Here is a 112904-nt window from a genome sequence, read left to right as displayed (position 1 = left end):
CCCGCAGCGAGGCCTGGGACATCGTCCGGACCGCCGGGGCCGGCTCGTTGAGGATCAGCCGGGCGGAGGTGTAGTTGAGCGTCGGGTGGAGCTTGCCCTCGGCGAACACGTACGTCGCACCCGTCTCACGCTCGATGACGAGCGTGTTCTCGTCAAGCGGCGCGGCGTTCCCGGTCAACTGGCCGTAGGCGCCCACCCCACCGAGCACCACGGCCGCGGCGATCGCACTGCCGAAGACCGCCATCCCGAGCCGTCGCATCGGGAGGTTAGTGGTCTCCGGATCGCCCGACAGCAGAGCGGAGACGATCCGGCGGGTGACGAAGCGGTACGCCTGCACCTGATCGCGGCGGGTCCGCATGACTTACCTCCGGCGGGGTGGATCCGCGACGATCAGGTCGGGGTGCCGTCGCGGGCTTCCCTACGATAAGGGGCCGACGGCCGGCCCTCGGGCCCGCCGCCTTGGTCGGTGCCGGGCCTTCCCCGGCGCAGAGCCACATCGTGCAGGAGGGACAGTCAGCGATGACGCAGGTTCAGGCGCGACCCGCCCGAGCGGTCACGAGCCCGTCCGACGTCCCGGCGCGGGTGGCATCGACAGCCGACCGGCCGGGTCGGGGCCGTATCGGGCCGGTGCTTGTCGGTCAACTCGTCGTGCTGGAGGTGTGCGCGGTCACCGTCTGGGCCGCGACGGCCGGCCCGAGTTGGCTGCTCGCCGTGGCGGGTTTCGTGGCGGTGCTGGTCGTGGTGGCGGCGTTCGCCCGGCGGGGCGGACGCTGGTGGTTCGAGGACGTGCTGCTGCGCCAGCGGTTGCGCCGTCGCCGCGAGCGCGCCGCGGCGGCGCTGGCCGGCGGCGCGACCGCCGATCCCCGGCTGGCCGCGCTCGCGCCGGAGCTGAGCGTCATCGAGCTGACCGACCGGGGCACTCGGCTGGGCATCGGGCAGGACGACCAGGGCTGGTTCGCGGCGGTCGCCCTGCAAGCCGCGACAGGCGCGGCGGTCGGTTCGGTTGAGGCATCCACCGTGGACCGTGCGATGCGTGTGCTCGCCGACTTCTCGGCGCCGGTCTCCCGGGCGCAGGTCGTCGCGCACACACTGGTCTGGTATCCGGCTCCCGGTGCGCCACCGGCGGCGCACCGGACCGTCTGGGTGGCGCTGCGGCTCACGGTCAGCGACGCCCGGGTGGAGACGGTCAGCCGGGGCGGCGGGTTGCCCGGCGTCCACCGGACGCTGGCCGCCGGGATCGGCCGGCTGGGCAAGGCGTTGACGGCCGCCGGGCTCGCCCACCGGCCACTGGGCCGCGACGAGTTGCGCGCGGCGGTGGTGTCGGCCGCAGGCCTCGACCTGGTCCCCGAGCCGCCTACAGAGACCTGGCTGGGGCTGCGCGGCGGCGGCTGGACGCACCGCTGCCTGGCCCTGCGCGGCCGGCCGGACACCCCGCTCGGCCCGCTTGTGGACGCGATCACCGCCACATCGGCGCCGTCGCACACGGTGGCGGCGGCGGTCTCGTCCGACGGCCGCGTGGCGGCGCCGCTGCTCCGCGTCGCGGCGATGGACAACCACGTCGAGGCACTGGTCAAGGTCGTGCGGGAGGTGGCGCGCCGGGCCGGCGTCCCGGCCCGGCCGATGGACGGGCAGCACGGCCCGGGTGTGTACGCCAGCGCGCCTGTCGCGTCGGCGCCGGGTGGGACCGCCCGCCGGCTGTCACGCTGACCCGTCGGTGCGCTTGCCAGCGGGTCAGGGCCGCAGGTTGACGATCCAGCCGTACAGGCCACAGACCCAGACGGCGAGCGGGACCAGCGAGATGATCAGCATGATCTCGACGATGTCGAGCAGCCGGCCCCAGACCGGCGAGATGCGCTTGCCGGCGACGGTCAGGCCGTAGATCAGGCTGACCACGGCCGCCAGCAGCAGGCCGCCGAGGATCAGACCGAGCCGGACCGGCAGCGACCCACCGGCGAAGGTGGCCGCGGCGGTCAGACCCAGCCCGACAGTGCCGGCGAGCAGCACCGGGATGCGTTGGGCCCGGCCGAGGAGCGGGCGGGCCCGCAGCATCGAGAGCAGGGCCAGCACCAGGCACAGCAGCACCGCAGGCAGGCGGCCGTCCAAGGCCAGCACCAACTCGACGCCGAGCACGAGCACCGACACCGTCCACAGCAGACCGGTGAGGAACTGGTCGGCCCGGTCACTGCGGTCGAGCACCTGCCGGCCGTCGACCGACTCGCTGTCGGTCTTCAGGTCCTCCGGGCCGGTCGGGATCGACGGCACCGGCAGCCGGGCCAGCCGGTAGGCGGCCATCGGCAGCGCCGGCACCGCGCCGAACGCGATCGCCGCCACAACGGCAGCCGCCGCCGCTGCGTCGAGCCCGAAGGCCAGGCAGAGCAGCGCACCCAGCCCGGCCCCCGCACCCACTCCGATCGCTGCGAAGAAGAGCGGATAGCGGTCACCGACGGCCAGCACGGCCATCGCACCGAAGACCACCACGGCGGTGGCCGCGAGCAGGGCGTGTGGGCTGGCCAGTTCGGTCAGCCGCCGGTCGCCCGCGAGCAGCAGCAGGCCGCCGGTGCCGGCGTACACCAGGCTGACCACGGCCAGGACCGCGCCGGTCCGGCTGTCACCGGCGGCGCGGGAGAGCACCGCAGCGCCGACCAGCAGAGCCACCGCCACCAGCAGGGCGGCCAGTGCGCCGGGCAGGTGCGGAGGGCCGGCGAAGAGAGCGGCCAACGCGCCGGCGCCGAACGCCGCCGTGGCGAACAGCACCGCGAAGGACCGGGTCGCGCCGACCTGCCAGGAGCCGGGGCGCTTGTTGGTAGCGGTGGCGACCGCGTCCACCACGTCGTCGAAGACGATCTCCGGGGCCGCCGCCGACCGGGGATTGAAATACAGCACCTCACCGTCGCGTACGCCCAACTGCGCGGCGGTGCGCCCGCCGTCCAGGGGTGCGCCGCCCAGCCGGGACAGCGCCCAGCCGCCGTGCCGCACCCCCTCGTCGGCCAGGTCCTCACCGGCGTAGCGCAGCAGGGTGGGCAGCAGATCGGCCATCGGTACGTCCGACGGAAGGGCCAGATCCATCCGGGTACGGGGAGCCACGATGGTGATCCGGCTCAGCCCACCGGTCGCCGTCTTCGTCGCCACAGTGGCCTCCTGGGTCCATCTACCATCGGCGGGCCGCGGTGCCGCGATGCGGGTGCACCGCGCCCACGGGAGATTACCTACGATGACGAGCACGTACAGTGCCCACCCGTGGGCTTCGATCCGCGACGGCACGTCATCAGGCCGCTTCTGGGGAGGAGACAGCCGTGAGCACGGTGGTGTTCCGCCGACTCCCGCGCCAGCCGGGGCCCGCCTTGCCACGCGGCGAGGTGCTGCTGGAGTCACCGCCCGAGCTGCCTGAGCCGACACCCCGCGGCATGGGGCAGCTGCTCATGATCCTGCCGATGGTGTGCGGCGTCGGCGCGATGGCCTTCCTCTACGCGGGCCGGGGCGGCGGCACGATGACGTACGTGGCCGGTGGGCTCTTCGGCGTCTCGATGCTCGGCATGGCGATCGGTTCGCTCGTCAACGGCGGCGGCAACGACAAGGCCGAGCTGAACGCCGACCGCCGCGACTACATGCGCTACCTGGCCCAGATGCGCAAGCGCACCCGCAGGGCCGCCGAGCAGCAGCGGGCGGCGATGGCCTGGCGGCACCCCGAGCCGGACGCGCTCTGGTCGATCGCGGCGTCGCGCCGGCTCTGGGAGCGGCGGATCACCGAGGACGACTTCGGCGAGACCCGCATCGCGCTCGGGCCGCAGCGGCTGGCTGTCGAGATCGTCCCGCCGGAGACCAAGCCGGTCGAGGACCTGGAACCGATGAGCGCCATCGCGCTTCGCCGGTTCGTACGGGCGCACTCCACAGTGCCCGAACTGCCGACGGCGCTCTCGGTCCGCGCGTTCAGTCGTGTGGTGCTGCGCGGCGACCGTGAGCCGGTGCTGGACCTGACCCGGGCGGCCCTGGGGCAGCTGGCGACCTTCCACGCCCCCGACGACCTGGTGATCGCTGTGGTCGCCGCGCCTGACCGGCAGTCGGCCTGGGAGTGGGTGAAGTGGCTTCCGCACGCCCACCACAGTGGCCGGACGGACGCTGCGGGCGCCCGCCGGTTGGTCTTCGCCAGCTTGGCCGAGGCGGAGGAGTCGCTCGCCGGGGAGTTGGCCGGGCGTCCCCGGTTCGCGGCGGAGGCCAAGCCGCTGACCACCGCCCCGCACGTCGTCGTGGTGATCGACGGCGGTGAGATCGCACCGACATGTCAGTTGGTGGGCCAGGGTCTGCTGGGCGCCACCACAATCGACCTGTCGGGGACGGTGCCCCGCGACGCCGGGCGTTGGCTGCTCTGCCTGGACGTCGGCGACGGCAGCTCAGTCGAGTTGGTCCGGGGCAAGTCGTCGTCGCGGCTGGGCCGCCCGGACGGGCTCACCGCCGACGCCGCCGAAGGGCTGGCCCGACAGATCGCCCCGTACCGGCTTTCCCAGCAGCAGACCAGCAGCGAGGAGCCGCTGGCCCGCAGCATGGAGTTGCCGGATCTGCTCGGCGTCGGCGACGCGGCGGCCGTGGACGTCCACCAGACCTGGCGGCCGCGCGGCCACCGCGACCGGCTGCGCATCCCGCTCGGCGTGGGCCCGGACGGCAACGTCGTCGAACTGGACTTCAAGGAGTCGGCGCACGAGGGCATGGGCCCGCACGGTCTGGTGATCGGTGCGACGGGCTCCGGCAAGAGCGAGCTGCTCCGTACTGTGGTGGCGGCGCTGGCGGTGACCCACTCATCGGAGGAGCTGAACTTCGTCCTGGTGGACTTCAAGGGCGGTGCGACGTTCGCCTCGCTGGAGGCGCTGCCGCACACCAGCGCGGTGATCACCAACCTGGCCGACGAGCTGCCGCTCGTCGACCGTATGCGCGACGCGCTCGCCGGTGAGATGGTGCGCCGGCAGGAGTTGCTGCGGGCGGCCGGCAACTACGTCTCCCGATTCGAGTACGAGAAGGCCCGCGCGGCAGGCGAGCCGCTGGCACCGATGCCCAGCCTCCTGATCATCTGTGACGAGTTCAGCGAGTTGCTCGCCGCCAAGCCCGACTTCATCGACCTGTTCGTGATGATCGGCCGGCTGGGCCGGTCGCTCGGCGTGCACCTGCTGCTCGCCAGCCAGCGGCTGGAGGAGGGCAAGCTGCGCGGCCTGGACACCCACCTGTCGTACCGGATCGGTCTGCGTACCTTCTCGGCTGTGGAGAGCCGGATCGTGCTCGGTGTGCCGGACGCGTACGAGCTGCCGAACGCGCCGGGGCACGGCTACCTGAAGACCGACACGAGCACGATGCTGCGGTTCCGGGCCGCCTACGTCTCCGGGCCGTACCGGGCGCCCGGCCAGCAGGCATCCGCGTCGCAGGCCCTGGTGCAGCGCCGGATCGTGCCGTACGGCGTCGACTTCCTGCCGGCGCAGGCCCCGCAGGTGCCGTTGGACACCGCGCCGGAACCGGAGCAGCCGGCCGACGGCAAGGCCGTTGCCATGCTGGACGTGCTTATCGATCAGCTCAAGGGCCGGGGTCGACCGGCGCACCAGGTGTGGCTGCCGCCGTTGGCGGACCCGCCGGGCCTGGGTGAGCTGCTCGGGCCACTGGCCGTCGACCCGACGTACGGGTTGTGCACCGCGTCCTGGCCGGGCCGGGGTCGACTCACGGTGCCGGTCGGAGTGGTGGACCGTCCGTACGAACAACGCCGCGACCCGATGATGGTCGAACTGGCCGGGGCCGGTGGCAACGTGGTCATCGTCGGTCGCTCGCTGAGTGGCAAGAGCACGATGCTGCGCTCGCTGCTCGCCTCGTTGGCGCTCACCCACACGCCGCGTGAGGTGCAGTTCTTCTGCCTGGACTTCGGCGGCGGCGCGCTACGCAGCCTGGAGCGACTGCCACACATGGCAGGGGTTGCCGGCCGGCGGGACATCGAGGCGGTGCGGCGGACGGTGGCCGAGGTCGTCGCCGTGCTGGACGAGCGGGAGACGCGCTTCGCCCAGCACGGCATCGACTCGGTGGCCAGCTACCGCCGTCGCCGGGCGGCCGGTGAGTTCGCCGACGACCCGTTCGGCGACGTGTTCCTGGTGGTGGACGGCTGGAACACGCTGCGCCAGGAGTACGAGGAGCTGGAGCAGACCATCACCACGCTCGCCAACCGGGGCCTCGGTTTCGGCGTGCACGTGGTGCTCACCGCGGTGCGGTGGGCGGAGATCCGGATCAACATGCGGGACCTGCTCGGCACCAAACTCGAACTGCGCCTGGGTGACGCGGCCGAATCCGAGATCGACCGTCGGTCGGCGATGAACGTGCCGGAGAAGTCGCCAGGCCGTGGTCTGACCCGGGACAAGCTGCACTTCCTCACGGCCATCTCGCGGATCGACGGCAGGCGGGACATCGAGGACCTGGGCGAGGCGTCGATCGCGCTGGCCGGGCACGTGGCGGCCAATTGGCCGGGGCGTCCGGCGCCGAAGGTGCGGCTGCTGCCGCGCCGACTCGCGGTGGCCGAGCTGGCCCGGATCATCGACCGGTCGGCGCCCGGCCTGCCGATCGGTGTCAACGAGTCGGCGCTGGCACCGGTCTACCTGGACCTGGCGAGCGAGCCGCACCTGACTGTCTTCGGCGACGCGGAGTGTGGCAAGACCAACCTGTTGCGGCTGATCGCCCGGGGCATCACCGAGCGGTACACGCCCGCTCAGGCCCGGTTGGTGATCGCCGACTACCGGCGTGGGTTGCTGGGCGCGGTGGAGGGCGATCACCTGCTGGACTACGCGCCGTCCAACCAGGCGTTCGCCCAGGGGCTCGGCTCGATTCGCAGCGCGTTGTCCAACCGGCTGCCCGGCCCGGACGTGACCACCGCCCAACTGCGCGACCGCAGCTGGTGGAAGGGCCCGGACCTGTACATCCTTGTCGACGACTACGACCTGGTGGCCTCCGGTGGCAGCAACCCGCTCAGCGCCCTGCAGGAGCTGCTGCCGCAGGCCCGCGACATCGGTCTGCACCTGATCATCACGCGGCGGGTGGGCGGAGTGTCCCGGGCGCTCTACGAGCCGGTGCTGCAACGGTTGCGGGAGCTGGATTCGCCAGGCCTGCTGATGTCCGGTAGCCGGGAGGAGGGCGCGGTATTCGGCACGTTGCGTCCGAGCCCGCAGCCGCCCGGCCGGGGCACCCTGGTCCGTCGCCGCGACGGACAACAGCTCATCCAGACGGCTTGGTCCGAGCCGTCCTGACCGAACCGTCCTGACCGAGTGGTCATTCAGCGGGTATCGGCTCAGGTGCCACAATCACGATGGCTGATTCGTCACTATCCATCGACCATCGCCTACCAGGGCTGCGAGGACTGGACAGACTCCGCTACGGTCTCTGTTGGAGTGTCCGTTGGTGGGGTGTCGATGCCTTGCCGCGGGGGAGGGCGCGGCAAAGCCGCCGCCACAACATGACGGAAGGGTGTGAAGCATGGCGTTCGAGGTCGAAGCTGCGACTCTGCATACCGCCGCGAGTGACGTGCGGTCTACGCGTAGCGAGGTCGACGGCGAGCTGAAGAAGCTGTGGAACGTAGTCGACGACCTGGCCATGGCGTGGAAGGGCCAGGCGTCCACGGGCTTCCAGGGGCTCATGACGCGCTGGAACGAGGACACGGTCAAGCTGCTGACCGCGATGGACAGCATCGCGGACCTGCTCGACAAGTCGGGTACGACGCACCAGGTCAACGACGAAGAGCAGCAGCAGATGCTGGACAAGTTCCACTCTGCTCTCAACCCGTGATCCGCAGCCAGCAGAGGAGGAAGTCGTGACGATCAAGGTTGACTACGCGGTCCTCGAGAGCAGCAACCAGCAGATGCAGGCCATCTCGAAGACCATCGACGAGAAGCTCGACACGCTGCGGTCGATGCTGTCGAAGCTTCAGTGGGACGGCGAGGACCGGGTCGCCTACGAGCAGCACCAGGCGAAGTGGGACCAGGCCGTCCGGGACATCAACCGGGTCCTGAACGAGATCGGTGGTGCCGTCGGCATCGCCCGCGAAAACTACGTCTCCACCGAGATGAGCAATTCCAAGGTGTGGGGCTGAGACAATCGCCGGTGCGGCTCCGGTCCGGTTCGACCGGGCCGGAGCCGCATTGCGTTGGCGTCGGCACAGTATCTGGGAGAGCAATGCGTACGGGGAAGCGTTTCCGATCGGCACGGGTCACGGCTGCGGCCGCGCTGGCGTTGTGTGCCGCGCTCGCCCCCGCCGTGACGGTCGCACCGGCACCGGCGCGGGCTGCCGACACGGTCCGAGGGCTGCAGTGGTATCTCGACTCGCTGAAGATCCCCCAGGCGCACGCGCTCACGCAGGGCAAGGGTGTCGTGGTCGCCGTCGTCGACGGCGGGGTGGACGCGAACCATCCCGACCTGCGCGGTCAGGTGCTGCCGGGGCACGGTGTAAACGTCAGCGCCGCGCCGGACGGGCGGCGTGACGACGACAAGGAAAAGGGGCACGGCACGTCGATGGCCGGCATCATCGCCGGGCGCGGTGGTGGCCCGATGCGGCTTCTGGGCATCGCCCCGGCTGCCAAGATCCTCCCGGTCTCGATGGGTGCCAGGTTCAACGCCGACGACATGGTCCTGGGTGTCCGGTGGGCAGCCGATGCCGGTGCCGACGTCATCAACCTCTCCCTGAGCGCCGGCGAAGGCACGCCGCCCCCGGATCTGGTGGACGCGATCCAGTACGCGTTGAGCAAGGACGCCGTCGTGGTGGCCTCCGCCGGAAACATCGAGCAGGGTGAACGGCGGGTCGTCGCGCCCGCCAGCATCCCCGGCGTCATCGCCGTCTCCGGTCTGGACAAGCGGGGCGGCTTCTTCACCGGCTCGGTGAGTGGCCCGGAGACCGTGCTCGCCTCACCGATGGACGGCATCATCGGGCCGGCGCCCAAGGCGGTTTCCCCGAACGGCTACTCGGTGGGCAGCGGCACCAGTTCGGCAGCCGCCATCATCTCCGGCGTGGTGGCCCTGGTCCGCGCCAAGTTTCCGCAGTTGGACGCCGCCAACGTGATCAACCGCCTGATCAAGACAGCCCGCGACGCCGGTCCGGCGGGCCGCGACCCGCAGTTCGGGTTCGGTGCCGTCGACCCGGTCGCCGCGCTGACCCGGTCGGTGCCGCCGGTGACGGCCAACCCGCTGCTGAAAAGCGCTGCGGCTGAGCCGAGCCGAGACGGTGACACCGCCAAGCGCGACGACGGGGGTCCGGCTGTCCAGTTCGGGGTGTCGAACACGACGGGCGCGATCGTCCAGGCGGTGCTCTGCCTGGCCGTGCCGATCGCCGCGCTCGTTCTCCTGCTTGTGCTGAGGCGCCGCATGCGACGTAAGTCGGCAGCGGCCGGTCCGTCCGGTCCGCCGCCGGCCGGCTGGCCCGCCGGCCCGCCCGGCCCGCCCGGATGGCCGGCGGGGCACGGCGCGCCGCCGCAGCCCGCCCCGGGCTACGGTCCACCGTCGGGTCAGCCCGGCTACCCGCCGCCGGTCGGCCAGCCCGCGCCGAGCTATCCGCCGGCGCAGGCCGCGCCGCCGTACGGCGGATGGGCGGGGCCGGGCCAGGCGCCGCCGCAATCCGGCCCGCAGCAGTAGGAAGCGCAGACCACAAGTAAGGGTTTCGGGGAGGGGACCGATGACGGACGACAGGACCAGCCAGCCGGAGCGGTTCAAGAACGACGACATCTACATCCCGGTTCCGGTGGGCGGGATGCCGACGTCGGGTCTGGCCGTGACCGGCTTCGAGATCGACAACGTCAACCATGCCGCCACGCCGGACAGTCTGGTCACCGCCCCCGGCGAGGCCGGCGTCAAGACCGAGTGGGACGCGACAAGTCTCGACTCGGCGATCGGATGGCTGGAGACCCACGCGGCGTACCTGAACAAGCTCTCCTACGACATGGTCGACATCCAGGATCTGATGGGTGGTGCGGCCGCGGGCATGGCGGGCGGGGTGGGCGGCCAGGCGAGCCCACTCGGCGGGTTCGACTGGGCGGGCCGGTTGGCGGCCAAGCACCAGGGGCTCTACCAGGGCACCGAGACAGGTGTGCGGAAACTCGCTCAGAATCTCTACGACGCGGCCGAGGCGCTGCGTCAGGTCAAGCAGAACTACGAGACGGCGGAAGAGCAGAACAGGATGTCCGCCACCGACATGCAGCGGGTCTTCGGCGAAGTGGCCGGCCGCGGCGACGGCCGCTAGGACGGGGGCGACGGTAAATGGGCCTGAGCTGGGAAGAGATGTGCCAGAAGGTCGTCATCGACGGCCGGCCGGGTGACGTGGAGAGCGCCGCCCTCGGTTGGGAACAGCTGATCAAGAATCTCAACAACGTCAAGCAGAGTCTCGACACCAACATCAAGGACCTGGGCACGACCTGGAAGGGTCCGGCGTACGAGGCGTTCAAGGGCCACGTCGAGCAGATCGCCAAGGACACCGGCCAGCTCGTGGCGGACGCCGAGAAGGGCACCGGCATCGTCCAGTCGCTCAAGGCCGCCGCCGATCGGCTCACCGCCGCCCAGCGGGACTTCCCGATCCCGGCGACCTGCGTCAACGACGTACTGGAGGCGCGCAACGCCAAGCTGACCCTCAGTGTCGGCTTCTTCGAGGCGAAGGTCTCGCCGGACTTCCTTGGCTGGCTCGATCCGGTGAGCGCGATCGCCGACTGGATCAACGACCAGTCGAAGGACGCGGCCGACGTCTTCGAGCGGGTCAGCGGCGAGTACCAGGCCATCGCGCCGGGCACCCCCGGTACCGGCGGCCCGATCACCGCAGGGGACCCGACCCGCCAGATACCGAATCTGGACACCGGTGGCGGGGGCGGCGGCGGTGTCGGCGGTGTGCCGAACATCGGCGGCGGCAACCCGAGCGCCGGCGCGGGTATCAAACCCTCGATCAGCGGGCTCGACACCGGCAACCCGCCCGGCGGCTCCGGCGTCCACCCCGCGCTCACGAGCGAATACGATCCCGGCACGGGCGGCTACCCGGGCACCGGCGGCGTACCCGGCACGGGCGGTCTGGATGAGGAGTTCAGCAGCGGCCTCGCGGGTGCCGGCGGCGCCGGCGTGCCCGGTCTGGGCTCCGGTGGCGGTGGCCTCGGGTCCGCCGGCGGGCTCGGCAGTGGCGGCGGCGGTGGTGGCCTGGGCAGTGCCGGGTCGGGCGTCGGCGCTCTCGCCGGTGGCGGCGCGCTCGGCCGACCTGTCACCCCGGGCATGGGCCCGATGATGGGCGGTGGCGCGGCAGGTGCGGGCCGTGGTGGGGGTCGGGGCGCCGGTGGCCGGCTCGGCGCGGGCGGCAAGCTGGGCGGCGGCATGGCACCCGGAATGGGTGGCGTCGCCGCCGGTGGTGCGGGTGCCGGTCGGGGTGGTGCCGGTCGGGGCGCCGGCGGTGCCGGAGCCGCCGGTCGGGGTGCGGGTGCCCGAGGCGCTGGCGGTATGGCCGGGATGGGCGGCGGTGCCGGCTACGGCGAGGAGGAGGCTCCCCGCGACACGTGGCTGGAGGAGGACGAGGACGTGTGGGGTGCGGACGGCGGAGGGACCTCCGGCGTCCTGCGCTGAACGTTCGGGTGCCGCGGTGCCGATGCGCTCGACCGCATCGGCACCGCGGCTTTCCTCTGGTCAGCCGGTGACAGGTGTGTCGGGGCGTCGGCCGGGGCGCCAGCCGCGTCGGCGGCCCCGCGCCACGATCGGTCGCGCGATAAGCAGCAGGCCGGCAAGCAGAGCGCCGACCACGGCGGCCCAGAGCGCGGCGGTGCGTTGCCAACTCAGCGGGTCGGCCGTGCTGGCGGGTGCGGGGAGTGCGTCGGCCGGCGGGTTCGAGCGGGTGCCCAGCAGGCTCGACACCGCCCGGTACGGGTTGACCACGCCGTAGCCGACCTCCGCGTTGTGCCCTTCCGGCGGGTTGTCCGCCGTCCGTTCCAGCCGGTCGGCGACCTGCTCCGGGGTGAGGTTCGGGTGGGCGGCCCGGACCAGCGCGACAACCCCCGAGACGTACGCGGCGGCGAAGCTGGTGCCGCCTGTCGGTTCGGCGCGGTAACCGGATCCGCCCGGCGCCGGGCCGACTATGTTCAATCCGGGCGCGGCGACGTCGACGTAGGCGCCGCTGACCGAGGTGCCCACGTGGCCGCCCTGCTCGTCCACACCCGCGACCGCGATCACCCCGGGGTACGCGGCCGGGTAGGCCGGCTTGTCCTCCTGCTGCTCCTGCCGGTTTCCGGCTGCGGCGACCAGCACGACCTGCTTGGCGAGGGCGCGCTCGACGGCCTCCGCCAGCTCGGGGCGGGGCAGGGTGACCAGGGAAAGGTTGATCACGTCGGCGCCGTTGTCGACAGCCCAGTCGATGGCCGCCGCGATCTGCCCCGGCAGGGCCTCGTCGTTGGTGCCCTTGGCGTCCGGCAGAACCCGGATCGGCAGGATGCGGGCCGCCGGGGCAATGCCGCTGAAGGGTGCCCCCGTGCCTTCCTGGCCGGCGATGATGCCGGCCACCATCGTGCCGTGGCCGGCCAGGTCACACTGGCCCTGGTTGGCAGGCAGGTCGTTGAAGTCGCGCCCCGCGAGGACCTGGCCCTTCAGCGAGGGGTGGATTGCGGAAACCCCGGAGTCGATCACCGCGACCGTCACCCCGGCGCCCCGGGAGAGCGGCCATGCCGATGCCGGGTCCAGCCGGCGCAGCCCCCAGGGCATCTCCACCAGGCCGGCCTCGCCGGCGGGGCCGCAGGTGGGCGGTGCCGCCACGGCGGGGGAGGCGGGGACCACCAGGGCGGCGCCGAGCAGGGCCGCTAGCGATCCACTGAGGACTGCTCGGACGCCAGGGCGGGACCGGTCGGTCGCGCTCAACGGCAGGCTCTCGCGCACTCGCAAAGGTTACCGCTGCGTCGCATCGGGCAGCGGCCGGTGACGACGGTCAGGGCCGCTCTGCGCCGTCCGTCGTGGGGGCGTCAGCGAAGAGCGCGAGCAGGTCGCCGACCTGGCGGTAGGCCTCGGCGGGGTGCCGGAACCGGCCGGTCGGGTTGAGGGTGTATTCGTTGCGGCGCCCGACCCGGGTGCGCTGCAGGTAACCGCCCGCCTCCAGGTCGGCGACGATTGCCTGCGCGGCTCGTTCGGTGACTCCGACCTCGGCCGCCACGTCCCGCAGTCGAGCGGTGGGATCGCGGGCGATGGCAAGCATGACGTGCCCGTGGTTGGTGAGGAATGTCCAGTTCCGGCCGCCGCCGGTGCCAGCCGTCGTCGTGCTCGTCATGTGGACCGCCTCTCCGTTGTCCGCCCCGTCCCGCGTGTCGAAAGCGGCCCGGCTCGGGGTGAACGTATGAAATCTATATCACGCATATCTTGACGCATCTTGTGGTGCGTGTGAACGTGGAGCCGAGCCAGCGCCCGCCGCCAGTCCGGCCGACGTGTGGGTTGATCAGGTCAAATGCGTGGAGACGAGGTGCGGGGATGAGTCTTTCCGCTATGCCCGGTGGCCAGCCAGGCCCGCAGCGGGCCTCGGCGCTCACCGCGCCGGCCCGGGCGTACGCCGAGCTTGCCGACGGCAACAGACGCTTCGTCAGCGGGGCTCCGCGCCACCCCAACCAGGGTGCCGAGCACCGGGCCGCGGTGGCCGACGGCCAGCACCCGTTCGCGGTGATCGTCGGCTGTTCCGACTCCCGGCTGGCCGCCGAGATCATCTTTGACCGGGGGTTGGGTGATCTCTTCGTGGTGCGCACGGCCGGGCATATCGTCGGCCCGGAGGTGCTGGGCAGCGTGGAATACGCGGTGACAGTGCTCGGCACCCCCCTGGTGGTGGTGCTCGGCCACGACTCCTGCGGTGCCGTGCAGGCGGCGCGCGAGACGGCTGCCACCGGCACCTCACCCGGTGGGCATCTGCGCGCGGTGGTCGACGCGGTGCTGCCCAGCCTGCGGCGTGCCACCGCCGAGGGAGTGGACGACATCGACGGCATCGTCGACATCCACATCGCGCAGACCGTCGAGACGCTGCTCGGGCAGTCGCCCGTGCTTGCCGACGCGGTGGCGCAGGGGCGGTGCGCGGTGGTCGGCATGTCCTACCGACTCGCGGTCGGTGGGGTGCGACCGGTGACCGCCGTGCCGGCCGGCGACGCGACGCTCGACGCCGCCGCCCCGGGCGCGCCGGCGACGCCCGCCGCCGCCTGACACGACGCGGGGCGTACCCCGCCAACTGCGAGAAAGGGCCGCCCCGCGCGACGCGGGGCGGCCCTTTCTGCGGTACGTGTGGTCAGAGCAGCGACATGTGGACGTGGTCGGTGTGGTTCGACGGCCCGCTGTACGACTTCCATCCGGTCGCCGGGAACCAGATCTGTCGGTTCCAGATCACGTAGTAGATGCCGAGTCGGTCGGCGTTGCGGATGAGGAACGCGGCGACGTTGTTGCCGTACGTGCGGGTGTCGTCGTTGTGCCAGGGGCTGAATCCGCTCTTCTGCAGCGACCAGTCGCAGGCGCGGCCCTTCGGGTGCTCCCACGGCCCGCCGGAGCGGTAGCAGCCGACAAACCGGTTGAAGCCGGCCCGCTTGACCTCCTTGTACGCGTGCAGGGTGCGTGGCGTGACGCAGCCGGAGGTGGTGGGGTCGTCCTCGCTGCACGACTGCGGCTTCCAGTCACCGTCGGCGGTGCGACCCGGGCCGATCCGGGCGACCGGCGAGGTGGCATCCACCAGGCCGCCGGTGAAGCCCTTCCCGCCGACGAGGGAGAGCGCCTTGTCCGCCTCGCTCTTGCGCTTCGCCATCAGGGCGGTCTGCTTCTGCTGCTCGCGGACCTCCGTGTCGAGGGCCAGCTTGGCCTGCTCGGCGCGGGCCTTGACCGTGTTGACCTCGGCGAGCTTCTTCTCGTTGACCATGTTCATCTCGTCGAGCGTCGCGGCGCGCTGGACGAACGAGTCGGGAGCGTCGCTCTCCAGCAGCATCGCGATCGCGCCGATCCGGCCGGTTCGGTACGACTGGGCGGCGATCTGCCCGACCTGCGGGGCCAGCGCCTCCAGATCGGCCCTGGCCCGGTCGACCTCTATCGCCAGCTCAAGCTGCCGCTTCTTGGACTTGTCCAACTTGGACTTGGCCGCGGAGTAGTCGCGGTTGGCCTGCTCGATGACGTCGTTGAGCAGCTTCGGCTCGCCGTCCTCCTCGTGCCCGGACGGTGTGGGGGTCGTCGGGGCGGCGTGGGCCGGGAGGGGCCCGGCAAGCACGGTCAGTGCGGCGATCACGGCCACCACGGGTGTCAACCAGCGGCGTAGGGGTGCCGTCACAATGTTCCCTTCCGTCGACCGCCGACCGGGTTAGCTGACGGGTTCGGGGCGGAAGCGGCCCCTACCGCTGATGCGGATTCACCCCACGTGCCTGGGTCCCCGGCTCGCCGGTTGGCGATTGGGCGGTGGCACCGCAGGCGCCGCTTCGCGCCTACATCGGTAACCGGCAGCGAGGTTACCCGAGAGTCGACCGGGTGAGCTACGCCTGGATGCCGACCAAAAGCGTCATTTCGCCATGGCGTTGAGTGACAAGTGACGTGGCCTTCAGGGCGACTGCCCGACCCGGTCACGCTGAGGAGTGTCACCATGCCGTATCTGTGCTCCTGTTCGAATGCGGCCACGGATCGGTGGCGGTGGGTGGGGGTGGGGTCCGCGTCGGGTCCGACTCGTCGGGTCGAGCCGTTCGCGGTGAGCCGAGAGCCGCCAGTGCCTCCGTCCGGTCCGGACGGGGTCGCGGGGCGGGAGCGTCTGCCGACGGAGTGGCATCCGGGCGCCCGGCCGCCGTCACCACTGCGGCCAGCCCGGTGGTCAGCGGCACGGCGGCGATCAGGCCGAGTGTGGCGACCGCGCTGCGGACGATCTCCTGCGCGAGGAATTCACTTGTGAGGATCTGCGCGATCGGCCGCGAGTCGGCGGTGAGCAGGAGCAGCAGCGGTAGTGATGCGCCCGCGTACGCCAGGACGATTGTGTTGACCGTGGAGGCGATGTGGGCGCGGCCGACCCGGGTGGCCGCCCGGTAGAGCTGCAACCGGGTCAGCCCCGGGTTGGCGTTCGCCAACTCGGTGACGGTGGCCGCCTGGGTGACCGTCACGTCGTCGAGCACCCCGAGCGAGCCGATGATGATCCCGGCGAGCAGCAGGCCGTGCAGATCCACGTCGCCCTGGAACATCGACAGCGTCGTCGCCTCCTCGCTGCCGAAGCCGGTGAGGTGGGTCGCGGCCGTGGCGATTGTGGCGAGTACGCCGGTGAGGACCAGGCTGCCCAGGGTGCCGAGCACCGCTACCGAGGTCTGCGCGGTGACCCCGTGCGTCAGGTAGAGCACCACGAACATGATCAGCGCCGCACCGACCACCGCCACCAGCAGCGGTGACCTGCCGGCCGCGATGCCCGGCAGCACGAAGGTGAGCAGGATGGCGAAGCTGGCCGCCAGCCCTGCGAGCGCGGCGAGGCCCCGCCACCGGCCGAACGCGACGATCGCGGCGGCGAAGACCACTGCCAGCCACAGCAGCGGCGTACCCCGTTGGTGCTCGGCGATGTTCCAACTGGTGGCGGCGGGATCGGTCGGATCGGTCAGTTCGACCATTATGACGTCGTCGCCCACTGCGACCCGGGGTGCTCCGGGCCCGGCGGGGATCGAGGTCTGGACCTGCTGCCCGGCGCTCGGCCCGTCCTCGACCCGTACGTCCACCGTGCCGCACGGCCCGTCGACGGCCGACGGGCCCTCGGGGTTCGCCGCCGGCGGGCAGGGCTCGGTCATCACCCGGGTCACCGTGCCGTGGTATCGCGGCACGTCCGCTTCGCCACCGGCCTGCGGTGACCCGTCGCGCGGCCAGAGCACCACCGCCGCGATGACTGTGGCCACGAAGAGCGGCACCACCGTCGCGACGAGGAGCCGTCGCACCCGCGGTGGGGCGGGCGGAGCGGAACGGCTGTGGTCGGAACCCAATGCGAGACTCCCAACGATCCGGTGCGGGGTACGTGTCAGCGGACCGGTCGGTTCACCGTTGACAGGGAAACGCTGCGAGAGGCGCGGTGGATCGCCAGCTGACGATCGTTCGGTCACGGACGGTGAACGCCCGACGGCGTCGACCGGCCGGGGCGCCACGACGTGGTGGCGCCGCAGCCTGGGTGCGCGGCGGCGGTTGGAGGGTCATCCTGCGAAATGCTAACCAGCCCACAATGGGGCTGCAGTTCGTGGCGGGGTGTCGGATTAGCGAACCACTCGCGTGGCGGCCCTCCGGCGGGGCATGTTTGTGGCATGCCCGCTCCGTCACCGCAGGACCCCGACCGCCAGCGGGACGCCGGGCACGCGGGGCATGACAAGCACGCCGGGCACGATCCGGCGATGTTCCGTCGCCGCTTCTGGGTCTGCCTGGTGCTCACCATCCCGGTGGTCCTGACCAGCCATCTCGTGACGGATCAGTTGGGCCTGAGCGGGGATGTCCCGGGCCGGTCCTGGGTGGGCCCGGTGCTCGGCTCGGTGGTGTTCTGGTGGGGTGGCTGGCCGTTCCTGGTCGGCGCGGTCCGGGAGGTGCGGGACCGCGCGCCGGGCATGATGCTGCTTGTCGCGATGGCGATCACGGTGGCCTACACCGCCTCGCTGGCCACCAGCGTGGGCGCCTTCGACCTGGACTTCTGGTGGGAGTTGGCCGCGCTGGTCACCATCATGCTGCTCGGTCACTGGCAGGAGATGAAGGCCATCGGGCAGGCGCGGGGCGCGCTCGCGGCGCTGGCCGCGCTGCTGCCGGACGAGGCCGAGCGGGTGGCCGCGGACGGCCGGGTCGAGGCGGTGCCGGTGACCGACCTGCGGATCGACGACGTGGTGCTGGTCCGCCCGGGAGGTCGGGTGCCGGCGGACGGCCGGATCGTCGAGGGTGACGCCGAACTGGACGAATCGATGATCACCGGTGAGTCCCGGCCGGTGGCGCGGTCGACTGGCGACCGGGTGGTGGCCGGCACGGTTGCCACCGACTCGGCTGTCCGCGTCCGTGTCGAGGCGCTCGGGGAGCAGACCGCTCTCGCCGGTATCCAGCGGATGGTCGCGCAGGCGCAGGCCTCCGGTGGCCGGGCGCAACTGCTGGCCGACCGGTTCGCCGCCGCGCTGTTCTACGTGGCCACCGGCACCGCTGTGCTGACCGTGCTGGTCTGGACCGCGCTCGGTCAGCCCGACGAGGCGGTGGTCCGCGCGGTGACGGTTTTGGTGATCGCGTGCCCGCACGCGCTCGGTCTGGCCATCCCTCTGGTCGTCGCGCTCTCGACCGCGCTGGCGGCGCGGTCCGGGATCCTGGTCAAGGACCGGTTGGCGTTGGAGCGGATGCGGACCGTCGACGCGGTGCTCTTCGACAAGACCGGCACCCTCACCCGGGGCGAGCACGTGGTCACCGACGTGGTGGTGGCGGCGGGCGTCGAGCGGGACGAGGTGCTGCGGGTCGCGGCGGGCGTCGAGTCGGACAGCGAGCATCCGCTGGCCCGGGCGATCGTGACGGCGGCCGGGCGTGCCGGCCCGGCCCCGGCTGCCGGGTTCCGGTCGCTGCCGGGCCGTGGTGTGCAGGCCACCGTCGACGGTACGGAGTACGCGGTGGGCGGGCCGGCGCTGCTGCGGGAGCTGGGCCTGTCGCTCCCGGCGGAGCTGGAGAAGGCGACCGAGCGGTGGTCGGCGCGGGGCGCGGCGGTGCTGCATCTGGTGCGGCTGCCGGAGACCGTGCTCGGCGCGTTCGCGTTGACCGACGAGGTGCGTCCGGAGGCTCAGCGGGCCATCGTCGAGCTGCGCGCCGAGGGCGTACGGACGATCGCCATGATCACGGGTGACGCCCGTCCGGTGGCCGAGGCGGTCGCGGCCCAGCTCGGCTTCCGGCCCGGAGTCGACGAGGTCTTCGCCGAGGTGCTGCCGGCGGAGAAGGACAGCCGGGTGGCCGAGCTCCAGGGGCGGGGGCTGACAGTGGCGATGGTCGGCGACGGGGTGAACGACGCGCCGGCGTTGGCCCGAGCGGATGTGGGCCTCGCGATCGGGGCGGGCGCCGATGTCGCGATCGAGTCCGCCGGGGTGGTGTTGGCGTCGTCGGACCCGCGCGGGGTGGGTGCCGTGGTCCGGCTGTCCCGGGCGTCGTACCGGAAGATGCGGCAGAACCTGGCCTGGGCGGCGGGCTACAACGTGGTGGCGTTGCCGCTGGCGGCGGGGGTGCTGGCCTGGGCGGGTGTGGCGTTGAGCCCTGCGGTGGCCGCGCTGTTGATGTCCGCGTCCACAATCGTCGTGGCGCTCAACGCGCAGTTGCTGCGCCGGGTCCGTCTCGACCCCGCACCGGACTGAGGGTTGTCAGCCGCGCTTCATGAGCCGGCCGACCGCCGCCATCATCTCGGTGGCCATCTCGTCGGCCCGGCCCTCGGCCGCACCCTCGTGCATGCAGTGCCGCGCATGCCCGTCGAGCAGGCCCAGCGCCACCTTGTCGAGTGCGGCCTGGATCGCGGAGATCTGGGTGAGCACGTCGATGCAGTAGCGGTCCTCGTCGACCATCTTCTCGATGCCCCGGACCTGCCCCTCGACGCGCCGAAGCCGCGTGAGTAGCTCGTCCTTGCTGGCGGTGTATCCGCGGATCGGGGTCGGTGCGGTCATGGCGACCAGGATAGCGTACCCCCCGGGGGTATGCTACTGTCACTCTCGGCCGCGATACCCCCACCGGGTACCGGTACATGGCACAGCACGGGTCCGTCTCCGACTTACCCCCGGGGGGTATAGGCTCGGAGATGGCGGAGGGAGACATTCGATGGTCAGCACGACGTACCAGGTGAAGGGCATGACCTGCGGACACTGCGTCAGCGCGGTAAGCGCCGAGGTGGGTGCCATCGAGGGCGTACGCGACGTTCAGGTCGACCTCGGCACCGGCCAGGTCACCGTCAGCAGCGAGCAGCCGGTGGCCGTGGAGGCCGTCCGGGCCGCCGTCGACGAGGCCGGCTACGACCTCGTCGAGGCGTGATCGGGAGGCCCGGGATGAACACGGTGACCAGGCTGGGCGGTTTCGCCCTCGGTCTCGCGGCGGTCTTCGGCGCGGCGTACGGGATCGGCCGGGTCGCCGATCCGGCCACCCCGGCCGCCGAGAGCCGCCACGACGGCAGCGCCGCACACACCTCGGGCCCCACCAACCACGACGAGGCGGCCGGGCTGCTCCCCGGCGGTCTGCTCGTCTCCGACCGCGGCTACACCCTCGAACCGGTCGCCGCCCCGGCCGGCGAGTTCGCGTTTCGGATCGCCGGGCCGGACGGTCGCCCGGTGACCCGGTACGACGTGGCGCACGACAAGCGAATGCACCTGATCGTGGCCCGACGGGACCTGTCCGGCTTCCGCCACGTCCACCCCGACCTCGCACCGGACGGCACCTGGCGGGTCGACACCCCGCTGGCCGGCCCCGGGCAGTGGCGGGCATTCGCCGACTTCACCCCGACCGGCGGTGAGCCGCTGACCCTCGGGGTGGACGTGACAGTTCCCGGTGCGCTCACCGAGCGGCCCCTGCCCGCCCCGGCCACAAGCACCACGGTCGACGGCTACACGGTGACCCTGACCGGTGAGCCGCAGCCCGGCCGCGCATCGCCGCTCACCCTGACGATCAGCCGGGACGGCCAGCCGGTCACCGACCTGGAGCCGTACCTGGGCGCGTACGGGCATCTGGTGGCGCTGCGCCGGGGTGATCTGGCGTACCTGCACGTACACCCGGACGGGACGCCCAGCGACGGGCGGACCAGGCCCGGCCCGGACGTCACATTCCTCGCCGAGGTGCCGTCGGCCGGCAGCTACCGGCTCTACCTCGACTTCCGGCACGGCGGGAGTGTGCACACCGCCGAGATCACAGTCGTGGCCGGCACGCCGACCGCGGACGCCCCGACGGCAGGCGCCGACCCGACCCCGAGCGGACCCGCACCGACCGACGGCGCCGACCACGGCACCCCCGGCCACGGGCACAACTGACGGGACCAGACGATGACCACGACCAGCAGACCGCTGCCCGAGGCGCCGAACCGGATCGAGCTGGCCATCGGCGGGATGACCTGCGCCGCCTGTGCCGCCCGGATCGAGAAGAAGCTGAACCGGATGGACGGGGTCAGCGCCACCGTCAACTACGCCACCGAGAAGGCGACAGTCCGGTACGTCGACGACGTCACGCCGGACGACCTGATCGAGACCGTGCAGAAGACGGGCTACACGGCGGCTCTGCCGTCGCCGCCGACCACCGCCGAGGAGCCGGTGGACCCGCTGCGCGGGCCGCGTACCCGGCTCTGGGTCTCGGTGGTGCTCAGCGTGCCGGTGATCGTGCTGGCCATGGTGCCGCCCTGGCAGTTCGACTACTGGCAGTGGCTGTCGCTGACCCTTGCCGCCCCGGTGGTGGTCTGGGGTGGGCTGCCGTTCCACAGGGCCGCGTGGACCAACCTGCGGCACGGCGCGGCGACGATGGACACTCTGGTCTCGCTCGGCACCCTGGCGGCGTTCGGCTGGTCGCTCTGGGCGCTCTTCCTCGGCGACGCCGGGATGCCCGGGATGACGCACCCGTTCCGCTTCGACATCACCCGCAGCGACGGCGCCGGCAACATCTATCTGGAAGCGGCTGCCGGGGTGACAGTGTTCATCCTGGCCGGACGCTATTTCGAGGCCCGATCCAAGCGGACCGCCGGTGCCGCGCTGCGGGCCCTGCTCGAACTCGGCGCCCGGGACGTGGCGGTGCTGCGGGACGGCGTGGAGACCCGGATTCCGGTGGACCGGCTCGCTGTCGGTGACCGGTTCGTGGTCCGCCCCGGCGAGAAGATCGCCACCGACGGTGTGGTCGACGAGGGCACCTCCGCCGTCGACGCCAGCATGCTCACCGGCGAGTCGGTGCCGGTCGAGGTCGGTCCCGGTGACGGCGTGGTCGGCGCCACTATCAACGCGGGCGGACGCCTTGTCGTCACCGCCACACGGGTCGGCGCGGACACCCAGCTCGCCCGGATGGCCGACCTGGTCGAGCAGGCGCAGAGCGGCAAGGCGGCCGTGCAGCGGCTCGCCGACCGGATCTCCGGCGTCTTCGTGCCGATCGTCATCGCGCTCGCGGTCGGCACACTCGGCTGGTGGCTCGGCACCGGGGCCGGCCCGACCGCCGCGTTCACCGCCGCCGTCGCCGTGCTGATCATCGCGTGCCCCTGCGCGCTCGGCCTGGCCACCCCGACGGCGCTGCTTGTCGGCACCGGTCGGGGTGCCCAGCTCGGCGTGCTGATCAAGGGACCGGAGGTGCTGGAGTCGACCCGCCGGGTGGACACGGTCGTGCTGGACAAGACCGGCACCGTGACGACCGGCCGGATGACCCTGGTGGACGTGGTTCCGGCCAGCGGCGAGGCCCGGGCAGAGCTGCTCCGGCTCGCCGGGGCGGTGGAGGCCGCCTCCGAGCACCCGATCGCCCGCGCGATCGCCACCGGCGCCGCCGAGGCCGGCGCGCTGCCACCGGTGACCGACTTCGCCAACCTCGAAGGGCTTGGCGTCACCGGCACCGTCGATGGTCGGGTCCTGCTTGTCGGGCGGCCTCGGCTGCTGCGCGAGCGCGGGCTCGACGTACCGCCGGAGGTCGAATGGGCCGTCAGCGACGCGGAGGCCGCCGGGCGTACGGCGATCGTCGCCGGCTGGGACGGGCGGGCCCGGGGCGTGCTCGCGGTCGCCGACGTGGTCCGGCCGACCAGCCGGGCGGCCGTGGCGCGGCTGCGGGCCCTGGGGCTCACCCCGGTCCTGCTGACCGGTGACAACACCACCGTGGCCCGTGCGGTCGCCGCAGAGGTGGGCATCGACGAGGTGATCGCCGAGGTGCTGCCGGCCGGCAAGGTCGACGTGGTCAAGCGGCTCCAGGCCGAGGGGCGTTCGGTGGCGATGGTCGGCGACGGGGTGAACGACGCCCCGGCGCTGGCCCAGGCCGACCTCGGGCTGGCCATGGGCACCGGCACCGACGTGGCGATCGAGGCGTCCGACCTCACGCTGGTCCGGGGTGACCTGGACGCGGCGGTGGACGCCATCCGGCTGGCCCGGCGCACGCTCGGCATCATCCGGGGCAACCTGTTCTGGGCGTTCGGCTACAACGTGGCGGCCCTGCCGTTGGCCGCCGCCGGGCTGCTCAACCCGATGATCGCCGGCGCCACCATGGCGTTGTCCTCGGTGTTCGTGGTGGCCAACAGCCTGCGCCTGCGCCGGTTCCGTTCGGCCGCTGGCGATCTGTGACGACGGTAAATGGTTGGACCGGAGATGCCCGGGGTACTTCTGGTGGCGAAGCGACACTCGCTATGGAGGTTGACATGGGTATCGACGACAAGATCAACAATGCCAGCGAGGACGCGGCCGGCAAGCTGAAGGAAGGCGCCGGTCGGGCCACCGACAACGAGCGCTTGGAGGCCGAGGGTCGCGCCGACCAGTCCACGGCCAAGCTCAAGCAGGCCGGCGAGAAGATCAAGGACGCCTTCAAGAGCTGACGTACGACGTAACCCGCACGCCGGGCCGGTGATCATTCACCGGCCCGGCGTGCTGTGTGTCCGGGGTTGGCCGACTGGCTGAACAGGATGGAGGCACCCACCGCCGTGCGGGGCGTCGTCCCGTCGGCGAGCGACGCCGTGGTGCCGTACCCCTTCGCGGTCTTCTGCCAGGACTGGAGCCTGCCGGTCCGGGACTACCGGGAGTACGCCGGGCACCTGCACCGGATGGCCCGGCTCGCACCCGACCTGCGGTACCCGACGGCGGTGTTCGCACTGGTGACCTGCCTGGGAGCGCCGACGCCGGTAGCCAATCCGCAGCACCGCCTGCGGGTTCGCACCGATGTGCCGCTGCTGATCGCCGCCACCGTGCACGACCCGGCGAGCGGCTACAACTGGGCCACGAACGTGGCGCGTCAGTTGGGCAGGCACGGCGTGCTGCTCACGTACCAGGGGTGGGGGCACGGCAGCTACTCCACCAGCCCGTGCGTGGCGCTAGCCGTCGACGCGTACCTGATCGATCAGGTGGTGCCCGCCCGCGGCGCCTACTGCCAGGCCGTCGACCCCGACGTGTGACGGCCTTGCTGGCCGTCGGGCGACATGGTCCGCCCGACGGCCGGCAACGGCACGCTCAGCGCCGCCTGATGGCGCGTACGACGACGTCGTGAAGCGTCTTCTCCTGACCGCCGGGGCCGGTGACCGTGCGGTGGTGCTCCTCGGCGGTGGCGATATCCCAGGTGGTGCTGTCCAGGCCGGCGATGATGTCGGCCGAGGTGACCGATGCCTCCTCGGGTGGGTGGTGCCCGTGCCCGGTGGCTCCGGGGGAGTGCAGGTGCCCGACGATCAGGAGGGTGCCGCCGAGCGCCACCCAGGTGGAGATGCGGTCGTAGAAGGCCAACTGCGGGATCGCCGGGTGCGCGTAGTGCGTCGTCACCAGGTCGAATCGCGCCTCCGGAGCCCATGCCGTCAGGTCCGCCTCCACCCACCGCACACGCTCGGACACCCCGCTCGCCGTCGCGCGTTCGGTGGCGACGGCGAGGGCAGCCGATGCGATGTCGACGGCGGTGACCTGCCAGCCGTGCGAGGCGAGCCAGATCGCCTCCGTGCCGGTGCCACACCCGGCGTCCAGTGCCGTGCCCGGCGTCAGCCCGGAGGTCTCCTCGGTCAGGTACGGGTGCGGGCTGCTCGCCCCGACGGCAGCGGCGTGGTGGCCCTCCTGCCACTGCCGCTCCCAGTAGGCCCTGTCGAAATCGTGCTGCCCGCTCATCTGTCTGCTCCTTCGCGCGTCACAGGCGAACTGTGACCGGAGTTGGAGCGGCTCGCAAAGGTTCTTGCCGAATGGCAAAATCGGCGGCATGGACGAGCATCCGGCCGACACGCTCGACGCGGTCGGGCCGAGACTCAAGCACCTTCGGCTCCGCCGCGACCTCACACTCACCGACCTCGCCGAGGAGACCGGCATCTCCGCGAGCACGCTCTCCAGGCTCGAAGCCGGCCTACGACGCCCGACGCTCGAACAACTCCTTCCGCTCGCTCGGGTCCACGGCGTGACCCTCGACGAACTCGTCAACGCGCCACCGACCGGCGACCCCCGCATCAACCTGCGGCCCATCGCCAACGGCGACGGATCGACGGTCCTGCCCCTGACCCGCAGGCCCGGCGGCATCCAGGCGTACAAGTTCGTTCTCCCCGCCGGTGCCGACGACCGGGAGCCCGACCTGCGCACCCACGAGGGCTACGACTGGGTCTTCGTCCTCAACGGCACGCTGCGCCTGGTGCTCGGCGAACACAACCTCATCCTCAAGCCCGGGGAGGCCGCCGAGTTCGACACCCGTACCCCGCACTGGTTCGGTGCCACGAGCGCCGGTCCCGTGGAGTTCCTCAGCCTGATCGGCAAGCAGGGCGAACGCGCGCACGTCCGCGCCAGACCGAAACCCGGTTAGCGCAGGACCCGGTAGGTCACGTGCGTGACGGTCGGCCCGGCCACCACGGCCACCTGCTCCAGGCGCAGAGAATCCAGACCGTCGAAGAGCTTCTCGCCGCCTCCGAGGACGATCGGCACGATGTGCAGTTGCAGGGTGTCGATCAGCCCGGCGGCCAGGTATTGCCGCACGGTGCTCGCCCCACCCGCGATCGCCACCCGCCTGTCGCCCGCCGCCTCCCGTGCCTGCCGCAGCGCCGACTCGATCCCGTCGGTGACGAATCGGAACTCCGTGCCGCCGTTCATCACCAACGGCGTCCGGGGGTGGTGGCTGAGCACGAACACAGGGGTACGGAACGGGGGTTCGTCGCCCCACCAGCCCTGCCAGGTCTCGTCCCAGGCACCGTCCCCACCACCGAACATCCGCCGACCCATGACGTACGCGCCGATCTCGCGTGTCATCTCCTCGACCACATCCGCGTCGACACCCCGGTCACCGCCGGCAAGCCCGTGCTGTGCCCGCCAGGCGTCCAGGCCGAAGACCCACTCGTGCAACCGCAGGCCGCCCCGGCCCAGCGGATCCTGCCGACTCTGCTCCGGCCCCGCCACGTACCCGTCCAGCGAGATCGACAGCTGACTGATCACCATGCTCGTGCCCCTTCGGCTCATCGTGGTGCCGCCAGACGCGCGGCTTTCCGTTCCAGATAGCGCTGCTCGGGCAGGCTCGTCGTGCCGCGCGCCGCCGCCAGGTACGCGTCCCGCGCCGCGTCGGCCTGCCCGGCCAGCTCCAGCAGGTGGCCCCGAACGGCGGCGAGCCGGTGGTGCCCGGCGGTGCGCTCGTCGGCGTCCAACTGCGTGAGCAGGGCGAGCCCGGCCCGTGGTCCGTCGGCCATGGCCACCGCCACCGCCTGGTTGAGGGTGACCATCGGGTTCGGCGCGACCCGGGCCAGCAGCCGGTAGAGCGCGACGATCTGCCGCCACTCCGTCTCCGCCGCCGTCGGCGCCTCCGCGTGCACCGCGGCGATGGCCGCCTGGATCTGGTACGGACCGGGCGGCGACCAGGTCAACGCCTCGGTGATCAGCGCGATCCCCTCCGCGATGGCGGCGCGGTCCCATCGGGTGCGGTCCTGCTCGGCAAGCGGCACCAGTTCCCCGTCGGGGCCGACGCGAGCCGCCCGATGGGCGTCGGTGAGCAGCATCAGCGCCAGCAGCCCGGCCACCTCGCCGTCGTCGGGCAGCAGCCCGTGCAGGACGCGGGCCAGCCGGATCGCCTCGCCGGTCAGCTCGGCCCGGTGCAGGTCCGGGCCACTGGACGCGGTGTACCCCTCGTTGAAGATCAGATAGAGCACCCGGAGCGCCGTGCGCAGCCGCTCGTCCCGCTCACCCGGCGCGGGCATGGTGAACCGGGCACCGGCCGCCTCGATCCGCTGCTTGGCGCGGCGGATCCGTTGGCTCATCGTCGCCTCCGGCACGAGGTGCGCCCGGGCGATCTGGGCCGTGCTGAGACCGCCGACCGCGCGCAGGGTGAGCGCCACCTGCGCCGATCCGGTCAGCGCCGGGTGGCAACAGAGAAACAGCAGGGTGAGCGTGTCGTCGGCGTCGGGCACCGCCGGCTCCGCGTCGGCAGGCGGCGCCACCCCGGCGTACGCCGGCTCGCGCAGCGCCACCGCCACCTCGCGGCTTCGACGGGCGCTCTCGCTGCGCCACTCGTCGGTGAGCCGGCGGGTGGCGACAGTGAGCAACCACGCGCGGGGATTGTCCGGTACGCCCTGCTCGGGCCACTGCGTCGCGGCGGCGAGCAGGGCCTCCTGGACCGCGTCCTCGCACCTGTCGAACTGGCCGTGCCGGCGGACCAGCAGGCCGAGGACCTGCGGCGCGAACGCGCGCAGCAGATCCTCGACCGTCCGGTCCTCGGTCACATCTCCGCTCCGGCCTCGTCCATGATCGGGCGGACCTCCATGACGCCGCCGAAGCGGATGTCCGGCCAGCGTGCGGCGATCTCGGCGGCCCGCTGCGGGCTGTCGCAGTCGACGGTCAGGTAACCGGCGAACTGTTCCTTGCTCTCCATGAACGGCCCGTCGATGATCTCGGTGTTGCCGCCCACGGCCCGTACGGTAAGCGTCTGCGACGGGTCCGCGAGTGCCTGACCGGCGACCCACTCGCCGGTCTCGGTCAGCTCCTTCATGATCTCGTCGACCTCGCCGAACAGGGCCGTGCGGTCCGCCTCGGAAAGCTCCTCGGTGAAGCCGGGCCGGTTCCAGATCAACAGCATGTACTTCACGGCGATGCTCCTCGCGTCCTTGTCACACCTCGAACAGGGTGCGGCTCACCGGAGGGTCGGAGCCGTCACTCCGTTCCCTACCGCGTACCGAAGGAAATCGCAGAAAACCCCGCCGGTGGCGGTCCCACGCCGGGTGCGGTCAGCGCTGGTCGGGTCGGCCGGGCACCTGGCGGGGTTTGCGGCCAGCGCCGACGTCCAGTGACGCGTGGTCGGCGGCCGAGGTGCCGGACGACCAGCCCTCAGCGTCGCGGACGCTGAGCCGGTGCCGGATGACGCCGGGGAAGAGGGTGTCCAGCCGTTCCTGGACCGCCTCGCCCCGTGCGGCGAGCACTGGCAGCAACCGCTCCGGCCCGGTCGCCTCGGCCGCCGCCTGATCGGCCGCCTCGGTGGCCGTACGCAGCCGCTCACCGATCCGCAGCGCGAACGCGTTGAGGAACGACTCGTCCCACACCTTCGTCCGCCGCCCCGACCCCGGCCGCCGCTCGGAACGCCCGCGCAGCATCGCGGCGGTGGCCTGGACCAGCAGCGACGTGTAGAGCAACTCCACCGCCACCAGATCCGCCGGCCAGCCCAGCACAGTGGTGAACCCGAGATCGTCGGACCAGACCGCCTCGCACCGGTTCGCCGCCGCGACCTCCTGCACCAGCAGCGCCTTCGCGCCCGCGTACGGGGTGTCGGTGCCGAGGCGCACCCCGCCGGGCAGGTCGCCGCGCTCCGCACCGGCGGCCAGCAGCGCCTCGTCGATGCTGTGCCGGGCGATCAACTCCTGCGCCTTGCCGGTAAGCGCCTCCGCCTCCGCCGGGAAGGTCGTCGACTCGGCCTTGGCCAGCAGCGCCCGTACCCGGTCCAGCATCGGTGACCCACTGCGGGGCGTACCCGCCGTGCGGGCTGTCGCCGCGCCAGCCGACCCGGGTGGCGGGCGCAGCACCGCGATCGGCGGCAGGCTCTCCACAAGCGCCAGGGTGTCCACGGCCGTGCGGAGCGCGTCGGCCCGGTCCAGCCCCTCCCGCGCCGACCAGCCGGCCAGTACGCCCCGGTCGTCGCCCCCGGCGGCCAGCTCGCGCAGTTGCTCGTCCCACCAGTCCGGGACCGGCTCGGCCTGTTCGCGCCGCTGCGCGGCCATCGCGTCGCGGAGCAGCCGGGACGCCCGGGCATCGAGCCGCCGGGTGGTGATCCGGTCCAGGTCGACAGGCTGCCAGCCACGCGGCCAGAGCCGCCCCAGGCCACGGATCAGGCGACGCAGCAGGGCGGCATCCACAGCCGTGGTGCCGTCCGCCGTGCCGGTGCCGACCATCAGTTGGTCCAGCTGTCGTTCGGCCTGTCGTACGTCGGTGCCGCGCACCGCCGCGAGCGCGTTGGCGACGAGTTCGTCCGCGTCCGGCACGGGCACCTCCTTCTCTGGGTCCGCTGCCGGTGAGGCTCCCCGGCCCGCCCAGCTCCATGATCATGCCGCGAGCGGTGCCGGAGACACGAAACGGGGATGTTGCCGCAGGCTCGGAGTCGCGCCCGCTCGGTCATGCGCGGGGCCTGCGTGATCAACACGGGGTCCCGGACGTGGGGGTATCCGACGTCGCGGATGCCCCCTTGTCGCCGATCTCGTGTCGATCTGGCCGGCGGGGCGCTGTCGCGATGACTCTGGCGGCATGACTCGGCCGGTTTGGGGTAGTTGAGCGCTGACGCGAGGTCCATGCGAGGTGTGTGATGGTCGGTTCCAGCCTGCCGAGAAGGCGCACCGCCGACGGCCGCTCATCCACACTCGTCGGCGTCCTCATCGGTGTGGCGATCATGGCTGCGGTGGACGAGATCGTCTTCCACCAGTTGCTGGCCTGGCACCACTTCTACGACCGGTCCACCCCGTCGGTCGCGCTGCTCTCGGACGGGCTGCTGCACGCCGCCGAGCTGATCGCCCTGGTCGCAGGGTTCTTCTGGTTCGCCGACCTGCGTCGACGGCGTGCCCTGTCGGCCCGGCTGGCCTGGGGTGGCTTCCTGCTCGGCGCCGGAGGGTTCCAGGTCTTCGACGGGCTGGTCGACCACAAGGTGCTGCGGGTGCACCAGATCCGCTACGGCGTACACCTGCTGCCGTACGACGTGGTGTGGATCGGGGCCGGCGCGGTGCTGTTCCTGGCCGGTGCGGCAGTGGTGTGGCGGGTCCGGTCCCGCCCGGCCGGCGACGGCCACCGGTGACCCCGGTCCTGTCCGGGCTGCCCGGCTGGTCCGCGCCGCCGTCGACGCACGGCGGGGACGCGACGGACGGCTCGCTCTGGTCGGCGTTGCATCCGGTCGTGGCACACGGCGGGGACGGGGCGGACGGGCCGGGCTGGTGGCCGCTGCTCCCTGTCGTGCTGCTGGCGGGCGGCTATCTGGCGGCGGCGTTCCGCGATCCGCGCGGTTGGGACCATCGGCGCAGCGCCGCCTGGCTGGTCGGCTGCGCACTGCTGGCGGTCGCCGTGGGGCCGCTGGGCCAACTCCCCGACGATCCGCGCGGGCACATGGCGCAGCACCTGCTGCTCGGCATGCTTGCCCCGCTCGGGTTGGTCCTCGGCGCCCCGGTGACGCTGCTGCTGCGGGTCGCGCCACGGCCGGTACGTCGGGTGGCAGGTCGACTGCTGCGCGCCCGCCCGCTGCACCTGATCGCCCACCCGGTCACCGCCGCACTGCTCACCACGGGTGGGCTGGCTCTGGTGCTGCTCACCCCGCTGTACGCGGCGGCCGAGCGCGAGCCCACCCTGCACCACGCCCTGCACCTGCACTATGTGGCCGCCGGATATCTGTTCGCCTGGTCGCTGGCCGGGCCGGACCCGGCGCCGCGTCGCCCCGGCCTGGCCGTGCGGGTCGGTGCGCTGCTCGGCGCGGCGGCCGGCCACTCCGCTCTCGCCAAGTACCTCTACGCCAACGCCGGCACCCTGCCTCCCGGCGTCACCGACCCGGACGCGGCGGCGTTCCGCTCCGCCGCCCAACTCATGTACTACGGCGGCGACATCGCCGAACTGCTCCTGGCCGTGGCCCTCTTCGCCGCCTGGTACAACGGCCCGGCCCGCCGGCACCCGGCGGTCGGGAGAGCCACGGGCGACCTGGCGCCGCGACGCTCCTGATCAACTCGTGGCGCGGGCCGACAGGGCTGTGGAGAGGCGGGTCAGGAAGGCGCGGATGCTCTCCTCGCTGTGGTGCGTCTCGGCCCGGTCATTGAGGGGGCCCGAGTAGCGCAGCGCCTGGTCGAGCGCCTCCACCGTTTCGGCCCGGTCGCCCGGGTAGAGCCCGTCGACCACCCCGTCGGCGACCCGGGACACCACCGCATCGTCGAGCGTCCGGTCGAACTGGATCCCGTAGAGGATGCCGTCGACGTGGCCCTTCCAACTGGCCGTACCCATGCTCGACCTGCCCCCCTGGAGGATCTGTGCGCCGACCCGGCCCAGCGGCTCGGCAAGCTCAGGCGGTGGCTGCACCCCCACCGGGCAGCTCCATCCTGGTGAACAACTCGGCGTTTGTGGCCTCGATCGCCTCGTAGGCGTCCGCACCCTGGTCGAGGTTGGCGGCGGTCTCCAGCAACTGGTCGCCCATCGACCGGAACACGTCAAGCGCGTGCGTCAGCACCTCGACGTACGCGGCGCCGAAGAGGGACCCCGCCTCGTCGGCACCCCACGGATTACCCGCACCGTTGACTGTCGACTCCAGGCCGCTGACCGCCGCGCCGAACTGCTGGCCGGTGGCGGCGAGCCCATCCGCAGCGGCGCGGAGAGCCGCGAGGTCGACCTCGATCCCGTCCGCCATGGGGTCAGCGTCGATCCGTGCGGCGAGTCACCGCGTCGAGGTCGCCGATCATCCGCTGGAACCCGCGGAACGCGTCCTCCGAAACCCGTTCGAGCTGCTGGGACAGGGCCGCACCGTCGGCGCTCGCCGTCGCCGTCAGCTCGGCACGTCGGGCACGCTCGTCGGCCTGGGCCGCCTGGACCGCCTCCAGAACGTACTCGGCGATCGCGCTGGTGCCGGCGCGGGACAGGCCAGGATCGATCACGAGGCTGCGTAGGCCACCGAACGCCTCGACCTCCGCTTGGACAAGACCGTTGCCGCCGACGCCCCTACCGACCATCTGCTCGGCGCTCGGTGCGGCCCGGTCGTCGTCGGCCTCCGGCTGCGCCGACGTGGCGGCCGTTGCCTGGCTCAGCAGACGCATCGCCTCTTCGAGCGATCGGCTCAGGCCGGACGGATCAATCCCACTCGCCATGCTCGTCCCCCTGCGGCTCGCAGTCGTCCCCAGGAGAGCGACAGTACCAACGTGGTCATCGCACCCACGAGGCACAACCGTCCCCAGTAGATGCACCGGCTGCGGAAAGTCACCGCCAGCCGGCGAGGATCGCGTCGACAGGCACTGTGTCGCGCTCCGGGTCCGGCGCCGGAGCGGGCTGACCAAGCGGCGTCCGACCGAAGCGCGGCGCCGGGGCCGGCTGGATCTCGCCACCCACCTCGATGAACGTGCCCCGGGCCGCGTTGTGCGGATGCCGGTACGCCTCACCGGGTGCGAGCACCGGAGCGACGCAGGCGTCCAGGTCGGCGAAGACAGCCGTCCACTCGTCCCGGGTCCGCTCGGCGAACCGCTCGGCGAACCGCCCGCGCAGGTCGTCCCAGCCGCTCGGGTCGTACTGGGCGGGCAGGTCCGGCTCGTCGTCGAGGCCGAGACCCGTCAGCAGCACGGCGTAGAAGGCCGGCTCCACGGCGCCCACGGCCATGTAGCCACCATCGGCGGTGGCGTACGTGTCGTAGAACGGCGCGCCGCCGTCGAAGATGTTGCGCCCGCGCGGGGCGGACCACGCGCCGGCGCCGAGCATTCCGTGCAGGAACGAGGTGAGCAACGCCGCCCCGTCGACCATCGCCGCGTCGACCACCTGACCGACACCGGAGCGCTCCCGTTCCAGCAGCGCGGCGAGCACTCCCACCGCGAGCAGCATGCCGCCACCGCCGAAGTCACCGAGCAGGTTCATCGGCGCGTGGGGGCGCTCGCCGGCCCGACCCAGCGGCTCCAGCGCACCCGCCAGCGCGATGTAGTCGATGTCGTGTCCGGCCCGGTACGCCAGCGGGCCGTCCTGGCCCCAGCCGGTCATCCGGGCGTACACAAGCCGGGGGTTGCGGGCCTGGCAGACCTCCGGCCCGAAGCCCAGCCGCTCGGCCACACCCGGCCGATACCCCTCGACGAGCACGTCCGCGCAGTCCACAAGCCGCAGCAGGTCCGCCACGCCGGCCGGAGTCTTCAGATCCAGTGCGGTTATCCGCCGGCCACGCTCCAACGGCCCGCCGGTCAGGGCGGCCAGCCGTCCCGGGCCGGGGCCACCCGGCCGGTCCACCCGTACGACGTCCGCGCCGAGGTCGGCGAGCACCATGCAACCGAACGGCGCGGGAGCGAGACTCGCCAGCTCGACAACCCGCAGCCCGGCGAGCGGGCCACCCTGGGTCGCCGCCTCCGGCTCGCCGGTCTCCCCTGAACCGCCGGGTGCCGACCAGGGCGCCGTCACGCGACGCCCACCGGCTCAGCGGAACGGTCGGCCGGGGCGGCTTCGGTAGGCGCGGCGAGCCTGTCGACCAGCCCGGCCGGAGGCGTGAACCGGTCGCCGTAGCGGGCGGCCAACTCGGTGGCGCGGGCCGCGCCGTCGGGACCCATCGGCACCCGGGACATCGACTCCACCCCACCGGCGAGCAGCAGATGCTCCCAGCCAGAGCGGATCCGCGCGGCTGCGGAGTTGACCGCCTCCAGACCGGAGGCGCAGAACCTGTTGAGCTGCACCCCGCCCACCTGGTCGGGGAGCCCGGCCAGCAACGCGGCGGCCCGCGCCAGGTCACCACCCTGCTCGCCGACCGGAGTGACGATGCCGAGCAGCAGGTCCTCCAACCGGCCGACGTCCAGGCCGGGGTTGCGCTCACGCAACGCGTCGATCAGGCCGACGACAAGGGAGATCGGCTTGACCCCGTGCAGCGCGCCGGTGTCCCGGCCGCGTCCGCGCGGGGTGCGGACCGCGTCATAGACGTACGCCTCAGAGGACACGGGCGATCAACTCCTTCATGATCTCGTTGGTGCCGCCGTAGATCTTCTGGACGCGGGCATCGGCGTACATCCGGGCGATCGGGTATTCGGTTGTGTAGCCGTAGCCGCCGAAGATCTGCAGGCAGCGGTCGATGACCTCGCACTGGCCCTCGGTGAGCCACGACTTCGCCATGGCCGCGGTCGCCACGTCCAGGTCACCACTGTCGTGCCGGACGATGCAGTCGTCCAGGAACACCCGACTCACCCGGGTACGGGTGGCGCACTCGGCGAGCACCATCCGGGTGTTCTGGTGCCCCATCAGCGGCTTGCCGAAGGCGGTGCGCTCCTTGGCGTACGCGACTGTCAGCCCGACCGCGCGCTCCATGGCGGCGACCGCGCCGACGCCGATGACCAGGCGCTCCTGCGGAAGCTGCTGCATCATCTGGATGAAGCCCAGCCCTTCGGCGCCGCCCAGCAGGTTGGCCGCCGGCACCCGGAAGTCGTCGAAGAACAACTCGGCGGTGTCGTTGCCGTGCAGCCCGATCTTGGACAGCAGCCGACCCCTGCGGAAGCCCTCCGGGTCGCCGCCGACCTCGCAGACCAGCAGGGAGATGCCGGAGGCCCGCTGCTCGGGGTCGGTCTTGACCGCCATGACGATCAGGTCGGCCAGGCCGCCGTTGGTGATGAACGTCTTCGCGCCGGTGACCAGATAGTCGTCACCGTCGCGGACGGCCCGGGTGCGCATCGCCTGGAGGTCGGAGCCGCCGTCCGGCTCGGTCATCGCGATCGCGCCGACAAGCTCACCGCTGCACAGGCCGGGCAGCCAGCGCCGCTTCTGCTCCTCGCTGCCGTACGCCACCAGGTAGCCGGTGACGATGCCACTGTGGACCGCCAATCCGAGGCTGCTCTCCCCGGTGTACGCCTGCTCGTGCAGCAGCACCGCCTCGTGGGTGAAGCCGCCGCCCCCGCCGCCGTACTCCTCCGGGACGGACAGGCCGAGCAGCCCCAACTCACCGGCGCGCCGGTAGTGCTCGCGGTCCGGGTGGCCCTGGGCCAGCAGGCGCTCGGTGTGCGGCAGCACCTCCTTTGTGAAGAAGGTGCGTGCCAGGTCGGCCAGGTCGTCGTGCTCCGGCTGCCGCCAGGGCGAAGGGGGACCGTCGAGCGGGGGCGTCGGCATGTCCATCACCCTCGCGCGCTGTTGACGGCCTGTCAATAAGTCTGGATCAACCGCCGGTCGCAGGTCGGCGGGGGCATCCGCGGCCGCGGCCTCGGGGGAACCCGAGTCGATCGAGCGGCGGCGGCGTGTGGCACTTTGGGTGGCTAGCTGTGGGTCGACTCACGTCGTGCCGAGGCCGCCAGCCGTTCCGCGAGCGCGACGACGCGGTCGCGGAGTTCATCCGGGCGTCCGATGACGAACGGCAGGTCGAGCGTGGCGAGCACACCGGGCAACCAGTCGAGACTCTCCGCCCGGATCTCCACGTCCTGCCAGCCTTCGTCCGCACCCTCTCGCACCTCGGCGACGCTGGCCGGTAGCCGCCTGCGGATCTGCTCGACTGTCCCTTGTACCCGCAGCGACACCGCGTGCTGGTACGGCGCTCGTGCCATCGAGGTGAGAAGGTGCCCGGCCGGATCGTTTCCGGCGGGCGGCTCGAACGAGCCCGGCAGCGGTCTCGCGTCCGCGATGCGGTCGAGTCGAAGGGTGCGCTCCTCGCCGATACCCGGATCGACACCGATGACGTACCACCGGCTGGCATGGTTGACCAGCCCGGACGGGTGCAGCACGCGGACGCTACGCCTGCCGTTGCCCGAGGTGTACTGCAGCGAGATCGGCCGGTGATGGCGGACCGCCTCGGCGACGGCGAGCAGTACGTCGGACCGCGGCGCAGGGGGGTCACCGGGTTCGGCGGTGAAGGCGAGGGACTGGAGTGCGGCGTCCAGCCGGTCCGCGGTCCGCGGCGGCAGGACGCGACGGAGCTTCGCGGCGGCTGTTTCGCCCGCCGTGCCCGTTGCTGTCGCCAACCCGGCTCGGCGGCCGGCGATCAGGCCGAGTAGGACGGCAAGGGCTTCGTCGTCGTTGAACATCAGCGGCGGCAGGCGATAGCCGGCGGCGAGCCGATACCCGCCGTAGCGGCCGCGCACCGACTCCACCGGCAGGTCCAGGTCCACCAGATGGCTCACGTAGCGCCGCACCGTGCGCGGTTCGACACCAAGGCGCTCGGCAAGCTCGGCCATCGTCCGGACGCCGCCGGACTGCAGGAGCTCCAGCAGGGCGAGCACCTGGGCTGTCGGTCGTGCCACGGTCTGAACTTTAACAAGATACTGGACCGAACCTGTCCAGTATCTGTCCTAACGTGATCTCGACCGACCGATACCGAACGCACTGAGCAGGGAGAAGACATGGACTTCGTCTCGATCCGCATCATCACCGGCGAGATCAACCGCCTGGTCGGCTTCTACGAGAAGATCACCGGCGTGCAGGCGACCTGGGGCAACGAGGACTTCGCCGAGTTGCGTACCGCCCACGGCACGCTGGCGATCGGCAGCACCCGCACCGTCGCGCTGTTCGCGCCGGGCTCTGCCCGCCCGGCCGAGAACCACAGCGTGATCATCGAGTTCCTCGTGGAGGACGTGGACGCGCTCTACGAGAAACTGAAGAGCGTGGTGGGCGACTTCGTGAACGAGCCGACAACCATGCCCTGGGGGAACCGAGCCCTGCTTTTCCGCGACCCCGACGGCAACCTGGTCAACTTCTTCACCCCGGTGACCCCGGCCGCTATCGAGAGGTTCAGCCGTTGACAGGTCGGCGCGGCATCGAGGTCGGCGGCTCCGAGGAGGCACGGGGGACGTCGACGCCGCAGTCGGCGGTGTGATCTGCCGATAGGGTCGGGCAGATGAGCGTCGAGACGGCTCCGCGCCGCCGCCGGTTGGAGCCGGACGCCCGTCGTGGCCAGATCCTGGCGTGCGCGGTCCGGCTGTTCGGCGAGCGTCCGTACGCGGACGTGTCGACCACCGACATCGCCCGCGAGGCGGGTGTCGCCCGGGGCCTGGTCAACCACTACTTCGGCGCGAAGAAGGACCTCTATCTGGAGGTCGTCCGGGTCATGGTGACGATCCCCGAGGTGGCGCTGGAACGGCTGCCCAAGGGCGATCTACGCACCCGGGTCGACGCCAGTGTCACCTGGTTCCTCGACGTGGTGTCCCGGCACAGCACCTCCTGGCTGGCCGCCGTCACCGCCCGAGGGATGGGCGGCGACGCCGACGTGGAGCGGGTGCTCGCCGAGGCCGAGGAGGTCGCCGCGGACCGGATGCTCGTCGCCGTCGGGCTGGCAGGTGAGGCGGAGCATCACGCGGAGTTGCGCGGGATGGTCCGGGCGTACTGCGGGCTGGCGACCTCGACCGCCCGGGAGTGGCTCCAGCGCGACGCGCTCACCCGCGACCAGGTGCACCTGCTGCTCACCACCACGCTGCTGACGATCGTCGAGGAGGTCATCCCACAGGTCATCGCGAGGGAGGGTGTGACGCAGGAGACTCGGCAGACGCCAGACTGAAATAGGCATAAGGCTTACGCTTATTTCGTCGGTGGGGATGCGCCGACTGTCGCGACCCGCGTCACCGAGGAGGAGACATGTCCACATCTGCTCTGTCCTACGAGGTCCTGGTCCTGGATGGCCCGGTCCGGGCCGGAGAGCAGCGCATGCCGGACGGCTCACCCATCCACTTCAATCCGACAGCCACCACTCTGATCTCGGGGGCTCAGGAGGCGCTGCTGGTGGACCCGCCGTTCACCCATGAGCAGATCGCGACGGTGGGCGACTGGATCGAGCGGTCGGGCAAGCGGCTGACGGCCATCTACGCCACCCACGGGCACGGCGACCACTGGTTTGGTGCCCCTGAGCTGGTCAAGCGCTTCCCCGACGCGGTCACCTACGCGACGCCCGGGACCATCGAGGTCATGCACCAGCAGGCCACCGTGGGGCGCCAAGAGGTGTTCGACAAGGTCTTCCCCGGGCTGATCCCGGAGTCGCCCGTCGACGCCATTCCGGTGCCGCCCGGCGGAATCCTGATCGACGGCAACGTCGCCCAGCCGGTCGAGACCGGGCACACCGACGGCGACCAGACCACAGTCCTGCACGTGCCGTCGATCGGCCTCGTGGTGGCCGGTGACGTCGTCTACAACGGGGTCCACCAGTACCTGCTGGAGACCGTCAACGGTGGCCTGCGGGAGTGGCTCAAGGCCCTCGACCGGGTCGAGGCCCTCGCGCCCCGGGCGGTCGTGGCCAGCCACAAGAACCGCAACCGCCCCGACGACCCGTCGAGCATCGACGACACCCGGCGGTACCTGCTGAACGTGGAGCGGCTGCTGGCAGAGAAGTCGACAGCCCTAGAGTTCTTCGACGAGATGATGAAGCTCTATCCGGACTGGGTGAACCCGGGACCGCTGTGGTACGGGGCGCTCGGCCTGCTCGGAAAGTGATGTGACAATGCCGTCGGTGTCCCCTCCCGTACCGTGGCCCGCCACCGCGCGATACGGCCTCGACCCCGCACCGGGCGGCCTCGGGCTCGTCCAGGACCTGCTCAACACGCTCCCGGCCGGCGCGCCGCGCCAGCCGGATCTCCTCGACGATCTCGACAGCGCCACGAAGTGGGCGCACGATGTCGCCGCCCGGTGGTCGACGGCCACCGGGCGGCCGGCACCCGCCGTGACGCTCGATCCGGCGGGCCTGCGGGCGCTGCGGACCTTCCGCGACGAGCTGCGGTACGGGATCGACGCCAGGCTCCACGCCACACCGGAATCCGGGCCGCCCGAGCCGGCGCCGGCCCCTCGTGTCGCAGGGGCGACGCTGCGGCTCGACGGGAACGGCACGGCCCACCTCGATCCCGCCGGGACGGGGGCCGAGCTGCTTGTCTCCCTCGTCCTGGCGGAGTTGTTCGAGGCGCAACTCACCGACGTCGGCCGGCGCATCAAGACCTGCCGCAACCCTCGGTGCCAGGTGGCGTTCTACGACCGTTCCCGCAACAACAGCGGGGTCTGGCACTCCGTCCGCGTCTGCGGCCTTCCGGCAAACCTGCGCGCCCACCGGGCGCGCCAGCGGCAGACGGACTGAACGGGCCGTACCCGAGACTCAGGCGGCCCGACCGGTCCGTGCCGCCGGTGCCGCGTGCCGGTCGGCGGCCTGAGCGGGGTACGCCCCCGAGTTGACCACCCGCAGCGGCCGGTCCACCTCGTCGGCGCGGAACCGCCAGCGTGACGGTGCCGGTTGTCGCTGCGGCGCGGGCCCACCGGGACGCAGACCGGGCCGGGACAGCAGCACGGTGATCAGGTAGCCGACCACCAGGAACCCGTGGCTGACCAGCCGCTCCCCGCCCACCGAGCCGGTGGCCAGGTCGTTTACCGACAGCAGCAGCAGGGTGCCGACGAACGCGCTGAGCATCGGCAGGAGACCGGCCGGCGGGCTGCGGCGTACCGCGACGAAGAGGAAGCCGGCACCCACCGCGACGTTCCAGGCGGCCGACTCGTGCCACAGGTGCTGGCCGGTGGGGTGCAGGTGATCGGCGGTAGCGCCCCGGCCCACCTGGGCCAGGCCGAGCACCAGCTGCACCGCGCCGAGCAGCCCGAGCGCCGCGCGCAGACCGGCGACCAGCCGGCCGCGCCCGACCACGCGCCGCCACCACCGCTCGCGGGCCGGGGGCGCGGCCGCGGCGGCCAGGATGGCCTCGGAACGGTCGGGCACCTCGGCGACCAAGCGGGTACGCACCCGGCGGGTCACCGCCGCCGCCGCCGTGAACCAGGCGCGGCATCCGGCGCACTCGTCGAGGTGCCCCTGCGCCGCCGTCTGTTCGGCGGCGGTCTCCTCCCCGTCCAACTGCGCGGACAGGACCTCCCGCCACTGCTCACACCCCATGTACGGATAGTCGGTCCGGCCGCCGCTCCGGTTCCCGGCGACCAGGGCCGGTTGTGGAATACTCGCCGGATCATGACGCGCTACGGCCTGCTGATCCTGCCCTCCACCAACCGGGTGTACGCCCGTTCCGCAGTCGACCTCACGCAGGCCGAGCTGGAGATCTTCGGTCGGTCGGCGCTCGACGGCAAGATCGGTGAGCTGGGCACCGCGACTGTCGGTGGGGCGAACTACGTGACCTTCGCCGGTGACGGGCTGACCGAGCGGGACCTGGCCGTCCTGGGCAATCTCTCCGCGGGGTACGCGCTGTTCGAGATCGTCGGCGACCTGCTGCGCCCGATCGAGTGGAGCCGACTGGACCGCTACGACGACGACCTGCTCACCATCCAGAAATACCCAGGCAAGACAAACGAGCAGTTCACCAAGCTGCTGCTCAACGTCACACTGCTCGCTTCGGACTGGGCCGGTGAGCTGACCAGCCGGCGGTTCCGGGTGCTCGACCCGCTGTGCGGTCGCGGCACCACCCTCAACCAGGCGCTGATGTACGGCTTCGACGCCGCCGGGATCGAGCGCGACCAGAAGGACGTCGAGGCGTACCGGGCGTTCATCACCACCTGGCTGAAGCAGAAGCGGGTCAAGCACCGGGTGCTGGAGTCGGGGCCGGTACGGCGGGAGCGCAAGGTCGTCGGCCGCCGGGTGCGGATCGAGCTGGCACCGACCCGCGAGGAGCACAAGGCCGGTCAGACGCAACTGCTGGATGTGGTGAACGCCGACACCACCCGCTCGGGGGAGTTCTTTCGCCCGGAGACCGTCGACCTGATCGTGGCGGACGCCCCGTACGGCGTGCAGCACGGCAGTCGTACCGCCGATCATGGGTTGACGCGCGACCCGCTGGCGCTGCTCGCGGACGCCGCGCCGGTCTGGGCTCGGCTCCTGCGCCCCGGCGGGGCGCTCGGAATCTCCTGGAACACCCACGTCGCCAGCCGGGACGACGCGGCGGCGGCACTTGCCGACGCCGGCCTGACAGTTGTCGACGCGGAGCCCTACCGGGCGCTGCGGCACCGGGTGGACCAGTCGATCATGCGTGACGTCCTGGTGGCCCGCCGCCCGGCCTGACCGGCCTGCCGCACCCCGCCACCGCCCTCGCCGGGCTGACTGCCCACTCCGCAGCGGCTTTCCGCTCTGTTGCTGCCATTTTGTCCGGATCCTACCCATTTGGTGGGCCGGCGTGAAAACCACGTCAAGAAACGGTTCGCCGCCGTCATGGTCGCGTCATGACCCCTGCCGTTCGGCGTGTGGCGGGGCTTTGATTGCCCGGCGCGACCGGAAGGCGGTCGCGACGAACCTAGCCGGTCTGAGGAGTCAGCGTGTCTGACGTGGTGTTCGTGGTCCTGACGGTGGTGCTGTTCGCAGCGCTCGCCCTGGTGGTCCGGGCGGTGGAAAAGCTGTGAACGCGGTAAATGCCGTCGGTCTGGTGCTCGCGATCGTCCTGGGCGCGTTCCTGGTGTTCGCCCTGCTGTTTCCGGAGCGCTTCTGATGACCATGACAACAGCGGGCGTCATCTTCGTGCTGACGCTTGTGGCGGCCCTCGTCGCCGTCTACAAGCCGTTCGGCGACTACATGTTCCGGGCGGTCTCCGGCACCCGGCAGTCCCGGGTCGAGCGGGGGATCTTCCGGCTGATCGGGGTCAACCCGGCCGCCGAGCAGACCTGGGGCGTGTACGTCCGCAGTGTGCTGGCGTTCTCCGCCATCTCGCTGCTGTTCCTGTATCTGTTCCAGCGGGTGCAGAACCACCTGTGGCTGTCCCTGGGCTTCGACGCGGTGGTGCCGCACGGCGCGTGGAACACGGCCGTGTCGTTCGTGACGAACACCAACTGGCAGTCGTACTCGGGTGAGTCGACGATGGGCCACCTGGTGCAGATGGCCGGCCTGGCGGTGCAGAACTTCGTCTCGGCGGCGGTCGGCATCGCGGTGGTGGTCGCGCTGGTACGCGGGTTCGCCCGCAGCCGCACCGGGCAACTCGGCAACTTCTGGGTCGACCTGACCCGGATCACGCTGCGGATCCTGCTGCCGATCGCGGTGCTCGGCGCGATCGCGCTGATGATCGGCGGGGTGGTGCAGAACCTGTCCGCCGGCACCGACGTGAGCACGCTCACCGGCGGCACCCAGACCATCACCGGGGGGCCGGTCGCCAGCCAGGAAGTGATCAAGGAGCTGGGCACGAACGGTGGCGGCTTCTACAACGTCAACAGCGCGCACCCGTTCGAGAACCCCACCACCTGGACGAACTGGCTACAGATCTTCCTGATCCTGCTGATCCCGTTCAGCCTGCCCCGGGTCTTCGGCCGGATGGTCGGGCAGAACCGGCAGGGCTACGCCATCGCGGCGGTCATGGGCATCCTGGCGTTCGCCAGCGTCGTCATCACAAACGTGTTCGAGTTGGCCGGCCACGGCACGGTGCCACAGGCGGTCGGCGCGGCGCTGGAGGGCAAGGAAGTCCGGTTCGACGTGTCGAACTCGGCCACCTTCGCCGCCGCCACCACGCTTACCTCGACAGGTGCGGTGAACTCGTTCCACGACTCGTTCACCCCGCTCGGCGGCATGATGCCGATTGTCAACATGATGCTCGGCGAGGTCGCCCCCGGCGGCACCGGCTCCGGTCTGTACGGCCTGCTCATCCTCGCGGTGATCACCGTCTTCGTGGCCGGCCTGATGGTGGGCCGCACCCCGGAGTACCTGGGCAAGAAGATCGGCTCGCGGGAGATCAAGTTCGCCTCGCTGTACTTCCTGGTCACGCCGATCCTGGTGCTTGTCGGCACGGCGGCGGCGTTCGCAACAGGCAACAACTCCACAGCGCTCAACGTCGGCCCGCACGGCCTCTCCGAGGTGCTCTACGCGTTCACCTCGGCCAGCAACAACAACGGCTCCGCCTTCGCCGGCATCACTGTCAACACCACCTGGTGGGACACCGCGCTCGGGTTGTGCATGCTGCTGGGCCGCTTCCTGCCGATCATCTTCGTGCTCGCGCTGGCCGGCTCGCTGGCCCGCCAGGCACCCACCCCCGCGTCCGAGGGCACCCTGCCGACCCACCGTCCGCTGTTCATCGGAATGGTCGTCGGCGTCACAGTGGTCCTCGTTGCGCTGACCTTCCTGCCCGCGCTCGCGCTCGGCCCGCTGGCAGAAGGGCTCTGACCATCATGAGGAACGAGGACATGTCCGTCACGTCCACGCCAACAGAGCAACTCCCCGGCACACCTGCCAAGCAGGGCAACCGGGTCGGCGGTGGCCTGCTCGACCCCCAGCAGTTGATCCGATCCCTGCCGGACGCCGTACGCAAGCTCAACCCGGCCACCATGTGGCGTAACCCGGTGATGCTCATCGTCGAGGTCGGCGCAGCCTTCACCACAGTCCTGGCGGTGACCGACCCGTCGGTGTTCGCCTGGGCGATCACCATCTGGCTCTGGCTCACCGTGCTCTTCGCCAACCTGGCCGAGGCGGTCGCCGAGGGCCGGGGCAAGGCCCAGGCCGCCGCGCTGCGGCAGGCCAAGCAGGACACCATCGCCACCCGGCTTGTCGACTGGAAGCCCGGTGCCCGTGCCAACACCTACCGGGACGAGGCGGTGCCCGCGCCGCAGCTACGCCAGGGCGACATCGTGCTTGTCGAGGCGGGCGGCATCATTCCCGGCGACGGCGACATCGTCGAGGGCATCGCCAGCGTCGACGAGTCGGCCATCACCGGCGAGTCGGCCCCGGTCATCCGGGAGTCCGGCGGCGACCGCAGCGCGGTCACCGGCGGCACCAAGGTGCTCTCCGACCAGATCATCGTGAAGATCACCCAGAAGCCGGGGGAGAGCTTCATCGACCGGATGATCGCCCTGGTCGAGGGCGCCAACCGGCAGAAGACACCGAACGAGATCGCGCTGAACATCCTGCTCGCCGCGCTCACGATCATCTTCCTGCTGGCAGTGGTCACTCTTCAGCCGCTGGCGATCTTCTCCAAGGCGTACCAGGCGGCGGCGCCGGACAGTGGCGCGATCACCGACTCCGGCGTCAGCGGAGTGGTGCTGATCTCGCTGCTCGTCTGCCTGATCCCCACCACCATCGGCGCGCTGCTCTCCGCAATCGGCATCGCCGGCATGGACCGGCTCGTGCAGCGCAACGTCCTGGCCATGAGCGGCCGGGCCGTCGAGGCGGCAGGCGACGTCAACACCCTGCTGCTGGACAAGACCGGCACCATCACCCTGGGCAACCGGCAGGCAGCCGAGTTCGTACCCGTCGAAGGCGTCACCGCCGCGACAGTGGCCGACGCCGCGCAGTTGTCCAGCCTGGCCGACGAGACCCCGGAGGGGCGCTCGGTGGTCGTGCTGGCGAAGAACGAATTCGGACTGCGCGAGCGCGAGCCCGGCGTGATGCCGCACGCCACGTTCGTGCCCTTCACCGCGCAGACCCGGATGAGCGGCGTCGACCTGACGCCGGACGCCAGCGTGGACGGCGGGGCGGTCGAGACGGCGCGGAGGGTCCGCAAGGGCGCCGCCGCAGCCGTGATGAAGTGGGTACGCGAGAACGGCGGTCACCCGACCGAGCAGGTCGGCGAGATCGTGGACGCGATCAGTGGCACCGGCGGCACACCGCTTGTCGTCGCCGAGCACGTCGACGGTGAACCGGCCCGCGCGCTCGGTGTCATCCACCTCAAGGACGTCGTCAAATCCGGCATGCGGGAGCGGTTCGACGAGATGCGCCGGATGGGCATCCGTACCGTGATGATCACCGGTGACAACCCGCGTACCGCGAAGGCCATCGCCGACGAGGCCGGGGTGGACGACTTCCTGGCCGAGGCGACGCCGGAGGACAAGCTCGCGCTGATCAAGCGGGAGCAGGAGGGCGGCCGACTGGTCGCGATGACCGGTGACGGCACCAACGACGCCCCGGCGCTAGCCCAGGCCGACGTCGGCGTGGCAATGAACACCGGCACGTCGGCCGCCAAGGAGGCCGGCAACATGGTCGACCTCGACTCCGACCCGACCAAGCTGATCGAGATCGTGGAGATCGGCAAGCAGTTGCTGATCACCCGGGGTGCGCTGACCACGTTCAGCATCTCCAACGACATCGCGAAGTACTTCGCGATCATCCCGGCCATGTTCGCCGGCCTCTACCCGAGCCTGGACGCGCTGAACATCATGCGGCTGGCCAGCCCGGAGTCGGCGATCCTCTCCGCTGTCATCTTCAACGCCCTGGTGATCATCGCGCTGATCCCGCTCGCCCTGCGCGGCGTGCGGTACCGGCCGGCCGCCGCGTCGAAGCTACTCAGCCGCAACCTGCTGGTGTACGGACTGGGCGGCATCATCGTGCCGTTCATCGGGATCAAGCTCATCGACCTGCTCATCCAGTTCATCCCGGGGATTTCGTGATGCGCCTACCCACCTGGATCGCCCAACACCTCGCCGCCCTGCGCGCCGTACTCGTCTTCACGGTGCTGCTCGGCCTCGTCTACCCGCTGGCACTTGTTGCGGTCGGTCAACTGCCAGGCCTCAACCACAAGGCCGACGGCTCGCTGATCACCTCGGGCGGGACGACGATCGGCAGCTCGCTGATCGGCCAGTCCTTTACCGACGCCGACGGCAACCCAGTCCCGCGCTACTTCCAGTCCCGCCCGTCGGCCGCCGGTGACGGCTACGACCCGACGTCCACCTCGGCCAGCAACCTCGGCCCGGAGAGCGTCGTCGACACCATCGCCACCGACCCGGAGGAGTCCAGCGAAAGTCTGCTCACCCAGGTCTGCGGGCGCAGCAAGTCGGTCGGCGAGTTGAACGGCGTCGACGGCAGCCGCCCCTTCTGCACCGACGACGGCGTCGGCGCGGTGCTCGCAGTCTTCCGCGCCGACGGCCTGACCGGCCCGGTCACCCGTGTGGTGAGCGTCAACCAGGTCGCCCCGGCCACCCCGTTCGTGTCCTCGTACCAGGGGGTGCCGGTGGAGCTGGCCCAGCCCGGCGAGGACTACGTGGCAGCCGGTGGACTTGTCACCCCGATCCGTGGCGACGCGCCCGCCGAGCCGGCCGTGCCCGCCGACGCGGTCACCGCCAGCGGCAGCGGCCTCGACCCGCAGATCAGCCCGGCGTACGCCGAGTTGCAGGTCAACCGGGTGGCGCGGGAACGCGGCGCGGACCCGGCGGCGGTCCGCAAGCTGGTCGACGAGAACACCACCGGGCGTGCGCTCGGCTTCATGGGGGAGCCGGGAGTGAACGTGCTGGAGCTGAACATCGCGCTGGACAAGCAGTTCCCGGCACGCTGAGCAGGCTCTGAGCACGACACCGGGCGAGGCCGTTCCACGGGGACGGCCTCGCCCGGTCTCCCGCATCGGCGATCCCCACCAGGAAGGATGTTCCCGTGCCACGCGGAGAACTGCGCATCTATCTCGGAGCCGCCCCCGGCGTCGGCAAGACGTACGCCATGTTGGAGGAGGCCCAGCGGCGTGCCGCGCGCGGCACCGACGTGGTGATCGGTTTCGTGGAGACACACGGCCGTCAGCAGACCGCCGCCATGGTCGGCGACCTGGAGCAGGTGCCCCGCCGCACGATGACCTACCGGGGCGCCGAGTTCACCGAGATGGACCTGGACGCGGTGCTGGCCCGCCGGCCGGAGATCGCGGTCGTCGACGAACTGGCACACTCGAACGTGCCCGGCTCGCGGCACGACAAGCGCTGGCAGGACGTCCAGGAACTGCTCGACGCGGGGATCGACGTGCTGTCCACGGTAAACGTGCAGCACCTGGAGTCGGTGAACGACGTCGTCGCGCAGATCACCGGCACCACCCAGCGGGAGACCGTGCCGGACGAGATCGTCCGCGCCGCCGAGCAGGTCGAGCTTGTCGACATGACCCCGGAGGCGCTGCGCCGCCGGATGGCACACGGCAACATCTACCGCCCCGACAAGATCGACGCCGCGCTCGGCAACTACTTCCGGGTCGGCAACCTCACCGCGCTGCGCGAGCTGGCGCTGCTCTGGCTGGCCGACAAGGTCGACGAGCAGCTCGACAGGTACCGCAGCCAGCAGGGCATCGCCGCCACCTGGGAGGCCCGGGAACGTGTCGTGGTGGCGCTTACCGGCGGCCCGGAGGGCGAGACGCTGATCCGCCGGGCGGCCCGGGTCGCGGCCCGCAGCAAGGGTGCCGACCTGCTCGCCGTGCACGTGTCGCGCAGCGACGGCCTGGCCGGCGCTGACCCGGCCCAACTCGCCCGCCAGCGGGTGCTTGTGGAGAGCCTCGGCGGCACCTACCACCAGGTGCTCGGCACCGACGTGCCGGCCGCGCTGCTGGACTTCGCCCGTGGCGTGAACGCCACCCAACTGGTGCTCGGCGCCAGCCGGCGGGGCCGCTTCGCGCAGATCTTCGCCAGGGGTGTCGGGGTGACCACCACCTCGCTCTCCGGGTCGATCGACGTGCACCTGGTCACCCACAAGCAGGCCGGCAAGGGCCGTCGTGCCGCGGCGGTGCCTGCCGCGCTGTCGCGGCGTCGGCGGCTGCTCGGGTTCGCCCTGTCCGTGCTGGGGATGCCACTGCTCACCCTGCTGCTGAGAACCCTGCCCGACCTGACGCTCACCAACGACATCCTGCTGTTCCTCGCCGGGGTCGTCGGGGTCGCCCTGGTCGGCGGGGTATGGCCCGCCCTGGTCGCCGCGCTCGGCGGATCGCTGCTGCTCAACTGGTTCTTCACCCCGCCGTTTCGCACGTTGACAATCGCCGAGGCCGACAATCTGCTCGCCCTGGCCGTCTTCGTCGGTGTGGCGTTGGCGGTGAGTTGGGTCGTCGACGTGGCCGCCCGGCGTACCCGGGAGGCGGCCCGTGCCGCCGCCGACGCGCAGACCCTCGCCGCCGTCGCCGGTGGCGTCCTGCGCGGCGAACGCCCGCTGCCCGCCCTGCTCGACCAGCTCCGCGAAACCTTCGGGCTGCGCGCCGTGAGCGTGCTGGAGCTGACCGAGGAGGCCAGTGGGCGCCCCGAACGCGCCCGCGAGGAGCGCGCCTGGTGCGTCGTGGCGAGCGTCGGCGAGCAGCCGGCCTGCACCCCCGACAGCGGAGAGACGGCGGTACCCGTCGACGAACGGATCACCGTAGTCCTCAGCGGCCGGCGACTGGAGGCCGCCGACCGGCGGATCGTCGAGGCGTTCGCCGCCCAGGCCGCCGTCGCGCTGCGCCAGGAACGGCTCGCCGAGGAGGCCGCCACCGCCAAGCCCCTCGCCGCGGCGGACCGCATGCGCACCGCGCTGCTCGCCGCGGTCAGCCACGACCTGCGTACGCCACTGGCGTCGGCGAAGGCGGCAGTCACCAGCCTGCGCAGTCAGGACATCGAGTTCGACGAGGCCGACCGCGAGGAGTTGCTGGAGACCGCCGAGGAGTCGCTGGACCGGCTCGCCCGGCTGGTCGCCAACCTCCTGGACATGAGCCGCCTCCAGGCCGGCGTCCTCGGCATCACGCCGACCGCGATCGGCCTGGAGGACGCCGTACCCCTGGCATTGGACGAACTTGGCCCGGCGGCCGCGACAGTCGGGACGGACATCCCGGCCGACCTGCCGGCCGCCACCGCCGACCCGGGCCTGTTGGAACGGGTGCTTGTCAACATCGTCGCCAACGCGCTGCGCTACAGCCCGCCCGACGAGCCACCCACCATCACCGCGAGCGCCCACGCCGGGCAGGTCGAGTTGCGGGTGATCGACAGGGGGCCGGGCATCCCGGAGGACCAGTGGGAGAACGTCTTCCTGCCGTTCCAGCGCCTCGGCGACCGGGACAACCAGACAGGCGTCGGCCTCGGTCTTGCCCTGTCCCGGGGGTTGGTCGAGGCGATGGGTGGCAGCATCACCCCCGAGACCACCCCCGGCGGTGGGCTCACTCTCGTGCTGCGGCTGCCCGCCGCGCAGACCAGTTCGGAGGGGCCGCAGGAATGACCCGCATCCTGGTCGTCGACGACGAACCGCAGATCCTGCGCGCCCTGCGGATCAACCTGCGTGCCCGCCGGTACGACGTGGACGTCGCCGGCACCGGTGCCGCCGCGTTGAAGGCCGCCGCCACCCACCCACCCGACCTGGTGGTGCTGGATCTCGGCCTGCCCGACATCGACGGCGTGGAGGTGATCCGTGGCCTACGCGGATGGACGGCTGTGCCGATCATCGTGCTCTCCGGCCGGGCCGGCAGCGAGGACAAGGTTGCGGCGCTCGACGCGGGCGCGGACGACTATGTCACCAAGCCGTTCGGGGTGGAGGAGTTGCTGGCCCGCATCCGTGCGGTGACCCGGCGGCTCGGCACGTCCAGCGAGGCGGTGCCGGCACTGCGGATCGGTGCGCACACAGTCGACCTGGCCGACCGCAGCGTACGGCGGGACGACGGCACCGAGGTCAAGCTGACGCCCACCCAGTGGAGTGTGCTGGAGAAGCTGCTGCGGCACCCCGGCAAGCTGATCAGCCAACGGCAGCTCCTACAGGAGGTGTGGGGGCCGGAATACCAGAACGAGACCAACTACCTGCGGCAGTACCTTGCCCAACTGCGGCGCAAGCTGGAGGACGACCCGGCCCGGCCCCGCCACCTCATCACCGAGCCGGGAATGGGATACCGCTACCGCCCCTGACCGGGTCGCCTCCGACGGCCGCCAGGGCGGGCACCGCCGGAATCCGGCCCGGAGCGGTAGGTGCCGTCCGGTCGCCGACGTGCTCCCCGAGCGGCGGTGCCACCAGCAGCGGGTCGACCTGGATCCGGTCGATGCCGAGCGGGCGCAACATGCTGCGCAGCGCCGACTCGCAGAGTTCCTCCCAGGGCTGGTCCGCGCCCATGGCGGCGGCCAGCAACTCGACCCGGGTGAAGGCGATGCCCACCCGCTGCCCCTGTGGCGTTCGGCCAGTGCGCACCGTCCGCACCTGCCGTCCCGGCAGATTCCGCACCGGAACGGCGTACGTTATCGGGCCCTCGTCCATGGTCGGGTCGGTCCTTTCCCTTGATACCGCGCACATCGCGGTCATCGGCTGAAACGTTCGAGGTCACGGGCGAAACGGCGGATCGTCGCGGCACGCGCCCAGGACGGCGCGGGGACCGCGATGACAGGCACGGTGGCCCGTTCCACGCAGAACCGGGTGACGTGGCCGGGCGACCGGCCGAACCGGCCGCGCTCGGGGCTGCCGACGACGAGCAGGTCGGACTCCCGGTGCGCGTGGTCGACGAGCACCTGCCCGGCGTACCCCTGGGTCGCCACCAGGCGCACTGTCACGTCCCGGGGCATACCGCCGAGTGCCGCGTCGAAGACGCCGCGCAGGTAGACAAGTGCCGCCCTGTCGCACTCGTCCTGCCAGCGCCAGGTAAGCGTGCCGGGCCGCCACATCGGGGCGAACACCCACGCGCGTACGGCGTCGACCTGCGCGCCGTCGCGACGGGCCAACTGCACGCCGCGGCGCAGCGCCTGCATCCCGGCGAACGACCTGTCGACGCCCACCACGATCCGGCGGGCACCGTCTGTGCGGCTCATGCGGCGGGCACCACCCAGGCCGCTGCGTCCTTCGCGGTACGCGGGTCGGCCGGCGCGGTCAGGTCGAGCGCGCGGAGGATCGAGTGCGCCACGACCACCTCCACCCCGGCGCGGCGGCGCAGGTCGGCCACGGCGCGGTGCAGCACGGTCATGCTGTCGGCGGAGAGCCGCACCACGGCGTCGACGTCGGCGGCGATCCACCAGGCGGCGACGGCGCACGGCTCGTGCCGCAGGTATTCGACAAGGTGGCTGCCGGGGGCGGACGGGCCGAGCCGGACGCTTACCAGGGCCTCGTGCCGGCGGGCCGGCTCGTCCGCCCCGGGCGCGGGAAGCTGCGCCGGGCCGGGTTCGCCGTCGCCGCCGAGGAGTTCGTCGTCGGCGCCGGGTGTCTGGTTGCCACGTTCCCAGCGCGTCATCCGCCAAGGACTCATGGCCCCATCGTCACCACCCGGCGGCGGTTCAGCGCCCGCCGATACGTCGTTTCGACGGGCGACAGCGAATTCTTGACGGCCTGTTCACGCGGGCGCCCGGCAGACCCGCCGACGTGGCGGGTAACGTTCGGGACGGACCAAGATCGGCTTAACAGGGGGGCCCGATGCGAACGACGACGGTGGACATCCCGACCAACGACGGAGTGGCGGACGCGTGCCTGACCCGCCCGGACGGGGATGAACCCTTCCCGGCGGTGCTGCTCTACATGGACGCCTTCGGCCCGCGCCCGCGCCTTGTGGAGATGGCGGAGCGGATCGCCGCCCAGGGATACCTGGTGCTGACGCCGAACCTGCTCTACCGGGGTGGCCGGGCGCCACTTGTCGACCTGTCCGACCTCGGCGACCCCGACCAGCGTGGAGCGATCTTCGAGAAGGTCATGCCGCTGATCCGCGCGTTGACCCCCGAGCTGGTCAGCCGGGACACCGCCGCGTACCTCGACTTCCTGGCGGCCCGCGACGACGTCCGGCCGGGTCCGGTCGCGATCACCGGCTACTGCATGGGTGGCACGAACGCGCTGCTGGCCATCGAGGCGTACCCGGACCGGGTCGTCGCGGCGGCGAGCTTCCACGGCGGGCGGATCGTCACCGACGGCCCGGACAGCCCGCACCTGCACGTCGGCTCGATCACCGGCGAGGTGTACTTCGGCCACGCCGACGCGGACCAGTCGATGACGCCCGAGCAGATCGCGACGCTGGAGAAGGCGCTCGACGCCGCGGATGTCCGGTACCGCTCGGAGGTGTACGCGGGCGCCCACCACGGCTACACCATGGCCGACACCCCGGCGTACGACGAGCAGGCCACCGAACGGCACTGGGTCGCCCTGTTCGACCTGCTCAACCGGAACCTGCCGACCGGCTGACACCGCAGTTGCCCCCGGCGCCCGCGTCCGGTCGTCAGCCGAAGCCACCCGCGCTGCGGCCGTTGCGGGGCCGACCGGGCGTACGGGTGGTGACGCTGAACCGGCCGTCGGGCTCCATCCGCACCTCGCGGACGTCCGCGAGGTCGGAGACACCCTGCTGCCGCAGCAGCGTGTGCAACTCCTCGTTGGTGATCAGCTCGCGGCGCATGTTGTCCCGCATGACCTCCCCGTCGCGGACAAGCACCAGCGAGTTGGGCCGGATCAGCCGCGCGGCGGCCTGCCAGCGGTACGCGACGGCGTTCAACAGGTACGACCAGCCGATGATCACCCCGACCAGCAGCAGCCCGTCGGTGATCGAGTTGTAGCCGCCGGACATGCCGTTCTGTGCGGCGTCCGCGAGCAGCACGATCACCAGCAGGTCGGTGACGCCTGTGGTGCCGCTCTCCCGCTTGAGGATGACCCGCAGGAGAGTGAACAGGGCGAGGTACATGACGCTGCCCCGGACCACGATCTCCAACAGCGGGGTGTCCGGGATGAACACCTTGCCCCAGTCGGCCACCTGACGGGCTACCCGCCGGCCGACAAGCCATGCCTGCCCGCCGCGCTCTCGCCGGGCGGCGGGCGGCCGGATTGCCGGTTCAGGGGCGCAGCAGCACCGGGCCGGCGTCGATCCGGGTGCGGAACAGCGCGTACGGCCGCCGCCGCAGGTCCTTCCCCCGCTGGTACTGCGGCTGCCTGTGCAACTGGTTGGCGGTGACGTACAGGTAGCCGTCGGTCGCCACCGACATGGTGTCCGGCCAGAGCAGGCGCGGATCGTGGACAAGTGTTTCGTACGCGCCGTCCGGCAGCCGCCGCAGCACCGCGTTGTGCTCGTACGAGGTGATGTAGAGCCGACCCGCGTCGTCGGACTCCAGCCCGTCCGACGCGGTGCCCTTGTCCCCCTCGTCTACCACTGTCGCGGCGGCCGCCTCCTGGGTGACGGACGGGTCGGCAAGCGCCTCGGTGGACACGCTCCACAAATGGCGGGATGCCAGCGCGCAGTAGTAGAGCCGGGTGCCGTCGGCCGAGATGGCGATGCCGTCGGAGCCCATCAGCACGGGCTTCGGCGGCCCGTCCGCCGGCCGTTCGAGGAACGGTCGGCCCTCGACCACCGGGCGGAACGTCGCCAGTGTCTCCGCCTTCGTGGACGGGTGGTCGTGCAGCCGCCGCCACGAGGCTCCGCTGGCCAGGTCCACGACGATGATCGCGTTCGGCCCGGCGAACGCCGAGTCGGTGATGTAGGCGACCCCCGCCTCGCCGCGCCGCAGGTCGAAGCGGACGTCGTTGAGGTACGTCGTCGGCAGCGCCACGTCCGGCGGGAAGGTGATCACCTGGGCGACCGTGTCGGTGTCCAGGTCGACCAGGACGAGCTTCGGCCCGCCCGGCTTCGTGGGCTGGAGCATCGGGCTGCCGGTGTCGAGCACCCAGAGCCGGTCGGCCGGGTCCACCACGATGCTCTGCACGGAGACGAACGCGCCCGCGTCGTCGTCGCCGGACGGGTCGTTCCACGCCTGGTCGGGGTAGGGCACCTCCCGGCCGTCGCGCAGCTCGACGACTGTGGCCGGCACCTCGTCGCCCCACTTGGGAAAGTTGACGAAGATCCGGCCCTGGTGCGAGACGCTGACCCCGGTCGGCATCGGGCCGGTGAAGGTGTGCACCAGCTCCAACTCGCCGAGCGGCTCGTCGCCAACCGGCCCGTTCATGACGCCCGACCCGTTGCCCGCATCGTCACGCCTCCCGTCGTCCGGGTTCGCACCGGCGCGAACCCCGATGTCGTTCTTCCCGCCCCGACGTCCGGTATGCCTGCCGGCGGTCGGGTCAGCCGACGGGTGCCGTGGCGGTCGCGGTGGGCAGGCCGGGGACCTCGGCGTCGATCGCGAGCAGCGCGCCGTCGGCCGCGCCCGCCTCGGAGAGCCCGAGTCGGGCCGTACCGATGAAGAGCCGGCGCAGGTCGGGGCCGCCCAGGCAGATGCCGGCCGGCTGCTTGGCCGGCAGGCGGACCTCCCGGTCAAGCGTCCCGTCGGGCCGGTAGCGGCGTACCGCCGAGCCGCCCCACAGCGCGACCCAGAGGTGCCCCGCCGCGTCGACGGTCATCCCGTCCGGGCTGCCATCGGAGTCGGTAAGCCGCAGGAACGGCTCGCGCCCGTGCAGGTCGCCGGTGGCCGGGTCGACGGTGAACCGGTCGACCTCGCCGCGCGGTGAGTCGGCAAGGTACATGGTGGTGCCGGTGGCGTCGAACGCCGGCCCGTTCGGGATGGTCAGCCCGGTCACCGCCGGCACCGGTGCCGCGCCCGGGGCGAGCCGGTACAGCGTGCCCCGGCCGGGCAGCCCGGCGTACGTCATGCTGCCGGCCCAGAAGCGGCCGTGCCGGTCGGCTACCGCGTCGTTCATCCGGGTCGGCTCGGGAGCGTCGCCGACCAGGTCGACGACCGGCCGAGGATCGCCGGTGGCGGGCAGCACCGTGACGCCGGTGCCGGCGGCGGCCAGCCACTCACCGGGTCGGTCGGCCACCGGGGCGATCGCGCCGAGTGGCACGTCGAGGCGGCGCAGCTCCCGCAGCGGGGCCGGCGCGTCACCGTCGGTCTCCAACAGCCGGCCGGCGAGCAGGTCGACAAGGACCAGCCGGTCGTCGACCCAGCGCAGCCCCTCGCCCAACTCCAACCGGTCGGTGCTCCAGACGGTCGGCTCGGTCAGCTCCATCGTGCTCCTCCAACGATCTCCGGCGGCCGGGGCCGGCCGCCGCACCGGTCAGCGGACCGTACCGCCGGGGCCGTGGTCGAGCAGCCCCAACTCCGCCCGGTCGGGCAGGCCCTCCCAGTCACCCCGGGTGGCGACGGCGAACGCGCCGGTGGTGACCGCCCGGTCCAGCCGGGCCGGCACGTCGGCGCCGTCCAGCCAGCCGGAGAGGAACCCGGCCACGAAGGCGTCGCCGGCACCCACGGTGTCCACCACCGGCACCTGACGGGCCGGCCGGTGCACAGTGCCGGCCGCGCTGTGGCTGGTGGCCCCGCCGGCGCCGTGCTTCACGACGACCTCGGTCACGCCTGCCGCCCGCAGCGCGCCGACCGGATCGGCGGCGTCGGTGAGGACTGCCAACTCCTCGTCGGAGGCGACCACCAGGTCGATCGAGGGCAGCAGCGGTCGCAGCGCGGCGGCTGCCTCGCCGACCGACCAGAGGCGGTTGCGGTGGTTGACGTCCAGGCAGACGGTGCTGCCCGCCGCGCGGGCCAGCCGCACCGCCGTCACCACCGCGTCGTACGGTTCGGCGCCGAGCGCGCAGGTGATGCCTGTGACGTGCAGTAGCCGGGGCGTCGACCCGGGCGCGTCGAATACGGGCGTGACATCGGCGGGGTGTAGCCGGGAGCCGGCGGACCCGGCGCGGTGGTAGGTGACCCGGTTGATGTCGCCGACCCGGGCCTCGAAGAGGATCAGCCCGGTCGGGGCCGCCTCGTCGACCCGGGACCAGGTCAGGTCGACGCCCTCGGCGCGCAGCGTGCGGCGGACCAGCTCGCCGGGCTCGTCGGCGCCGGTGACCCCGATCCAGGCCGCGCGGTGGCCGAGCCGGGCCAGCCCGATCGCCACAGTCGACTCGGACCCGGCGACGGAGATCCCGGCGGTGCCGCCCAACCGCAGCGGCCCGGTGGCGCGGAAGGCCGCCATCGTCTCGCCGAGGGTGAGCAGGTCGGTCACGGGCGGACCGCCGCGAGGAATGTGGCGGCGCGCTCGCGCAGCGCCGCCAGGTCGCCGCCGCGGACGGCGTCGCCGAGGAGTGGGGAGCCGACGCCGACCGCGACCGCGCCCCGGTCCAGATAGCCGCGGACGCTGTCCGCGTCGACCCCGCCGACCGGCACGAACGCGGTGTCGGGGAACGGGTCACGCAGCGCGCCCAGGTAGCCGGGCCCGCCGAAGGAGGCCGGGAACAGCTTGACCGCGGTGGCCCCGTCGCTTGCGGCCCGCACGACCTCGGTGGGGGTGAGCGCGCCGGCCAACACCGGCAGGCCGAGCCGGCCGCCCTCGGCGACGCTCGGCGCCAGCGCCGGGGTGACCAGGAAGCCGGCGCCGGCGTCGGCCGCCGCGCGGGCGTCCTCGACGCTGAGCACGGTGCCCGCGCCCAGGGCGAAGTCGGGCCCGAGCGCGCCCCGGGCGCCTCGGATGATGCCGAGCGCGTCGGCGCTTGTCAGCGAGACCTCGATAAGCGCGACACCGCTCTCGGCCAGGGTGAGCACCGAGGCCAGCGCGGCCGCCGGGTCCGGGCCGCGCACGATTGCCAACAACCGGTGGGTACGCAGCTCGTCGAGCAGGTTCATCGTGGATGTCCTCAGTGGATGCGGTGGGCGGAGATGGTGAGTCGCCAGGCGACCTCGCCGGTGGGCGGAACGATCGCCGCGTCGGTCGGGCCGGCGTCGGCCAGGTCGAAGGCGGCGCCGAGCATCGGCTCGACCCCGAGGCTGCGGTACGGAGCAATGGCCGGCCAGCCGCCCAGGTTGCGCCAGAGCGCGGTGCTGCGGGGCTGCCCGTCGCACTCCAACTCCAGGGTCAGCCGGTCCGGGCTGTCGATCACCTGGACCTTCGGGCAGTCGAGCAGCACCGCGCCGACAGCGGTCCCGTCGTCGGCGCCGAACCTGTCGAGCGGTAGCCCGGCCGGAGCGGGCCACGACCCGGTGAGCCACGGGCTGCCGGCGGGCCAGGTGCCGGGCGGCAGCAGGGCGGCGGCCTCGGGGTGCAGGCGGGTGGGGGTGCCGGCGGGCGCGTCGAGGTATGCGTCGGGGGAGAGGCCGAGCAGGGCGTGCGCGGCCCACACGAAGCGGTAACCGGGGTCGGCGGCCAGCAGGTAGTCGGCCACCACCACGCCACCTGCGTCGCTGATCCGGCGGGTCAGCGTGAACGTCGGCCGTTCGATGACCAGTGTGCCAGGGCCTGCGGTTCGCCACGGGCGCGACCACACCTCGCCGTGGTCGGGCTCGCCGCGCACGGTGGGCAGGCACTCCTCCAGGCCGCCGGCGTCGACGAACGAGTCGTCGGGGCGTACCTCGTGTCGGCCCGGCTCCGGGCCCCGCCACAGCCACTGCCGGTCGCCGCCGCGCAGGCTTGTCCACCGACCGCCGTGCGCCGCGTCGTACTCCACGCGCAGTGGGACCGGCGCGAGCCCGGTCACCATTCGGCGAACGATCCGTCGCGGTGCTGCCAGACCGGGTTGCGCCAGGCATGCGGGGTACGCGCGGCCTGACGGACCGCCGCCTCGTCCACGGTGATGCCGAGGCCGGGCCTGTCGAAGCGGGCGATGTGCCCGTCCACGAACCGGAACGGCTCCGGGTCGACCACGTAGTCCAGCAGCTCCGAACCAACGTTGTAGTGGATGCCGATGCTCTGCTCCTGGATCAGGAAGTTCGGTGTCGCGAAGGCCACCTGGAGGCTGGCCGCCAGCGAGATCGGCCCGAGCGGGCAGTGCGGGGCGAGCAGCGCGCCGTACGTCTCGGCAAGCGCGGCGATCCGGCGGACCTCGGAGATGCCACCGGCGTGCGACAGGTCCGGCTGGACCACTGTGACCCCGGCCTGTAGCGGGCCGAGGAACTCGGAGCGGCCGTAGAGGCGCTCGCCGGTGGCCACCGGGATCGGGGTGCTGGCGACGATGTCCCGCAGGTGGTGGGCCTGGTCGGGCAGCACCGGCTCCTCCACGAAGAACGGGCGCAGCCCGGCCAGCTCGGGCAGGATCCGGCGGACCGCTGCCAGCCCGGCGCGGCCGTGGAAGTCCACAGCGATGTCCCGGTCCGGGCCGAGCACCTCCCGGGCGGCGGCGACCCGGCCGACCACCGCGTCCACCTCGGCGGAGGTGGGGATGGCCGACAGCCGCCCGCTGGCGTTCATCTTGACGCCTGTGAGACCGGCGGCGACCTGCGCGGCGGCGGCGTCGGCCACCTCGTCGGGCTCGTCCCCGCCGATCCACGAGTAGACGCGCACCCGGTCGCGCACCGGCCCACCGAGCAGCGCGTGCACAGGTGCCCCGTACGCCTGCCCGGCGATGTCCCAGAGTGCCTGGTCGAGGCCGGCGACCGCGCTGGACAGGATCGGGCCGCCGCGATAGAAGCCACCCTTGGTGAGCACCTGCCAGTGCTGCTCGATCCGGAGTGGATCCTCGCCGATCAGATATTCGGAGAGCACCTCGACGGCGCTGCGCACCACCTCGGCGCGCCCCTCGACCACCGGCTCACCCCACCCGACGAGCCCGTCGTCGGTCTCCACCCGGCAGAACAACCACCGTGGCGCGACCAGGAAGGTCTCGATGCGCTCGATCTTCACTGACTGCCCCTTCGTCCCCGTGCCTTCTCGACGTCGCGGACGGCCTTGTCCAGCAACTCACGCATGGCGGTCTCGGCCGCTGTCTCGTCCCGGGCGCGTAGCGCGTCGACCACCGCGCGGTGACTCGGCACCGGGTCGTCGTGAGCGGAGCCGCCGTGCACGAGCCGGTCCCGTTCGGCGAGGCCCGTCTCCATCACCACCTCCATGCGTTCCAGCAGCTCGTTGTGTGTGGCGGCGAGCAGCCCGCGGTGGAAGGCGAGGTCGGCGGCGACGGCGGCGATGGGGTCACCGTCAGCCTCGGCCATCTCGGTGAGCGCCCGGTCCAGTGCGGCGACGTCGTCGTCGGTGCACCGGCGGGCGGCCAGCCGCGCGGCGGCCGGCTCGATGATGGCGCGGACCTCATGGAGTTGGTCGAGCAGTCGTTCGTGGGGGCCCTCGGCGAACTGCCAGCGGATCACGTCGCCGTCGAGGAGGTTCCAGTCGGACCGTGGCCGGACGAACGTGCCGCGCTTCTGCCGGGCGTCGACGATGCCCTTCGCCGAGAGGACCTTGAGCGCCTCGCGCAGCGCCGTGAGGCTGACGTCGAACTCCTCCTGGAGGGCGGAGATGTTCAACGTCGCCCCGGCGGCGATCTCACCGGTGAGGATGCGGCGGGCGATGGCCTCGACGGTCTGCCCGTGGACGCCGCGGCTTGCGTACTGTGCCAATGGTTTCCTGGCCTTCTCGCTGGGGGTGGTTTCGATCTCTCAGGCCGAGGCTTTCACCGCTGTCCAGCCACCGTCCACCACAAGGCTCGCGCCGGTGACGTAGGCGGCGTCCGGCGAGGCGAGGAACGCCACTGTCGCGGCCACCTCGTCGGGTGTGCCGAACCGTTTGGCCACCGTCTCGTCGACGCTGCGCTTGCGGTCCTCTTCGGACACCTCGGCCCAGGCGGCGGTGAAGATCGGCCCGGGCAGCACTGTGTTGACCCGCACCTGCGGGCCGTACTCCACGGCGAGCTGGCGGCCGAGCGCGACCAGGCCGCCCTTGGCCGCCGCGTACGCGGGACGGCCGGGCAGCCCGACCAGGGCATGCACCGACGAGATGAGCACCACCGCGCCAGACCGGGCCCGTAGGTCGTCCAGGCAGGCGCGGACGCCGAGGAACGAGCCGGTGAGGCTGACGCCGAGCTGGTGGTCCCAGGACTGCCGGCTGGTTTCGTGGGCCGGGGCGACCTGCACCGCGTAGGCGGTGCTGACCAGGATGTCGATCGGGCCGAGGCTGCCCCGCACGGCGGCCACTGCGGCCGTCCAGTCGGCGTCGTCACTGACGTCGCCCGTTACGGACAGTGCTCGGGCGCCACGGGCGGTCAGCTCGTCGGCCAGCGGGCCGGAGTCGGTCACGTCGAGCAGCGCGACTGCCGCTCCCTCGGCGGCGAGCCGCCGGGCGATCGCGGCGCCGATCCCGCCCATCGCTCCGGTGACCAGCGCGTTCTTGCCTTCAAGCCGGCGCATAGGCTGGTCCTCCTGGCTCTCGGGTTGATCTCGAATAATCATTAATTACGAAGATATCTTGACAGGCGGCGAGGGCCGATGCAACCTTCTGGTCACACACATTCACATGGCCGACACATTGCGTCGTGACGCTACGTGTCGTAGAGGAAGGACACCCTCGTGAGCGACTTCGACCCCGGTCGCCGGCGATTCCTTGGCCACCTCGGGCTTGCCGGCCTCGGCGCCCTCGGTGCCGGATCGTTGCTCAGCGCGTGCGCCAGCTCTGCCAGCGGGCCGACGACGAGCAATGGCTCCGGCGCGGTAACCATCCAGTCGAACCTCTCCTCGCCGCAGGCCAAGGTGGCGATGGAGAAGCTGATCGAGAGCTTCAACGCTCAGGGCAAGGGTGCTGCCAGCCTCAACACGGTCGCCTCGGAGACCTTCCGGACCCAGCTGCCGAGCTACCTGACCTCCGCCAACCCGCCGGACCTCTACACCTGGTACGCGGGCTCGGTCGCCAACGACTACGCCAGCCGTGGCCTGCTGCTTGACGTCTCCGACGTCTGGACGTCACTGGGCGACTACCCCCAGTCGCTGCGGACGCTCTCCACCGACACCAGCGGCAAGCAGGTCTTCATGCCGATGAACAACTACTGGTGGGGCTTCTTCTACCGCAAGTCCAACTTCGCCAAGTGGGGCGTGCAGGAGCCGAAGACCTGGGCCGACTTCCTGGCCCTGTGCGAGACGCTGAAGAGCAAGGGCATCCCGCCCATCGGCATCGGCCTCGGCGACACCCCGTGGATCGCCTCGGCCTGGTTCGACTACCTCAACATCCGGATCAACGGCGCGCCGTTCCACCGCGAGCTGCTCGCCGGCAAGCAGCGCTTCGACGACCCCAAGGTCAAGGCGGTCTTCACCCGCTGGCGCGAGGCCCTGCCCTACTTCGACCCGAAGGGCAAGGCGTACCCGTTCCAGGAGGCGACCACCGCGCTGCTGGCCGGCAAGACCGGCATGTTCCTGATCGGTACGTTCTTCGCCGACGCGGCACCCAAGGACGCCCTCGACGACCTGGACTTCTTCCGGTTCCCGATCATCGACCCGGCGGTGCCCCTGGCCGAGGAGGCGCCGACGGACGGCTTCTTCGCCAGCGCGAAGACCGGCAACCCGACCGGCACGAAGGCCCTGCTCACCTACCTGTCTTCGGTCGAGGCCCAGGAGGCGTACGTCAAGGCCAGCTCCGGCATCGTGCTTCCGGCCAACCCGAAGGCCAAGGCGTCCGACTCGCCGCTCGTGGTCAAGGGCAAGGCGATGCTCGAAGAGGCCAAGGAGCTGACCCAGTTCTTCAACCGCGACTCCAGCGACGCACTCCAGCCGACCGCGGACACCGCACTTACCAAGTTCATCGACAAGCCGGACCAGATCGACGCGATCCTGCGGGAGTGGCAGGCGAGCGCCGAGAAGGTCTTCAAGGGCTGACGTGACAGCAACGATCTCCACGACTTCGGTCACAGCCACTCGGCGGCGGCGACGGTCGGCTCGACTGTCGCCGCTGCTGGTGGCGTTCGTCCTGGTGCCGTTCCTGGTCGAGAGCATCTGGGTGTTCTGGCCGGCGCTCCAGGGCTTCTGGTTCTCCCTCACCCGCTGGGACGGCATGTCCGCGCCCAGCTTCGTCGGCGCGGACAACTACGTCGAGTTGGCAGGTGACGCCACCTTCCGGGGCGCGCTGCTCAACACGGTGATCTGGCTCGTGCTCTTCGGCGGCCTCTCCGTGCTTGGCGGCTTCGGCATGGCGCTGGTCCTGCTGAAGGAGCGGCGCGGGGTCGGCTTCTATCGGGCCGCGCTGTTCACCCCTGTGGTCTTCTCGCTTGTGGTGACCGCGCTCGTCTGGCGCGTCTTCTACCAACCCGACGGCATCGCCGACACGCTGCTGCGGGCCGTCGGCCTGGAGCACCTGATCCGGCCCTGGCTCGCCGACCCGCAGACCGCGCTGTACGCGGTGATCCTGCCCGCGCTGTGGCGGCAGATCGGTTACGTGATGGTGCTGTTCCTGGCCGGGCTGAAGGCAATCGACCCGGCGCTGCACGAGGCGGCTCGGATGGACGGCGCCAACTCCTGGCAGCGGCTGCGGCACGTCACGATTCCCCAGCTCAAGGGGGTCAACGCGGTAGTGCTGTCGGTCATCGTGATCGACTCGCTGCGGTCGTTCGACATCGTCTGGTCGATGACAAAGGGCGGGCCGTACCACTCGTCGGAGCTGCTCAGCACCTACATGTATTCGACCGCGTTCCAGAGTCTGCGGCTGGGCTACGCCTCCGCGATCGCCGTGGTGATCTTCGTGCTCGCGCTTGCCGTCATCCTCGGCTACCTGGTCCGCGCGTTCCGGGAGGAAGCGTGATGAACAAGCTCCGCACCGGGGCCTTCCACACCGGCATGATCCTGCTCTCGCTGCTGTGGCTGGGCCCGGTGATCTGGGTCGTGGTGATGTCCACCCGATCGTTCGACGACATCGCCGCGCACGGCGTGGGCAGTCTGCCCCGGTCGTTCACGCTCGACACCTACCAGCAGGCCTGGACCGACGGCGGCGAGCTGCGTGCGCTGATCAACAGCATGCTTGTCACCATTCCGTCGGTGGCGTTGAGCCTGGGGCTGGCCGCGATGGCCGCGTTCGCGCTGAGCCGGTTCCGGATTCCCGGCCGGCGGACCATCCTGCTGCTGATGCTCGCCGGCAACCTGCTGCCGCCGCAGATCCTGCTGATCCCGGTGGCGAAGTTCAGCGAGCTCACCGGCCTGTACGACACGCTCTGGGCGCTGATCGCCGTGCAGGTCGGCTTCGGGCTCGGTTTCTACACATTCGTCCTGCACGGCTTCATGCGTGACCTGCCGGGCGAGATCCAGGAGGCGGCGACGATCGACGGCGCCGGCACGGCGCAGATCTTCACGAAGGTGATGCTGCCGCTGACCCGGCCCGCGCTTGCCGCCCTCGGTGCGCTCTCCTTCACCTGGATCTTCAACGACCTGCTCTGGGCGATCACCGTGCTGCGCACCGACGACAACATGCCTGTCACCCCGGCACTGCTCGGCCTTCAGGGGCAGTTCGTCTCGTCCTGGAACGTCATCGCCGCCGGCACTGTCATCGCGGCAGTCCCCACAGTCGCGGTGTTCCTGCGCTTCCAGCGGCACTTCGTCTCCGGCCTGGCGCTCGGAGCGGTCAAGTGACGGCCGCGAGCACGCAACGGTGGACGTTGCGCGGCGCGCACACGGAATACACGGTGACCGTTCCGGCGCACGGCCGTTGGCTCGAACTTGTCGCGTGGGGGCCGCACGGCGTCTCGGAGGGGCCGTCGCCTGTCGCCTACGACGGCCCGGTCCCGTTCCTCACCGCCGGGGACGCCGCCCCCATCGAGTTCGCCACCGACGCCGACCGCCCGTTCAGCGGCGCCGACCTGGTGGTGGAAACCCCCAGCGGGGAGCGCCGCGTCGGCTTCGGCTACACGGGTGTACGGGCCGACCCCGACGGGCGCGAGTTGGCTGTCGATTTCGCCGATCCGGTGACCGGGCTGCGAGCCACTGTGCACTACCGGGTGCCCGCCGGCACCGACGTGGTGCAGCGGTGGGTCGAGCTGACGAACGGCGGCGCCGGGCCACTGCGGGTGGTTCGCGCCGGTTCGGCTGGTTTCTGCGTACCGACGCCGCACGGCGCGCTGCTCAGCCACCAGTGGGGGCAGTGGGCGCAGGAGTTCCAGCTCTCCCACGTCGAGCTGGGCCACGGCACGTTCACCGTCGGCAGCTCCCAGGGCGTACCCGGGCATCTGCACGTGCCCTGGTTGGCCGTGCGGGACGCCGCCGCCCCGACCGGGGCGGCCTGGGGTGTGGCGTTGGCCTGGACCGGCTCGTGGGAGATCAGCGCCGAGCGGGACACCGGCGGCCTGACCCGGGTACGGGCCGGCCGTCACCTGGTCGACGGCCCACTGGAACTGGCCGCCGGTGAGCGGTTGGACCTGCCCGTGGTCACCGGCGCCTACAGCCCGGACGGCCTGGACGGGCTGGCCCGCGTCTGGCACACCCACCAGCGGCTGCTCGCCGCCGACCGGCTCACCCCGCGCCCGGTGCTCTACAACTCCTGGGAGGCCACCTACTTCGCGGTCGAGGCGCAGAGCCAGTTGGCGCTGGCCCGGATCGCCGCCGAGCTGGGCGTGGAGACGTTCGTCGTGGACGACGGCTGGTTCGTCGGCCGCAACGACGACACCGCCGGGCTGGGCGACTGGACGCCGGACCCGGCGAAGTTCCCGGCTGGGTTCGACGCGTTCATCGCCGACGTCCGCGCGCTCGGGCTGAACTTCGGGCTCTGGGTCGAGCCGGAGTGCGTCAACCCGAAGTCCGCGCTCTATGCCGAGCACCCGGACTGGGTGTACGCCGTCGACGGCCGCCCGCTGACCCCGGTCCGCAACCAGTACCTGCTCGACCTGGGCCGGCCGGAGGTCGCCGAGTTCGTCCACTCCACCGTGGACGGACTGCTGCGTCGGTACGACATCGACTACCTGAAGTGGGACTTCAACCGTCCACGTACCGAGCCGGGGCGGCCGGGCGGGGTCGGCCCGCTCGACCTGGACGGCGCGCACGTCGCCAACCTGCACCGGATCTACGAACGGCTGCGCCGGGACCACCCCGGCGTGCTGATCGAGGCGTGTGCCGGTGGTGGCGCGCGGACCGACCTGGCGATGGCCGCCCGCGCCGACGTGTTCTGGCCCAGCGACAACACCGGCCCACTGGACCGGCTGGCCATCCAGTACGGCTTCCTGCACGCCAACGCCCCGCACCTGCTCAGCTCCTGGGTCACCGACGCGCCCGGCCTGTTCGATCCCCGGCCGCGCTCGTTGGCGTTCCGGTTCGTCCTCGCGATGGCAGGTGTGCTCGGCATCGGCGCGGACATCCGGGCCTGGACCCCTGCCGAGCGGGCCGAGGCCGCCGGCTGGATCGCCCGCTACAAGGAGATCCGGGACGTCGTCACGCACGGCGAGGTGCACCTGATCGGCGGCCCCGACCAGGCGCGCTGCGCGGTGCAGTACACAGCGCCGGACGAGAGCCGAGTGGTAGTCCTGGCCTGGCACACCGGCCGGCTCGACGGCGCCGGCCTGCTCCCGTCCCGGCCGGTGCGGCTGCCGCTGCGCGGCCTCGACCCGGCGGCCCGTTACGCGCACGGCGACAGGCACTACTCCGGCAGCCACCTCGGCGCCGTCGGTCTGCCCGTGCAGTGGAGCCCGACCCACGACGCCGACCTCATCGTGTTGACCCGCGACTGAGGTCGGAGCACCACCACCCCCACCCCCGAGGGACAGGAGTACCACCATGCGCCTGATCCGACCGCTGACCGTCGCCCTGGCCGTACTCGGCCTGGGCGTCGTCGGCCCGCTGCCGGCCAGCGCAGCCCCACCGCCGGCCGGCCCACCGCCCGCCAACCCACCGCAGCCCGGCCACGGCCACACACCGGGCGGGCCGGGTAAACCCGGTCACGCCCCGGCCGCGACCGGCACCGAAGACCAGGGCGCGCCGACGTTCTACAACAGCGGGCTCGCCCCCACGCCCTACCAGGGTTGGAACACCTACTTCGGCCTCGGTGGCGACCCCACCGAGGCCGAAGTACGGTCCGTCACCGACCACATGGTCAGCAGTGGCCTCCGCGACGCCGGCTACACCTACGTCTGGATCGACGGCAACTGGGCCGCGCCCACCCCGCGTAACGAGGCCGGTCAGCTCGTCGCCGACCCGGCCCGGTTCCCCGGCGGGATGGCCGCGCTGGCCGCGTACATCCACAGCAAGGGCATGAAGGCCGGCATCTACACCGACGCCGGGCCCTACCTGCCGGGGCAGTGCGGGCTCGGCAGCAACGGTCACTACGCCGCCGACATCGCCCAGTTCGCCGGCTGGGGCTTCGACGCCCTCAAGGCCGACTGGCTCTGCGGGCGGGCCGCAGGCCTGGACCCGGAGGCCACCTTCCGTGAGCTGGCCGAGGCGGTACGCCAGTCGCCCCGACCGATGCTGCTCAACATCTGCAACCCGGTCAGCTCCGACTGGGGTGGCGGGCCGTACACCCCGGAGCAGCTCTCCACCTGGAGCTACACGTACGCACCCACCGTCGCCGACTCGTGGCGGACGTACACCGATGTGGGTCTGACCGACCCGTCACCGCAGTGGGCGTTCCCGTGGGTCCTGCGCAACATGGACGTCAACGCGTACCACCCGGCGGCCACCGGGCCGGGGCACTACAACGACCCGGACTACCTGCTGCCGATGCGTCCGCTGCCCGACGGCGGGTACGAGTTGAGCCTTGAGGAGTCCAAGACGCAGCTCGGCATGTGGGCCATCATGGCCGCGCCGCTCGTGATCGGCTCCGACCCGCGCGGCCTGCCGAACGAGATGATCTCGGCGTTGACCAACCCGGAGATCATCGCGGTGGACCAGGACCCGCTGGTCCGCCAGGGCGTCAAGGTCGCCGACACCGGCACCGACGCGCAGGTCTGGAGCAAGGTGCTCACCGGCACCGGCAAGCGGGCGGTCGCGCTGCTAAACAGGCACGACACCGCCCAGCAGATCACTGTGACCTTCGCCGACGTCGCGCTCGGCGGCTCGGTCCGGGTTCGTGACCTGTGGGCCCGCGCCGACGTCGACGCCGCACCCGGCACCGCAGGTGTCCAGCCGTTCACCGGCTCGTACACGGTCGAGGTTCCGGCGCACGGCGTGGCCATGCTGGGTCTGACCGGCACCGACCAGGTCGCCGGCGCCAACCTCGGTGGCACCGCCAGTGCCAGCCCCGCGCTGGTCCGGGTGGACGACACCCACGCCACGGCCTTCGTCCGCGACGTGCAGGGCGCGCTGGCGGTCAACACCCGCTCGGGTACGACGTGGGGGACTCACTGGACCTCGCTGGGCGGCCCGGTCGGCGGCCGGATCCTCGGCCAGCCGGCGGCGTACGCCTCGGCGGACGGCCGGATCGACGTCTTCGTGCGGGGCACCGACAACGCGGCCTGGCAGCGCAGTTACGTCGCCGGCACGTGGGGCCCGTGGCGCAGCCTCGGCGGCACCCTTACCGACGGGCCGACCGTGGCGTGGACCAGCCCGACGCAGTGGACGCTCGTCGTCCGTGGCGTCGATGGCAAGCTCTGGTCGCGGACCCCGAGCACCGGCTGGACCGGCATCGGCGCCCCCGACGACAGGCCGTTCTACGGCCGGCCGAGCGCCGTCGTCGACGACGCGGGAGTGCTGCACGTGGCCGTCCGCAGCCGGACCGACGAGGTGTGGTCGCGCAGCCGCACCGGCACCACCTGGTCGGACTGGACCAACCTGGGCGGCACCACGAGCGGCAGCCCGACACTGCTCGCCACGTCCGGCCGGGTCTACCTGTTCGCGCTGGCCGCCGACAACCGGCTCTGGCAGCGCAACTTCGCCGATGGCGCCTGGGGCGGTTGGTTCCGCCGTGGTGAGTTCGCCACCGACGCCTTCCGGGGCGCACCGGGGGCGGCGGCCGGCGCTAACGGCAGCGCCTGGCTGGCGGTACGCGGCGTGGACGACCGGGTGCACCAGATCGTCCTCTGATCCACTGTGGCGGGCCGTCGACTGGCGGCCCGCCACCACACCATCCACGACGACCCCATGCGGAACCGACCCCGCGTGGGGTCGCTTCGCGTTGACCGGGCGTCGCGTCGACCGCGACTCAGGCGGGGACGAGTTCCCGGCAGCGGCGCAGTGCGGCCAGGGCGAGCGGCGCGTCGCGGCCCGCGATGCCGGCTTCCAACTCGGCAACCGCATCCGCGGCCCGCGCCGGCTCGCCCGCCGCGACGGCGGCCTCGGCCAGCACCAGCACCACGTCGGCGGCCCACGCCAGGATGCCCTTGCCACGTACCAGGATCAGCGCATCCGTCGCGTGCCGGACGGCCTCGTCCGGTCGCTCGGCGAGGGTCAGCCGGGCCAGCGCCGAGAGCGCCTGCACCAGCGGCCAGATCGCGCCGACCCGCCGGGCGTCGGCCACCACGTCGCGCAGCTCCCGTTCGGCCGACTCCACGTGGTCGCCGTCGGCTGCGGTACGGGCCAGCACGGTGGCCAGTTCGGCTCGTGTGTCGAGCAGGGTGACAGGCATCCGCGCAGCGGTGGCGACAAGTCGGCTGAGTCGCTCGGCGAGCCCGTCGAGCCGCCCGGCGGCCCGGTCCAGCGACAGTTCGGTCGCCTCCACCAGGGCCGTCAGCCGCTCGTACCCGGTCTCGTCGACAAGCGTCCGCCCGGCCGCCAGGAGCGCTTCGGCCTGCTCCGGGTGCCCGGCGTGCAGTGCGCCCTGCGCCCAGTTCAGGCAGGCTCGGGCATGTTCTCGGGGCCGGTCGGCCAACTCGGCGGACGCGCGCAGCTCCGTGATGATCGCCCAGGCCGCCGGGTCGCCCAGTTCCAGCAGCAGCGAGGCTCGGGCGATGCGGACCGCGAGGTGCGCCGCCGGGTCTCCGCTCGCCGTCGCGGCGTTCTCCGCCTCCGCGCAGCGGGCCAGGTGGTAGTCGACGTGCCGGCCGACGACGGTGTCCGGGGCCGCCAGCACCGCAAGCGCCGGGGCCTTGCGGCGTGGAGCGCGCAGGTACGGCACGGCACGCTCGATCTCGGCGTACCCGCGCAGCGCCTCGCCCTGCTGACGCAGCATCCGCCCGAGCACCAGACCCAGCTCGCCGCGGGCGCCGGGTGGCAGTCGCCGGTCGGCGAGCAGCCGTTCCAGCACAGGGATCGCCTCGGCCTGGCTGAGCCCGTCGATGGCCGACCGGCCCAACTTCGCCGCGAGGCGGACGCGTACCGGTCGGGGAAGCTCGACGACGTCCATCGTCTGGAGCAGGAAGCTGGCGGCGGTCGCGTCGTCGCCCCGCTCGGTTGCCAGGTCGGCGGCGGCCTCGGCGTTGCGGACGAAGTCGGCTCCACCGCCGGCCCGGCGATAGTGGTGGGCGAGTTGGGCGACGGGTTTCGGCAGTGCCTGCTCCAACACCCGTGCGACGCGCAGGTGCAGCCATTCCCGAGTCTCCCGGGGCACCAGGTCGTACACCACCTGCCGGGCCAGGTCGTGGCGGAACCGCAGGCCGTCTCCGGCGTCGTGCAGCAGGCCCGCCCGGTGGGCCGCGCTCAGCGCCGCGCCGACCGCCACCCGGTCCAGGTTGAGCACCGAGGCGAGGATGCGCTGGTCCGGTGCCAGCCCGAGCACGGCGGCGGCGCCGAGCACCTCACGGGTGGCCTCGTCGAGCGGGCGCAGCCGCCAGAGCAGCACGTCGCGCAGGACGAACGGAACGCTGTCGTCCGCCAACGGGTCACCGCCCCGCTCGGCGAGCGTACGCAGCACCTCCTCGACCACGAACGGAATGCCTGCGGTGCGATCGAGCAGGGTGGCTGTCAGTTGCTGCGGCGGGTCAGCGAGCCGCAGGGTCCGGGCGGCCAGTCGGCGGACGTCGTCGGCGTCCAGCGGGCTGAGCGTGACACGTGTGACGGTCCACGGTGGGGTGCGCGCGAGCGCGTCGTGGATCGGCGTACTGCCTCCCGGCGCCGGTGTGCGGGCGGTGAGCACCACCGCCAGGCCGTCCACCGGGTGCGTGGCCAGGTAGCCGAGGAATTCGCAGGTCGCCGGGTCGGCCCAGTGCAGGTCTTCCAGCAGCAGTGTGGTGGGCGTCAGCGCGGCGAGCACCGCGGCGACGGCGCGGAGCAGACGGTGCCGCTCGGCCGCCGGGTCGGTCAACGGGGGCGGCGCGTCGGGCAGCGCGTCGACAAGTTCGGGCAGTAGCGGCGCGAGGGCGCCGGCCACCGGGTTGAGCGCGCCGAGCCGGTCGGCGCTGCCTCGGATCGCGTCCAGCAGGACGCCGAGCGGGAAGGGCTCCGGCACGTCGTCGCACTCGCCGATCAGGCGGTGCCCGGGAAGGTCGGCGAGCAACTCGGCGACAAGCCGGCTCTTGCCGATCCCGGGTTCGCCCTCCAGGAGGATCAGGCACGGCGGGGCTTCGACGAGCCGTCGTAGCTGGGCCAGCTCCGCCGTTCGTCCGACGAACTCGACAGGCCCGCGCAGACGTTCGGGGCGGACGGGAGATGGGCCCCCGCCGCCCCGCGTCTTGTCCTCGTCGCCGTCGATCACCGTGGGGCCGAGCAGATCACCCCCGTGGTTCTCGCCGGCCATCCGGCGGACCGGCGGTGACCTGGGTCACACACCGGTCCGCCGGCCCGTTGGCACAGTCAGGACTGGACGGTGACCGGCACGGTCTTGAGCGAGCCGTGACCGTTGCCGAACTCCAGCACCCCGACGTAACGCTTCCCCGGGGCGAGGCCGGACCACCGCAGGGTCAGGTTTGCCGTCGCGCCCGGCTGCACGCTGCGCTGCTTCGGGTCGATGGTGAACCGGCCGGTGGACGTGCCTGGCGCACCCGGCAGGTAACTCGTGATGGTGTACGCGTTGGCGCCCGTCGGCATGTTCTCGGTGAGCTCCTGCTCGACGATCACGATGTAGTCACCGGCACCCTCCGGAAGCGTCACCTTGGCGCCGTCCCGACCGCTGGCGGTGGCGGTGACGAACTTCCCGGCCTTGTCGTAGACGTTGAGGCTGAACTCGGTGCACTCCATCACCCCCTCCTCGTCATCCCAGTCGATGTGCGAGCAGGTGGGTCGCTCCGAGGTCACCTGGACGAGCGGGCTGCGGGTGCCGGCCGGTACGTGCAGCGTGGTCCTGCTGATCGACGCGGGCAGCGGCACCGGCAGGTTGTTCGACGAACTCCAGTCCCAGCTCGGCCCTTCGCCCTTCAGGGTCACCGCGGTGCTGGTCCCCGCGGTGAGGCCGGAGAGTTGCGAGATCAGCTTTCCCTTGTAGCCCGCCTCGGCGGCGATCCGGACGCTGCCGGAGGTGCCCTTGCCGGTGATGGCGTCGGGGGCGACAAGCCCGGAGTTGTGGACGACAAGCGGGCTGCGCACCTCGTGCTTGAACTGGTCGCGCCAGGTCAGCGAGCCGTCGGCCCAGGTGTCGAACGGGCCGTCGGTGTTGGTGACCTCCACGGTGAAGCTGGCGGTCCTGCCGGGCTTGATCTGCATCTTGGCCGGGGTGACCTTGACCTTGTAGCCCGGCGGGGCCTGCACCGACGACGTGTAGGTGCTTGTCTTGTCGCTGACGTTGGTGACGGTGCGGGTGACCTTCTGCTTGCCCACCATCCGACCCAGCGAGATCGACGGGTAGTTGAGCTGGGCCGTCTCGATCGCGCCGCTCGTCTCGCAGCCCGCGAGGTCGGCGAGCCCGTAGTCGCCGCCCCGGTCGGCGGACACCCCGCAGAGATACTTGATCCAGTCCTGCTGGTTGGAGTCGTAGACCAGGCCGGGGTCGAAGGCGCTGCCCGGCTCGACCTGGCCGGCGCCGTAGTTGAGCGGAGTGGCGTCGTACGTGCCGATCTTGATCGGGTTGCCCTTGTCGGTCCTGTCCACCGCGCTTGTCATCAGGGCCGAGCGGACTGCGGCCGGCGACCAGTCGGGGTGCTTGGCCAGCAGCAGGGCGGCGATGCCGGCGATGTGCGGCGCCGCCATCGAGGTGCCCGACTCCAGGGCGAACGTGTTCCCGCCGATGGACGGGGAGAACGCCGCGACGATGTCCTGACCGGGCGCGCTGATGTCCGGCTTGAGCAGCTCACCGGCGTTCAGGTTCGACGGGCCGGCCGAGGAGAACGCGGCGACCGAGGGCGCCTCGACGGTCTCCAGCTTGCTCGGCGAGATGGTGGCCTTGGCGTTGCCCTTGGCGACGTACGCGGTGACGGTGGCGAGGTCGACCTCGTTGATGTGCACCGTCGGCACCGTCTGCACGTCGGCGTTCAGGGAGTTGAGTTCGTCGTTGTAGAGCACCATGCCGACGCCGCCGGCCCGTGCCACCTCGATGCTCTTGTCGGTACGCGGGACCTCGCCGCGCAGGCAGAGCACGATCGCACCCTTGATCTTGGCCGGATCCAACGTGTCGTCGGCGCAGAAGCTGGCACCGTAGGCGCCGTTCGGGTCGAGGGCGCTGTCCTTGGCGAATACCAGTCGGGCCGGTCCGACGCCTGTCGCGCCCATGCCCGCGCCGGTGATCGTGGTGCCGTTGCCGAGCGTGAGGTTCCGGGTGTTCTCCCGGTCGGTGGTGCTCGCGGCCACTGTGGTCAGCCACGGCGTCGAGTTGTCGACGGTGTTGGCGAACGGGCCGGAGTTGCCGGCGGCGGCAGCGACGAACACCCCTGCCGCGGCGGCGTTGAAGAACGTCGCGTCGATCGCACCGAACCGCTCGGTGTCGTCACCGATCGAATAGTTGATCACGTCGACGCCGTCGGCGACCGCGTCGTCGATGGCGTGCACGATGTCGACGTCGGTGCCCGTCGCGCTGCCCGCGCCGTCGTCGTACAGCGCCTTGTAGATCGCCAGCCGCGCGGCCGGCGCCATGCCGGAGATCGTGCCCAGGTCCTGCGTGCCCGACGTCGCCCGGACGCCGTGGTTGCCGGCAGCGGTGCTGGCCGTGTGGGTGCCGTGGCCGTTGCGGTCGCGGGGCGAGGAGTAGTCGTCCGGGAACGCGTCGGCGATCCCGCTGTCGTTGTACCAGCGGGCTCCGATCACCTTGTTGTTGCAGGTGACCGGCGCCTCGACGCCAGCGTCACAGGTCCCCTTCCACTTGGCGTCGATGACGGCCTGGTCGGGGCGAGGGCTGGGCAGCGGCGCGAAGCTCGCGCTCTCCGGCCAGTAGCCGCTGTCGATGACCCCGACGATGACGCCCTCGCCCGCGTGGGAGTCACCGCCGAACTCGTTCTGCCACACCCCGCCCTTGCCGGTCAGGCCCAGGTAGTCGGGGGTGTGCGAGGTGGTCGCGTGCACCTTCTGGCTCTCGTACACCGCACGCACGCCGCGGGTGGCGCGCAGCCGGGCGGCCTGCGGCCCGGTCAGGTCGGCGGCGAAGCCGTTGAACGCGGTTTCCATGGTGACGCGGGTGCGGTCGGCCGGCACGCCGACGCGGTCCAGCACGGACCTGCGCTGCTGGCGCAGGTGATCCCGGTACGCGTTGGCGTTGCCCGACGTGCGGTTCAGCTTGGCCCCGCCGCTCGGCTTGGTCGCCGCGATTCCGGGGACACCGCCGGTGTACGTGGCCAGCGGCTCCTCGTCGAGCTGGACGAGGTAGCGGGCGGTCGGTTCGCTGCTGGCCGGCGCGGCGGCGGCGCTGGCTGGCAGGCTGGTCAGCCCGGCCGCGGTCAGCGCCACGGCGGCCAGCATGCTGACCCCGCGTCTGGCCCGTCCGGTCCGATGTGCGTTCGGTTGTGGCACGTCGTTGCCTCCACGTTCGGTGCCGGCCGCCACGACTGATGGCGGTGGCCGAAACCTAGGATCGGCACCGATCATGGAGAAGCACTCGTAACCTGGCTGTCACCTCGGAAACAAGCTCGTAACACAACGGGTACTTTGCGCGTCATTTGGGGCCGGAGATCGGCGGTCACCTGTCGCGTGTGAGCGTCCGAGCCCGGCTCAGTCGCGCCGGATCAGGCCCGGGCCGGCGGTGATGTCGATGTCGCCGCTGTCGACGTCGTGACCAGCCGCGCAGCGGAGTACCGCCCGCACGGGCTGGCCGCAGTCGTGGTGTCGGGCCACGATGGGAGGGCCGGCGTCGTCGGCCGCCCAGGTGTCGCCCCAGTTGCGCAGCGCGGTGATGACCGGCACCAGCTCACGCCCCTTGGGTGTGAGCTGGTATTCGTGGCGGGTGCGCTGCCCCGGCTCCCGGTAGGGGATCCGTTCGAGCAGGCCGGCGGCGACCATCTCCTTGAGTCGGGCGGCCATCGCGGGCTCGCCGATCCCGACTCGGCGGACAAAGTCGTCGAAACGGCGCGTGCCGAGCAGGGCATCGCGCATGATCAGGACCGTCGACCTGCTGCCCACGATGTCCATCGCCCGGGCCACCGAGCAGTTCGTGTTCGACCACGAGTCGCGGTCTTCCCGTAGGTCCTCCATGCCGTCGAGCGTACCTGACTTGCGTCGAGGCTAGTTAGGTGCAACACTCGGGAGCTGCTGACTTCAGCAGACGCAAGTCAGCCCCGACTCGCATCGAGGATCCCGATGACAACAAGCGCAACCGCGCCGTCCGCACCCGGACCGGCCATCGCCCGCTCATCGTTCCGCGGCTCCCCAGCCGTGACGCTGATCGCCATGTGTCTTGGCTCGATGATCACGTTTCTCCAGGTCACCGCGACCGTCTCCGCCCTGACCACCATCCAGCGTGACCTGCGCGTCGACGCCACCACAGTGATCTGGATCCCCAGCGCGTACACACTTGTCGTGGCGAGCGTGGTGCTGTCCGCCGCCACCCTGGGCAACAGGTACGGGCGTCGGCGCATCTTCAGTGCGGGCGTCCTCGCCATGATCGCTGGCAGCGCCGTGGTGGCGGCCGCCCCCACAGTGACCTGGGTGATCATCGGTCAGTTGATCGCGGGCCTTGGCGGCGCACTCATCCTGCCGAACAGCCTGGCGATCCTCGGTGCGGCCTTCACCGACCCACACCGCCGCACCGAGGTCATCACCGCCTGGTCGGCGGCCTCCGGCATCGGTCTCGCGGCCGGCCCGCTGATCGCCGGGGCGCTGTTGCAGCACCACTCGTGGCACAGCGTCTTCGTGTCCACGATCGTGCTGGGCCTGGTCACCCTCGTTGTCGCCGCGATCGGAGTGGCCGAGTCCCAGCCGAGCGCGAGCCGCCTCGACGTACCCGGCCTGCTGCTCGGCACCGTCGCCGTCGCCGCCGCCGTCTACGCCATGATCCGGGGCGGCCGGGACGGCTACACCAGCCCGGTGGTGACGTTGGCATGGGCTGCCTCGGCCGCCGCGCTGATCGCGTTCGTGCTTGTCGAGCTGCGCACCAGCGCACCCATGCTCGACGTGCGGCTGTTCCGCTCGAAGTCGTTCAGCGCTGTCATGGTCGTCGCCGCGGTGTCGCTGTTCGGCTTCACAGGCGTGGCGATCCTGCTCGTCCTGTTCCAGGAACGTGCGCAGGCCCTCAGCCCGCTGGACACCGGCTGGCGGATGCTCGTGCTCTTCGGTGTCTACGCGGTCGCGGCCTTCGGCGCGGGGCGGCTGATCCGCCGTACCGGGTTCAAGGCGCCCCTCACCGCCGGCCTCGTCCTCGGGGCACTGGCCAGCTTCGGCCTCGCCACCCAGGGCCCGACCACTCCGTTCGACCAGCGGTGGCCACTGCTCGCGCTGTTCGGCGCGGCCTGCGCCCTGGTGGTGGCTCCGGCGACCGCAGCGGCACTGGCGAGCGTCGCGCCCGCCCAGGCGGGCATGGCCTCCGGCGCCGTCAACGCGGCCCGCCAGGTCGGCTCGGTGCTCGGCTCGTCCCTGCTCGGCACGCTCCTCACCACAACGATGCTGTCCGACCTGCCCGAGCGGCTCGCCGCCCACCAGGTCGACGCGCCCACCCGGGTCGCTGTGCAGGCAGCCGCAGCCACCGGCGCCACCGGCGGCCAGCCACTGCCTGATCCGGTACGGGCGGCGCTCGCCGAGGCCCTGACCTCCGGAGTCCAGGCCGGCTTGTGGATCAACGGCGTCGTGTTCCTCGTCACCGCCGTTCTCGCGCTCACCCTGATCCGCAACCGGCCGCACCAGCACTAACCGCCGATGGTGTCGACGTCCTCGATCGCGTCGGCCGGCTGCCCGTCATCACGCAACGCACCACCCCGCGCCGCACTCTGCCGTCGGTGCCCGTGCAGCCGAACAGGTTGGAGGCGTACGCTGGGCGTGTCGCCCGGGGCCACCGGTGGCCGCCGGATGTCGTCGCCACCAGCCCGCCAGGGCGTTACCGACCGGTCAACCCACCGCTGGACGTGCTGGTCGTCGCCGACCAGGTCTCGCCAGTCGATTTAGCTGATACCGCCCATTCGGGCTTGCGTGATGACCGGACACGGCATCCCACACGCGCTTTCACACCGCCGTCCACGCGCAGAAGAATTCCGGACGGCTCAACCATGGGAGCACCAGATGAGGATCGCCAAGCACAGGATCGTCGACGCACTTCGCGACCGCGGCCAGCAGGCCAGGGCCGACTGGGTCGAGCGGGAGCTGCCCGAGCGGGTGGACCCGGCCAAGCACTCCGGCCTGCTCGCCACCCTGCATCTCGACCCGGCTGACCTCGTCGACGCGCCATCCCCGTGAGGGTTGCGCTGCTCGGACCGGTCGCCTGGCGTACGCCCCCGCACCACTACGGCCCCTGGGAGCAGGTGACCGGCCTGCTCGCCGAAGGGCTGGTCGCCCATGGCGTGGACGTGACCCTCTTCGCGACGCTGGACTCGGTCACCTCCGCCCGACTCGACGGTGTGTGTCCCCAGGGGTACGCCGACAACCCGGACATGGACGGCCGGGTGTGGGAGGCGATGCACGTCTCCCACGCGTTTGCCCGCTCGGCGCAGTTCGACCTGGTGCACAGCCACCTCGACTGGCTGCCGCTGGCCTTCGCGGAGCACTGCCGAGTACCACTGCTCACGACAGTGCACGGCTTCTCGGGAGCGGGGATCCTGCCGGCCTACGCCCGAGCCCGATCGTCCTACGTGTCGATCTCCGACGCCGACCGGTCGCCGGAACTCGACTACGTCGCCACGGTGCAGCACGGCGTCGACCTCACCGGTCTGCCGTTCACCCGTGATGCCGGCCCCGGCCTGGTCGTGTTCGGCCGGATCCACCCCGACAAGGGCACCCACACCGCTATCGAGATCGCGCGCCGCGCCGGCCGGCCCCTCACCATCTGCGGCATCGTGCAGGACGAGCGGTACTTCGCCGAGCAGGTGGCCCCGCACATCGACGGCGACCGGGTCGTCTACCTCGGATCGGTCGGTCCCCGACGACGCGCCGAGGTGCTGGGTGCCAGCACCGCCCTGCTGCACCCGATCGCCTTCGACGAACCGTTCGGACTGTCCGTGGTGGAGTCGATGGTCTGCGGCACACCTGTCGTCGCGTACGCGCGAGGGTCCATGCCGGAGGTCGTCGACGAAGGCGTGACGGGATACCTCGTCCACACCGTCGAGCAGGCCGTCGACGCGGTGACCCGGGTCGACGACCTCGACCGAGCCGCATGCCGGGCGCGGGCTCGACGACGCTTCAGCGCGGACCGGATGGTCACCGACTACCTCGCGGTCTACGAGCGTCTCGTCCGCGGCGGAACCGAACCCGCCGCGCTGCCGGTCGTTCCCGACCAGACGAACCTGGTGAGATCGCACCCGTAGCTGACCGTCCCCGAACACGTTCCGCCGGTCACACACGCTGACCGGCGTGCGCCGTTACCGCGTGAGGTGCGCCCTCCGGCACGGAGGTGGCCGCCGACAACCCGGAAGGCCAGACGTTCATGCCCAGCTACGGATTCCTCAGCACCCACCCGCCGACCCGGTGTGGACTGGCCACTTTCAACTCGGCCCTCGCCGCGCAGCTCACCGCCGACGGCACGCGCGGTGGCATCGTGCGGGTCACCGACCACGGGGACGACCCGCGGCCCGGCCCCGGCGTGGTGCACACCTGGTCGACGAGGACCCCGGCCGGTTGGCGGGACGCCGCGGCGGCTCTGAACTCCTTCGACGTGGCCATCGTCCAGCACGAGTACGGCATCTATCCCGGCACCGACGGCGAGGACGTCCTGCCGTTGTTGCGCCGGCTCACCGTGCCGAGCATCGTGGTCCTGCACACCGTGCTGCGTAAGCCTTCCGCCCGGCAGAAGTCCCTGCTGGAGCAGATCGTCGCCACCGCCGGTGCGGTCGTCACGATGACCGACACCGCCCGCGACCGCCTGCTCGTCGGCTACGCCGTGGCGGCGAGCAAGGTGACGGTCATCCCGCACGGCGCCGCCGAACTCACCGGCGTGCCCGTCGAGCGGCGTACCCGACCGCACCTGCTGACCTGGGGGCTGATCGGCCCTGGCAAGGGGATCGAGTGGTCGCTGCGCGCCCTCGCCCGGTTGCAGGACCTGGAACCGACGCCCACTTACACAGTGGCCGGCCGGACCCACCCCAAGGTGATCGAGCACCACGGCGAGACGTACCGGGCGGGCCTGCACCAGCTCGGCGCCCAGCTCGGCGTCGCGCACGCCGTGGACTACCAGGACCTCTACCACGACCAGGAGACCCTCGGCCGCCTGATCCGCTCCGCCGACGTGGTCGTGCTGCCGTACGACTCCCGCGAACAGGTCACCTCCGGCGTGCTCATCGAGGCGGTGGCCGCCGGGGTGCCCGTCGTGGCAACGGCGTTCCCACACGCTGTCGAGCTGCTCACCGGCGGACCCGGTCTGGTCGTACCCCACCAGAACCCGGCGGCGCTGGCCGTGGCGATCCGACGGGTCCTGACCGAGCCGGGCCTCGCCGCCCGGCTGGCCGGTCGGGTCCGGCCGTTGGCCGCGGATCTACGCTGGCCCGCGGTGGCGGCCCGGTACGGCACCCTCGCCGAGCGACTCACCGAGGTGCGCGCGCCCGCCGTCAGTGTGGTGTCGGCGTGACCGCGACCGCCGGCCGCACCCGGACAGCGGTCGGCCGGCAGTGGGCGCCGGCGCCCGCGCCGAGCTTCGCGCACCTGGCCCGGCTGAGCGACGACACAGGTCTGTTCGAGCACGCGAGGCACGCCATCGTCCGCCGGGAGCACGGCTACTGCACCGATGACGTGGCCCGTGGCCTGGTCGTCGTCTGCCGTGAGCCGGAGCCGACCGAGGAACTGCAACGGCTCGCGGAGCGCTACCTCGCCTTCCTGACCCACGCGCAGGACGCCAGCGGCGCCTTTCACAACCGACTCGGGTACGACAGGCGTTGGGCCGACGAGCCCGGGCTCGGCGACTGGTGGGGCCGGGCGCTGTGGGGGTTGGGCACGGCCGTTGCCCGCAGTCCCGCCGCCTGGATACGGGAGGAGGCGCTGGTCGCCTTCAGCCGGGGTGCTACCAGCCGTGCCGCGGCCCCGCACGCGATGGCCTTCGCCGGACTCGGCGCGGCCGAGGTGCTGCGTCGACATCCGGGCCACGTCACCGCCGCCGCGTTGTTGACGGCGGCCGCCACCGCCGTCGGAGCGCCGGATTCCGACTCGCGGTGGCCCTGGCCGCAGCAGCGGTTGACCTACGCCAACGCGGCCCTCGCCGAGGTAGTCATTGTCGCCAGTCAGTTGCGCCACGGTGGCCCGCCTCTCGACGATGGCCTGCGGATGTTGGCGTGGCTGCGTGACGTCCAACTCCGCGACGGACGGCTGTCCGTCGTGCCCGCCGCAGGGTGGCAGCGCGGGATCGTACGGCTGCACCACGACCAGCAACCGATCGAGGTCGCGGCCTTCGCCGACGCCTGCGCCACGGCCGCCATGGTCACCGGCGATCCGGTCTGGGACGACGGGGTGCGGCAGGCGATCGCGTGGTTCCTCGGTGACAACGACATCGGCACGCCCATGTGGGATCCGGAAACCGGCGGCGGCTACGACGGACTGACCGCGCACGGACCCAACCTCAACCAGGGCGCCGAGTCGACCCTCGCGCTCATCTCCACCCTGCAGCACGCCCGGCGTTGGTCGTGACCGGGATCCTGGCCGTCCGGCAGGACGTCACCCTCACCCCTGATCCACGCCGGGTCATCGTCAAGCTCTTCGTCCCGGGTGAGGACGCCGCGGTGGTGCGTACCCGCGCGGGCGCTCTCATCGAGCGGGTCGCGCACCTCGACGACGAGGAGGTCGACCGGCTGCTGCGGGACACCTTCGACAGGTTCGGTGCCCGCCACCGCGACCTGGCCGGGACGTTCCAGCATCACTACGACCTCGTGCGGCACCGCGCCGCCCGGGCCGAAGACCTCTCTCGCGCCAGCCGGCTCCTCGTCGGCGCCTACTTCAGCCACGAGTACGCGGTCGAGGCCGCAGCCCTGTGCAACCCGTCCATGGTGGCCCACCCCGACCAGACCCAGCTGGGCGTCGGGCAACTGCGTGTCGCGGTCAGCCTGCGCCAGATCGGGGAGGGTCACCTGTCGTCGATCGGGTTCGCCACCGCCGTTCTCGGGCCAGGGCTCCAGCTCGCTGTCACCGACCGGTCCGGCCTTCTGGCGGTCGGACAGCGGACGGGCGTCCAACACCGCCGGGACCTGCTGGCGGCCGGCCTGGCCGAGGAGGGCTTCGACAACGAGGTCACCGCAACGGTGTTGGACGCACTGCCCGACCGGTACGACGAAGCAACCTTCGAGCGGGTGCTCGGCGGTCTGCCGGCGGATCTGCTCTCGCGCAGCACCGGCTTGAGCACCCTGGAACACCTGCGACGCGCCAACGCGGGCAGCTACGCCACGGCCTTCCCCGCCGAGACGGCTCTGCACGAACGCGTGCTCTGGCCGGCCACTCCGACGGAGAGCAACGGCATGGAGGACGCTCGGTTCGTCAGGTTCACCGACGAGTCAGGGCCGGTCTACCGGGCCACCTACACCGCCTACGACGGCCGGAACGTCGCCACCCGCGCGCTTGTCAGCTCCGACCTGCGCCATTTCGAGATGACGCCGATGCGCGGGCCGGGGGCTCGTAACAAGGGGATCGCGCTCTTTCCCCGTACCGTCGGCGGCCGGCACCTGGCTCTCTGCCGCGCCGACGGCGAGACCATCGGTCTGACCGTCCTGGACACCGAGAGCCGCTGGCAACGTCCCATCCCGCTGCACGCCCCGCAGGACAGCTGGGAGTTGATTCAGGTCGGCAACTGCGGGTCTCCCATCGAGACCGAGGCGGGCTGGCTCGTGCTCACCCACGGCGTCGGCCCGATGCGTCGGTACGCGATCGGCGCGCTTCTGCTCGACCTGCGCCGACCGGAGCGGGTGGTCGCGCACCTTCCCGGCGTGCTCCTGTCACCCGAGCAGCCCGACCGGGACGGCTACGTGCCGAACGTCGTCTACTCCTGCGGCGGGCTCATCCATGACGGCGAGCTGTGGATGCCGTACGGGGCCAGCGACGCCCGGGTCGGCTTCGCGACCGTGTCGGTGGCGGGCCTGCTCGCCGCGATGGTGACCGGACCCGCCGACGCGCGGTCGGAGTGACCGGGCGTCGGCGAATTGGCGCGCGGTGATGGTGCGGTGATCAGATGAGGTCGCTCTCGGCGAGTTCGTGGCGCAGCTTGCCCAGCGCTCGGGTGATAAGCCGTGAGACGTGCATCTGGGAGACACCGATCCGCTCGGCGATCTGGACCTGGGTCAGGTTGCCGTGGAAACGCAGGCTCAGGATCGTGCGTTCACGTTCGGTGAGCGTGGAGAGCGCCGGGCCGAGGGCGACGCGGAGCTCGACCGCGTCGAACTCGTGGTCGATCATGCCGAAGGTGTCGCCGAGTTCCATGGTGCCGTCGGCACCAACGGGCGTGGAGAGGGAAGTTGCGTGGTACGCCCGCGCACCCTCCAGCCCTTCCAGAACGGTCTCCTCCGAGACGTCGAGGTATGTCGCGACGTCGGCCACCGTCGGCGAGCGACCGAGGGTGTGCGTGAGAGCGCTGTTCGCGGCGCTTATCGACAGCCGGAGTTCCTGGAGGCGGCGGGGGACCCGTACCGCCCAGGTGCGGTCCCGGAAGTATCGCTTGATCTCGCCGACGATTGTCGGGATGGCGTACCCGCTGAAGTCGACGCCCCGGGTGGGGTCGAAATGGTCGACGGCCTTGATGAGGCCGACCACGGCGATCTGGTTCAGGTCGTCGTCCGGGGCGCCGCGCCCCATGTAGCGGCGTGCCAGGTGGCGGGTGAGCGGCAACCACGCCTCGATGGTGCGGTCCCGCAAGGCCGGGCGGCGGGGGTCGTCGGCCGGTGTCGCGGCCAGCTCGGCGGTCAGCTTGGCCGCCGGGGCGGTGCTCCGCCGGCCGAAACTGGTGCTGGTCCTGGGCTCCAACGTAGTGACCATGGGCTGGTCCTTCCCGCGCGTGCCCGCCGATCGGGTCGACCGGAGGATCTCCGAAACCGGCTTTCGCCGGAGCGCACGTGCGGGCAGGGTGCGCTGTCGCAGGCCACAAACACGGGCCTCGCCGCCGCGTCATATCGTTCGGGTGATGCGGCGGACGATACCGGAAAGTCTGACAATTTACTAGCCAAAAGGGTGATGGCGGGTGTTGCGTCGAGGATTTATTGGCCTTCTGAACCACTTTCGGGGTTTGGAAGTTCGCCGCCGGGCTTCTACGGTGGTCCAGACACGGGGAGGTGGAGCGTGGTCGACGCTGGTGAGGCCGCGCGTTGGCTACAGCTCAACGCACCTCGTGGCGGGCCGGACGAGCTGTCTCTGCTCGTGACCCGGGCCGCGCCGGCGATCGGTGCGACCGAGATCGTGATCTACCTGGCCGACTACACCCAGTCCAGCCTCGTGCCGCTGTTGGGCGCGGGCCTGGCCCGGGACGAGCTGACGATCGAGACGACGCTTGCCGGCCGCGCGTTCACAAGCCTCGACGTGCAGCGTGCCGCCGAGAGCCCCGACCGACTCTGGGTGCCGCTGCTGCTCGGCTGCGAACGGCTGGGGGTGCTGGAGGTCGTGTCGCCCGACGCCGGTGACGCGGCGATGGACCGGCCCGCCTGGGAGCTGGCGGTGAACATCGCCCAGGTCCTCGTGAACCGCCGGCTCTACGGCGACGTCGTCGAGCGGATGCGGCGCCGCCTGCCGATGCAGGTCGCCGCCGAGATCGTGTGGGGGCTGCTGCCGCCGCTGACCTTCGCCACCGACGAGCTGGTGATCACCGCCATCCTCGAACCGTGCTACGACGTCGGCGGGGACATCTTCGACTACGCGCTGAACGGTGACGTGCTCAGCGTCGGCCTCTTCGACACCTGCGGGCACGGCATCAAGGCGAGCACCCTCGCGTCGCTTGTGGTCAGCGCGTACCGCAATGCCCGCCGGTCCGGCCTCGACCTGGCCGACACGGCGACAAGCATCGACAGGTGGGTGCGCTCCGAGCACCCCGGCTCCTTCGCTACCGCGCTGCTTGCCGAACTGGACCGCCGCACCGGCCAGCTCAGAATCATCAACGCGGGTCACCCGGGTGCCATGCTGCTGCGCGACGGCAAGGCCATCCGGGAGCTGCCGGGGCCGACCGCCCTGCCGCTCGGCCTGGGGTATCTGTCGCCCAGCGCTCCGCGGGTGCACCAGGAGGAGCTGCACCCGGGTGACCGGATCCTCGCCTACACCGACGGCATCACCGACGCGAAGAGCGCCGACGGGGAGCGGTTCGGCCTGGACCGGCTTGTCGACTTCGTCGGCCGTGCCCTCAACGACGGGCTGCCCAGCCCCGAGACGATGCGCCGCCTGGTGCGCGCCGTCCTCGCGTACCAGGACGATCACCTCGATGACGACGCCACGGCCCTGTTCCTGGAGTGGCGGCCACCGCACCTGCCGCTCGCGCACCTCAGCCGCCTCGGTGTGCCGCAGGGCTGACCGCACCGAGTGGGATTTTGCACTCCCAGTGCACTTGTCTCCGATTCCGTGGCTGTCTAGCGTCACACCATGGCTGACTCGTGGACATTCGCCGTGGCTCGGAACGACATTGGACGGACCACGCTCGTCGACAGCGCGGCACCCGCACTCGCCGACGGCGAGGCGCTGCTGCGCGTCGACCGCGTCGGTCTCACCGCCAACAACGTGACGTACGCGGTGCTCGGCGACGCGATGCGCTACTGGCAGTTCTTTCCGCCCGAGCCGCGCGGGCTCGACAGCCAGTGGGGGCTCCCGCCGCTGTGGGGCTTCGCCGAGGTGGTGACCTCCACAGTGGAGGGCGTCGAGGCCGGTCAGCGCGTCTACGGTTACCTGCCTCCGGCGGGTCACCTGGTGGTACGCCCCGACCGGGTGGACGCGTCCGGGTTCCGCGACACGAGCGCGCACCGGGCCGGGCTGCCCTCGCCGTACAACGCGTACCGATCGACAACCGGTGACCCCGCGTACCGAGCGGAGCAGGAGGATCTGCTGATCCTGTTCCGGCCGCTGTTCTTCACCTCCTTCATGCTTGCCGACCAGGTTGTCGACAACGACTTCTACGGTGCGCGGTCGCTCGTGCTGTCGTCGGCGTCGAGCAAGACGGCGTACGCCGCCGCCTTCGAACTGCACGGCCGGGGCCCACGCCTGGTCGGGCTCACCTCACCCGGCAACCTCGCCTTCACGCGGTCGCTCGGCTGCTACGACGAGGTCGTCTCCTACGACGACATCGCCACCCTCGACACCGTCGAGACCGTCTACCTGGACCTGTCCGGTGCGCCGGCCACCCGGGCCGCCCTACGCGGCCACCTCGGCGACCGGCTCGTGCGGGACATCGCTGTCGGGCTCACCAACCAGACGCCAAACGCCGACGCCGCCGAGGAGGTCTTCTTCGCGCCGGTGCAGATGCGCAAACGCAGCCAGGACTGGGGTCGGGACGGGCTCGACGAACGGTTCGCCGTCGCCTGGCAGCGCTTCGCCCCTGTGGTGCGCGGGTGGCTCGACGTGCGGGTCGGCGACGGCCCCGAGGCGTTGCGGCACGCGTGGCTCGACGTCCTCGCGGGTCGTACGCCGCCACGGACGGGCCATGTCATCCAGTTCTGAGCCGGCCCGTCACGGGAGGATCGCGTCGACGTACCCTCCGTCGACCCGGACCGCCGCGCCTGTCGTCGCGGAGGCGAGCGGGGACGCGAGGTAGGTGACCATGTTGGCGATCTCCTCGGGTTCGATGAGTCGCTGAAGCAGCGACTGCGGCCGGTGCTGGCGCATGAACTCCCGCTGCCTCTCCTCCCACGGCAGGCTGTCGCCCATGAGTTCGGCGACGAAATCCTCGACACCCCCGGTGTGGGTAGGCCCGGCGAGCACCGAGTTGACAGTCACGCCCGTGCCGGCGGCGGCCTTCGCGAACCCGCGCGAGACGCCGAGCAGAGCCGTCTTGGAGACGCCGTAGTGGATCATCTCGACGGGGATGGCCACAGCCGAGTCGCTTGCGACGTACTGCACCCGACCCCAGCCGCGTTCCATCATCCCGGGCAGGTAGGAGCGGGTCAGCCGGACGCCGGCCAGCACGTTCACCTCGAAGTAGCGACGCCACTCGTCGTCCGGGATCTCCAACGCCGGGCTGGGGCCGAAGACGCCGAGACTGTTGACCAGGATGTCGACGCTTGGCAGAAGGTCGAGCGTGCGGGCCGCGCCCTCGTCGGTCGACACGTCGGCGTCGACCTCGACCACGTCGGCGCCGGGGACCTCATCCCGCAACGCCGTCGCCGCACGCGCGACCCCGGCGGCGCTACGACCGTTCACGGCCACCCGGGCGCCGGCACGGGCGAGCCCGACGGTGATGGCGGCGCCGATCCCCTGGGTCGAGCCGGTCACCAGTGCGGTCCTGCCGGAAAGATCTATCTGCACCGTCATCGCTGCCCCGTTCGTTCGTATCACCCTGGCCACCCCAGCTCGGAGGGCCGTTCTCGACCGTAATGGTGCCGGTCGTACCCGGCAGCCTGAGCCGGGCAAACACCGGCGGTTCGGCGTGGGCCGTCACCTCGCGGCCACAGGAGTGACGCCGAGCGCTAGGCTGTGGACGCGGGCATCGATGGCCCACCGCCGGCCCGGCCCCGCTGAGTCCCCACGGTTCCCCAGTTGCCGATGACTGTGTCGAGCGCTGCCGTGCATTTTCCCTTGGAGCACCTCATGTCCGATTTGACGTCCGCCCTGAACCCCTTCAGCGCCGAGGGGGATGGGGTCACCGACGACGAGCGCACTCCGACCGCCGACGTCAGTGCCGATTCCATGACCCGCCTGCGGACCCCGTTCGCGGCGGAGACCCCGGACCGCGAGCCGGCCGACCAGCCCGCCCACCGCTAGACCTCCACGGCGCGAGCAGGGCACATACCGTTCCTCCTTCACCTGCGACCTGACCCGGCTCAGGGGCGCGGTCGTGCACGACGTTCAGCGGCGGCACGCCCGGCAGCGCGTGACGTCGAGCTGATCAATTCTCCGCCCGCGACCTGTCGAGTGACGCCTCGCGGGCAGACGGTCGCCTGCGGGGCGTCGCCTTCTCCGGGCGTACGTCGCCGAGGTGTTTGGTGATGCGGAGCAACACCTGGTCCGGTGGCCCGGCGACGAATGTGGCCGAGTCGGCGAGTGCCGCGATCAAGGGCAGTCCACGGCCGCCGACGGTGAGCGGGGCGGGTAGTTCGGCGGCCAGGCCGGCGCCGTCGGGGGTGCGGCCTCGGTTGCCGACCTCGAGCAGGCACACGTCGTCGTCGATGACGATTGTGATGTCGACAGTGCTGCCGGGATCGGCGTGCCGCACCGCGTTGGCGCAGGCCTCGCTGATCAGCACGGCGAGATGGCCGCAGGGGTCCTCGGCGGCGTCGGTGAGGCCCAGCAGGGTGGTGAGCACATGGCGGGCGCGGGTCACCGAGGACGGCTGGCGAGGTAGCGACAGGGTCATGCTCACCCGCATCGCGCAGCTCCTCCCCAGCTCGGACGTCGACAGCCGGACTACTTTGTCATACCCGGGGTCGGGCGCTGCGGTCGTGATCAGCACTACCCGCAGCGGCTGAGGTGAAACGACCCCGTGCCGGCTCGACGTGCGTCGGCCGAGGATGGTTCAGCGTTCGGCCGAATAGGGTAAACGGCACCACCGGCGTGGGGGAGGTCGTTGTGGATCTGCTGTTGTCGGCCCGACCGGGCCGGGGTTGCACGGTGCTCGAAGTACACGGTGAGTTGGATATGGCGACGTCCCCCCAGTTGCGCGACGGCCTGCAACAGTTGATCGACGCCGGTGATCACCGAGTGGTGGTGGACCTGGCAGGTGTGGGATTCATGGACTCCAGTGCGCTCGGCGCGCTGGTGATGATGTTCAAGAGGTTGCGGGACGTCGGCGGTCAGTTGTCCCTCGCCGCGGTGCAGCCCGCCGTGCGCAGCGTCCTGGCTGTCACGTACCTGGACCGGGCCATCGACATCTACGACAGTGTGCAGGCGGCTGCAGCCGAGGCGGCGTCCTCCAACGACGTGACGGGCCGCTAGTCAGTCGGGCAGCGGGGTGCTGGCGCGCCCCTGGTCTGCGCCGGCGCTGGTCCGCCGTTCCTCGTCGTGCCCCCCGTGCCAGTCGATGATGAGCAGAGTGGCGTCGTCGGCCAAGGCCGGCCCGCTCACCTCAAGCACGGCGTCGGCAAGTGCGCGGACGGCCTCGCGTGGGTGCAGGCCGACGATCGACCGCAGGATGGCCGGGAGGTCGAGGATCGCGGCGTTGCGCTCCCGCACGCCATCGGTGACCACCACCAGACGGTCGCCCGGCCGCAAGGTGATCTCGCCCGCCTCGTAATCGCTAGCCGGGAACATCCCGAGCGGGAAGTTGCCCGGCAGCGAAAGCGTCTGCGTCACCCCGTCGCGGACCAGCATCGGCGGGACGTGACCGGCGTTGAGCAGCGCGCACACCCCGGTACGCAGGTCGAGATGGCCGAGCACCGCGGTGACGAAACTGCCCGGGACCGGCGGGTGTTCGGCCACTGCGGCATTCGCGGCCCGGGCCTGCTCCACAAGCCCGACCGCGCGGCGGCGAGCGTTGCGCAGGCTGCCCACACCGAGGGTCGCGGTCAGGGCGCTGGCCACCCCGTGGCCCATCGCGTCGGTGACGCTGAAGTGCAGCACGTCACGGGCGAGGCTGTAGTCGAAGGTGTCGCCGCCGATGCTGGCGGCGGGTTCGAGCCAGCCGGACAGGGTGAACGCACTGCCCTCACACGTGAACGCGGCGGGCAGCAGGCGGCGCTGAATCTCCGCGGACAGGGTGAACGGGGTCGTGCGTTGCCCCCACTCGTACAGGTCGGTGTGCCGGCGGTTGGCGATCACCACGAACGCCAACAGGTGCGCCGTGCGGCTGATCTCATCCAGATCCCGTTGGCCCGGCTCGTTCGGCAGGACCATTTCGAGCAGACCGATCACCTCACCGCGTTCGGTCACCGGCGCCATCACCAGCCACCCGTCGGCCCGCGTGACAACCTGCACCGTCTGGGTGCGTAGGGCCTGCTCGGAGGGGCCGCCGTCGAACGGCATCACGGTGGCGAACTCGGTGCCGTCCCGGCGCTCCGCGCCGGAGGCGTCAAGCGGCGAGTGGGCCAGTCGGACAAGCGCCCGGCCGCTGAGATCCGCGATCAGGAACGCGACGCTGCGTGCTCCCAGCCCCGTACCGATCTCCCGGGTGACCGCCTCGACTGCCTCGACCGGTGAGGCGTTCTCCGCCGCCTCCAACACGTGGCTCATGACCTGCTCCCCGCTGCGCTCCACAATCGGAGCGTACGAGATCCGGGGGTCTGCGCCGAGTACGAGATGGCCACGGGCATCGGCCGCGCGACCGCCTCGACGACCTGTCGGTCGAGGGCGGGTGTCCGACGACCGACGGACACCGCCCTCGCCATCGACCGAAACTACGACGCGGAACTCAGACCGTCGCGGGCATGACCGACATGGCCATAGCTAGCGAACCGAGCAGCGCGGCGTCCTGCGCGAAGGCCGACAGGACGATGTCCGGCCGGTACGGCAGCGCGTGGGCGAGCCGCTCGATGAGCAACTGCCGCACCACCTCGTTGCCCGCGACACTGCCGACCAGCACGATCCGCTGCGGGTCGAGCAGGAGGCAGCAGGTGACGAGCTGGCGGGCCAACTCGTCGACGCGCCGCCGCAACTCGTCGCGGGCCTGGCCGGGCTGCGCCGCCGCGTTGCAGAGCGCGGCAGCCTGGCCGGTCAGCCCCAGCCGCCGCGCCAGCTCGTCCAGTGCGCGACCGGAGAAGGTCGCCTCCAGCATCGGCTCCAGGCCCGAGGGCCAGCTGTGGTCGGTCAGGCCGTAGGCGATCTCGCCGGCCGCGCCGTGGTAACCGGGCATCACCTCGCCGCCGATCGTCACCGCCGCGGCCACCCCGGTCCCGAGCCCGAGCACCAGGCCCGGATCGATGCCGCGCAGCGCCCCGAAGCGCAGTTCGGCGTACGCGGCCGCGTTGAGGTCGTTCGACACCCGCACGGAGGTCAGCCCGAGGTGGGCGCGGACGGCGTCGGCCAACCGCAGCTGCTCCCAGCCGGGCACGTTCGGCGCCAGCTCGATGTTGTCGTCGTGGACGACCCCGGGCGAGGCGATGCCGGCCGCCACGAGCGTGCCGCCGGTCCGGTCCGCGAGCTCCCGGGCCCGGTCGAGCGCCCGGATGAGGGCCTGCTGCGCACCCTGCTCGGCGTTTGTGGGCAGTCGCTCGGAGACAAGCAGCCGACCGTCGACATCGCCCACACCGATGGCCATCTTCGTGCCGCCGAAGTCGATGCCGAGCAGCCGCGGGTTTGCCGAATGTTCCATGGTGATGTCAGATCGCCCTTCGGGCTGTCGGTCCACGTCGTGCCGCGATCGCGGCGACACAACATCATCGTTCACGCGATGCCGTGTCTGTTGTCCCGTCACCGGCCGACCCTCGCCGCGACCGCCTCGGAAAGCGCCTCGTCGGCACGGACCAACCGGTCCCGGAACACATCCACCCGCGTCGCCACGTCGGCCATGGCGGTCCGCAACTGCGCGACCTGATCCCGTACGGCTGCTTCTCCGGGGCCGTCGGCCTGGGCGCGGCGGAGCACGAGCTCCGGGCGGACCGCGGCGGTCAGCAGGTCCCGGATCGCGGCCTCGTCGAGTTCGGCCAGGCCGAGGTCGGCGGCGGTCGAGCGGACGTCCTGTTCGGTCCAGGTGGCGGGCGGGCCGTTCCGCACCAGGCGGCCGAGCAGCGAGTGGGCGCCCCGGAACGGTACGCCGTGGCGGGCAAGCGTGTCGGCGGCGGCCGTCGTGGTGGCACCTGAGGCGACGATCTCCTCACCGGCCGGCGGACGCAGCGGGTCCAGCTCCGCGATCAGCCCGCCGAGCAGGGAGAAGAACCGGTACGCCCGGTCGTCGCCGTCCCAGAGCCGGGCCTGCACGTCGGTGGTGGCGTTGTTGGAGTCCTCCCACCAGGCGGCGCCGACGTTGTTGAGCACGCTCACGGCGTCGGCGGCTGCCGCACCGGCCATCGAGACGAGGTGTTCGAGCACGACCGGGTTGCGCTTCTGCGGCATGATGCTGCTGCCCTGGGTGAACGAGCCGGGGGTGACGACCCAGCCCCAGCTCAGCCAGTCCATCAGGGTGCGGGACAGCCGGGCGCCCGTGGCGAGCGCCTGCGCGTTGAGGGTGGCGACCCGGATGAGGTGGTCGGCGCCGGCCACCGCCTCGTACGAGTTGACGATGAGCCGTTCGAAGCCGAGCAGGTCCGCCAGTCGGCGGGGCGAGATGTCCAGGTCGGTGCCGGCGAAGGCGCAGGAGCCCAGGGGGGAGCGGTTCATCTCGTTCAGCAGGTCGGCGTAGGCGGCCGCCTCGCCGACAAGCGCCTCGGCGTAGCCGGCGAAGACATGCCCGATGGTCGTCGGCTGGGCCGGGCGCCGGTGGGTGTAGCCGGTGATCACCACGTCGGCGTGCCTGTCGGCGCGGTCCAGGATGGTCCGGCCGGCGGCCAGCACCGCGTCGAGCACCTGGAGGAGCTGGTCACGCAGCACCATCCGGAAGACCCCGGAGTCGAGATCGTTACGGCTGCGGGCGAGCTGCACGCTGAGCTGGGACACGTCGACCCCACAGGCGGCGGCGAGGCGCTTCTCCAGCGTGTAGTAGACGTCCTCGACGCTGCCGTCGTAGTCGAACTCCTCGGGCCGGTCCTCGGTGAGCACGAGCAACCCGCGCAGCATCATCGCGGCGGACTCGTCGGGGATCAGCCGCTGCTCGGCGAGCATGACGACGTGGGCCTGGCTCGCCTTGACCATCGCGGGGTACAGGTGGGCGGCGTGGTGATCGAACACGACGCGGAGGTGATGTTGCTGGTAGATGGTCAGTGAGGGGGTCATCGTGGTCTCCCAAAGCGGTGCGTTGTCGTACGGGTGGCGAGCGGGGTCATCCGATGGCCTGGTCCGACCGACCGGTCCCGCCAGGCCGGTCGGACCAGGCGGTCTAATCGGACGAGGCGGGCCGGTCCGCCCCGGGTGGGCCGGGTAGCGGCGCGGCCAGCCACGCCTCGATCACCTCGCGGAGCCGCGCGCCTGCCAACTGGCGGATCTGGCGCCCGGCCGCCTCGTTGGCAAGTGAGACATGACCCGACCAGCCCTGCCACGGATCGGGCCGCGACTCCACGAGCACGTACGGGTAGGGGGTGGGCAGCTTCGGCTTCGGCGGCAGGTCCGGCGTGGCGGCCAGGTGCACCGTCGCGGGGTCGAAGCCGAGCACGGCGGAGGTCTCGTACGCTCCGCCGTGCCCCCGGGCCGGCAGGGCGCCGAAGATCTCGCCCGTCTCGTCCGGGCTGACCAGCTGGAACCAGTTGGCGAGCAGCAGGCTCGCCAGGTGCCGGCCGGAGACCCACTCCATCGCGGCGCGCACCGTGGAGAGGTTGGCGTCGTGACCGTTGACCACGAGGAGTCGGGGGAAACCCGCCTCGACGATGCCGGCGAGCACGTCGCTGAGATACCCGACGGCGATCTCGGGCCGCAGCGCCACAGTGCCCGGCCAGGGCCGGGTCTGGCCGGGGCAGGCGGCGTACGGCGCGGCCGGGAAGAGCACGGCCCGGGCTGACCCGGCGGCCAACTCCCCGGCGAACCCCTCGGCCAGGAGCAGGTCGGTGCCGAGCGGCAGGTGCGGGCCGTGCCACTCGACGGCGCCGACCGGCAGCACCGCGAGATCCGCCGCCTCGGCCACGGCCGCGAATGCGTGGCCGGGAACCCGAGTGACCGGGAGCAGCCCGCCTTCGGAACGCCACCGTTCGATCAGTTCGTCCACTGGACGGCCTTCCTGCTCGCGGTGCGGCTGCTGTCCAGCCGACCGGAGAACCACATCACCACGAAGATGAGCAGCACCTGGAGCATTCCGTACGCCGCAGCAGTGCCGAGTTCGAACGAGTACATCCGGTTGTTGATCGCCACCGAGATCGGCACCGTCGACGAGGTGTAGATCAGCACCGAGGCGACGAACTCGCCGACACCGTTCACGAACGCCAGCAGTGCGCCGGCGAGCACGCCGGGCAGCATCAGCCGCACCGTGATCGTGTAGAAGGCCCGCACCCAGGAGGCGCCGAGATTACGGGCGGCCTCCTCCAACGACGGGTCGATAAGCGCGAGCGCCGCCGAGCTGGACCGGAACACGATAGGCAGGAATCGCACGAAGTAGGCAAGCGGCAGGATCCAGAAGGTTCCGACAAGGACCTGCCCGAGGCTGAACGCGTTGCCGGTGCTGAACGCCGAGATCAGGTTGATCGCGACGACCGTGCCGGGCAGCGCCCACGCGATCATCACCGCCACGTCGAGCAGACCGCGCCCGACGAATCGCAGCCGTCGCACCGCGTACGCGATGAGCACGCCGATCGCCACACAGCCGACGACGGCGATCAGGCTCATCTGCACCGAGTTGAGGATCGGCCGGAACGCCTTGGGGTCGGAGAAGATCGTGACGAAGTTGTCGAGCGTGTACGTCGTCGGCAGCACCTGCGTGGTCCAGGTGCGGTTCTCGGAGAAGGCGACGAGCCCGATCGTGGCGACCGGCGCGAGCAGGATCATCGTGGCCAGCACCGAGGCGATAGGCGCCAGCCAGCGACCGATCGGGTTGTTGATCTCCCGCCGGTTCGCCGAGATGCCCTTCGACTGAGACTGGTAGCTGCGCCGGCCCTCGTACCACCGCATCGCCAGCAGAAAGATGATGGAGACGATGCCGAGCACGGAGGCGTACGCCGAGGCCATCGGCAGGTCGCCGTTGGTCCGGTTGATGTAGATCTGCATCGTCATGGTCTGGCTGACGTTGAACAGCAGTGGCGCGGTATACGACGCCAGCGAAGTCATGAAGACCAGCAGCGACGCCGAGACCAGCGCCGGGGTGAGCATCGGCAGCATGACGGTCCGCCAGACCCGCACCCGGCTGGCGCCGAGGTTGTACGCCGCCTCCTCGACCGAGGGGTCCATTCCGGCAAGCGCCGCGGCGGCTGCCAGATAGAAGAACGGGTACATGGTGAACGTGTGCACCACGAGCACGCCGGCGATGCCGTCGAAGGCGAGGACCGGCTGCTCGGTGTTGAAGAGCGCCTGCAAACCACGCGGCAGGATGCCGATGTTGCTGTAGAGCAGTTGGAACGACACGGCGCCGATCAGCGGCGGCAGCGCCGCCGGCACCAGGATGAACGCCTCCATGAGCCCGCGGCCACGGAAGGTGAACCGCTTGAGCAGGAAGGCCATCGAGACACCGACGACGCCGCAGAGCAGAACGCTCACCGCCGAGATGAACAGCGAGGTGAGCAGCGACTCCCGAGCCACGCCCGAGGACGTGAAGAACTGGAGGTAGTTCGTCGTACCGTCGGCGCTGACGCTCTCGGCGAAGGTGGCGAACATCGGTTGTACGACGTAGCCCCAGAGCACCAGGACGAGGGGGAACACGAGCAGGTAGGGGAACCACCGTGAATTGGCGCCGCCGGACAGGCGCTGGCTGAGCCGCGCCCGCCAGCCGGCTGTGGGTTGGGAACGAACGGTCACGGCTGGACCACCCAGAGCCGTTCAGGTACGAGATACAGGCTCACGACGTCGTCGATCTTGATGCCGACCGGTGGGTCGATCACAGCCGCCATCACCTCGATGCCGTCGGCGTCGATGCTGATGTGAGTGGCCATACCTGTGAACTCGACGTGGCTGACCCGGCCGCGCAGCGCCGCCTCCTCGTCCGGGCCCGCGAGCGTGATGTGCTCCGGCCGGGCCGACACCAGCGCGGTGTCCCCCTCGGTGAGGCCGTGTCCCGCGGCGGCACCGACGTCGACAGTCGCGCCGCCGGGAAGGCGTACCGTCACCCGGGTTTCTCCCGCCCCGACCACGGGCAGGCTCAGGACGTTGCTGCGCCCGATGAAGCGGGCCACGAACGCGTTGGCGGGCCGGTAGTAGATCTCGTGCGGAGCGCCGACCTGCTGGACGCGGCCGGACTGCATGACGGCGATCCGGTCCGACATCGACATCGCCTCGGCCTGGTCGTGCGTCACATAGAGGCTGGTGAGGCCGCTGTCGCGCTGGATCCGCCGGATCTCGGTGCGTGTCTCCTCGCGGAGCTTGGCGTCGAGATTGGACAGCGGCTCGTCGAGCAGCAGGGTGCGCGGGCGGATGACAAGCGCCCGGGCCAACGCGACACGCTGCTGTTGACCACCGGAGAGCGCGTCGATGCGCCGGTGGCCGTACCCGTCGAGGTGCACCTGGGCGAGAGCCTCCTCGACCCTGCGGGCCCGCTCCGCGCGGGAGACCCGGCGGACCTTCAGCCCGTACGCGACGTTCTGCGCCACAGTCATGTGGGGGAAGAGCGCGTAGTTCTGGAACACCATGCCGGTGTCCCGTTTGTTCGGCGACCAGCGCGTCACGTCGTCGTCGCCGAAGTGGATGTGCCCGGAGGTCGGAAAATAGAACCCCGCCACCATTCGCAGGGTCGTGGTCTTGCCGCATCCGCTCGGTCCGAGGAGGGTGAAGAACTCACCGGCGCCGATGGTGATGCTGACGTTGTCGACCGCCGCTGCGTCGCTCGACTTGTCGAAGCGCTTGCTGACGGTCGCCAGCCGGACATCGATCATTGTTCTGGGTCCTTCCAGGACGGAGCCGGGTCGTGCCGTGGCACGACCCGGCCCCTGTCAACTCAGCCCTTGTCCTTGATCTCCGCGTTCCAGTGGGTGATCCAGGCCGTCTCGTTCTTACCGATGACGTCCCAGTCGACCTCCATCGGCTTGAGGTTGAGCTGGGCCAGCCACTCCGGCTTCTCGGAGATCTCCACGGCGGGGATCTGGAAGTAGTCCTTGGCGAGAGTGGCCCGCAGCGAGTCGTCGAAGAGGAACTCGAGGAACTTCTGCGCAGCGGCGTTGTTGCCACCCTTGACCGCGGCGACACCGTCGACGAGCACCGGGGCGCCCGAGGCCGGCATGACGTAGCCGAACGGCATCTTCTCGTTGGCCTGCAGCAGCACGTCCTGCAGGTTCCAGGCGCTCACGACGCCCTGCTCACGCGACATCTTCAGGTAGAGGTCGGCCGGGTTGGCGGCGTACTCGACGGTGTTGGCGTCGAGCTTGCGCAGCCAGTCGTAGCCGGGCTGCGGGTTGGAGCCGTCCGGCGTGAGGCGCTGGATCATCGAGGCGTAGATCGAGCGCATGGTGCCCGAGGCAGCCACGTCCCGGATGATGATCTTGTTCTTCCACTTCGGGTCGAGCAGGTCGTCCCAGTCCTTCGGCGCCTCATCCGGGCTCAGCGCCTTGTTGTTGTACATGATGACCTCGGGCAGCAGGATCTCGCCGAACCAGCGGCCCTGTGCGTCCTTGTACCGCGCGTCGACCTTGCTGGCGAACGAGGGCTGCATGGGGGCGAGCAGGTCCTCGGCGGCACCGGCGGCGAGACCCTGCTGGGTGCCGCCCCACCACACGGAGGCCTGCGGGTTGGCCTTCTCGGCACGGACCCGCTCCAGCACCTCCTGGGCGCCCATGTTGAGCACCTCGACCTTGCCCTTGTACTCAGGGTTCTTCGCGGTGAACTGCTCCACGACGTAGTCGGTGACCGACTTGTCGCGGGCGCTGTAGATGACGAACTTCTCGGCCGACGCGTTCGCGGACGAGCCGGCGTCGTTGTCGTCGCTGCCGCTGCCGCAGGCAGCGGTGGCGGCCAGCATCGCGCCGAGCGCGATTGTGATGACCCAGGGGCGTCTCATTGTTGCCTCCACTCAGGGGGGATCTATGGGAGTTCTGATCGAAGGTCGTAAATCGAGCTAGATATGCCGAAATACGGTGGTTCGCCGGCCCGGGACGCAGCGTCGAAGGTCGCGTCGTACCCGGGGCGGAGTTCGGGGGTTCTGCCGGAGCGGGATGTGGCGCGCGACGTCCGGTTGTTCGGGGTACGGACGAGGGCGCCGTGGCAGGCGGTGCGGGGGTGCGGGGGTTGTGGGTCGGTGGTGGTGGTGGTCAGGGCAGGGTGGGCAGCGGAACCGCGGCCGACAGGGCGTAGCTGATCGCTCCGTGCAGTACGGCCTGGTCGCCGAGGGTGGCCCGGCGTACCTCTGTGGGGGCCGGGGTCTTGGCCGAGAGCAGTCCCTGAAGTTGTTCGAGCGCGGCGTCGTCAAGCTCGGCGGCGGCGCCGCTGAGCAGCACCATCCCCGGGTCGATCACGCAGACGCAGGAGAGGATGAGCCGCGCCCAGGCGTCGAGGACCTCGTCGAGGTAGTCGCGGGCCGGACGCGACGTTGCGGCGAGCTCGATCAGCTCCCGGACCGGCGACTCGGGCCGCCGCCCCGGGCGCAGGGCGACCACCCGCTCGGCGATGGCGTTCACCGACCAGCGGGCCTCGAACTCGCCCACGCCGCTGTAGCTGCGTCTGGGAGCGCCGTCCAGAGGTAGGAAACCCACCTCGCCGGCCGCGCCGCTGGCGCCCCGACGGACCTTGCCGTCGAGGACGAGCCCGGCGCCGATGCCGTCCGCGACGTGGATCAGCAGCAGGTTGGCGACGTCCGCACCGGCGCCGGCGACGCACTCGCCGGCGGCCATCAGATTGACGTCGTTGTCGACGACGACTGGCACGCCGAGCCGCCGCTGAACCGACTCGCCGATCGGCCACGCCTCGACCAGCCCGACCGAGGGCGCCAGGCGTACCGCGCCGTTTGTGGAGACGCCCGGCACCGCGATGGCGACGCCGCGCAGCGACGGCAGGTTGTCGCCGACCAGGTCCAGGACGAACGCGCAGACGGTCTCGACCACGTCACCACCGAACCGCGCGGTGCGGTGCGCGATGAGCGCACCCTCGCTGTCGGCGATCTCGCAACTGATCCGGGATGGTTCGAGCGACACCGCGGCGACGAGCTCGGCGCGCGGATTGAACTCGAGCATCTCCCGGGGCCGGCCGTTGGTGGGGGCACCGGGCCCTCGCTCGATGAGGTAACCCTCGGCGATGAGCTCCCGCACGAGGACGGTCACCGTGGCCGCCGGCAGACCCGTCATCTCGGCCAGATCCACCCGGGACAGCAGTCGCGCCTGCCGGGCAGCCAGGATCACCGAGAGACGTTTGATCTCTCGGGACCGTTCACGGCTGACCGGGCTGGTCGTTGCTTTGTCGGACACAGTTATTTCTTACTGAGAAAAAACTATGGCGTCAAGTAACGAGATCATCTCGGCCCCTGGCTAGGGAAAACATAGATCCACAGGGGGCCAGGGTCTGCCGATCGGCCCTCGATGGGACGAAAGCGGCCCCAGTGTAGAAGTCGAGCGTCCCAAAGCCGAGCAAACAGTGCATGTCGCTGAAGTGGGTCGGCGGCCCAGGGCCCGTGATCAGGGAGATAGTTTCTTCAAAGAAAGAAGAAAGTCGTCCAGGACTATTGACTGGCACGCCGCAAGATCCCTAGCGTTACCGGCCGAAGGCCTTCTGGTGAATCCATCCCTACCACTGTGCGAACCGCTCGCTAGCGGGCGGTGGGCCGGCACCACCCCCACTGTCGAGCTACCCGCACGCGTGGAGGCCGCTCCGCGGTCTCCAGTGGACAGCTGTTCAAGTTTTTTTAGGCCCGGCAGCAGCCAACCGCCAGTTGCGCTCTGCCGGGCCCGAAACCGTCCCCCACGCAGCACTCGCCCCCACACGAAGAGGTATGCCAATGAAATGGCGCACCACGGCGACTATCGCCATGTGCGGTTTGCTGTCGCTAGGCCTGGCAAGTCCAGTCCAGGCCGGCTCCAAGCCCTCAGGGCCCAAGCACTCGTCCCCCAAGTCCCCGGCACCGGCAAAGCCCGGTAAGGCTGTCGACCTGGACATCATGTTCATCGGCGCGCACCCGGACGACGAGGCCGGCCAGCTCGCGATGCTGGGATACTGGAACGAGTATCACGGCATGAAGGCCGGCGTCATCACCACCACCCGCGGCGAGGGCGGCGGCAACGCCACCGGCCTCGAAGAGGGCCCCGAGCTCGGCCTCCTCCGGGAGGATGAGGAGCGCAAGGCGGTGGGCTGGGCCGGCGTCGAGAACATCTACAACCTGGACGCTCTCGACTTCTGGTACACCGCCAGCGCTCCGCTGACGGAAGAGGTCTGGGGATACCAGGAAACCCTCTCCCGGATCGTGCGGGTGCTGCGGACCACCAAGCCCGAGGTCATCCTCACGATGAACCCCTCGGCCACCCAGGGCAACCACGGCAACCACCAGAAGGCGGCCATGCTGGCCGTTGAGGCCTTCTACGCCGCGGCCGACCCGAAGGCGTTCCCGGAGCAGATCAAGAAGGAAGGGCTCGAGCCCTGGCGGGTCTCCCGCATCTTCCAGACCGGTGGCAGTGGCACGACCGGCACCAACGGCCCCGCCTGCGAGACCACGTTCACGCCGGCTGAGGCCAGCAACGTCATCTTCGGCACCTGGCAGGGCTACGAGTCGGCGCGTCACGACGGCAACCGGTGGAACACGGTCCAGACCTGGGCCCGCCGCGAGTACGTGACTCAGGGCTGGGGCAACAGCGCCTTCCCGACGACCGTCCCCGCCAACATCGGCTGCAACCGGCTGACGCTGATCGACACCCGCACCCCGTACCCGGCTCCGAACGTGGGCGCCGGCACCGGTGCGCTCCAGGGCGCCAACCTCCGTGCCCCCGGCGGCCTGCCGCTCGGCACCGAGGTCCACGTGCGTCCGCAGAACTGGGAGGCCCTCGCCGGCCAGCCCATCAAGGTCGACACGGTGCTCTACGCCAAGCAGGCCATCACCGGCGCCAAGGTCAGCCTGGACGTCCCGGCTGGCTGGCGGGTCAGTGGCAACGGCAACGTCGGCACCCTCAGCCCGGGCAAGGAGGTCGTGAAGACCTTCACGGTCACCCCGCCCGCGCAGGTCACGGTTGGCGAGCGTTTCCAAATCCAGGCCACGCTGACCAGCAAGAAGGACGGCAGCGGCACCAGCAGCGCCCGTGTGCAGGGGACCGCCCCGGTCCGCGGCACCCTCGAGCCGCTGGAGGAGATCGCCGACTTCCGCGCCTGGTCGGTCCGTAACAAGGTCCAGCAGCTCGACGCGCTCATCGAGTCCCTGCTGAACATCCCCAGTGGTGGCACCCGTAGCGTCAAGGTCAACCTGACCAACCACGGCACCCGGACCGAGTCCGGGACGGTCAAGCTGAACGTCCCGGCTGGCTTCACTGTGGCGCAGCAGCAGTTGGCGTACAGCGGGCTGCAGCCCGGCGCCCGCACCTCGGTGACCTTCACGGTCACCAACTCCGACACGTCGCTGCCGACCGCCAACCGGGCGCCGGACAACGGCGCGTACCGGGTGGGCATCGAGACCAGCTTCACCGGCGGCAGCGCCATCGAGCCGGGTGCGTTCAACCTGGTGCCGACCACCACCATCCCGAAGGCCGCCACCGCGCCTGTCGTCGACGGCCACGGCCACGACCACGAGTACACCGGCGAGGTCATCGACATCTCGACGCGCTGGGAGGGCACCGCCGCTCCGGCGTCGGACATCTCCGGCACGGCGCAGTTCACCCACACCGACGATGCCCTCTACGGCATCTTCAACATCACCGACGACGTGCTCGGCACCGTCCTGCCGGCCGTGGACTGCAAGCGTCCGCGCCGTAACGACAACATCGAGCTCGGCATCGACCCGCGGGGCAACTCGGCGAACACCTCCACGGTGTTCAACGCGGCGCTCTTCCCGACCACCATCGACCCGGCCAACGGCAACCCGCCGTGCTTCGCCCGGGAGCGGGACAACTACCAGGGTGGCCCCGAGACCGCACCTGGTCTCGAGATCGCCTCGGTCGTCACCAGCAACCCGTACACGGGTTACCGGATCGAGGTCAAGATCCCGTTCAGCGTGCTGCCGGACAACATCGACCCGACTCGGATGGGCCTGAACATCCTGGTCAACGACTCGGACACGCAGGATCTGAGCTCGCAGACCCGGGTCGGTTGGTCGACCTGGAGCGGCGTTCGGGCCGACCCGTGGCGCTGGGGTAACGCGGTTCTGCCGGATCTGGCGGCACGGCCGTCGGCGCCGAAGGCTCCGATCATGCCCGACACCGCGGTGAAGAGCGTCGACTCGCCGCAGACCATCCTCCAGTCTGCCTGGGACGGGGTGGCACCGGGCGGTTACGCCAAGCTGGCGGACAACACCGTGAAGATCAAGAAGGTCACCAAGACCAACTCGAAGGTCTCGGTTGAGCTCAAGGTGAAGCAGTCCGGCACCGCCCGCGTCTTCGTCTGGGACGGCGAGCGGGTCGTGGCGCAGACCACTGCCAACCTGAGCAAGGACCGCACCCTGGTCCTGCCGCTGAGCGGTGCTCTTCCGGCCGGCTCGACTGTGCTCGTCTCGTACGAGCGGGGCGACGCCACCACCGGTCTCGCCCAGCAACTGCGCTGATCGAATCGGTAACCGCGTCGACCTGACGCACTGATGGGCCGGGCCGCGAGGCCCGGCCCATCAGCCGTATCTGCTCCCGATCAACCTCGCGTCACGCGTTGGGTGTCGGACTCACCGACTCGCCGTCCACCACGATCGTCACGCGGTCCGGGTAGAACGCCGTCAGCCCGGCGATGTTTGCCATGCTGGGCAGGGGGTCGGGGTAGAACCAAGCGATGTCGTGCCCGTCGCTGCCGGGCACGCCGCCCAGAGACCAGTACGAGGCGACTCCCTTGTACGGGCAGCGGGTGCGGTGGTCCGAGGGCGCCAACAGATCCTGGACCAGATCCTCGGCGGGGATGTAGTAGCGGGTGGGCAGGCCGGTCTCGAAGAGCAGCACCGGACGGCGGGTGTCGGCCAGAACGACACCCTCGTGTTCGACGACCACATGCCGTGAGCTCGGCAGCGAGTCGACACGGGAGAACGGATCCACCGGATGCACGAAGAACCGTGCCTCCTCCTCGTACCACCGTTCGATCCCCTGGCCGAACCACTCCCTCCAGGCGAGGCACACCGTCTCGGAGAACATGTCTCCGGGATAGGTCCACGCGGCGTTGTGCAGGGTCTTCCCGTCGACAGTCAGGTCGTGGAAGCTGCTGCCGGCGCGGCTACCGGGCGCCGGGGGCCGCTCGGCGGGCCGCAGCGTCCCTCCTGTCAGGTCGGCGAGAGCGAAGACGTAGAACGGCACGGGCAGACCGGGCTCCCAGACCAGCAGCGGACGGCGGCTGTCCACGACGACTGTGTCGCCGATGCTGCCGCGGATCCACCGTTCGCTCTGGTGGTAGGTGAGCCGGTCCTCCGGCGGGGCGAAACGCGGTGCGGGCGCAAGCATGGCAACCCCCTCGATACACGTATGTGCTCGTGTGTTTCACAGTCAAAGCTTGTATTTTCGAGTCTCTACTGCTCTGCTGAAATCCTACATACGCGTGCCGTGCGCTGGCACCGGGCGAGGGGAGTGATCCGGCATGGGCGAGGAACCGAAGCAACGACCGCGGATGACTGCGGAAATCGAAGGTGACTTCGCCGTTTTCATCACCGGTATGCGGATCAACCGGTACTGGAAGATCCACCAGTGGTACCCGAACTTCCGCGACATGCGCAAGATCCTCATGGCGTTGTTCAGCGACCCGGAGAACGGCGCGATGTCCGCTCACCACGCCTGGACCCGGCGGGGGCCGATCCTGATCGGCTACTTCCGTAGCGTCGAGCAGTTGGAGCGGTTCGCCAGCGACCCGAACCAGCCGCACGCGGAGGTCTGGGCGCGCTACTTCAAGCGGATGAAGAAGAACGGCGACGTCGGGGTCTGGCACGAGACGTTCGTCGTCCGGTCCGGCGAGTACGAGGCCGTCTACGACTACATGCCGTCGCCCACCGGCCTGGCGATGGGTACGTCGCACGTGCCGGTCGAGCGCCGGGGTGACCTCGCCGTGCAGCGCCGTGCCACGGGTGCCCGGCTGGCCCGGGACGGGGCGGCCACGCAGGAGTCCGGCGAGGCGAAGGCGGCCGTCGGCACCGCTGCCTCCGAGTGACGTCGAGCGGTCGGCCGCCGCGCCGCCGAGTGCACCCGGTGCGCACCGACCGACCGCCACCGACCCTTCCGGTGCCACGTGGCACCCGGATGCCCGTCGGGTCCGCGGCCACCAGGTGACAGCGGACCCGACTCGGGCGCCGACGACAGTGGTTCAGCCCCGATGCTCGACGCGGCGGGGCAGCAGGAAGCTGGCGGCGATGGCCAGCGCGAACACGACGATCTGGTAGACAAGCGCCCGCTCGGTCGTCTGCTGGTAGGCGGTGCGGTTCGCGGTGAACTGCAGCTCGTCATGCCGGTCGGCGACGTCTACGCCGGCCCCGGACTGGGACGTGACAGCGCGGCACGAATCCAGGTCGGCGATCGGGTTCGCGGCCTCGATCCGCCCGGTGAAGCAGGCCCGGGCGTTGTCGGCGGCGGCGTCGGCGGTCGCCACCGGTAGGCCCCGCCCCGTCAGCTCGTCCTTGACCGTGCTCCGCAGGTCGTCGCCGACGGCGGGGGACTGGACAGCCAGGGCGATGAAGAAGACCATGCTGCTCAGGGCGATGCCGATGGCGGCACCCATCTGCTGCACGGTGTTGAACACCCCGGAGGCCGCGCCCGCGCTGTCCAGCGGCACGTCGTTGAGCGTGTAGGTGAGCAGTGGCGCGAAGGTCATGCCCATGCCCGCGCCGCCGAGGATCAGCCCGGGGGCGAGTGCCCACGGGGTGACGGTGTCGAACTGGTGGATCACGGTGATCAGGACGACCATCGCCGCGATCAGCATGGCCAGCCCGAGTTGCAGGCCGAGCCGCCCGAGCTTCGGAGTGATGCGGCGGGCGGAGATGGCGGTGAACAGGGGGACGGCGAAGCCCCACAGCACGCCGACCATGCCGGCCTTGATCACCGAGAACCCCTGCCCGAACTGCAGGTAGAGGGTGTTGACCAGGAAGAACGGCATGACGCCACTCATGAACAACAGGGAGACAGCGAGGCCGCCACGGAAGGAGCGGTGGGAGAACAGCGACACCGGGATGAGCGGCGACTCCGTACGCCGGCGTTGCACCGCCACCAGCGCGGCGAAGGCGAGCATCGAGGCGACCAGGCTGACGAAGGTCCACGCCGGCCAGCCCTGCTGCGGCCCCTGGATGAGGGGGAACACCAGCAGCAGCATGCCGAGACCCACCAGGATGGCGCCCTTCACGTCCAACCGCTGGGCGGATTCACCCTTTGACTCGGGCACCAGCTTCACGGTGATCAGAAGACATACCGCGGCGATGGGAAGGTTCACCAGGAAGATCGTGCGCCAGGTGAGGCCACCGACGTTGACGGCGGTGAGCAGGGCACCCACGATCGGGCCGGCCACCGTGCCGACGGCGAAGACGATGCTCAGCGCGGAGAAGGCGCGCGCCCGCTCGTTGGGCGGGTACATGACCTGGAGGATGGACAGCACCTGCGGGACCATGAGCGCACCCATGCCGCCCTGCACGAAGCGGGCCACGATCAGCTGTTCCGGGGATGCCGCGAACCCCGCGACGAGCGAGGCGGCGGCGAACCCGACCATGCCGATGATGAAGACCCGCTTGCGGCCGTAGATGTCGCCCAGACGGCCACCGGTCACAAGCATTGTGGCGAAGGCGAGCGTGTAGGCGCCCACCATCCACTGCATGTTCGCGCTGGAGGCGCCGATGTCCTCCTGGATGGTCGGCAGGGCGACGTTGACGATCACGATGTCCAGCAGGTCGAGCAGCAGGCCGACCAGAACGGCGAAGAGCGCGATGGACCGCGCCCGGCCGGCGATCGGAGCCGGCTTCGGAGGAGTCTCCGCAGGACTGGGAGACGTTCGCGTCCTCGATGGTGTCATTCGCGTACCTTCCATGATCGTGTTTACGCGTCTTTGCCGGCTGGGAAGGCGGTGCGACCAGCGCGGAAACCGCTGCCGCTTCGGTTGCTGGAGATAGGCTATCGACGGTGTGTGAGAGTGTCTATCAAAGATGCCTCTGGTTTCCTACGAGGCTTTGATGGGATTCTGGAAGCTCCGTACGACCGGTGACCCGCCTCGACGTGAGGAGCGCGCGATGGGAATGACCGAACCACCCACGCACCTGTTGCCCGAGCCTGCGCTGTGGATCGGTGCGGAGCGGGTGGTGGAGTCCTCCGGCGGGCGGACGGAACACGTCTATGCCGCGACCGGGAAGCCGACCACCGAGGTCGTCCTCGCCGGACCTGCCGAGATCGACCAGGCCGTGGCACTGGCGAGGGCGAGTCTGCCCCTGTGGAGGGACGTCTCGGCAGCGGTCCGGCGCGACGCGTTGCTGAGGCTGGCTGACCTGCTGCTCGTCCACGCCGACTCCCTCGCCGCGGTGCAGAGCCTGGAGATCGGCCTGCCGACACAACTCGCGCGTCGACTGCCGGCGCTGGCGGCCGACCACCTTCGGTACTACGCCGGGTGGTGCGACAAGATCGGCGGCGAGGTGGTGCCCACCTGGCCCGGTCGCAGCCTGGACTACACCCTCGACGAGCCGTACGGCGTGGTGGCCGGCATCATCCCGTGGAACGGCTCGTTGATGTCGATGGCGCAACTGCTCGGTCCGGCGCTCGCCGCCGGCAACGCCGTGGTGGTCAAGCCGTCGGAGCTGGCGCCCTTCGTCGGCCAGCGGTTCGCCGAGCTGGCGGTGGAGGCGGGGGTGCCGCGGGGTGTGGTGGTGGTCGTGCCCGGTGGGGCGCCGGCCGGCGCGGCTCTGGCGGGGCACCCCGGTGTCGACAAGGTGCACTTCACCGGCAGCGCGGCGACCGGCCGGCAGGTGCTCGCCGAGGCGGCCCCGAACCTGACGCCCGTGGCGTTGGAGCTTGGCGGAAAGTCCCCGCACCTCATCTTCGACGACGCGGACCTGCGGTCGGCGGCGCGGTACGCGATGAGCGGCGCGGTGGCCCTGTCGGGGCAGGGGTGCGCGAACGGCACCCGGCTGCTCGTGCACTCCGCCGTCCGCGAGCAGGTGCTTCAGACGCTTACCTCGCGGCTGCGCCGTGTCCGGGTGGGCGACCCGGCCGACGAGGCCACCGTGATGGGTCCCGTGGTCTCCGGGCAGGCGTGCGACCGGATCCTCGGCGTGGTCGACCGGGCCCGTGCGTCCGGCGCGCGGCTGCTGACGGGCGGCGGGCGCTGCGGCGGGGAGCTCGCCGACGGCTTCTTCGTGGAGCCCACGGTCTTCGTCGACGCCGACCACGACACCGAACTCGTTCAGGAGGAGGTGTTCGGGCCGGTGCTGGCGGTGTCGAGCTTCGACACCGAGGAAGAGGCGGTGGGGCTGGCCAACGCCACCCGATACGGCCTGGGTGCGTACCTGCACACGAACGACCTGCGCCGCGCCCACCGGGTCAGCCGGGCCGTCGAGGCCGGCAGCGTGTGGGTGAACGGAGCACCGGGCCTGATGCCGTCGGCGCCGTTCGGCGGGGTGAAGCAGAGTGGTTCCGCGCGTATCGGCGGCCTCGCCGGCCTGCGCGAATTCCTGCGGCCGAAGAACGTCTGGATGCCCATCTGAGCGCCCGTGACGACCTAGGTGATCTTGGTTACACGAGAAGGCTTCGGGAGGTGCTTTCATGCTGTTTGCACGCGACGTAATCCCTCGACAACCATCGGTGTCGATAGTGGGTCTGGGAGTCGCTTTCCGTTATGCTGTCATCACTTCTGGTGTGCCGAGTTTGTTGTGTACGTCCGGAACGGCCAACTAAATCTACGCAACGTATGAGACTGTGTTCTAGCGTCTCGCGGGCACCGGATGTTGGTAAGGGAGAAGGGCAGAGGCAATGGCTCAGTACATCGTCACGATCACACCGGTGCTTGGTGCGAAAGACGCGGGAGAGGAGTCCTCCCGCACCACTATGCGCGTGTTCGCCGAGGACGGCCAGGTCTACATCAAAGAGCTGAGCGTCCGCGTCGCGGACGACCTCAAGCTCGGCGCCGCCGACCTGCTCCAGGTCGACCTGGACCTGCTGATGCAGGCGTTCGCCGCAAAGCGACCCGCAGCCGCGGCAGCCGCCGCCGTGTCGGCCGAGAGCGCCGAGGCCACCAGGCCCTACCGCGTCTCCACGCCCAGCCGGACGGCGAAGTCGGACCGCGCCTACCGACGTATGCCGGACCCGAGCGAGCTCAAGGACATCTATCTGAAGAACCGCACCGTCACAGGTGTCGCCAAACACTACGGCGTGCCCACCCACACCGCCCAGGGCTGGATCACCCGGCTGCGCCGCAAGGGTGTCATCCCCAGCGTGAAGTGAACCCGCGCCCGCCGGTCACAGCGGACCGCCGTCGCCGCCCTCGCCTACCAGGTGTGCACCGAGGGCCGTGTAGGAGTTGCGACTGGCGACGAAGTGCTGCCGAGCGGTGTTGACGTCCCGCAGCCTCCGGGACAGGGGAGACGAGTCGTACACCGCCGTCCCGCCGGCCAGTTCGAAGGCCGCGTCGGTCGCCCGGACCGCCAGAGCGGTCGCCTGCGCCGCCGCAGCGCGGACCTGCGCTCGCCGCAGCGCCGCATCCGGACCCGCGAACCCGCCCCACTCGTCACCGGCCTGGTCGTAGAGCAGCGCCCGACCCGCCTGCACCACCATCCGAGCCTCGCCCAGCCGCTCCTGGAAGGCGGTCGAGGACGCCAGCCGCGTCGCGCTCAGCGCCGGCCGCTTGCCGCCCGCCGCCAGCTCGACGACGTTACGCAGGGCCGCCTCGGCGATGCCCAGCGCCGCCGCCCCGATGATGAGGCTGGACTGCGCGATGCTCATCGACGCCCGCGCCGCGCTCGCCGAGCCGGGCACCAGCTCCACGGCCCGCTCCGCGGGGCAGTAGCCGCCGGAGACGGCGAGGTCGTGGCTGCCCGTGCCGCGCAGGCCCAGTGTGTGCCAGGTGTCGACCACTGTGACGTCCGCCGCGGGCAGCAGCATGATCCGGGTGGCGGGCCGGCCGTCGTCGAGCGCCACCGCGCGGCCCCGCACCAGGACGCAGTTGAGGTAGACCCAGGTGGCGCGTTCGCAGCCGGTGACGTACGGCCACTGGCCGGAGATCCGCCACCCTCCGTCGACAGCTGTGGCCCGGCCCTTCGGTGCCACCGCGCCGGCGGCGTAGACGTCCGGGCCGTCGGCGAAGATCGTCGCGACGGTCGCCGGCGACGCGCAGCCGATGATGAGCTGGGACAGGGCGACCTGGCCGACCAGCCACGCCACCGACGCGTCCGCCGTGGCCAACGTCTCGACGACCCGCAGCGTGTCCGGCACGCTCAGGCCGGTGCCGCCGTGCTCCACGGGCGCGAGCATGCGCAGGCAACCCGCCGCGCGTAGCCCGTCGAGCAGATGGTCCGGGAGACCCCGGCCCCGCTCGACCTCGTCAGCGTGTTTGGCGATCTCCGGAAGGAGATCATGGACCAGTTGCAGAGTCGTCATGCCGATCCTCGTCCTCCGGTCTGGCGTGCCGGTCCGAGTGCCGGGCCACCTGCTCCGTCCACCGCAGGCGGCTCGGAAACGACCGATGACCATCCTACTGTCTACATGTATCGTGCAACAGACATAGGAGTGTTGTGTAGACACTCTGCAAAGCGCAGCTGTGCTGCCCGGGGAGGTGTCTCATGACGGCGTCTGACGCGCAGACACACGTGTTCGCGATGAGGATGTGGAAGTCTCTTGTCGCCACGCAGGAGCTGCTGTCGGCGTACCTGGGGGTCAAGCTCGGGTTGTACGAGGCGCTGGCCGCCGCGCCGGGGCCGCTGCGACCGGACGAGCTGGCCCGTGCCGCCGACATCGCCCCCCGGTACGCCCGGGAGTGGCTGGAGCAGCAGGCCGTCTGCGGCATCGTCGAGACCGACGATGTGCGGCAACCGGCCGAACGCCGCGCGTACCGGCTCCCCGCCGGGCACGCCGCCGTCCTGACGGTCTCGGACGACCCGATGTCCCTTGCCTCCCTCGCCGTGCTGCCCCTCGGTGGCGTCGCCGCCGCCCTGCCGGACCTCGTGGCCGCCTACCGCAGCGGTGCGGGCGTGCACGACGACGTGTTCGGCGTGGACTGGCGCGACGGCCACTCCGGTGCCAACCGGGCCCTGTTCGCCCACCAACTAGCGGGCTGGATCGTCGAGCAGATGCCCGACGTGCACGCCCGCCTCGACGCGCCGGGGCAGCGCATCGCCGACGTCGCCTGCGGGACCGGCTGGTCGAGCATCGCGCTGGCCCGCGCGTACCCGCGTGCCGAGGTGACCGGCCTGGACCTCGACGGTGCCGCCCTGCGGCAGGCCGAGCAACACGCCGCCGAGGCGGGCGTTGCCGACCGGGTCCGCTTCGCCTGTCGCGACGCCGCTGACCCGCAGTTGGCGGGCGAGTACGACCTGGTGTGCCTCTTCGACGCGCTGCACGAGGTGTCCCAGCCGGTCGCCGTGCTCCAGGCGTGCCGGCAGTTGCGTGCCGCCGACGGCGCCGTGCTGGTGATGGATGCCAAGGTCGCGCCGGCCTTCACCGCCCCCGGCGACGACGTGGAGCGGTTCCAGTACGGCACGAGCGTGCTGCACTGCCTGCCGGCGAGCCGCACCGGGGAGGACTCGACGGGCACCGGCACGGTGTTGCGCCCCGGAATGGTGCGCGACCTGGCGTTGCGGGCCGGCTTCTCGGGGATGACGATCCTGACTGTCAACGACCGCTTCCACCGGCTCTACCGACTGACGGGCTGACCCGCTCGCACGGGTCGGGCGGGTGTCGTCTCGGCGATCGTGCGCCGCCGCGTACCGACGCCGCCCCCGTGGCGCGGACGGCCGTCCCGGCCCGACCGGCGACCCGGGGGCGGCCGTGCGTCAGTGGTTCGGGAGGGGGTCCGGGCGACCCGGACCCAACCCGACCCGCGCTCAGGCTCCGTCGCGCTCCTCGATCCGCTTGACCACCAGGTCCTGCACGGCCCCGACGGTGGTGATCTTGCGTGCGGTGTCCTCGTCGATGGGATCGAGGTCGAACTCGTCCTCGATGGCGAACGCCACCTCCATCAGGGCCAGGGAGTGGTAGCCCAGGTCCTTGATGAGGTGGGATTCCGTCGTCACCTCCACGCCGTCCTTCGGCGCCATGTCGGAGATGACCGCCGCCACGGCAGCGCGGATCTCCTCCTCGGTACGGCGGGCGGGAGCGGTCTGCTCGGTCATGGTCGATCTCCTCTGTGCTGCTGGCATGACTGTTGGATGGGTCGCTCAGGAGGCCCGAGCGCCGGTCAGCGGGTGGACACGAGGGGCGGAGAAGCTGTGGCGCTGCTGGCGCACCACCGCCCCGAGCGCGGGCGCCCAACGGCGCGACCACGCGGCGACGACCTGTGGCACGTCCTCGAACTCGTCTTCGAGGACCGACAGGCAGGGCACCGGCGCGGTCGCGCCGAGTTCCGTCAGCAGCGGACGCAGGTACTGGTCCCCCGCGCCGCGGTGCTTTGCCCAGCCCGCGGTCATCGCGCCGACGGTGACGCAGTCGGTGAGCCCGTCCATCGGAAGCATGTCCAGGAACAGCTTCAGCAGGCCGGTGTAGGTGCCCTTGAACGTCGGGCTGACCACCACCAGCAGGCCGGCGCGACGGACCAGGCCCAGGGCCCGCTCTATCTCCGGCCCCAGCGGCACGCTCCGGCTCGCGCGCAGCGGCAGCGCGGCGCCGATGTCGGCGAGGTCGACGATGTCCGGTCCGGCGAGTTCGACGCCCTCCGCGGCGAGGGCGAGCGACAGCTCCTCCACCAGTCGGATGGCGATACCGCTGGTACGCGAACCCGCACGAGGGCTGCCCAGCAGCAGCGTCGTCTCCACAAGCGCGCTCCGGTCCGTCACGACGCCTCCCGCCCGAGCAACCCCCGGCGCCGCAGCAGCGGCAGCACGCCCTCGGCGAAGTTGTAGGCCTCTTCGAGGTGGGGTTGCCCGGAGAGGATGAGATGGTTCATGCCCAGCTCGTGGTACTCGGCTATCCGCTCGGCCACCTGCTCGTGGCTGCCGACAAGCGCGGCTCCGGCGCCCGGGCGGACCAGGCCGTAGCCGGCCCACACGTTCGGGTACACCTCCAGGTCGTCGACCTGGCCGCCGTGCAGGGCGGCCATCCGGCGCTGCCCCTCCGAGTCGGTGCGGCGGAACCTCCGCTGGGCATCGGCGATCCGGCTGGCGTCCATGCCGTCGAGTAGCCGACGGGTCACCGCCCACGCCTCCTCCGCGGTGTCCCGGCTGATGACGTGGAACCGGGTGCCGAACTCGACACTGCGGCCCTGGGCGGCGGCCAACTCGGCGACCCGGCCGATGAGGGTGGCCAGACCGTCCGGGCGCTCGCCCCATGCCAGGTAGACGTCGGCGTGCGCGGCGGCGACCCGCTGCGCCTCCGCGGACGAGCCGCCCAGCAGGATCGTCGGTCGCGTGTGGTGGGGACGGCTCAGCATCCCGGCCTTGACCTGGTAGTGCTGGCCGTGGAAGTCGAACGGCTCGCCACTCCAGGCACGGTGGAAGACGTCGAGGAACTCCTCGGTGCGGCCGTAGCGCTCGTCGTGGTCGAGCCAGTCGCCATAGCGTCGCTGCTCGTCGGCGTCCCCGCCGGTGACGATGTTGAGCATCAGCCGGCTGCCGGAGAGCCGCTGGAACGTCGCGGCCGCCTGGGCGCACACCATCGGCGGCTGCGCGTTGGGTCGACAGGCGATCATGAAGTGCATGTTGCGGGTCTGCTGGGACAGCGCCGCGGACACCAGCCAGGGATCCTCACAGAACAGGCCTGTCGGCACCAACGCGCCGGCGAAGCCGAGCCCGTCGACGGCCTGGGCGACCTGGCTGAGATAGTTCAGCCCCGGCTCCCGCCGGATGTTCCCGGATACGTTCGCCCCGTCCGCGCTCTTGGAGACCTCCCGGCCGTCGCCGTGCAATGGCAGGAACCAGTGCAGTCGCAGTGTCATCAACGGTCCCTTCCGCCTCGGGCCGGCCGACCGACCCCGGATTGACCTGCCATCCCCGTGCGCACTTGTCTTTCCTGCCATCCCCGTGCGCACTTGTCTTTCCTGCTATCCACGTGCATTTACGAGTATGTTCTGGAAGGTTCTCAGGATGCCTGCGACGATGTCAATACCGTTGCCGTGACCCGTCACCGTCCGGGCGGTGGCAGCGCACCGTCCGGACGCCGCGCCGCCGCTGCCGCCACGTCCAGGTAGCCGGCCAGGAAGTCCTGCCCGAGCCCTGGGTCAGCCCAGCCTCCGGCGCGGAACAGCACTGCCTGCACCCGGTGCTCACCGACCGGGGCCAGGGCCAGCTCGAACGGGAAGCGGCTGCCGATCTCCGTGGGAACCACGAGCTCGAAGCGCGCCCCGCCGCCGGTCAGGTCATGCCGCAGGGGCGACATCACGTTGAACATCACGTCGTCGGCCCGTCCGCCGCCGGTGTCGACGATGCCTGTCGGCAGCAGGTGGAAGGGCAGATCCTGGTACGCGAACGCGCTGATCACCGCGCCGTGCACGTGGCGTACCAGATCGGTGAAGCGCTGTTGACGGGCCACCTGGGCGCGCAGCAGCACCATGCCGGCGAGCAGGCCGACGGTGTCGCGTACCTCGGGCCGGGACCGGTTGGCGAACATCGACGCGACAGCCAGGTCGGGCTGACCGGTCAGGCGGTGCAGTTGGGCGTGGAAGGCCGCCAGCAGCACCGTGAACATCGTCGTCTTCTCCCGCTTGGCCAGCTCGCGCAGCCCGGCCACAGTCGCGGCGGGAAGCTCCGCCGCGACGGATCGGGTCGCCCCGGCGACCGTGTCGGTGGCGTCCGGGGCGGGATAGAGCGCGTCGAGCCGGGGGATCTCGCTGCCGGCCAGTTGCCGCCGCCAGTACCGCTGGTACCGGGCCAGCCGATCCGAGGCCAGCAGCTCCTGCTGCGCCTGCGCGAAGCGGGACATCTGCCAACCCGTGGGTGTGGGGACACTGGCCCCGCCACAGGCGGCGTCGTAGCAGGCGACCAGGTCGCGCAGCAGGATGCCTGTGGACCACGCGTCGGTGACGAGGTGGTGCAGGTTGAGGCAGAACAGGTGCTCCTGTGGGCCGACACGCCAGATGCTTGCCCGCGCCGGCCACTCCCCGGCGTCGATAGGCGTCTGGAGCTCCCGTGCCAGCGCCGCGTCCGTCGACTCGCCCGCCACCGTGTCCGGCCAGGCCAGCGGCTGCGGGCGCGGGGCGTGCACGCGTTGCACGAGACGCGCGCCGCGGCCGTGGAAGGTCGTCCGCAGCGCCTCGTGTCGGACCACGAGCTGGTCGACGGCCGCCTGCAACGCCCGCTCGTCCAGGTCGCCCACGATGCGGCAGACGACCGGGCAGTTGAGCGCGCCGAAGTCCGCGCGGTAGTGCTTGATCATCCACAACAGGCGCTGGGACACCGAGGCTGGTGTGTCGCGTGCTTCCACAGACAGCAGGATAGCTTTTGTCGTTGGCTTTGCGAGCCTGGCGAACTAGTCTTTGCTGCTATGAGTGAGTTGGTAGTGCGTTCCACCCAGGACGCCCGGCTCAACTGGAACTACGAGTCCTCCGACACCCGCACCGCCTCGCTCTACCAGCGTGCCAAGCAGGCGCAGTGGAGCGTCGACGAGATCGACTGGCACCGCGACGTACCCTTCGGGGCGCCACTGCCCGACGACTCCGCCTTTGCCATGGCCGGTTTCGCCGCCTCCCCGCTTGCCGCGCGAGGCCGTCCCGCCTGGGACGAGTTCCGCTGGGAACTTCAGGCGTGGATGGTCAGCCAGTTCCTGCACGGCGAGCAGGCGGCGATGGTGGTCGCCGCCCGGCTTGTGGAGATCGTCTCAGGACTGGACAGCAAGCTGTACGCCGCGACGCAGGCGGTGGACGAGGCGCGCCACGTGGAGGTCTTCTCCCGCTACCTGGGGGAGAAGATCCAGCGGCCCTACCCGATCTCCGAGCCGCTGGAGCTGTTGCTCACCGACATCCTCGAAGACAACCGCTGGGACATCATCTCGCTGGGCATGCAGATCATGGTCGAGGCGCTGGCGATGGCCGCCTTCCGGCTGGCCCACAGCACCTTCCACGACCCGCTGATCAAGCAGATCACCGGCCTCGTGGCGCGGGACGAGGCCCGGCACGTGTCGTTCGGCGTGCTGTCGTTGCGCGGCCTGTACGACGAGATGACCTCCCACGAGCGGACCGAGCGGGAGGAACTGGTGCTGGAGTCCGCAGCCCTGATCCGCCGCCGGTTCCTGCTCGGCGACATCTGGGATCGCATGGAGGTCCCCCTAGCCGAGGGACTCGACTTCGCCGCCCGCAACGAGCTGATGGTCGCCTACCGGCAGGCCATCTTCTCCCGGGTGGGCCGGGCACTCGACCAGATCGGACTGATGACCCCTCGCGTGCGGGACGGGCTCGTCCAGCTGAATCTGATCCAATTCGTGGAGGGCAGACGCGGTGGTTGAGCGAACGGGCGTCCGGCAACGGCCGCCGATGGACCTGGCATCGCTGATGCGGCTGGCGGAGCTGACCGATGTCATCGTGCCGATGACGGTGCGGGCGATCAGCGACCTGGGCATCGCCGACCTGCTCGTCGACGGGCCCCGGCCCGTGGCCGAACTCGCCGCCGAGACAGGTGTGCACGAGCGGTCACTGTGCCGGGCGTTGCGGGCGCTGGCGGCCAAGGGCATCTTCACCGAACCGGAGCCGGAGGTGTTCGCCCTGACCCCACTGGCCCAGCCGCTGCGCAGCGACCACCCGATGTCGATGCGCGCCGTCTACACCCTGCTCGCCTCCGACGTGCAAGCATGGGCGATGCTGCCGCACAGCCTGCGC

The 112904-nt window shown here is 71.2% G+C and carries 103 protein-coding genes, 1 pseudogene and 1 riboswitch (2 of these 105 cut by a window edge); of the genes and pseudogenes, 51 read left to right on the top strand and 53 right to left on the bottom strand.

The window, feature by feature from the left end; genetic code table 11:
• Positions 1-358, bottom strand: partial view of a type VII secretion protein EccB gene (gene eccB, locus ACFY2Q_RS00740; RefSeq protein WP_387126206.1) — the start only. 1151 nt of this gene lie to the left of the window's left edge; 358 of the gene's 1509 nt are visible here — the first part of the coding sequence; its start codon is at positions 356-358; the stop codon falls past the left edge of the window.
• 161 nt (positions 359-519) lie between these two features.
• Between eccB and ACFY2Q_RS00735 the strand changes: the two genes are divergently transcribed.
• On the top strand, positions 520-1707 hold the full coding sequence (locus ACFY2Q_RS00735) for a type VII secretion protein EccE (RefSeq protein WP_387126204.1): 1188 nt from the start codon (positions 520-522) through the stop codon (positions 1705-1707).
• Between the two features lie 24 nt (positions 1708-1731).
• Here ACFY2Q_RS00735 and eccD read toward each other — a convergent pair whose 3' ends face one another.
• Positions 1732-3129: a type VII secretion integral membrane protein EccD gene (gene eccD, locus ACFY2Q_RS00730; protein WP_387126202.1), complete on the bottom strand. Its 1398-nt coding sequence runs from the start codon at positions 3127-3129 to the stop codon at positions 1732-1734.
• 164 nt (positions 3130-3293) lie between these two features.
• Here eccD and eccCa point away from each other — a divergent pair, with 164 nt between their 5' ends.
• From eccCa to ACFY2Q_RS00700, 6 genes are all read left to right on the top strand, one after another.
• The gene (gene eccCa / locus ACFY2Q_RS00725) at positions 3294-7259 is read left to right on the top strand and encodes a type VII secretion protein EccCa (RefSeq protein WP_387126200.1); all 3966 of its coding nucleotides are present in this window, start codon (positions 3294-3296) and stop codon (positions 7257-7259) included.
• A 226-nt stretch (positions 7260-7485) separates the two neighbouring features.
• Positions 7486-7794 carry a WXG100 family type VII secretion target gene (locus ACFY2Q_RS00720; protein ID WP_387126198.1) on the top strand — a complete coding sequence of 103 codons (309 nt, stop codon included), beginning with the start codon at positions 7486-7488 and terminating at the stop codon, positions 7792-7794.
• A 25-nt stretch (positions 7795-7819) separates the two neighbouring features.
• Complete coding sequence (locus ACFY2Q_RS00715) at positions 7820-8098, top strand: WXG100 family type VII secretion target (RefSeq protein ID WP_357004337.1); 279 nt, start codon at positions 7820-7822, stop codon at positions 8096-8098.
• 83 nt (positions 8099-8181) lie between these two features.
• Entirely contained in the window at positions 8182-9630 is a 1449-nt protein-coding gene (locus ACFY2Q_RS00710) for a S8 family serine peptidase (protein ID WP_387126196.1), read from the top strand.
• 40 nt (positions 9631-9670) lie between these two features.
• A complete protein-coding gene (locus ACFY2Q_RS00705) occupies positions 9671-10234 on the top strand; it encodes a WXG100 family type VII secretion target (protein WP_387126194.1) in 564 nt (187 codons plus the stop codon).
• A gap of 17 nt (positions 10235-10251) precedes the next feature.
• On the top strand, positions 10252-11586 hold the full coding sequence (locus ACFY2Q_RS00700; protein WP_387126192.1) for a WXG100 family type VII secretion target: 1335 nt from the start codon (positions 10252-10254) through the stop codon (positions 11584-11586).
• Between the two features lie 60 nt (positions 11587-11646).
• Here ACFY2Q_RS00700 and mycP read toward each other — a convergent pair whose 3' ends face one another.
• Together mycP and ACFY2Q_RS00690 are read right to left on the bottom strand one after the other, a co-directional pair.
• The gene (gene mycP / locus ACFY2Q_RS00695) at positions 11647-12882 is read right to left on the bottom strand and encodes a type VII secretion-associated serine protease mycosin (protein WP_387126189.1); all 1236 of its coding nucleotides are present in this window, start codon (positions 12880-12882) and stop codon (positions 11647-11649) included.
• Positions 12883-12931: 49 nt separating this feature from the next.
• Positions 12932-13267, bottom strand: coding sequence for a helix-turn-helix transcriptional regulator (locus tag ACFY2Q_RS00690; RefSeq protein ID WP_387126187.1), 336 nt, complete (start codon positions 13265-13267; stop codon positions 12932-12934).
• A 197-nt stretch (positions 13268-13464) separates the two neighbouring features.
• Between ACFY2Q_RS00690 and ACFY2Q_RS00685 the strand changes: the two genes are divergently transcribed.
• Positions 13465-14178 carry a carbonic anhydrase gene (locus ACFY2Q_RS00685; protein WP_387126185.1) on the top strand — a complete coding sequence of 238 codons (714 nt, stop codon included), beginning with the start codon at positions 13465-13467 and terminating at the stop codon, positions 14176-14178.
• Positions 14179-14260: 82 nt separating this feature from the next.
• On the opposite strand, the gene ACFY2Q_RS00680 is transcribed toward ACFY2Q_RS00685, so the two are convergent.
• Positions 14261-15280, bottom strand: a complete 1020-nt coding sequence (locus tag ACFY2Q_RS00680) for a coiled-coil domain-containing protein (RefSeq protein ID WP_387126183.1) — start codon at positions 15278-15280, stop codon at positions 14261-14263.
• A gap of 4 nt (positions 15281-15284) precedes the next feature.
• Positions 15285-15415: riboswitch (cyclic di-AMP (ydaO/yuaA leader) on the bottom strand.
• A 166-nt stretch (positions 15416-15581) separates the two neighbouring features.
• Positions 15582-16946: a YibE/F family protein gene (locus tag ACFY2Q_RS00675; RefSeq protein ID WP_387126181.1), complete on the bottom strand. Its 1365-nt coding sequence runs from the start codon at positions 16944-16946 to the stop codon at positions 15582-15584.
• Positions 16947-17258: 312 nt separating this feature from the next.
• On the opposite strand from ACFY2Q_RS00675, the gene ACFY2Q_RS00670 reads away from it, so the two are divergent.
• Complete coding sequence (locus tag ACFY2Q_RS00670; RefSeq protein WP_387126179.1) at positions 17259-19307, top strand: heavy metal translocating P-type ATPase; 2049 nt, start codon at positions 17259-17261, stop codon at positions 19305-19307.
• A 6-nt stretch (positions 19308-19313) separates the two neighbouring features.
• On the opposite strand, the gene ACFY2Q_RS00665 is transcribed toward ACFY2Q_RS00670, so the two are convergent.
• Complete coding sequence (locus ACFY2Q_RS00665) at positions 19314-19610, bottom strand: metal-sensitive transcriptional regulator (RefSeq protein ID WP_387126177.1); 297 nt, start codon at positions 19608-19610, stop codon at positions 19314-19316.
• 151 nt (positions 19611-19761) lie between these two features.
• Between ACFY2Q_RS00665 and ACFY2Q_RS00660 the strand changes: the two genes are divergently transcribed.
• The 5 genes from ACFY2Q_RS00660 (at position 19762) to ACFY2Q_RS00640 (ending at position 24040) form a co-directional block, all read left to right on the top strand.
• Positions 19762-19971: a heavy-metal-associated domain-containing protein gene (locus ACFY2Q_RS00660; RefSeq protein WP_387126175.1), complete on the top strand. Its 210-nt coding sequence runs from the start codon at positions 19762-19764 to the stop codon at positions 19969-19971.
• 14 nt (positions 19972-19985) lie between these two features.
• Complete coding sequence (locus ACFY2Q_RS00655) at positions 19986-20957, top strand: hypothetical protein (protein ID WP_387126173.1); 972 nt, start codon at positions 19986-19988, stop codon at positions 20955-20957.
• Positions 20958-20969: 12 nt separating this feature from the next.
• Positions 20970-23219 carry a heavy metal translocating P-type ATPase gene (locus ACFY2Q_RS00650; RefSeq protein ID WP_387126171.1) on the top strand — a complete coding sequence of 750 codons (2250 nt, stop codon included), beginning with the start codon at positions 20970-20972 and terminating at the stop codon, positions 23217-23219.
• Positions 23220-23293: 74 nt separating this feature from the next.
• Positions 23294-23467, top strand: a complete 174-nt coding sequence (locus tag ACFY2Q_RS00645; RefSeq protein ID WP_387126169.1) for a CsbD family protein — start codon at positions 23294-23296, stop codon at positions 23465-23467.
• Positions 23468-23554: 87 nt separating this feature from the next.
• Positions 23555-24040 (top strand): alpha/beta hydrolase, encoded by a 486-nt coding sequence (locus ACFY2Q_RS00640; protein ID WP_387126167.1) that lies wholly within the window; start codon positions 23555-23557, stop codon positions 24038-24040.
• A 55-nt stretch (positions 24041-24095) separates the two neighbouring features.
• On the opposite strand, the gene ACFY2Q_RS00635 is transcribed toward ACFY2Q_RS00640, so the two are convergent.
• Entirely contained in the window at positions 24096-24731 is a 636-nt protein-coding gene (locus ACFY2Q_RS00635) for a class I SAM-dependent methyltransferase (protein ID WP_387126165.1), read from the bottom strand.
• Between the two features lie 88 nt (positions 24732-24819).
• Between ACFY2Q_RS00635 and ACFY2Q_RS00630 the strand changes: the two genes are divergently transcribed.
• Entirely contained in the window at positions 24820-25407 is a 588-nt protein-coding gene (locus tag ACFY2Q_RS00630; protein WP_053658938.1) for a helix-turn-helix domain-containing protein, read from the top strand.
• Here the strand turns inward: ACFY2Q_RS00630 and ACFY2Q_RS00625 are convergent.
• The 4 genes from ACFY2Q_RS00625 to ACFY2Q_RS00610 form a co-directional block, all read right to left on the bottom strand.
• Complete coding sequence (locus ACFY2Q_RS00625) at positions 25404-26033, bottom strand: dihydrofolate reductase family protein (RefSeq protein WP_387126162.1); 630 nt, start codon at positions 26031-26033, stop codon at positions 25404-25406. The genes ACFY2Q_RS00630 and ACFY2Q_RS00625 overlap by 4 nt on opposite strands.
• A gap of 17 nt (positions 26034-26050) precedes the next feature.
• Positions 26051-27304 (bottom strand): RNA polymerase sigma factor, encoded by a 1254-nt coding sequence (locus ACFY2Q_RS00620; protein ID WP_387126160.1) that lies wholly within the window; start codon positions 27302-27304, stop codon positions 26051-26053.
• A complete protein-coding gene (locus ACFY2Q_RS00615; protein WP_387127512.1) occupies positions 27301-27657 on the bottom strand; it encodes a YciI family protein in 357 nt (118 codons plus the stop codon). Before ACFY2Q_RS00615 ends, ACFY2Q_RS00620 begins: the two co-directional genes overlap by 4 nt.
• Before the next feature lie 148 nt (positions 27658-27805).
• Positions 27806-29050 (bottom strand): DUF2786 domain-containing protein, encoded by a 1245-nt coding sequence (locus tag ACFY2Q_RS00610; RefSeq protein ID WP_387126158.1) that lies wholly within the window; start codon positions 29048-29050, stop codon positions 27806-27808.
• A 317-nt stretch (positions 29051-29367) separates the two neighbouring features.
• On the opposite strand from ACFY2Q_RS00610, the gene ACFY2Q_RS00605 reads away from it, so the two are divergent.
• Positions 29368-29850 (top strand): DUF2243 domain-containing protein, encoded by a 483-nt coding sequence (locus ACFY2Q_RS00605; RefSeq protein WP_387126156.1) that lies wholly within the window; start codon positions 29368-29370, stop codon positions 29848-29850.
• Positions 29847-30758, top strand: coding sequence for a cytochrome c oxidase assembly protein (locus ACFY2Q_RS00600; RefSeq protein WP_387126154.1), 912 nt, complete (start codon positions 29847-29849; stop codon positions 30756-30758). Before ACFY2Q_RS00605 ends, ACFY2Q_RS00600 begins: the two co-directional genes overlap by 4 nt.
• On the opposite strand, the gene ACFY2Q_RS00595 is transcribed toward ACFY2Q_RS00600, so the two are convergent.
• The 7 genes and pseudogenes from ACFY2Q_RS00595 to ACFY2Q_RS00565 form a co-directional block, all read right to left on the bottom strand.
• On the bottom strand, positions 30759-31115 hold the full coding sequence (locus ACFY2Q_RS00595) for a hypothetical protein (RefSeq protein ID WP_387126152.1): 357 nt from the start codon (positions 31113-31115) through the stop codon (positions 30759-30761). It lies immediately after the preceding gene.
• Positions 31093-31434, bottom strand: coding sequence for a hypothetical protein (locus tag ACFY2Q_RS00590; RefSeq protein WP_387126150.1), 342 nt, complete (start codon positions 31432-31434; stop codon positions 31093-31095). Before ACFY2Q_RS00590 ends, ACFY2Q_RS00595 begins: the two co-directional genes overlap by 23 nt.
• A 4-nt stretch (positions 31435-31438) precedes the next feature.
• Entirely contained in the window at positions 31439-31888 is a 450-nt protein-coding gene (locus tag ACFY2Q_RS00585; protein ID WP_387126148.1) for a YbaB/EbfC family nucleoid-associated protein, read from the bottom strand.
• 109 nt (positions 31889-31997) lie between these two features.
• Complete coding sequence (locus ACFY2Q_RS00580; protein WP_387127510.1) at positions 31998-33086, bottom strand: CaiB/BaiF CoA transferase family protein; 1089 nt, start codon at positions 33084-33086, stop codon at positions 31998-32000.
• 137 nt (positions 33087-33223) lie between these two features.
• A pseudogene (locus ACFY2Q_RS00575) lies at positions 33224-33697 on the bottom strand (acetyl-CoA C-acyltransferase); the annotation flags it as partial.
• Positions 33687-34853, bottom strand: coding sequence for an acyl-CoA dehydrogenase family protein (locus tag ACFY2Q_RS00570; RefSeq protein ID WP_387126146.1), 1167 nt, complete (start codon positions 34851-34853; stop codon positions 33687-33689). The pseudogene ACFY2Q_RS00575 and the gene ACFY2Q_RS00570, both read right to left, overlap by 11 nt.
• Before the next feature lie 143 nt (positions 34854-34996).
• A complete protein-coding gene (locus ACFY2Q_RS00565) occupies positions 34997-35974 on the bottom strand; it encodes a helix-turn-helix transcriptional regulator (protein ID WP_387126144.1) in 978 nt (325 codons plus the stop codon).
• A 99-nt stretch (positions 35975-36073) separates the two neighbouring features.
• On the opposite strand from ACFY2Q_RS00565, the gene ACFY2Q_RS00560 reads away from it, so the two are divergent.
• The 4 genes from ACFY2Q_RS00560 to ACFY2Q_RS00545 all read left to right on the top strand — a co-directional run bounded on the left by ACFY2Q_RS00560 (position 36074) and on the right by ACFY2Q_RS00545 (position 38781).
• Entirely contained in the window at positions 36074-36472 is a 399-nt protein-coding gene (locus tag ACFY2Q_RS00560) for a VOC family protein (RefSeq protein WP_387126142.1), read from the top strand.
• A 95-nt stretch (positions 36473-36567) separates the two neighbouring features.
• Positions 36568-37224, top strand: coding sequence for a TetR/AcrR family transcriptional regulator (locus ACFY2Q_RS00555; protein WP_387126139.1), 657 nt, complete (start codon positions 36568-36570; stop codon positions 37222-37224).
• Positions 37225-37301: 77 nt separating this feature from the next.
• Positions 37302-38150, top strand: a complete 849-nt coding sequence (locus ACFY2Q_RS00550; RefSeq protein ID WP_387126137.1) for an MBL fold metallo-hydrolase — start codon at positions 37302-37304, stop codon at positions 38148-38150.
• Between the two features lie 7 nt (positions 38151-38157).
• Positions 38158-38781 carry a CGNR zinc finger domain-containing protein gene (locus tag ACFY2Q_RS00545; RefSeq protein WP_387126135.1) on the top strand — a complete coding sequence of 208 codons (624 nt, stop codon included), beginning with the start codon at positions 38158-38160 and terminating at the stop codon, positions 38779-38781.
• 18 nt (positions 38782-38799) lie between these two features.
• Here ACFY2Q_RS00545 and ACFY2Q_RS00540 read toward each other — a convergent pair whose 3' ends face one another.
• Positions 38800-39579: a zf-HC2 domain-containing protein gene (locus ACFY2Q_RS00540; protein WP_387126133.1), complete on the bottom strand. Its 780-nt coding sequence runs from the start codon at positions 39577-39579 to the stop codon at positions 38800-38802.
• 72 nt (positions 39580-39651) lie between these two features.
• Between ACFY2Q_RS00540 and ACFY2Q_RS00535 the strand changes: the two genes are divergently transcribed.
• The 7 genes from ACFY2Q_RS00535 to ACFY2Q_RS00505 all read left to right on the top strand — a co-directional run bounded on the left by ACFY2Q_RS00535 (position 39652) and on the right by ACFY2Q_RS00505 (position 49187).
• Positions 39652-40692, top strand: coding sequence for a TRM11 family SAM-dependent methyltransferase (locus ACFY2Q_RS00535; protein WP_387126131.1), 1041 nt, complete (start codon positions 39652-39654; stop codon positions 40690-40692).
• 331 nt (positions 40693-41023) lie between these two features.
• Positions 41024-41113, top strand: coding sequence for a K(+)-transporting ATPase subunit F (kdpF, locus tag ACFY2Q_RS00530; protein WP_036390805.1), 90 nt, complete (start codon positions 41024-41026; stop codon positions 41111-41113).
• Positions 41113-42768 carry a potassium-transporting ATPase subunit KdpA gene (kdpA, locus tag ACFY2Q_RS00525; RefSeq protein WP_387126129.1) on the top strand — a complete coding sequence of 552 codons (1656 nt, stop codon included), beginning with the start codon at positions 41113-41115 and terminating at the stop codon, positions 42766-42768. The genes kdpF and kdpA overlap by 1 nt, the downstream gene beginning before the upstream one ends.
• Before the next feature lie 20 nt (positions 42769-42788).
• Complete coding sequence (gene kdpB / locus ACFY2Q_RS00520; protein ID WP_387126127.1) at positions 42789-44984, top strand: potassium-transporting ATPase subunit KdpB; 2196 nt, start codon at positions 42789-42791, stop codon at positions 44982-44984.
• Positions 44984-45865, top strand: coding sequence for a potassium-transporting ATPase subunit C (locus ACFY2Q_RS00515; RefSeq protein ID WP_387126125.1), 882 nt, complete (start codon positions 44984-44986; stop codon positions 45863-45865). The genes kdpB and ACFY2Q_RS00515 overlap by 1 nt, the downstream gene beginning before the upstream one ends.
• Before the next feature lie 95 nt (positions 45866-45960).
• Positions 45961-48510 carry a DUF4118 domain-containing protein gene (locus ACFY2Q_RS00510; RefSeq protein ID WP_387126123.1) on the top strand — a complete coding sequence of 850 codons (2550 nt, stop codon included), beginning with the start codon at positions 45961-45963 and terminating at the stop codon, positions 48508-48510.
• Positions 48507-49187, top strand: coding sequence for a response regulator (locus ACFY2Q_RS00505; RefSeq protein ID WP_387126121.1), 681 nt, complete (start codon positions 48507-48509; stop codon positions 49185-49187). The genes ACFY2Q_RS00510 and ACFY2Q_RS00505 overlap by 4 nt, the downstream gene beginning before the upstream one ends.
• On the opposite strand, the gene ACFY2Q_RS00500 is transcribed toward ACFY2Q_RS00505, so the two are convergent.
• The 3 genes from ACFY2Q_RS00500 to ACFY2Q_RS00490 all read right to left on the bottom strand — a co-directional run bounded on the left by ACFY2Q_RS00500 (position 49150) and on the right by ACFY2Q_RS00490 (position 50506).
• Positions 49150-49464: an SAV_915 family protein gene (locus tag ACFY2Q_RS00500; RefSeq protein ID WP_387126119.1), complete on the bottom strand. Its 315-nt coding sequence runs from the start codon at positions 49462-49464 to the stop codon at positions 49150-49152. The two genes, ACFY2Q_RS00505 and ACFY2Q_RS00500, sit on opposite strands and share 38 nt — an antisense overlap.
• 107 nt (positions 49465-49571) lie before the next feature.
• Complete coding sequence (locus ACFY2Q_RS00495; RefSeq protein WP_387126117.1) at positions 49572-50075, bottom strand: universal stress protein; 504 nt, start codon at positions 50073-50075, stop codon at positions 49572-49574.
• The gene (locus tag ACFY2Q_RS00490) at positions 50072-50506 is read right to left on the bottom strand and encodes a hypothetical protein (RefSeq protein WP_387126115.1); all 435 of its coding nucleotides are present in this window, start codon (positions 50504-50506) and stop codon (positions 50072-50074) included. Before ACFY2Q_RS00490 ends, ACFY2Q_RS00495 begins: the two co-directional genes overlap by 4 nt.
• Before the next feature lie 164 nt (positions 50507-50670).
• Here ACFY2Q_RS00490 and ACFY2Q_RS00485 point away from each other — a divergent pair, with 164 nt between their 5' ends.
• Positions 50671-51426, top strand: a complete 756-nt coding sequence (locus tag ACFY2Q_RS00485) for a dienelactone hydrolase family protein (RefSeq protein ID WP_387126113.1) — start codon at positions 50671-50673, stop codon at positions 51424-51426.
• Between the two features lie 34 nt (positions 51427-51460).
• Here the strand turns inward: ACFY2Q_RS00485 and ACFY2Q_RS00480 are convergent, their stop codons facing one another.
• The 9 genes from ACFY2Q_RS00480 to ACFY2Q_RS00440 form a co-directional block, all read right to left on the bottom strand.
• On the bottom strand, positions 51461-51985 hold the full coding sequence (locus ACFY2Q_RS00480; RefSeq protein ID WP_387126111.1) for a DUF421 domain-containing protein: 525 nt from the start codon (positions 51983-51985) through the stop codon (positions 51461-51463).
• A gap of 79 nt (positions 51986-52064) precedes the next feature.
• Positions 52065-53168, bottom strand: coding sequence for an L-dopachrome tautomerase-related protein (locus ACFY2Q_RS00475; protein WP_387126109.1), 1104 nt, complete (start codon positions 53166-53168; stop codon positions 52065-52067).
• 115 nt (positions 53169-53283) lie between these two features.
• Entirely contained in the window at positions 53284-54165 is an 882-nt protein-coding gene (locus tag ACFY2Q_RS00470; protein WP_387126107.1) for an SMP-30/gluconolactonase/LRE family protein, read from the bottom strand.
• 48 nt (positions 54166-54213) lie between these two features.
• The gene (locus tag ACFY2Q_RS00465; protein WP_387126105.1) at positions 54214-55155 is read right to left on the bottom strand and encodes a sugar kinase; all 942 of its coding nucleotides are present in this window, start codon (positions 55153-55155) and stop codon (positions 54214-54216) included.
• A complete protein-coding gene (locus ACFY2Q_RS00460) occupies positions 55152-55772 on the bottom strand; it encodes a bifunctional 4-hydroxy-2-oxoglutarate aldolase/2-dehydro-3-deoxy-phosphogluconate aldolase (protein WP_387126103.1) in 621 nt (206 codons plus the stop codon). The genes ACFY2Q_RS00465 and ACFY2Q_RS00460 overlap by 4 nt, the downstream gene beginning before the upstream one ends.
• Positions 55773-55783: 11 nt before the next feature.
• Complete coding sequence (locus ACFY2Q_RS00455) at positions 55784-56623, bottom strand: hypothetical protein (protein WP_387126101.1); 840 nt, start codon at positions 56621-56623, stop codon at positions 55784-55786.
• On the bottom strand, positions 56617-57762 hold the full coding sequence (gene dgoD, locus ACFY2Q_RS00450) for a galactonate dehydratase (RefSeq protein ID WP_387126099.1): 1146 nt from the start codon (positions 57760-57762) through the stop codon (positions 56617-56619). Before dgoD ends, ACFY2Q_RS00455 begins: the two co-directional genes overlap by 7 nt.
• Positions 57759-58469 (bottom strand): FadR/GntR family transcriptional regulator, encoded by a 711-nt coding sequence (locus ACFY2Q_RS00445; protein ID WP_387126097.1) that lies wholly within the window; start codon positions 58467-58469, stop codon positions 57759-57761. The genes dgoD and ACFY2Q_RS00445 overlap by 4 nt, the downstream gene beginning before the upstream one ends.
• Before the next feature lie 39 nt (positions 58470-58508).
• Positions 58509-59255 carry an SDR family NAD(P)-dependent oxidoreductase gene (locus ACFY2Q_RS00440; protein ID WP_387126095.1) on the bottom strand — a complete coding sequence of 249 codons (747 nt, stop codon included), beginning with the start codon at positions 59253-59255 and terminating at the stop codon, positions 58509-58511.
• A 159-nt stretch (positions 59256-59414) separates the two neighbouring features.
• Between ACFY2Q_RS00440 and ACFY2Q_RS00435 the strand changes: the two genes are divergently transcribed.
• From ACFY2Q_RS00435 to ACFY2Q_RS00415, 5 genes are read left to right on the top strand one after another with little or no spacing between them, the layout of a single operon-like run.
• Complete coding sequence (locus tag ACFY2Q_RS00435; protein WP_387126093.1) at positions 59415-60710, top strand: ABC transporter substrate-binding protein; 1296 nt, start codon at positions 59415-59417, stop codon at positions 60708-60710.
• 1 nt (position 60711) lies between these two features.
• On the top strand, positions 60712-61629 hold the full coding sequence (locus tag ACFY2Q_RS00430) for a carbohydrate ABC transporter permease (RefSeq protein WP_387126091.1): 918 nt from the start codon (positions 60712-60714) through the stop codon (positions 61627-61629).
• A complete protein-coding gene (locus ACFY2Q_RS00425; RefSeq protein ID WP_387126089.1) occupies positions 61629-62450 on the top strand; it encodes a carbohydrate ABC transporter permease in 822 nt (273 codons plus the stop codon). The genes ACFY2Q_RS00430 and ACFY2Q_RS00425 overlap by 1 nt, the downstream gene beginning before the upstream one ends.
• Positions 62447-64534 carry an alpha-galactosidase gene (locus ACFY2Q_RS00420; protein WP_387126087.1) on the top strand — a complete coding sequence of 696 codons (2088 nt, stop codon included), beginning with the start codon at positions 62447-62449 and terminating at the stop codon, positions 64532-64534. Before ACFY2Q_RS00425 ends, ACFY2Q_RS00420 begins: the two co-directional genes overlap by 4 nt.
• Before the next feature lie 46 nt (positions 64535-64580).
• Positions 64581-66824, top strand: coding sequence for a glycoside hydrolase family 27 protein (locus ACFY2Q_RS00415; RefSeq protein WP_387126085.1), 2244 nt, complete (start codon positions 64581-64583; stop codon positions 66822-66824).
• 118 nt (positions 66825-66942) lie between these two features.
• Here the strand turns inward: ACFY2Q_RS00415 and ACFY2Q_RS00410 are convergent, their stop codons facing one another.
• The 3 genes from ACFY2Q_RS00410 to ACFY2Q_RS00400 form a co-directional block, all read right to left on the bottom strand.
• Complete coding sequence (locus tag ACFY2Q_RS00410; protein ID WP_387126083.1) at positions 66943-69411, bottom strand: ATP-binding protein; 2469 nt, start codon at positions 69409-69411, stop codon at positions 66943-66945.
• 56 nt (positions 69412-69467) lie between these two features.
• Positions 69468-72482, bottom strand: a complete 3015-nt coding sequence (locus ACFY2Q_RS00405; RefSeq protein ID WP_387126081.1) for a S8 family serine peptidase — start codon at positions 72480-72482, stop codon at positions 69468-69470.
• Between the two features lie 261 nt (positions 72483-72743).
• Positions 72744-73223 (bottom strand): winged helix-turn-helix transcriptional regulator, encoded by a 480-nt coding sequence (locus ACFY2Q_RS00400; protein WP_387126078.1) that lies wholly within the window; start codon positions 73221-73223, stop codon positions 72744-72746.
• A gap of 105 nt (positions 73224-73328) precedes the next feature.
• Here ACFY2Q_RS00400 and ACFY2Q_RS00395 point away from each other — a divergent pair, with 105 nt between their 5' ends.
• From ACFY2Q_RS00395 to ACFY2Q_RS00370, 6 genes are all read left to right on the top strand, one after another.
• Entirely contained in the window at positions 73329-74873 is a 1545-nt protein-coding gene (locus ACFY2Q_RS00395) for an MFS transporter (RefSeq protein WP_387126077.1), read from the top strand.
• 366 nt (positions 74874-75239) lie between these two features.
• Positions 75240-75413, top strand: a complete 174-nt coding sequence (locus tag ACFY2Q_RS00390; RefSeq protein ID WP_387126075.1) for a hypothetical protein — start codon at positions 75240-75242, stop codon at positions 75411-75413.
• Complete coding sequence (locus ACFY2Q_RS00385) at positions 75410-76477, top strand: glycosyltransferase family 4 protein (RefSeq protein ID WP_387126073.1); 1068 nt, start codon at positions 75410-75412, stop codon at positions 76475-76477. Before ACFY2Q_RS00390 ends, ACFY2Q_RS00385 begins: the two co-directional genes overlap by 4 nt.
• Before the next feature lie 119 nt (positions 76478-76596).
• The gene (locus ACFY2Q_RS00380; RefSeq protein ID WP_387126071.1) at positions 76597-77733 is read left to right on the top strand and encodes a glycosyltransferase; all 1137 of its coding nucleotides are present in this window, start codon (positions 76597-76599) and stop codon (positions 77731-77733) included.
• Positions 77730-78782 carry a glycosyltransferase gene (locus tag ACFY2Q_RS00375; protein WP_387126069.1) on the top strand — a complete coding sequence of 351 codons (1053 nt, stop codon included), beginning with the start codon at positions 77730-77732 and terminating at the stop codon, positions 78780-78782. Before ACFY2Q_RS00380 ends, ACFY2Q_RS00375 begins: the two co-directional genes overlap by 4 nt.
• A complete protein-coding gene (locus tag ACFY2Q_RS00370; RefSeq protein WP_387126067.1) occupies positions 78779-80266 on the top strand; it encodes a glycoside hydrolase family 130 protein in 1488 nt (495 codons plus the stop codon). Before ACFY2Q_RS00375 ends, ACFY2Q_RS00370 begins: the two co-directional genes overlap by 4 nt.
• A 40-nt stretch (positions 80267-80306) precedes the next feature.
• Here ACFY2Q_RS00370 and ACFY2Q_RS00365 read toward each other — a convergent pair whose 3' ends face one another.
• Complete coding sequence (locus tag ACFY2Q_RS00365) at positions 80307-81110, bottom strand: SigB/SigF/SigG family RNA polymerase sigma factor (protein WP_387126065.1); 804 nt, start codon at positions 81108-81110, stop codon at positions 80307-80309.
• 300 nt (positions 81111-81410) lie between these two features.
• On the opposite strand from ACFY2Q_RS00365, the gene ACFY2Q_RS00360 reads away from it, so the two are divergent.
• Complete coding sequence (locus ACFY2Q_RS00360) at positions 81411-82625, top strand: PP2C family protein-serine/threonine phosphatase (protein WP_387126063.1); 1215 nt, start codon at positions 81411-81413, stop codon at positions 82623-82625.
• Positions 82626-82694: 69 nt separating this feature from the next.
• The gene (locus tag ACFY2Q_RS00355; protein WP_387126061.1) at positions 82695-83762 is read left to right on the top strand and encodes a DUF2855 family protein; all 1068 of its coding nucleotides are present in this window, start codon (positions 82695-82697) and stop codon (positions 83760-83762) included.
• 9 nt (positions 83763-83771) lie between these two features.
• Here the strand turns inward: ACFY2Q_RS00355 and ACFY2Q_RS00350 are convergent, their stop codons facing one another.
• A complete protein-coding gene (locus ACFY2Q_RS00350; protein ID WP_387126059.1) occupies positions 83772-84533 on the bottom strand; it encodes an SDR family NAD(P)-dependent oxidoreductase in 762 nt (253 codons plus the stop codon).
• 315 nt (positions 84534-84848) lie between these two features.
• On the opposite strand from ACFY2Q_RS00350, the gene ACFY2Q_RS00345 reads away from it, so the two are divergent.
• Positions 84849-85022 carry a hypothetical protein gene (locus ACFY2Q_RS00345; RefSeq protein WP_387126057.1) on the top strand — a complete coding sequence of 58 codons (174 nt, stop codon included), beginning with the start codon at positions 84849-84851 and terminating at the stop codon, positions 85020-85022.
• A gap of 124 nt (positions 85023-85146) precedes the next feature.
• On the opposite strand, the gene ACFY2Q_RS00340 is transcribed toward ACFY2Q_RS00345, so the two are convergent.
• Positions 85147-85626 carry an ATP-binding protein gene (locus ACFY2Q_RS00340; protein WP_387126055.1) on the bottom strand — a complete coding sequence of 160 codons (480 nt, stop codon included), beginning with the start codon at positions 85624-85626 and terminating at the stop codon, positions 85147-85149.
• A 200-nt stretch (positions 85627-85826) separates the two neighbouring features.
• Here ACFY2Q_RS00340 and ACFY2Q_RS00335 point away from each other — a divergent pair, with 200 nt between their 5' ends.
• Positions 85827-86192 carry an STAS domain-containing protein gene (locus ACFY2Q_RS00335; RefSeq protein WP_387126053.1) on the top strand — a complete coding sequence of 122 codons (366 nt, stop codon included), beginning with the start codon at positions 85827-85829 and terminating at the stop codon, positions 86190-86192.
• Here ACFY2Q_RS00335 and ACFY2Q_RS00330 read toward each other — a convergent pair whose 3' ends face one another.
• The 8 genes from ACFY2Q_RS00330 to ACFY2Q_RS00295 form a co-directional block, all read right to left on the bottom strand.
• Positions 86193-87425, bottom strand: coding sequence for a PP2C family protein-serine/threonine phosphatase (locus ACFY2Q_RS00330; protein WP_387126051.1), 1233 nt, complete (start codon positions 87423-87425; stop codon positions 86193-86195). It abuts the gene before it with no gap.
• A gap of 178 nt (positions 87426-87603) precedes the next feature.
• Positions 87604-88503 carry an ROK family protein gene (locus ACFY2Q_RS00325; RefSeq protein WP_387126049.1) on the bottom strand — a complete coding sequence of 300 codons (900 nt, stop codon included), beginning with the start codon at positions 88501-88503 and terminating at the stop codon, positions 87604-87606.
• Between the two features lie 98 nt (positions 88504-88601).
• Complete coding sequence (locus ACFY2Q_RS00320; RefSeq protein WP_387126047.1) at positions 88602-90059, bottom strand: argininosuccinate lyase; 1458 nt, start codon at positions 90057-90059, stop codon at positions 88602-88604.
• Between the two features lie 103 nt (positions 90060-90162).
• Positions 90163-90981 carry a creatininase family protein gene (locus ACFY2Q_RS00315; protein ID WP_387126045.1) on the bottom strand — a complete coding sequence of 273 codons (819 nt, stop codon included), beginning with the start codon at positions 90979-90981 and terminating at the stop codon, positions 90163-90165.
• Positions 90969-92717 carry an ABC transporter permease gene (locus ACFY2Q_RS00310; protein ID WP_387126043.1) on the bottom strand — a complete coding sequence of 583 codons (1749 nt, stop codon included), beginning with the start codon at positions 92715-92717 and terminating at the stop codon, positions 90969-90971. Before ACFY2Q_RS00310 ends, ACFY2Q_RS00315 begins: the two co-directional genes overlap by 13 nt.
• Complete coding sequence (locus tag ACFY2Q_RS00305; protein WP_387126041.1) at positions 92714-93787, bottom strand: ABC transporter ATP-binding protein; 1074 nt, start codon at positions 93785-93787, stop codon at positions 92714-92716. The genes ACFY2Q_RS00310 and ACFY2Q_RS00305 overlap by 4 nt, the downstream gene beginning before the upstream one ends.
• 62 nt (positions 93788-93849) lie before the next feature.
• Complete coding sequence (locus ACFY2Q_RS00300; RefSeq protein WP_387126039.1) at positions 93850-94905, bottom strand: extracellular solute-binding protein; 1056 nt, start codon at positions 94903-94905, stop codon at positions 93850-93852.
• A gap of 250 nt (positions 94906-95155) precedes the next feature.
• On the bottom strand, positions 95156-96238 hold the full coding sequence (locus tag ACFY2Q_RS00295; RefSeq protein ID WP_387126037.1) for an ROK family protein: 1083 nt from the start codon (positions 96236-96238) through the stop codon (positions 95156-95158).
• A 593-nt stretch (positions 96239-96831) separates the two neighbouring features.
• Here ACFY2Q_RS00295 and ACFY2Q_RS00290 point away from each other — a divergent pair.
• A complete protein-coding gene (locus tag ACFY2Q_RS00290; RefSeq protein WP_387126035.1) occupies positions 96832-99570 on the top strand; it encodes a sugar-binding protein in 2739 nt (912 codons plus the stop codon).
• Positions 99571-99661: 91 nt separating this feature from the next.
• Here the strand turns inward: ACFY2Q_RS00290 and ACFY2Q_RS00285 are convergent, their stop codons facing one another.
• Positions 99662-100441, bottom strand: a complete 780-nt coding sequence (locus ACFY2Q_RS00285) for a DUF427 domain-containing protein (protein WP_387126033.1) — start codon at positions 100439-100441, stop codon at positions 99662-99664.
• A 163-nt stretch (positions 100442-100604) separates the two neighbouring features.
• On the opposite strand from ACFY2Q_RS00285, the gene ACFY2Q_RS00280 reads away from it, so the two are divergent.
• Positions 100605-101138 carry a DUF4188 domain-containing protein gene (locus ACFY2Q_RS00280; RefSeq protein WP_387126031.1) on the top strand — a complete coding sequence of 178 codons (534 nt, stop codon included), beginning with the start codon at positions 100605-100607 and terminating at the stop codon, positions 101136-101138.
• A gap of 153 nt (positions 101139-101291) precedes the next feature.
• On the opposite strand, the gene ACFY2Q_RS00275 is transcribed toward ACFY2Q_RS00280, so the two are convergent.
• Positions 101292-102980 carry an MFS transporter gene (locus ACFY2Q_RS00275; RefSeq protein WP_387126029.1) on the bottom strand — a complete coding sequence of 563 codons (1689 nt, stop codon included), beginning with the start codon at positions 102978-102980 and terminating at the stop codon, positions 101292-101294.
• A 214-nt stretch (positions 102981-103194) separates the two neighbouring features.
• On the opposite strand from ACFY2Q_RS00275, the gene ACFY2Q_RS00270 reads away from it, so the two are divergent.
• Both ACFY2Q_RS00270 and ACFY2Q_RS00265 read left to right on the top strand, forming a co-directional pair.
• The gene (locus tag ACFY2Q_RS00270) at positions 103195-104658 is read left to right on the top strand and encodes an aldehyde dehydrogenase family protein (protein WP_387126027.1); all 1464 of its coding nucleotides are present in this window, start codon (positions 103195-103197) and stop codon (positions 104656-104658) included.
• Positions 104659-104953: 295 nt separating this feature from the next.
• Positions 104954-105394: a hypothetical protein gene (locus tag ACFY2Q_RS00265; RefSeq protein WP_387126025.1), complete on the top strand. Its 441-nt coding sequence runs from the start codon at positions 104954-104956 to the stop codon at positions 105392-105394.
• 15 nt (positions 105395-105409) lie between these two features.
• Here ACFY2Q_RS00265 and ACFY2Q_RS00260 read toward each other — a convergent pair whose 3' ends face one another.
• On the bottom strand, positions 105410-106546 hold the full coding sequence (locus ACFY2Q_RS00260; RefSeq protein ID WP_387126023.1) for an acyl-CoA dehydrogenase family protein: 1137 nt from the start codon (positions 106544-106546) through the stop codon (positions 105410-105412).
• Positions 106547-106728: 182 nt separating this feature from the next.
• Here ACFY2Q_RS00260 and ACFY2Q_RS00255 point away from each other — a divergent pair, with 182 nt between their 5' ends.
• The gene (locus ACFY2Q_RS00255; RefSeq protein WP_387126021.1) at positions 106729-107817 is read left to right on the top strand and encodes a class I SAM-dependent methyltransferase; all 1089 of its coding nucleotides are present in this window, start codon (positions 106729-106731) and stop codon (positions 107815-107817) included.
• A gap of 171 nt (positions 107818-107988) precedes the next feature.
• On the opposite strand, the gene ACFY2Q_RS00250 is transcribed toward ACFY2Q_RS00255, so the two are convergent.
• The 4 genes from ACFY2Q_RS00250 to ACFY2Q_RS00235 form a co-directional block, all read right to left on the bottom strand.
• Positions 107989-108276 (bottom strand): phosphopantetheine-binding protein, encoded by a 288-nt coding sequence (locus tag ACFY2Q_RS00250; RefSeq protein ID WP_387126019.1) that lies wholly within the window; start codon positions 108274-108276, stop codon positions 107989-107991.
• A gap of 45 nt (positions 108277-108321) precedes the next feature.
• Complete coding sequence (locus ACFY2Q_RS00245; protein WP_387126017.1) at positions 108322-108936, bottom strand: NADPH-dependent FMN reductase; 615 nt, start codon at positions 108934-108936, stop codon at positions 108322-108324.
• Complete coding sequence (locus tag ACFY2Q_RS00240; protein ID WP_387126015.1) at positions 108933-110033, bottom strand: LLM class flavin-dependent oxidoreductase; 1101 nt, start codon at positions 110031-110033, stop codon at positions 108933-108935. Before ACFY2Q_RS00240 ends, ACFY2Q_RS00245 begins: the two co-directional genes overlap by 4 nt.
• A gap of 185 nt (positions 110034-110218) precedes the next feature.
• A complete protein-coding gene (locus ACFY2Q_RS00235) occupies positions 110219-111517 on the bottom strand; it encodes a condensation domain-containing protein (protein WP_387126013.1) in 1299 nt (432 codons plus the stop codon).
• Between the two features lie 60 nt (positions 111518-111577).
• Here ACFY2Q_RS00235 and ACFY2Q_RS00230 point away from each other — a divergent pair, with 60 nt between their 5' ends.
• Together ACFY2Q_RS00230 and ACFY2Q_RS00225 are read left to right on the top strand one after the other, a co-directional pair.
• Positions 111578-112534, top strand: a complete 957-nt coding sequence (locus tag ACFY2Q_RS00230; protein ID WP_387126011.1) for a ferritin-like domain-containing protein — start codon at positions 111578-111580, stop codon at positions 112532-112534.
• Positions 112535-112562: 28 nt separating this feature from the next.
• Positions 112563-112904 carry the start of a methyltransferase gene (locus tag ACFY2Q_RS00225; RefSeq protein WP_387127508.1) on the top strand. Its footprint extends 654 nt past the window's final position, so only the first 342 of its 996 coding nucleotides appear in the window; it begins with the start codon at positions 112563-112565; the stop codon falls past the right edge of the window.

Origin of the sequence: Micromonospora sp. NPDC000316, assembly GCF_042898885.1 — a bacterium.
Classification (GTDB): domain Bacteria; phylum Actinomycetota; class Actinomycetes; order Mycobacteriales; family Micromonosporaceae; genus Micromonospora.
Note: the sequence above shows the minus strand (reverse complement) of the source record. Positions and strands in the feature narration are given on the sequence as shown.

What these genes read in the sequence shown, in the direction of transcription:
- ACFY2Q_RS00735 (WP_387126204.1), top strand. Translation starts at nt 520, where the DNA reads ATGACGCAGGTTCAGGCGCGACCCGCCCGAGCGGTCACGAGCCCGTCC.
- ACFY2Q_RS00720 (WP_387126198.1), top strand. Translation starts at nt 7,486, where the DNA reads ATGGCGTTCGAGGTCGAAGCTGCGACTCTGCATACCGCCGCGAGTGAC.
- ACFY2Q_RS00710 (WP_387126196.1), top strand. Translation starts at nt 8,182, where the DNA reads ATGCGTACGGGGAAGCGTTTCCGATCGGCACGGGTCACGGCTGCGGCC.
- ACFY2Q_RS00705 (WP_387126194.1), top strand. Translation starts at nt 9,671, where the DNA reads ATGACGGACGACAGGACCAGCCAGCCGGAGCGGTTCAAGAACGACGAC.
- ACFY2Q_RS00700 (WP_387126192.1), top strand. Translation starts at nt 10,252, where the DNA reads ATGGGCCTGAGCTGGGAAGAGATGTGCCAGAAGGTCGTCATCGACGGC.
- ACFY2Q_RS00690 (WP_387126187.1), bottom strand. Translation starts at nt 13,267, where the DNA reads ATGACGAGCACGACGACGGCTGGCACCGGCGGCGGCCGGAACTGGACA.
- ACFY2Q_RS00685 (WP_387126185.1), top strand. Translation starts at nt 13,465, where the DNA reads ATGAGTCTTTCCGCTATGCCCGGTGGCCAGCCAGGCCCGCAGCGGGCC.
- ACFY2Q_RS00670 (WP_387126179.1), top strand. Translation starts at nt 17,259, where the DNA reads ATGCCCGCTCCGTCACCGCAGGACCCCGACCGCCAGCGGGACGCCGGG.
- ACFY2Q_RS00665 (WP_387126177.1), bottom strand. Translation starts at nt 19,610, where the DNA reads ATGACCGCACCGACCCCGATCCGCGGATACACCGCCAGCAAGGACGAG.
- ACFY2Q_RS00660 (WP_387126175.1), top strand. Translation starts at nt 19,762, where the DNA reads ATGGTCAGCACGACGTACCAGGTGAAGGGCATGACCTGCGGACACTGC.
- ACFY2Q_RS00655 (WP_387126173.1), top strand. Translation starts at nt 19,986, where the DNA reads ATGAACACGGTGACCAGGCTGGGCGGTTTCGCCCTCGGTCTCGCGGCG.
- ACFY2Q_RS00650 (WP_387126171.1), top strand. Translation starts at nt 20,970, where the DNA reads ATGACCACGACCAGCAGACCGCTGCCCGAGGCGCCGAACCGGATCGAG.
- ACFY2Q_RS00645 (WP_387126169.1), top strand. Translation starts at nt 23,294, where the DNA reads ATGGGTATCGACGACAAGATCAACAATGCCAGCGAGGACGCGGCCGGC.
- ACFY2Q_RS00640 (WP_387126167.1), top strand. Translation starts at nt 23,555, where the DNA reads ATGGAGGCACCCACCGCCGTGCGGGGCGTCGTCCCGTCGGCGAGCGAC.
- ACFY2Q_RS00635 (WP_387126165.1), bottom strand. Translation starts at nt 24,731, where the DNA reads ATGAGCGGGCAGCACGATTTCGACAGGGCCTACTGGGAGCGGCAGTGG.
- ACFY2Q_RS00630 (WP_053658938.1), top strand. Translation starts at nt 24,820, where the DNA reads ATGGACGAGCATCCGGCCGACACGCTCGACGCGGTCGGGCCGAGACTC.
- ACFY2Q_RS00625 (WP_387126162.1), bottom strand. Translation starts at nt 26,033, where the DNA reads ATGGTGATCAGTCAGCTGTCGATCTCGCTGGACGGGTACGTGGCGGGG.
- ACFY2Q_RS00615 (WP_387127512.1), bottom strand. Translation starts at nt 27,657, where the DNA reads ATGCTGTTGATCTGGAACCGGCCCGGCTTCACCGAGGAGCTTTCCGAG.
- ACFY2Q_RS00605 (WP_387126156.1), top strand. Translation starts at nt 29,368, where the DNA reads ATGGTCGGTTCCAGCCTGCCGAGAAGGCGCACCGCCGACGGCCGCTCA.
- ACFY2Q_RS00590 (WP_387126150.1), bottom strand. Translation starts at nt 31,434, where the DNA reads ATGGCGGACGGGATCGAGGTCGACCTCGCGGCTCTCCGCGCCGCTGCG.
- ACFY2Q_RS00585 (WP_387126148.1), bottom strand. Translation starts at nt 31,888, where the DNA reads ATGGCGAGTGGGATTGATCCGTCCGGCCTGAGCCGATCGCTCGAAGAG.
- ACFY2Q_RS00570 (WP_387126146.1), bottom strand. Translation starts at nt 34,853, where the DNA reads ATGCCGACGCCCCCGCTCGACGGTCCCCCTTCGCCCTGGCGGCAGCCG.
- ACFY2Q_RS00560 (WP_387126142.1), top strand. Translation starts at nt 36,074, where the DNA reads ATGGACTTCGTCTCGATCCGCATCATCACCGGCGAGATCAACCGCCTG.
- ACFY2Q_RS00555 (WP_387126139.1), top strand. Translation starts at nt 36,568, where the DNA reads ATGAGCGTCGAGACGGCTCCGCGCCGCCGCCGGTTGGAGCCGGACGCC.
- ACFY2Q_RS00550 (WP_387126137.1), top strand. Translation starts at nt 37,302, where the DNA reads ATGTCCACATCTGCTCTGTCCTACGAGGTCCTGGTCCTGGATGGCCCG.
- ACFY2Q_RS00545 (WP_387126135.1), top strand. Translation starts at nt 38,158, where the DNA reads ATGCCGTCGGTGTCCCCTCCCGTACCGTGGCCCGCCACCGCGCGATAC.
- ACFY2Q_RS00540 (WP_387126133.1), bottom strand. Translation starts at nt 39,579, where the DNA reads ATGGGGTGTGAGCAGTGGCGGGAGGTCCTGTCCGCGCAGTTGGACGGG.
- ACFY2Q_RS00535 (WP_387126131.1), top strand. Translation starts at nt 39,652, where the DNA reads ATGACGCGCTACGGCCTGCTGATCCTGCCCTCCACCAACCGGGTGTAC.
- kdpA (WP_387126129.1), top strand. Translation starts at nt 41,113, where the DNA reads ATGACCATGACAACAGCGGGCGTCATCTTCGTGCTGACGCTTGTGGCG.
- kdpB (WP_387126127.1), top strand. Translation starts at nt 42,789, where the DNA reads ATGTCCGTCACGTCCACGCCAACAGAGCAACTCCCCGGCACACCTGCC.
- ACFY2Q_RS00515 (WP_387126125.1), top strand. Translation starts at nt 44,984, where the DNA reads ATGCGCCTACCCACCTGGATCGCCCAACACCTCGCCGCCCTGCGCGCC.
- ACFY2Q_RS00505 (WP_387126121.1), top strand. Translation starts at nt 48,507, where the DNA reads ATGACCCGCATCCTGGTCGTCGACGACGAACCGCAGATCCTGCGCGCC.
- ACFY2Q_RS00495 (WP_387126117.1), bottom strand. Translation starts at nt 50,075, where the DNA reads ATGAGCCGCACAGACGGTGCCCGCCGGATCGTGGTGGGCGTCGACAGG.
- ACFY2Q_RS00490 (WP_387126115.1), bottom strand. Translation starts at nt 50,506, where the DNA reads ATGAGTCCTTGGCGGATGACGCGCTGGGAACGTGGCAACCAGACACCC.
- ACFY2Q_RS00485 (WP_387126113.1), top strand. Translation starts at nt 50,671, where the DNA reads ATGCGAACGACGACGGTGGACATCCCGACCAACGACGGAGTGGCGGAC.
- ACFY2Q_RS00475 (WP_387126109.1), bottom strand. Translation starts at nt 53,168, where the DNA reads ATGAACGGGCCGGTTGGCGACGAGCCGCTCGGCGAGTTGGAGCTGGTG.
- ACFY2Q_RS00470 (WP_387126107.1), bottom strand. Translation starts at nt 54,165, where the DNA reads ATGGAGCTGACCGAGCCGACCGTCTGGAGCACCGACCGGTTGGAGTTG.
- ACFY2Q_RS00460 (WP_387126103.1), bottom strand. Translation starts at nt 55,772, where the DNA reads ATGAACCTGCTCGACGAGCTGCGTACCCACCGGTTGTTGGCAATCGTG.
- ACFY2Q_RS00455 (WP_387126101.1), bottom strand. Translation starts at nt 56,623, where the DNA reads ATGGTGACCGGGCTCGCGCCGGTCCCACTGCGCGTGGAGTACGACGCG.
- ACFY2Q_RS00440 (WP_387126095.1), bottom strand. Translation starts at nt 59,255, where the DNA reads ATGCGCCGGCTTGAAGGCAAGAACGCGCTGGTCACCGGAGCGATGGGC.
- ACFY2Q_RS00425 (WP_387126089.1), top strand. Translation starts at nt 61,629, where the DNA reads ATGAACAAGCTCCGCACCGGGGCCTTCCACACCGGCATGATCCTGCTC.
- ACFY2Q_RS00415 (WP_387126085.1), top strand. Translation starts at nt 64,581, where the DNA reads ATGCGCCTGATCCGACCGCTGACCGTCGCCCTGGCCGTACTCGGCCTG.
- ACFY2Q_RS00410 (WP_387126083.1), bottom strand. Translation starts at nt 69,411, where the DNA reads ATGGCCGGCGAGAACCACGGGGGTGATCTGCTCGGCCCCACGGTGATC.
- ACFY2Q_RS00400 (WP_387126078.1), bottom strand. Translation starts at nt 73,223, where the DNA reads ATGGAGGACCTACGGGAAGACCGCGACTCGTGGTCGAACACGAACTGC.
- ACFY2Q_RS00395 (WP_387126077.1), top strand. Translation starts at nt 73,329, where the DNA reads ATGACAACAAGCGCAACCGCGCCGTCCGCACCCGGACCGGCCATCGCC.
- ACFY2Q_RS00390 (WP_387126075.1), top strand. Translation starts at nt 75,240, where the DNA reads ATGAGGATCGCCAAGCACAGGATCGTCGACGCACTTCGCGACCGCGGC.
- ACFY2Q_RS00380 (WP_387126071.1), top strand. Translation starts at nt 76,597, where the DNA reads ATGCCCAGCTACGGATTCCTCAGCACCCACCCGCCGACCCGGTGTGGA.
- ACFY2Q_RS00365 (WP_387126065.1), bottom strand. Translation starts at nt 81,110, where the DNA reads ATGGTCACTACGTTGGAGCCCAGGACCAGCACCAGTTTCGGCCGGCGG.
- ACFY2Q_RS00355 (WP_387126061.1), top strand. Translation starts at nt 82,695, where the DNA reads ATGGCTGACTCGTGGACATTCGCCGTGGCTCGGAACGACATTGGACGG.
- ACFY2Q_RS00345 (WP_387126057.1), top strand. Translation starts at nt 84,849, where the DNA reads ATGTCCGATTTGACGTCCGCCCTGAACCCCTTCAGCGCCGAGGGGGAT.
- ACFY2Q_RS00340 (WP_387126055.1), bottom strand. Translation starts at nt 85,626, where the DNA reads ATGCGGGTGAGCATGACCCTGTCGCTACCTCGCCAGCCGTCCTCGGTG.
- ACFY2Q_RS00330 (WP_387126051.1), bottom strand. Translation starts at nt 87,425, where the DNA reads ATGAGCCACGTGTTGGAGGCGGCGGAGAACGCCTCACCGGTCGAGGCA.
- ACFY2Q_RS00325 (WP_387126049.1), bottom strand. Translation starts at nt 88,503, where the DNA reads ATGGAACATTCGGCAAACCCGCGGCTGCTCGGCATCGACTTCGGCGGC.
- ACFY2Q_RS00320 (WP_387126047.1), bottom strand. Translation starts at nt 90,059, where the DNA reads ATGACCCCCTCACTGACCATCTACCAGCAACATCACCTCCGCGTCGTG.
- ACFY2Q_RS00305 (WP_387126041.1), bottom strand. Translation starts at nt 93,787, where the DNA reads ATGATCGATGTCCGGCTGGCGACCGTCAGCAAGCGCTTCGACAAGTCG.
- ACFY2Q_RS00300 (WP_387126039.1), bottom strand. Translation starts at nt 94,905, where the DNA reads ATGAGACGCCCCTGGGTCATCACAATCGCGCTCGGCGCGATGCTGGCC.
- ACFY2Q_RS00290 (WP_387126035.1), top strand. Translation starts at nt 96,832, where the DNA reads ATGAAATGGCGCACCACGGCGACTATCGCCATGTGCGGTTTGCTGTCG.
- ACFY2Q_RS00285 (WP_387126033.1), bottom strand. Translation starts at nt 100,441, where the DNA reads ATGCTTGCGCCCGCACCGCGTTTCGCCCCGCCGGAGGACCGGCTCACC.
- ACFY2Q_RS00280 (WP_387126031.1), top strand. Translation starts at nt 100,605, where the DNA reads ATGACTGCGGAAATCGAAGGTGACTTCGCCGTTTTCATCACCGGTATG.
- ACFY2Q_RS00275 (WP_387126029.1), bottom strand. Translation starts at nt 102,980, where the DNA reads ATGACACCATCGAGGACGCGAACGTCTCCCAGTCCTGCGGAGACTCCT.
- ACFY2Q_RS00270 (WP_387126027.1), top strand. Translation starts at nt 103,195, where the DNA reads ATGGGAATGACCGAACCACCCACGCACCTGTTGCCCGAGCCTGCGCTG.
- ACFY2Q_RS00260 (WP_387126023.1), bottom strand. Translation starts at nt 106,546, where the DNA reads ATGACGACTCTGCAACTGGTCCATGATCTCCTTCCGGAGATCGCCAAA.
- ACFY2Q_RS00255 (WP_387126021.1), top strand. Translation starts at nt 106,729, where the DNA reads ATGACGGCGTCTGACGCGCAGACACACGTGTTCGCGATGAGGATGTGG.
- ACFY2Q_RS00250 (WP_387126019.1), bottom strand. Translation starts at nt 108,276, where the DNA reads ATGACCGAGCAGACCGCTCCCGCCCGCCGTACCGAGGAGGAGATCCGC.
- ACFY2Q_RS00240 (WP_387126015.1), bottom strand. Translation starts at nt 110,033, where the DNA reads ATGACACTGCGACTGCACTGGTTCCTGCCATTGCACGGCGACGGCCGG.
- ACFY2Q_RS00230 (WP_387126011.1), top strand. Translation starts at nt 111,578, where the DNA reads ATGAGTGAGTTGGTAGTGCGTTCCACCCAGGACGCCCGGCTCAACTGG.